Origin of the sequence: Shewanella insulae (genome assembly GCF_009831655.1) — a bacterium.
GTDB lineage: Bacteria > Pseudomonadota > Gammaproteobacteria > Enterobacterales > Shewanellaceae > Shewanella > Shewanella insulae.
Map to the genome: position 1 here is coordinate 1 of NZ_WRPA01000003.1, position 115,343 is coordinate 115,343.

Consider the following 115,343-nt stretch of genomic DNA (forward strand, 5'->3'; position numbering starts at 1 on the left):
GATAGTTAACGCTTGCACCTTGGAAGTCCGTGATTGGTTTTTGTTTGCGCTTAATCAGATCACATTCCAAGGTGCAAGTTCACTCTAATCTCATGATTTATATCAAAGTTATCAGGGGATTCCTCAGAGCTCTGCCTCGGCATCCATGCCTCGGAAGGTCAAAAATGTGTTTACACTGGGTTATCCATCTCTTCGATTTAGCTGTGTTTGGTAAGATCAGGTATTTGGTTTTGGCAGGCCAAGGATTTTTGGAATTGAATATTGCCCGGTGAAGACCGATGCTTCATGGTTTTGAACTGCTTGGCAAGAGCTGCAGTGTAGGATGAACCAATTTTTTACGTCCTTTCTTGACGGCTTTGTTATGTGATTTTAATACAGTAGGTCAGCGTACTTATCTGGTAGAACCGCAAACTCTCCCCAGCCCACACCTTCTATCGACAATCCAATACCACTTTCTGTAACTGTACCAAACATAATTACAATTTTACCTTTGGCATCATCGTTAATACCATGGTCTCTTGAAATTTCATCTGTAGCCTTAAGACAAAAATCCACATACTCACCTCTAGGGTATTCAAACATTGTTTGTCTAATGTTTTGTGGGGTTTGTCCGCAATTCCACGACCGACTCACTTTTGCATAATAGAACTTTGGAACTTCATCTGTTTCTTTAACATTTCTAATATCAACCAAAAGATTATTAAGTTGAATTGCGTTTTTTCTACCAGGAAGATGAAAATACTTATATAGGTTTTTATTAAAATTCCGGCAAAGTCCTCTTACAGTGGTGATTCGTGAGGGTAAGCTAAAAGTTTCGCCATTATGTCTACCAATAGGAACTTCTGATAAGTCACCATCAATGTCTTCAACTGGCTCACCTTGATATTGCTTCGGATTATCAATTTTAGGTGGTTTTGGTTTTTCCTTCATAAAACCTTTTACAACTACCAGTTCCTCATCCTCAATAGCTTTCTTGGCGATTTTTTCGGAGTCATAACGCTTTCCTGGTGCTTTTTTAACTCTCAAACTACATGTAGATTGGTGTTTTCGACTATGGGCATAAAATGCTTTTCTGCCATTGGTATCATAATCTTTCTCCTCTGGAGATCGAAATAACCCTGCACTACATTCAGGGCAAAAAATATGCCCTTTCATATCCTTTGTGTATTCCGTAGTAGTTACTTCAAGAGCATCTTTTTTCAAGACTTTTTTATCACCAGTCTCAAAGCCCCAATTTTCAAGGTATAGTGCAAACTTTATTTGATTGTTATCTTCCATAAATTTACCTCTAATCTTTCAGAATCACATAACGCCTAAAACAGCCGTGTGCGCATTTTGCGCGTAGGCTTGCTTTTACTTGTTAACTTCTTTAATTGCCTGAGCAACTGGACGAGATAAAATTTCGACCATTGATTTTTGATTAGAGACATCGCTTTCATTGCCTGAAGCGTAACCCGTTGATTGAGGTGAAAAGATACAGCTTGATGCTTGAAGCAGAACCGCATCTCTTACGCCCTGATCTCCAGACGCTTCAACAAGAGCAGAATGAGTCATAAGTGCATTTTGACGATGCTTATTCACAATCGCATTATGCTTGTGATTTAGGAAGTTTTTAGCCGACAAAAACATCATGTAGGCGATTACCGAGAATATTAAAAATTTACTGATAGATAATTGAACCGCATCGTATGTATTCTCAGGCTTTAGAAATGGAACCTTGTGAAGAAACAAGCTAATTACGGAAAACAGACCTAAGCCTATTGCTAAGTAAATGGCATTTTTTTGCCACTTACTTGCTTCAGTGTTGTGAAGCTCATACTCAGCATTAAAATGAGCAGCTTGCTTTGTAACACCTTCTTCTGCCGCAACACGACGAATCTCATTTAGTACATCTTGTGCATCATTTTCATGCTGAGAAAGGGATTCTGCTATTTTAGCGGCTTTATCTTCAATAGCCTGAAGCGTGGCTCGCGCTTCTGAATCCAATCGCTGGAAGTCTGCTGACCTGTGCAAAGAATATGCAATATACGCATGTAAAGCCTGAAAGGCTGGCTGGTACGCAGCAACCACTTGATTTATCAAGGCTGTACGAGCAGATCCAGGGTCTTGTTGTTCGGGGGTGAAATCTAACACCTGAGAAAACAATTTGAAGTGGTTATTCGCATTGTCACGAACGACCGTGAGGATATTATCAGGAAAATCTTGTAATGCAGTTAGAGACAGTCTCTTATATAGATCAATGAGCTGCTTTGCAGGTTCGACAACATCACTAAAGTTAAGCCTGCTCCCTAAGTCAGATGTTCTAGGCAATTTTTCAACATCAAAGCTTTGAATCCGATTAAGAGATTCCTTTGCCTCTTCATATAATTCTTCTTTACCGACTATCATGATTTCTCCTTTAGCCTCGGATTCGACAGGAAGCTAACAACTTATTAGTGAGACCTTGCAAGGTTCGCTACCTTGTAAGGTAGGAGACCAAGCATGTAAATAAACGGGGTCAGAGTTTACTTTTATGGGAGGTGATCGGCGTATGGTGGTTGGCTTTTTCATTCCCTGAATGGCGCGGTCGATGTTTGATTCGAGTTGGCCTGGCTCTGTCCTTAAGTGGTGATACTTTAATCTATCCGATTGGTTGTAATCAACATGTTATGTCACATATTTGCCTGTTTTTTATCGAAAAATAATAGCTTGTATCGATGCCACTCAATGAAGCTAAATCGAAGAGACGTTGGATACCGAGTGTAGATACGCCGGTGAGCTTCCGAAACAGGGATGTTTCGGCAGAGCCTAAAGGGACTTATTCACGGCGTCTCACAGGCGTATCTGCACAACCCCCGCCGGGCAGGCGTTAGATTGCAATGAAGGTGCGACCTTCAAATCCCCCGCAAATACAAATGTGGCCAAATGCAGCCTCCCAATCGACAACAATGAAGGCAAATCGAAGAGACGTTGGATACCGAGTGTAGATACGCCGGTGACCTTCGAAAGCAGGGCCGAAAATGTTCCCGACATTTTTCGGCATTCCCTCCATCCTTGGAGGTCAGATGATTTCGCAGAGCCTAAAGGGATTTATTCAAATAACATCCGTGTTTAAATGCCAGTTCGGCATCCATGCCTCTCGTTCGTGAGCACGAAGCTGCGCTTCACTCACCGTGTCACAGGCGTATCTGCACAACCCCCGCTGGGCAGGCGATAGATTGCCATGAAGGTGCGACCCTCAAATCTCCTGCCAATGTCAATGCAGCTAAATGCTGCTTCCCAATCGACAACAATGAAGGCAAATCGAAGAGACGTTGGACACTCGGTGTAGATACGCCGGTGAGCTTCCGAAACAGGGCCGAAAATGTTCCCGACATTTTTCGACATTCCCACCATCCGTGGAGGTCAGATGATTTCGCAGAGCCTAAAGGGACTTATTCAAATAACATCCGTGTTTAAATGCCAGTTCGGCATCCATGCCTCTCGTTCGTGAGCACGAAGCTGCGCTTCACTCACCGTGTCACAGGTGTATCTGCACAACCCCCGCCGGGCAGGCGATAGATTGCCATGAAGGTGCGACCTTCGAATTTCCCGCAAATATAAATGTGGCTAAATGTTCCTTCTCAATCGAAACAATAGGCGACAAGTTACAAAGAAGGTGAGACTCGAAGGGATGAACGCTATAACTAATTTCCGAACTGTATCCGTTTTCACCTCAGCATGCCAAAATGGATAGCTTTCATTTGTGACTTGATCAAGGTGTTTTTAAACGTGCAGGAGACCAGGTCAAAAGTGAAAGCCCTGCTACTGCAGAGAAAATGGATGCGAGGAAGATTCCCATCTTAGCGTTGTCAATCAGATTATCGCTGAAAGCCATATTCGCAATAAACAGCGCCATGGTAAAGCCGATCCCGGCGAGCAAGCTGCCACCGAGCAGCAATCTCCAACTGAGTTCCTCAGGGAGAATCCCGATGTGTGAACGTACAGCCAGCCAACTGAACAACAGAATACCTATGGGTTTACCCAGCACAAAGCCTAAGAATATCGCCATGGTAAGCGAGCTACCAAAATCACTGAACGCTAGCGGCAACCCAGCGTTGGCAAATGCGAACAGCGGCATGATGACAAAACCTACCCAGGGATGCAGTGCTATCTCCAGACGCTCAACTGGAGAAAGCGTTTCACGCGCGGCAATTTCGGCCATTTGTAATGTTTGTCGGTCCTTCGTGTCTCCGCTGCCTTCGTTGCTGGCTGGATGCGCAATAACCTGACCCAATATCGCATATAAGCGCTCATCGCTGACCCATCGACGCGCTGGTGTCATTAGGCCGAGCATCACGCCTGTGATGGTTGCGTGGATCCCAGACGCATCCACAGCAAGCCAGATGACCATGCCCACCAGAAAGTAGAGAGGAAAACCACGAAATCCAAGCATGGCCATTGCTCGGATGATCACCAGACCTAGCGTTGCTATCGACAAAGGCCACCAGGCAATATCGCTACTGTAACCGATGGCGACGACAAGTATGGCGCCGATATCGTCAACAATCGCCAAAGACAGCATAAAAACCCGTAAGCTTTGAGGAATACGCGAGCCCAGCAGTGCCAGGCAACCGATAACAAATGCCGTGTCAGTTGCCATGACCGTGCCCCATCCATGCTGGCTCGGCTGTCCTGATTGCAGTGCAAGGTAGATCGCAGCGGGAACTATCATACCTCCCAAGGCTGCGGCTATGGATAGCGCGGCCATGCGAGGCTTGTTCAACTCTCCGAGAACCAACTCCCGCTTGAGTTCCAATGCGACAAGAAAGAAAAACAGTGTCATCAAGCAATCGTTGATCCACTCGCGCAGCGAACGGGCAAATTCGAACGATCCAAAATGAAGCCCCGCCTTTATCTCCCAGACATGTTCGAACGCGTCAGCCAAAGGTGAGTTGGACAGCACGAGTGCGGCAACAGTGAAAAATAGCAGAATTGCCCCACCCGCTGACTCAATATGCAAGAAACGCATAAAAGGGGTCGTGAGCCGATCAACAAACTCTTTCGGCAGTCGAGTAGTTTCTTGATTTGCTTGCTTACCTGTGCTCATAAAAAGTCGCTCCAGCTGTCACGTGCCAACGTCCGCATAAACGACGAAAACTGTGGGCTATAATTTTAATTAGCTCGTGCGTTTGTGTTTGCAGCGAGTGATTAATAAGATTGTTATATTGCAGGTGACCGCAGTTGTTCGCGCACATTGACTACAATATTTCCTAGTTTATTTAAGCCTGTGCCGTCTCTACCTCAACCCCAATAATAGTCACTAGGTGCATTTTCTACGAAATCTTTAATAAGTGGCGGCAGAGTGAACGTTTTAAGAGAGTGGTTGGCACTTGATTGAATGGCTTCTTCTTCCCTGAATGGCGTGCCAATGCTTGAGTTCATGTGTGCCTAGTCCTGTCCTTGATTGATTAGGCTTTAATCTATCTTGATATAAGCAATCAACATTTTCGGTCACATTTTTATACGTTTTTTCTTAAAAAGAATAACTTGTCTCAGGGGGGATTCAATGAGGTCAAATCGAAGAGATATTAGATATCGGGTGTAGATACGCCGGTGACCTTCGAAAGCAGGGCCGAAAATGTTCCCGACATTTTTCGGCATTCCCTCCATCCTTGGAGGTCAGATGGCGCACAGCGTGTCACAGGTGTATCTGCACAACCCCCGCCGGGCAGCCGTTAGGTTACCGTGAAGGTAAGACCTTCAATTTCACCTAGCAAACGGCCACAACGCTATGCACTAACCTTCAGTTTTTCTGACATTAACCACAATGTGTCTCCATATTCCCCCGTCGGGCAGGAGTTAGGTTACAGCGAAGGTTCGACCTTCAAATCTCCCGCCAATATCAATGCGGCTAAATGCTGCCTTACAATCGACAACAATGACGCTAAATCGAAGAGACGTAGATACTTGGTGTAGATACGCCGATGAGCTTCGAAAGCAGGGCCGAAAATGTTCCCGACATTTTTCGGCATTCCCTCCATCCGTGGAGGTCAGATGTCATCGACGAGCCTACAGGGAAGACTCTCGATATAAAGAGTTGGCGTGTAGCAGATGTATCTGCACATAAGCGAGCCGCAGGCTATAAATTGCAGCGAAGGTGCGACCTTCAAATCCACTTCGCCAAAGACCACGACGTGAAGCGTTAACACTCAGTTTTTTTGACATTAACCACAATGTCCTCTATTCCCGCCGGGCAGGCGATAGATTGCCGCGAAGGTTTGACCTTCAAATCTCCCGCCATTATCAATGTGGCCAAAATCTCCTTCCCAATCGGCAACATTGAAGCCAAGTCGAAGAGACGTTAGATACCGGGTGTAGATGCATCTGCGGACGGCGATGATAAGCGGCAAATCCCCCGCCGCGTGTTGCGGCAAAAAAAATCCCCCGGGGTGGTGGGGGACTTGGGTGCCATTGAATCGTGGCAAAGGGAGCGCCTCTAACCTGATGAGCGTCTTGCCATCGAGCTAGAGGCCAAGGTTACCATTAATGGAATTTTCTACGGATGGCCAATGGGAGGAGCAGCAAGACCAGGTATCCCAGGCTACCGCCGCCTGAACTCTCTTCTTTGACCTCGATTGAGAGGTTTGCGTTTGTGCTGAGTCCCATGGCGTCGGTGGCCGTGACCACTACGCTAGATTTACCCGAGATCTTGCTGCTACCGCTGAGTTGGCCTTGTGCACTTAGGCTGATACCCGATGGTAGGCCTACGGCTGTAAAGCTCAGGGCATGACCATCGGCGTCGGCAAATGCGCTGGCTAAATCGCGAGAGACGGCTTCGCCTGTCTTGAGTGACACAGCACCCAGCCCTGAGGCTGTAGGGGCTGAATTCACCTGGACGGTAGCAGACACAGAGGCCCTGGCACCTAAGGTGTCTGTAACTGTGGCGAGCACCTGATGTTCACCTGCCTGGGTGAGTTGTCCGTAAGCCATGCCGAGGGCATTTACCTCGAGCGCCGAGCCTTCATCCGTTGTAAAGGTTAAGTCCTGGCCCTCTGAATCGCTTACCGCATCGGCGAGGTTAAAGGTGATATTCTGCCCTGGATTGATCCAATAGGTGTCTATGGCTTCAACGACCGGAGCCGAGTTAGCAAAGAAAGGCAGACTAATGCTGAGCGTCATATCTTTGCTGTCGGTCACCAGGATGTCGAGTTCGCCCGAGTCATGGCTTGTCGTGTCATAGGTGAGCATGCCCGACTCAGTGAGCTCGGCATCAGAGGGAAGATTGCTCGAGCTGAAGACGAGCTGGTCATCATTGTCGGCGTCAAATACGAACTCACTGATATTACGCTCTACTTTCTCCCCTTCATTGGCTAGTAGGGGCATGAGTGCCGAGGTCAAAATTGGACTGGTGGCGATATCGGCCCGCATCAGTAGGTTGTTGGAGTAATTGAGGCTCGCGTTAAAGATCAGGTTCTGTTTTACCGAATCGTCATAGGCTATCTTCCTGGTATTTAAGCCTGACACCCCTAAGTCCTGAGCCATGATGCTCTCTAGCTGTTTCCAGACGCCGCTCTGTCTGTCGATAGCATAGGTGTTCAGATTATTATAATTAGCGTTTACGACGTAATCTTCAGATATGAAGGTTAAGTCATTGGAATAAAGCCCTGAAACAAAAGAGGTCGACATAAATGACAGGCTGAGATCGTCATTAATCTTATAACTCGAGACTGCGGAGTCGTTTATAAAATAGATGTTCTTGCCGTTTGTGATGATCGTTGCGTTGTCGGGGACCGAACCAGAGAGATCTATGCCTTCTTCAAGATCGACGTCCTTGTTCGCAATGTCCACACCGACGAAATAGAATTTAGTGTTTTCTCTGTCCCAGACATAGGGTTTTCCGTCGACGAAGCCTATGCTCCTATAGCTGTAATAGGTATTAAAGAGCGCTGAATCTAAGGTGTCGATAAAGGTCGGATTATTGTCCGCATCCAGGCTAAAGAATGCATAGCCGCCATCTTGTGACAGAAACGCCGCGACTCCACTGCTCGGGTCAAACTGGGCAGAATTACTGTTACCGTGGTAGTAAAATGGATTTCCCGATGCGGTCAGAGGTTTCATCTCTGTCGAAATAACCCCTTTATCATCGACCTCTAGGGCCATAAAGCGATCATTTTGCGAATTCGGTGTAAAGTTAAAATATCTCCCCGCGAGGAGTATGTTATTGCCGTTGACGACGACCCTATCTATGGACGGCGATGCACCGTAATCGAAACCCAATTGTTCCCAAGTCGTAGAATAGAGTGGGGTTTGAGCGCTTGAGTCGGCGAGCATTGAATAGATGCCTTGTCTATCAATAGCAACAATGATATCGAGTGACTCGATAAAGGCGATTTGGGTACTTGAATCGCCGAAAATCGGCATATTTTGTTGTCCATCGACTAGGGTATCTTTTTTGACAAAGTCATAAGCCGTGGAGCTGTTGGCAAAGAGTTCGGCCTTTTCATTCTTCATTCTCCAGCCGATTCCATCTGCGACAGTCAGTTGACTCAGGTAGACACTGGTGGTGACTGTGTCTTCCAGTGTAAAAGAGGGCGAAGCACCGTCATTGAAACGATAAATTTTACCAAGACTGTTACTTTTCTGAACAAATAGTTTGCCATCAATTAGTGTGATTGAGTTGCTATTTACATAGGTATTGAAAGTATTGTAGATGGTGTCACTGTAGCTGGCCGTTAACGTCTTATTCGTCTCATCTAAGTGGTAGACGTTAATATTACCACTCTCAGTTATAAATATATTCTTGGTATTAGGATCGAACTGGATGTTATTAATATTTTGATAGGTGCCGATCAGGGGGAGCCGGGCAATTTCAGTTGTCGAGCCATTTGTTGAGTCGAGTTTGAGTGCAATTAATGCAGAGGTCGAATCATAGGTGGTGCCACGGCCAAAAAGGAGTAAAGTTTGGTTGGCTTCATCATATTCAACTCCCGATACGCTCGAAGGGAGTTTATCGCTGTCGACTAGAATAAAGGGGCTTAGCTCTCCGGTGACTTTATCCCTTTTGGCAATAGATAGGTGATTTTGGTAACTATTCCAGCTGAAGAGATAGTTTCCATCATCAGAGATCTGGCTCTTGGTACTATAATCGATAGAATGAGTACCTATGCTGATATAGGTAAATTTGGTTTGCCAAACTTTATTATCAGAATCTAAGCTCATCACCTCTATCTGATAGTGACTGTCTTCCCTTTTCTTTAAATACATGAACTTGGCGTCGGGACTCAGAGAGATATTGTCGCGGTTGTTATAGTAATCCTCTTTTCCGATGCTCTGCTTACCCATATAGCTTATGGTGTTGTCATCGTTGGCAAAAAAAGTATGCAAGTAATGATTGTCTACGCCAACGGCTAGTTTGTTCGATGCATAAAATTGATAGATGTCATGTATATGACCTTCATTAATTACGCCTGTATTTTCAACGGCCAGAGCATGCTGCATGTGTTCGGTGATAGCCGTTGTTTGGGCTTCGTTATAGACAACGCCGTAAGATTGAAATGAAGACAATAGGCCGAGAGCAGCCAACCAACAGAGAGGTTTAGTGGTGATCATATGGGGCAACATCCATTTATAGTAAAAATTCCTAAAGCACACTCTTAGTCAGTGTGCTATTGATTCGCCGCTTATATTAGCGTTTGCGATTATTTTGAGCATTTCTCTTTATTTAATGCGTTGAGGAAATGACCAGAATAATTGAGCGAGAAAAATACAGTCTTATAAACAAAAGTGCAACATTTTTAAATAAAATTGTTAACTTTAGTATTAGCTTAATTGTTTTTCAGCAGAACTCGAAGCGCGCTAAATTTCACAGGTTTCGATATCCGTAACTAAGTTTTATTAAATTGTTACCGCCTTATTCCTGGTTGAATTTTATACACCCTAAAGAGGGGGGAAGGAAACGCAATAAGGAAAGTCGAGAAGGTCAGAAAGGTGTGCAAACTAAACATCGGTGAGCATTCAATCCTTCACCACCAGAGTGGTAAACCTATGCAGCGTGATGGTGTCACGCCAATAATCCTGGGGCCAGCCGCCTTTCTGTTTGAGGGCGGCGACAAAGTCCTTGGGGGCTGGCAGGCTCTGCCATACCGAGGGCAAAAACAGGGCGCGGCGGTGGCCGTCATCCATGAGTAGGCCGTCGATGTTGGGGCGCAGGCTTGAGCGCAGGGCGGCTTCCCCCTGATTTTCGAGGGGGATGAAGGGGGAGAGGATCGAGATATCTAAGGTGAGCGACCCGCGCTCCTCAACTCGCAGCGGGGCGAAGCGGCGATCCTTAAAGGCGGCGCCATAGCCATTTTCACAGGCACATAGCCACAGGGGATCGCTGGCATCCACCCGGCCGATACAGCCCCTGAGTTCACCGCCCTGGTGCAGGGTGACGAAGCAGGCCGCCGGCGTCAGCAGGGCCTCGCTTTCGGGGGGCGGCGGTAGCGTTAATCCACCTTGTGTTAACCCGGCATCTATCACCTGCCATACCAAGTTGAGCAGGCAGGCCTTGTCGCTGGCGGTCAGTTCAATAGAGGGCGAAGCTGGCATAGCCGACGACCTCCTCATCATCCCTGGGGCCTCGGGCCTGGACCCGAGCCATGACATCACCCGAGTTGGTGTGAGTGACACATTTTATCTGCCATTGCATCAGCTTGGCGTAGGCCAGCAGACCATTGAGGGCATCGCAGCCGCAGGCTTGCTCGGGGGCCAGATGGGGATCGAGGGCCAGGATATGGCTACGGGTGTCTGTGTCAATCCGATTGGCATCGACATAGGGATGGTAGTGGCTCAGATCGCTGCTAACGACTATCAGGGTATCGCTATCGGCGATGGCCTGGATCAGGTGGCACACCGCCTCTGGGCTGGCGGCGCCGACCACCACGGGCAGTAGCAGGAAGTCGTCCAGGCAGAATTGCAGCAGCGGTAGCTCAACCTCCAGGGCATGTTCTCTCTGGTGCGCCATATCTGATGCGATGGCGAGTCGGCGATTGAGTAGCTGCTCTATGCCTATCCTGTCGATGGGGATCTCACCCAAGGGGGTGATAAAACGGTCGCTTCGGGGCAGGGCGCAGCCGTTGAGGCCCACATAGTGGCTGGGGCCTAACAGGAGGACGCGGCGATAGCCACTTGGCCGATTACGAAGCAGGCTTACCGCCTTGGCGGCAACTTCGCCGGAGAAGAGATAACCTGCATGGGGCAAGATGAGGGCCTTAGGGATAATGTGAACGCTGGGAGCCTGGCCGAAATAGTGGGTAAGTTGCTGTGTGAGTAGTCCTGGTTCGGCCGGATAGAATTGGCCGGCGACGGCGGCTTGTCGGTACTTCATCTCTCTCCCCTAGCAGGGCGTCAACTATACTTTCAGTGTAGGTCAACGACAGGCAAACTCCCATGTTAACTGCACCACCGGCATACTTTCCGACCCAATATTGGCATGCCCTGGATGACGGGCGGGTGTGCTGCGACGTCTGCCCGCGCAAGTGCACATTGCGCGAGGGCAAACGCGGCGCCTGCTTCGTGCGCATGCACCATCAAGGCGAGATAGTGCTGACCAGCTATGGTCGCTCCTCGGGTTTCTGTATCGACCCTATCGAGAAGAAGCCGCTGAACCATTTCTACCCCGGCTCAAGCGTGCTGAGTTTCGGCACCGCCGGGTGCAACCTGAGCTGTCTCTTCTGTCAAAACTGGGACATGAGTAAGTCGCGCCAGATGGATACCCTGTGTGACAGCGCCATGCCGGACGAGCTGGCGGCCACCGCACGTCGCCACGGCTGTAAGAGCATCGCCTTTACCTATAACGATCCTGTGGTGTTTATGGAATACGCCATAGATGCCGCCCAGGCGGCCCATGAACTTGGGCTTAAGAGCGTGGCGGTGAGCGCGGGCTATATCTGTGAGGCGCCGAGGATTGAGTTTTATCGGTATATGGACGCGGCCAATATCGACCTTAAGGCCTTTAGCGAGTCGTTTTATCACAAGATCTGTCACGGCCAGCTGCAACCTGTGCTCGAGACCCTGCTCTACCTCAAGCATGAGACCCAGGTATGGTTTGAGATAACTACATTGTTGATCCCCGGCGAGAACGATAGCGATGAGGAGCTCAATGCCATGTGTCAGTGGCTGGTGGAAAACCTGGGGCCAGATGTGCCGCTGCATTTCAGCGCCTTTCACCCCGACTTTAAGCTGCTGGATAAGCCGGTGACGCCGCTTAGCACACTGCAGCGGGCCCGGCGTATCGCCCTGAACCACGGCCTGCATTATGTCTATTGCGGTAACGTGCATGACCCAGACTCGGACGCCACCTACTGCGCCAGCTGTCACAAACGCCTTATCGAGCGCGACTGGTATCAGCTGGGGCAATATGCGCTCGATGAGACTGGTGCCTGCCGCCATTGCGGCGCGCGGCTGCCGGGACGCTTTGCCAAGGTGCGGGAAGACTTTGGCGCACGGCGTATCGCGGTGCGTATTCATCACGATTGAGCTTAACGCCTTTACGGATTAAATCGCGTTCACGGCTTAGACCATGTTTGCGGCTTAATTGGCGCCTAAGGCTTGCGCGCCACGCCACGGATCGTCGGTCTGGCCAAGGGCATCGCCTTACGCATACTCTCCCGCATGATCGATTCTATCTCGAACCCTGCCTGGCGAATCTGCGCCTCCGTCTCTCGATTGAGGTGGCAATTGCCGGCGATACGACGCCAGATGAAGTTGAGCCTGTCTTGCCAGCGACGCCTGCGAGTGCCCGGCTCGGCGGCGACATGTTCGAGAAACAGTAGGTGACCGCCGGGCTTGAGTACCCGCCAGATCTCCGCCAGAGTCCCTGGCAGGTCGACCACGGTGCAGCAGACCAGGGAGACAAATACCCAGTCGAAACTCTCATCGTCACAGGCGAGGGATTCTGCCGGGCAATCCAGCAGGGTGATCTTACTGTCTGGCAGTTCGGCGACGGCCTTCTCCAGCAGGCGCATCATGTCCTCGTCGGGCTCGGTTAGCACCAGCTCAAGATCTGTCTGCTCTGGATAGAGGGGCAGGCTGGCGCCGGTCCCTGCGCCAATTTCCAGTACCCGACCGCTGACCTGGCTTAATAAGTTTCTGCGCCAGTCGATGAGGCAGGCCTGTTCGGGCCCGCGCATGAAACTGTCGTAACAAAAGGCGATGATACGTGACATCTTGGCCTCCCATTTACAGGCTCGCGGCGGCGTATGATGAATGGCTTATTTAAGTATGGGCGCTGATGGCGAAAAGGGACACTCGTCCCTTTTCTTTCGCGAGGGCTCGGGCTTTCTAAGTTCTTAGAAGCCCCGCTTTGCTTGTTGCTTTTAGCTGTCGCTGGTGGCGATCAGAATGTCGAACTTGGGGTTGCTTCTCAGGTTAGTAAAGTCATCCTCGTTGGCAGCAACCTCCTTAAAGGAGACGCTGTTTTCGATGGCCTGCTCAAGATCTGACAGGGCTTGCTCCTCCTGGCCCAGACAGGCGAAGGCGCAGGCGCGCTGGTAGAGGGCATGGGCGTTACTGCCGTCGACTTCGAGCACCCGATTACACAGGCTGAGGGCCCAGTTAAATTCGCGCATCTCCATGGCCGCATCGGCCTTGTAGGTCATGGCTTCCAGGTCGCCAGGGCGTATGGTGAGGATCTCGTTATAGACGGCGATCTTCTGCTCCGGGGTCTGAGCACTCTGAGCATGCAGCCAGAGGGTATGGATCTCGTTGATGATCTCGATCTCCCGGTTGTTCTTGGTGATGATGCGGCTCTTACGCTTAAGATCTTGCTCGAGTATCTTAAACTTCTCCTCATATTGCTCGGTGATCGATTGCAGCTGCTCGGCGGCCAGCTTGGCGGTATTGGTCTTGATCTCCCGCAGCGACTGCCAACCGATAAAGGCGATCAGGGATGCGACACCCGCGATGATGTAGAAGAAATAGGTTACCGTCACGTTGGCATAGTTGAGCGACTTATCGGCCACCGCCAGCTCCCGGTCGGTGATCTCGATTGTCAGGCGGCGCTCGAGATCTTGCTGCTCCATCCTAAGGGCCTTGAGCTCGTCGAGTATGTAACGCTCCACCAGGGGCTTATCTAAAATCGGTTGCTGAGCATGGGTCAAGGCGGGCTGTGGCGGGTCAATCTCGGCCTCGTTGGCCCCCTGGACTGTGAGTGTCGTGGCGAGTGAAATAATGGCGATTAACAGGCAAAGTAAGCGTGGCATAACAGATTTCCGTCTTTAATTTAGGTCGTTAACTTAGTGTGGGTCGTCCTAATCTAGGGTCACACTAACAACATAGGGCGTTTGATGCCAATCTAATTGCCAGACGGAATAGGTCAATTAGTCTGGTTGTTGGCCTAGGGGAAAGCCACTTCCGGCAGGCATTCGAAGCCCGGCTTCGCAAACAGATAGCCCTGCATAAGCTCAACGCCTGCACCTTTAAGCCATTGCATCTCGCCTGGTGTCTCTATGCCTTCGGCCAGGCATCTTATCTTGAGTTGATGGCAGATGCCGAGCAGGTGAGTAACTATGACCTGCCGGGTGTCGTCTCTATCTATGTTGCGGATCAGCTCCATGTCCAGCTTGATGAGATCGGTCTGGAAGTTGGCGAGTAGACCTAAGCCGGCGTAGCCGGCGCCAAAGTCGTCGATGGCGGTTATAAAGCCAAGTTCCCGGTAGTATTCCACTACGCGTTTGACGTGCCCACTGTCGGTTATTTTTTCGGATTCGGTAAATTCGAACATGATCCGCTCCGTCGGGAAACCATACTCCCTCGCGGCCGCCAGAGTGGTACGAATACAACGTTCGGGTTGGTAGATGGCGTTGGGCAGGAAGTTAATGCTTAATATGGATTGCAGATTTAGCTTGGCCGCCAGTGCGATAGCCTTGACTCGACAGGATTGATCGAAGGCATAGCGGTTGTCGTCATTCACCCTTGAGATCACCGAGTAGGCGGCCTCGTTATTGGGGCCGCGCACCAGCGCTTCATAACCAAATACCTTTTGCTTGGCGATATCGACGATTGGCTGGAATGCCATAGTGAAATCAAAATCGAGACCTGGGTTATTGGCACACTGGTGACATCCGCTACTTGTAAATTGAGATTGAACTGTTTCCATTGAACCTTCCTTGTTAGCTGACCTGTGTAAGAATTGAAGGTAGCGCAAATGACAAAGCAGATGGAGTCGACCCGCCCACCGATGTTATGCAATCAGTATAGTTGTGATTTTCATGATTTTTTAGGTGAGAGTCGTGAGGTGAAACGAAGAGCGAGGAGCTAGGAAGGGGGGAGAAAAACATTGGCTAACGTCCCTGTTAGCCAATGGAAAGCTCAAGTCATTGTGACTATGCGTACTGTCTGCGACCTCTGCCTAGAAGCAGCAAGGTCAGTAAGGCGTACAGGCCAAGGGTACCGCCATCACTCGACTCACTCGGTGGCTCGACTGGCACTATCGGCGCCGCTGTCACATTGACGGTAAATTGCGCCTGGGTGCTGAGCTCCCCGTCGCTAGCGGAGATGACTATTGGGTATGCGCCGCTGGCGGTAAACTTCATCTCAAGCCGAGTGCCATCCAGGGTTAGCCCTTCGACACCCGTGGCCGATAACGTGAGGGCATCTCCCTCGGCGTCACTAAAGACCTGGCTGAGATCTATGGTGACCAGGGCGCTGCCCTGTTCGCTTAGTTGAGTCTGAACGTCGGCAATCGGGTTGGCCAACACGGGCGCCGTGTTTTGTGGCACTTCCACAGGCTCAAGGCCTTTCACCTTTATCAGCGTCGCGCCGATATTGCGCTTAAGATCAGGAGTAGTTCCCAGTTCCAGCAGACCATAGTAGGTGGCGTCAGCCTCCAGTGGCTCTAGTGTCTGGCTATCGTCTAGGTAGCCATCGACGGTCAAGCTAATGTCAAAGATCTCATCTTGTGCCACCTGGCTTGGGGCCGTGATGTCGAAGCTCGCCTGGTTGCTGTAGTTCACATGGGTGATTTCCATTGTCACCTCGTCGGCCTCATCTTCGACTCTGCCCTCGTAGTTGTGGGCAAAGATCCAATAGTTACCCGTTGGCGGATTTTCGAGGATACAACGCTCCTTGGAGTCCACTTCACCACTCAGGCAGAGCAGGGAGTAGTACATCTCATAGGCATCTGGCATGCCGTCACCGTTTTCATCTATGCCAACATAGAGATCCATGTCGGGCGAGGTGGTGTCGGTTATCTCTACCACCAGGCGTTTGGTGTAGGGCTTGACCACGGTCGGCACGCTGAAGATCACCTCTGGGTTCGAGTGTGGGCTGCCACGCTCGGCATCGTTAGATGAGCCGATTGCGCTGCCGGTATAGGACTGCGCCTTAAACAGACCGAAGCCTTTGACCTGGAGTGAATTACTGCCCGAGGTGAAGATATCTTCTATGAGTATGCTGTTATCGACATTATTTAGTTCGGCAGAGACTTCCTCGGCCACCTGACCCGCCTTGAAGCCTATGGTCGTCTGCAGGTGGGTGTCGCTCATGGTGGCATCAGCATTATTAAGCTTGATGTAACCGTGGACCCATTCATCAACCAGGTTGATGTTGGCGGTGGCCTTGATGGTGAGTTCCTGAGATTCACCGGCATTCAGCGAGAAGTTCGCCGGGGTCACCTCCAGGGTGAAGCCAGGGTTGAGATACTCATACTCAGCCGTCCAGCTGCTGGCCTGGGTTGCGGTTACCGTGCGGGTCCAGGTGCAGTTGGAGATACACTGATTTTGCACCATGGAGCTGGTGTTAAGATTGGTTGGGTCGCCTCCTATTTCAGGGTTGGCCGCCAGATATCCAGCCTTGTCGATATCCAGCAGCAGACCCGCCTTCAACGCCTGGTTGATACGCAGGCTCCCCGCGCCCTGGGCGAAGAAATCGGACCGTTCCAGTGTGCCATCAAAGTCATCGTCCTTGTAGGTGGTCTGGTGGGCGGTACTCATGAAGGCAGACTGTGCCTGGGCTGGTGTCCAGTCTGGATGAGTCGCTTTCAGCAGCGCATAGGCACCAGCCACGTGAGGACTGGCCATGGAGGTACCAGAAAAGCTGACATATGGGATGTGGCCAATCTGTCCTTCAAAGATTCTGTCTTCGGCGTTGGCAGCGTAGATGTTCACCCCTGGGGCGGCAATATCTGGCGAGAAGATATTGGTGTAGGGCAGGTTAGGGCCTCGAGAGGTAAATACGCCGGCGATATCGCCAAGACTTGGATCTCTTGTGGTCTCTGTGGCTGCAATTGTTGCCTGATGACCTTCACCGCTTGCCAACCATAGTGTCAGGCGCTCACCGTTATCGGCATCAAGGTGAATAGCAGGTAATACATGATTGTCATGGTTGAGTGAGTCAGCACCGCCTGGCATGTTAATCAAAATCATGCCGCCGGCGCCGCCTTCCTTAACATTGATCCCCTTGCGGACCCTGGCGTTAACGCCGCGCTCGCAGACGACGATCTCACCGTCGAAGCTACCGGTCTCGAAAGGGTCGGTGCACTGGGCGTTGTCCGGGTCGACACTGGCCGCCAGAATCACCTTGCCGGTAACGCCTTTGGTCACGCCATAGCCCGTCATGTCGCCTGGTGGCGTCTCGCCGCCGCTCATGTTGGTGAGGGATTTCTGTTTGAACTCTAGGTCGTGGCTATAGGCGGCGACCGTCGTCACCCAGGGGGCGTTGCCCGGCGAGCCTATGGTGCTGGCGCTCGGGCCCGCGTTACCCGCGGCCACGGCCACATGAATACCCGCCTCGCGGGCGTTCAGGAAGGCTTCGGCATCGATGGAGGACCAAGGATCTCTGGCCGAGCCGCCCACAGAGTAGTTGAGCACCTGAACCCCGTTCTCTATGGCATGTTCAATCGCCTTGAGGGTGAATTCCGGATAACAGGAGCCGGCATCGTCACACACCTGGTATGACACCAGGTTGGCATGGGGAGCCACGCCGCTGATGGCGTCGAATTCGAAGTCACTCTTCTCGGCGATGACTGTGCCATCTTCCTCAGTTACCTGCAGATAGAAGTTGACGTCGTGCAATATGTTGCCCGTTGCGGTAGAGGCTACGTGGGAGCCATGACCATTGAAGTCATAGCCAACCTGGGTCTTATTTTCTAAGTCGTCATAGTTGGGATCGTCCAGGCTATCGGCCGTGTCTAGACGATGTTGGACCAGCTCGGGATAGCTGATGATGCCGATGAGTTTGCCGTTACAAAACTGACTATACTGCTGGCAGTCACCGAGATACTGGCCGTCCCCCAGTGGGTTCTTGTGCTGATAACCGTCGGCGCCCACCTCGGCAAAGGAGGGGTGATTGGCGTTGATCCCTGTGTCCATCACGCCGACGATAACCCCTTCGCCCTTTGTCGCCGAGGCGGTTTCATCGCCCTGCCAGACCTGCTTGGCGCCGATAAACTCAGGCCCGGTGGAGGTTTGAATATAGTGCAGACCTATGGGCTCGACGCTCAGAACCTCGGGGTCTTTGGCTATGATGTCGGCCTCACCCGGTTTAAGTTTCACCGCCATGGCGTTGACGATCAGCTGGTATTCCTGGGTGGGGGTAAGAATACGTTTGAGTTTGCCGTTTAGTCTCTGCTTGACCTTGGCTTGCAGCTGCTTCAGGTAGCCTCTGTACTGCAGACTGGCCTTAGATTGGCTGTTTAGCAGGCCAGATGCCTGCTTGTTCGCCTGGTTGACCTGAATGTTGGTGGCGGCGAAGCCCGCCAGTGAGCCATCATAGCTGGCGACCGGGGCCTCCTTGAAACGGACGAAGTACATGCCATCGCTGCGTTGTTTATCGGCGCGTTCGAGTTTTAGTTTTTCTTGGCCGGGAATAATGGTTTGCACTGGCTTGGTACCATCGCTAAAGCCAGAGGCGCTAGGGTCGGCATAGCATGTGCTGGCGATGGCAACCGAGAGTGCACTCAGTAACAAATTTCTACGACTTGATTTCATTTGAATACCTAAATAGTGGCGAAAAGCGGGATAGCCACCATTGGCTATCCCAATCATGTGATTACGCAGGAGGTGCCTAGCGGCGGCGACGAGCCATGGCTGTCAGACCCAGCAGCAGAGATAGCCAGCCCAGGGCACCACCATCGTCACCCTCTGGTGCCTGGCTCGCTTCAATCTGCAGCATGTGGCTAACCTCATGCTCACCGTCGGAGGCGATGATGGTCAGTGGATGACTGCCTTCGCTGTCGACCAGGCCGGTTACCTGGGTGCCAGAGATGCTCAGGGCGGCGAAGCTGCTGCCTTCGACCCGGTAGCTCAGGCTGTTGCCTTCCATGTCGGTGAACAGGCCGTTCACATCCAGGTTGAAGCTGGCTGAGTTGCCCGAGGCAAAGCTAAGCGCTGGCACCATGAGTGAGGCGGCCACGGCTTGATTGAGCTCTGGCGCTACATCATTGGTGTCGAGCAAAGTGACAGTCAGGATCTCGGTTTCGCCTATGCTGTTGCCGCGCTGTGGCGTGACCCTGACCTCGAACTCGCGGGTGTTCTCGAAATCCAGGGCCTCGGGGTTAGCCACATAGAGCTCGAAGGTCTCCTGATTGATCGCAAACGGCGTACCCACGAGGGTATTGGTGATATGCAGTTCGAAGGCGGTGTATTCACTCGACCCTGAGGTAAAGAAGCCCTGGGTATCTAAGGCAATCTCGCCGACGACTGTACCTAGCCCGGCATTTTCCTCGACGCTGAAGACCTGTCTGGCCTTGGCCTTAGCAATCACAGAGCCGTCATCGTCCAGCAGTGCATTGTAGCCAATCTGCATGAAATCGTCGTTGAGGCTCACCACCATGAAGCCCTTAGGATCGGGAATTTGACCGAAGCCGCCTAGCTCAGAGGTGCCCACTGAGGCGATATAGACCTCCTCGCCAGCCTGGGCTGTATAGGTCTGCTGGAAGTCCAGCTCACCGACCACCTGGTCGTCAGCCTTACCGGCGAAACCTATCTTGAGCGAACGGTCGAATACGGTTTCAGAGCACACCTCTTCGCCGCTGAACCAGTCCAGGTAGCAAGATTCCTCTGTGGTATAGCTGCCACCCTTGATAGGGTTGAACTGAGTGATAGGCTCATATTGCGCCTTGCCCGTGTGACGATCGGTTTCGATATGAAAACCGAAGTTTTGGTCGAAATCCTCGACGCTATCCAGTTCGTGGTGGAACATATCCTCCAGGCAGACCTGGGACACGATATTTCTGCCGTTGTTGGCAAAGAAGGTCGGTAGTGACGACTCCTTATAACGACCCGTTGGATTGGTATAGTCGTAAGGCTGGTTGAGATCGATCACATAGGTGGTGGGTTGTCCCTTGTCGTTGAGGGCGACGAAGGGTTGATTCACCTTCTGAGCATCTTCATAGATATAGGCGCCTTCGAAGCTCTTGTCCCAGCCGTTCTCCTTGACCGTGGCTTCATAGAAGAGGTCATAGGTAAACAGGCGTGGGCCACGTTCGAAGAAGTTGGGTAGGGCCACGTCCGCAGGTTGAAACAGGCTGACGGCGATATTGAGCTTCTTACCCGTCACGCTGCACTGGGCGTCATCATAGACAGCGCCACCGACGGCCTTGATCATGTGCCCCTTTAGGCCCTGTAGCTTCTCCGGCAGGGTCGGGTTTTGCAGCAGCAGTGGGTAGGCCTGGTAGGTGGTCGGCGTGTTCGATTCGTTAACGAACGAAGCCACATAGGCCTGATAGTTCAGCGAGCCATGCTCGGTATCGGGATAGAGTTCGCGGCCCCAATTCAGGTGCTCCCATTCTGTCTCTCCTAAATCTGGGTTATAGCCCAGGTAGCTAGGGTACTCGATGGCGTTGGGTTTCTTGGTGACGCTGGTGTTGCTGCGCGCCTTCACCATCCAGCCCAGGTTGATCTCGGGCTGATCATCGGCGCTTAGGCTGATGTAGCCGTTAAGCTCGGTGGCCTTGAGGTTGGCATCCACGTGGTCACCTGTGCCCATCAGTGGCCACTGGGGCAGCTTGTCGCCCGCTAAGGTCAGGGTGAGCGGCAGGATAACGCTCGAATGCGCCGGAATGTTCACGCTCTCTGGCAGGCTCAGGGTCAGTGCCTCGTGGGCGGCCTTGTCACCCGTCATCTTGTAGGTGAGCTGATAGGTTTGTGCCGTATCAGAGAGGTTTCTCAGGGTGATACGCTTGTGCAGCGTCTTGCTTTGGGCGACCTCATGCATGCCAAACTGTACATAGGGCTGGTTGCTGCTGGTCTCCCAGGCGACGATAGGCGAGGCGATGGCGCTGCTGAGGTTTTCGAGGCCATGGCCCATGGCATAGAGCTCTGCCGGGGTAACGCCGTCACTCTCCAGGATTGAAGAGATATCTGCGGTATTGGCCAGCAGGGCCTTGATCTCGGCGGGGCCGAAGCCTGGATGTTGACTCTTGATCACAGCTGCCGCTGCCGCGATGCGCGCCGCGCCGGTGAGGGCGCCGCTGCGACTACCTAGCTTGGCGGCGGTCTCATCTGAGTTTGAGATCTTGGCGACAGGCTGATCATCGGTAAAGGTGACTATCTCTGGCTTAAGGGCCTGGGAGCCGCGCACCGGGCCCATAGGTGCCCAGTCGGGAATGACCTTGCTCTCACCATCTTCGCCATGGTTGACGGCGCCGACGGTAATGGCCGATGTGGCGCTACCTTCGCTGGAGATCCAGTTGCGATGTTTCGCCTCGGCATCGCCGAAGAGGGAGTACTGCCCCAGATTACCGGCATGGGTCACCACTGTCATGCCTTGAGCCGAGACGCGCTCGATCAGCATCTGCAGCAGGCTAAGGGAGGCGTTGCCGTCGATGTCGAAGAAGGCGCCTGCGCCCGCCGCGTCGATTAAGGCGATATCCAGATGATCGCTGGTGTCGCCATCCTGGTTAGGATCCATGGCATGTTCAAAGGCCGAGACAATCGAGTTCAGGCTAGGGCCTGAAGCTGAGACCCTGCCGTTTTTCTCCATCACGTTGTACACCTTGTAGGCGTGTAACTTGGCACCCGGAGCGAGCTGATGCACTATGCTGGCGATCTCTGTGCCCGTACCTGTGGGGTAGACCCAGCCATTCCAAGACTCATAGTCGAGGTTTTGATCTATCGGGTTGGCATCGTTGCCATAGTTTTCGCTGACAAAGTCCCAGCCCCCGGCCACGACCTCTGTGGGGAAACCCGCATACTCGATGGCGCCATTTTCAAGGGCTTCCAGGTAGCTGCCAGCCGGTGGCGGCGTCTCGGGATCGTTATCTTCACCATAGACGCCAGAACCGCCGAAGATGGGCAGTGTATAGTCGATACCGGTAGAGATGATGGCGATGCTGACGCCTGTGCCCGCGGTCTCTTTACCCGTGTAGGGGCTCATCAACTCGATCTCTTGTTCGCTGAGGCTGCCGGCGTCTTGGCTGGCGATGCGTGAGCGAGCCTGGGCTATGGAGGCCTGCTCGCTAAAAAGCTGCTCGCCGTGGAAGATCTGGGCGATAGTGTCTAGTTCGCGGATCTTGGCCAGTTTATCTTGCTGCACCTCGACGGTGACAGTATTGGCCAGCAGATGAGTGCTGCCCAGCAGATGTGCCTGTGGGTCTATGGCCTGGATCTGCTTAAGTAGCTGAGCCTGTTGGCTGAGTACCTCCTGGGCACTGAGCTGGCCAGCGGCTTTTTCTGTCTGTGCTAGTGAGAAAGTGTAGGTTGCCCTGGTCTGCGCCTGCTCGATGCCAAAGGCCGAGTTCGATTCTGTCTTGGCCTGCAGGGCACCGGAGAGAATGGCGGTCGAGACGCACAATGCTAGGGTGCATTTAGTAAATTTCATGTCCTTTCCTTCTTGTTATTGTGTGCTGTCGAGTCAATGGATTTGACTGTCACAATTTAATAACCTGAAGGTAATAAGCGCACAACGAAGGGCGTCTCGATTATTCGCCGTTTTTTGTTCTATGAGGGCATTTTTTATCTCTTAAAAATGTCTAATCCAAATTAGATCAATTAGTTAAATCTATTCTGTTACTAACTTATAACCGAAGACATCGGCCTCGTTGGCCAGTTTTAGAGTGACCAGGAAGGAGTTGCCATCTGCCGGCGAGAGGCCAAAAAACTTGCGTACGGCATCTGGGGCAAAACTTTGCACTAACTCGGGTATGTGGTCCTTCTCGGCAAGAGAGATACGCATGATGGCGTCGCGCTCGGCGTCACGGCTCAAGAAATAGAGATAGCCCTGCTCATAGTAGAAGGCGCCATAGTCATACTTGGCTAACTTGTCGGTGACTAGGGTCATCTCGTCTGTGGTGCGGTCCAGATGCCAGATGCCGTTCTGGTCGAATTTGGATAGATAGAGGTGGTTAGCATCTCGGCCTTCGATGGCGTAGACCCCCTGCTTCTGGGTGATCGTTTCAAGCCTACCGGATTTGACATCCAGCTTATAGATACCGTTACTGTCTTTTGAAAAACCCTTGAAGTAGAGGGCATTACCATCGGCAGACCAACTGAGGTTATCGGCCTCGATGCCCTGGATATCGATGGCGCGATAGTTTTCCGATTCTATGTTACCTATGTAGAGGGTGCGGCCCGTATCTGTGATGATGTTGACCGCAAAGTCTGCGCTGACGGGGGAGACAGCGGGTACGCCTACATTGCCAAGGGAGTGGGTGATGTTCTTACTGCTCACCTTGTTGTTGCGCCAGATGGACCAGAGGGCGGAGCGGTTAGAGAGAAACAGGATATCGCCATTAGCCTTGGCATACTTGCCGTACATATCTCGGGATGAGGAGGAGATGCGCCTGAGTTGCTTGCCATCACCGTAGGCCTGTTGGGTGATGTACTCCTTGGAGATATGTTCGGTCACATAGAGCATGGCATTGTTGTCGGACACGCTGAGGCTGCTGGGGAGGCCAGCGTGTGCCAGCGGTGCCAGCTGGCTGCCGTCCTTACGAATGCGGGAGATGATGGCCGCCGCGCCGTCGAGATTATTAACATAGAAGAGTTGATCTCGGGTCGAGTAGTCGAAATCGACTATGCTGGGGCTATTTTGGATCAACTCATGCTCAATTCCATTGCCATCCTGTAGTACCAGGTTGAGCAGATTGGATGCCGCCCGCTCGCGAATAAAGGCCAGCTGGGTATCTTGCTCCAGCCATTTGGGCGCGTAATCTATCTCGTTCTTGTCGGGAAAACTCACCTGTTGGTGCTGTTGTGTATCGAACGAGTAGGCCATCAGGGCCACGCGGTCTTGCATCTTCTTGGCGTAGAGCAGGCGGTTGTCATCGATTCCGGACCAGGAGACGATACGCTTATAGGGAATATAGAAGCAGTCGGAGGCGATCAGCTGGTCGGTATTGTCCAAAAGATTTCTGACCCTGACCTGACAGCCGCCGGCCTGGTCGAGTCGTACATAGGCTAGTTTGTCGTCGGAGAGCGACCAGGCGGGGGAGGCCTCTTCATTGTTTTCGAAGGAGATAAGAGTGAGCGGCGCGTCGAGCTGACTCAGTTCCTTGATATAGATCTTGCCGCTCAGGGAGTTGTCTCGCCACTGCATGGCGAGGCGCTGACCATCATGGGACACGGCGATATGCTCCTCGACCCCACCATAGTTAGTCACCTTTAGCTTGGTCTCTGTGACCAGGGGGGACAGAGGCTCGCTCGGCACCTGTTGCTCGCTCGAGAAGTGGTTAAACCCCAGCCATAGGAGCAGGGTGGCGACGAGGGAAATGGCAATAAAGATGGCATAACGGGTATAGGAGCCAGAGGGGCCAGAGCTTGCTTGGGTGTCGATAGGCTGTACCGCCAGGGTGAGCTGGTAGCCGAGCTTAGGCAGGGTATTAAACACCTCTTCCTCGACGCCTAATTCTTTAAAGGTCTTTCTCAGTACCCAGATACCGTTGGTGAAGCCCTTCTTGCCGACCCCTTCGTTGCCAAGCCAGATGCTGTCTATCGCCTGCTCCCGCGAGACGACATTGTCAGGGCTGTCGATGAAGAGCATCAAGAGTTCGAAGACTTTGGAGGAGAGTTTTATGCTGCTGTCTGCGTGTTTTAATGACATTAACTTGCAGTCGAGTTCGCATCCGCCAATTTGGTAGCTGAGTTTGGTCATTAAGCTAGGGTCCGTACACTGTTGTTATTCTTATGTGAACATCATAGGGGGAGAGTCGAGCAGGGCTCAAGAGCCCTTGAATAGTTATTATTAAAGCAATCTCTAACATACTGTTTATTAACGGTTTCAAAAGGTTACAATTTGCTACAAAGCGGTAAATATGCCGCCTGTCGCCATCTCTCGACCGGCTGACCTACACTGAGTAGATAGGTTTTGCGGGCATTTCGGCCCCAATGGAGTGAAAGTGATGGATAGACGATATCTTTTAACGGCCTTTAGTTATGCCCTCCTGGGGCTGGCATTGGGCCTCTACATGGCAGCTTCCCATGACCATGGTCAGCTGGTGACCCACGCCCACATCATGATGATAGGCTTCCTGCTCTCCTTTAGTTATGCCCTATGCTATCGCCTCTGGCTAGAGGCCGCCTCGGGAGTCTACTCGGGTGGGTTAGTCACGGCGCAGTTTTGGCTACATCAACTGGGCACCATAGGGGTCGCCATAGGCCTGTTTCTCCTCTACGGCGAATTTGTGGCGCTGGAGGTGGTTGACCCTTTCCTGGCGATCTCTTCCTTTAGTGTGTTCGGCGGTGTGTTATTGATGATGGTGCAGTTGCTTAAGGCTAAGCAGGCAGGCTAAGCCTGTGGGTTAGGTTTTAAAGAAAAAACCATATAGGAAAAGTGAATGCCATAAAAAAAGGTGAAGCAGCGCTTCACCTTTTTCTTGCTTAATCACTTAGCTTTTAGCTGTGATAAGACCTGGCATTACTCGCCCTGTTCAACACCTGCGCGATTGATCAGGAACTGAGTCAGCATAGGTACGGGACGACCCGTTGAGCCCTTGTTGGCGCCGCTGTTCCAGGCGGTACCGGCCACATCCAGATGCGCCCAGTTGTACTTCTTGGTGAAGCGCGACAGGAAGCAGGCTGCTGTGATGGCGCCGGCTGGACGACCACCTAAGTTGGTCATGTCGGCAAACGGGCTTTCCAGATGCTCCTGGTACTCATCCCACAGCGGCATGCGCCATGCGCGGTCGCCACTCTGTTCGCCGGCGTTAAGTAGTTCGTGAGCCAGCGGGTTGTGAGAAGAGAAGAGGCCTGAGGCGTGTTTACCCAAGGCGATCACACAGGCACCCGTGAGGGTGGCGGTGTCGACGACCAGTTCAGGGTCGAAGCGCTCCACATAGGTGAGCACGTCACACAGTACCAGACGGCCTTCGGCGTCGGTGTTAAGCACCTCTACAGTCTGGCCCGACATAGTGGTCAGGATATCCCCTGGACGATAGGCGTTGCTCGATGGCATGTTTTCACAGCCAGCCAATACACCCACTACGTTGATCGGCAGCTTAAGCTCACACAGGGCCAGCATGGTACCAATTACGCCTGCGGCGCCGCCCATGTCATATTTCATCTCATCCATGGCTTCGCCTGGCTTGAGTGAAATCCCGCCCGAGTCGAAGGTCAGGCCCTTACCCACGAGTACGATAGGTTTCTCTGTGCTGTCTACAGAGCCCTTGTATTCCATGACGGTCATGACTGACTCGTTATGGCTACCGCGGCCGACGGCCAGGTAGGAGTTCATGCCCAGCTTGGCCATCTGCTCTTCGCCCACCGTAGTGACGGTGAGGTTTTCATGGTTTTCGGCGATCTGACGAGCCTGGGAGGCCAGATAAGCCGGATTACAGATGTTTGGTGGCATGTTGGCCACGTCGCGACACAGCTGAGTACCAGTCGATACGGCCATGCCGTGTTCGATGGCGCGCTCGCCTACGGTGAGTTCGCGGCGAGTCGGTACATTGAATACCAGCTTGCGCAGCGGACGACGGGTTTCGCCTTTACGGGTCTTGAGTGCGTCGAAGCTGTATAGACTGTTTTGCGTCGATTCAATGGCTTCGCGTACTTTCCAATAGGTATCGCGGCCCTTAACGTGCAGTTCGGTCAGGAAGCAAACGGCTTCCATAGAACCTGTGTCGTTTAAGGTGTTGATGGTTTTGGTGATGATCTGCTTGTACTGGCGTTCGTCTAGTTCTCGTTCTTTGCCACAACCTACAAGAAGGACGCGTTCACTCAACACGTTGGGTACGTGATGCAAGAGTAGCATCTGACCCGGTTTACCTTCTAAGTCGCCGCGGCGAAGTAAGTTGCTAATGTAGCCTTCACTGATTTTATCCAGTTGCTCAGCAATACCAGAGAGGCGTCTAGGTTCATAGACACCAACGACAATACAGGCCGAACGTTGTTTTTCCGGGCTGCCGCTCTTAACGCTAAACTCCATGAGCTCTCCTAGATTCTTAAAGACAAATATTATTATTTATTAGATAATGTCTGCTTGTGTCCAAAACGGACCTAAAATTGGTACACCAATGTTAATTTTTCAGGTGTTTTTCTGCCACTTTTAGTTAAAGGCTGGTCACAAAACTACCAAAAGTAGACAGTCTACATGAAAAGTGGGCTGATACCAGCATAAATATAAGTTTAGGGACTGGATCCTGCCTGTGATTGTATTTAGATACTTGATTCGTGAAGTTTTAAAAGCGCAGATGGCAGTGCTTTTAGTACTGTTAGCTATTTTTATTAGCCAACATTTTGTTCGTGTACTCGCTGATGCGTCCGATGGCGAGTTTCCTGCCTCTCTGGTGATGACCCTCCTAGGTCTTAATCTTCCCTATCTTGCCGTGCTTGTGGTGCCTCTGAGCCTGTTCTTGGGGATTCTGGTGGCCCATGGTCGCATGTACGCCGAAAGTGAGATGGTGGTCTTCCATAGTGTCGGTGTGAGTGAGTGGTATGTTACTCGGGTGACCCTGCTGCTTGCCGTCGTCAATATGTTATTTACCGGTTTCTTATCTATCTACGTCACACCCTGGGCGGAAGAGACCCAGAACCGAGTGCTGGAAAATGCCCAGTCCGAGGCCGGTCTGGCGGCATTGACCCAGGGGCGTTTCCAGACCAGTCCTAATGGCCGCGCGGTGCTTTTTGTCGAGCGCATCGGTCGAGATAATCAGCTCGACAAGGTATTTGTGGCTCAGTTGCCCGACCCGGAAGATGGCGCCAGCCAGTCCAATATCGTGGTGGCCCAAGGCGGCAGCGTGGTGGAGGATGATACGGGCGAGCAGCGCCTCAAGCTCAATGATGGTATTCAGTACCAGAGCAAGCAGAACCAGCTCGACTATCAGGTGGTGCAGTTTGCCGGCTACGAGATGCAGATCAAGGAACAAGAGGTGGATCAGCGTCGCCGTAAGCTGTCGGCCTTGCCTATCGACCAGCTGCTCGATACCGAGGGACCGGAGGCGGTAGCCGAGTTCCACTGGCGTCTGGCGATTCCGTTGGCAATTCCTTTTATGACGCTGATCGCCGTGCCCATGGCGCGGGTGAATGTGCGCCAGGGTAAGTTTGCCAAGATGTTCCCGGCTATCTTGCTCTATCTGGGCTACTTCGGCTTGATGATTGCCGGGCGTAAGGCGCTCGAAGATGAGGTGATACCCACCTATCTGGGCATGTGGTGGATCCACGCCTCGGCGTTGTTCATGGGGATATTGCTGTTGAGTAAGGAGCGCCCCACTGGGGCAAAGCTTTCTGGCTTGCTCAAGCGTAAGAAGGTGGCGGCATGAGAATTCTAGATTTCTATATCGCCCGAGTATTGGTGAGCACCTCGGCCCTGTGTCTGCTGGTATTGATCGGCCTGTCGGGCATCATCAAGTGGGTGGATCAGCTGCGTCTCGTGGGGCGCGGCACCTATACCATGGTGGATGCAGCCATCTATGTGCTGTTTCTGATCCCCCGTGACATAGAGATGTTCTTCCCCATGGCGGTGCTCTTAGGGGCATTGATCGGCATGGGGATGCTGGCGTCGAACTCCGAGCTGGTGGTGATGCAGTCGTCGGGCCTGTCCCGTTTTCAGATCACTCTGTCGGCGATGAAGACGGCGGTACCATTGATGCTCTTGGTGATGGCCCTCGGCGAGTGGGGCGCACCTGTGGCCGAGCGTCACGGCAAGGAGCTGCAGGCGGTGAAGCTGTCGGGCGGTAGCCTGTTTAAGTCGAGCCGGGGGATCTGGGCCAAAGATGGTGACCTGTTTGTCAACATTGGCGAGATAGAGGATATCAACAGCCTGCACAACATAGTGCTCTACGAGTTCGACGATAAGCTTAACCTGGTGGGCACCATTGAGGCGCGCCGGGGCGTCTATGCCAAGGATCACTGGCGCCTGCTCGATGTGCGTCAGACCAAGATCACGCCTGAGCAGGTGAGCCTGACGGATCTGACCCTGTATCGTTGGGAGTCGACCCTGACGCCGGATAAGCTCAGCGTGGTGTCGGTGAAGCCCGAGGCCTTGTCGATCCAGGGCCTGGTGGATTATCTTGAATACCTGAGGGTAAACAACCAGGATTCCGGCCGCTATGAGCTGGCGCTGTGGCGCAAGATCCTGCAGCCTATCACGGTTGCGGTGATGATGCTGGTGGCCTTGTCATTCGTGTTTGGTCCGCTGCGTACCGTGACCATGGGCGCGCGCGTGCTGCTGGGTGTGGTGGCCGGTTTCAGCTTCTACATCTGTAACGAGATCTTCGGTCCCATGACCTTGGTCTATGGCCTGCCAGCCGTGTTGGGGGCACTGATGCCGCCGCTGATCTTCAGTAGCGTCGCCATCTATTATATTCGCCGCTAGCGGGTGACCTATTTCCATAGCAATACGCCCATTAAAAAAGGACCCTTAGGGTCCTTTTTTAATGCCTGGGTTTAGTCTACACGCCGTGCCAGTTACGCATCTGGTTAGCTTCTTTGGATAGCACCACCACTTCCGAGCGGGTCATCATATCCTGCAGCGCCAGCTTATCGCCGTTGATTAAGATCCATAGGTTACCTATGCCAAGCAGCGACCAGACGAGACGGGCGGTGGCGGTGATCATGCTCAGGCTCTGGCCATTGGGGTGTTGGATCTTCAGACGCCAGGCGCGCATGCCCAGGGTCTGGCCGCCGTAGCTCCAAAACAGCACATAGAAGAGGCCGACGCAGAAGGCGATCCACAGCTGGTAAACTCCCTTGTAGACTGGCGTAGCGTTGAGCAGATCTGAGACATGCTCAAATCCTTCCATGGCGATCAGGCCGCTGCTGGTGAGGGCGGTAAAGATGCCGAAACCTAAGGCTCCGGCCACCATGTAGACGGCGACCGCCAAAAGCAGGTCGTACACTATCGCGCCCAGTCGGCGAAAGAAGCCGGCTCTGGGGAAATTGGCATGTTCAATATTAGACATTTAGGGCCTATATTATCTGGTAAAAGGCGAAAATGGGTGGCTTATTCTAGCTAAGTTAGTCCTAGCTTTCATCTCGAATAAAGTGGATGTCGCTAAAGCCGAAGCGGGCAAATTCCTTCTGGCGATAGTCTTTCACCGCCTGAGAGCCCTTAGAGGTCATGGCGACCTGGGCCTCCATGGCGTGGTAGCGGGTCAGGTCAATCCCCTCGGCCGCCGCCACGGCTTCGTAGATGTCATGAAACTTGTCGTAGACGAAGTTGATCTCTTTGTATTGGTTCTTAAAGGTATAACCGACTCTGCGGGCCATAATATTCTCTTACTGATAAATTGAAGCTCGGCGGAAAATGCTAATCGATGGCATACACCATGTAGCAGGCATCTTCCGGGTAGCTGTCCAGGGATTTGTCGATTATACGCGATTTGAAGCCCAGGAGTTGCCAATATGTATGGGCACCGCCCACGGCAACTAGCGAGATGCTGCCCAGCCCCCAGTTTCTGGCCTGTTCGATGAGGCGGCTAAACACGGCTGCGCCGGCGCCCAGCCCCCGGGCCTTGGCGGAGAAGGCGATATCGTGCAGGTAGAGGGTTTCCTGTTTGGGCACCGTATCCAATACCTGCTCCAGGCTGGGGGGGAGATCGCGCTGCCAGGGGTGTGCCAGGCAATAGCCGATCACGGCATCGGCTTGGGTGATCACATAGCAGGTCTCGGGGGAGAGTTGGGCCTTACTCTGCAGGGCAGCGAGGGATTCGGGCTCGATATTGGGATAGCATTCATCCTGAATGGTTAATATGGCAGGCCAATCTTGGGTCTGTATCTCTCGTACTTGCATCACTAATAGTTTCCAGACTTGGAGAGGCCCTAGATATTCGCATAGCTTTTAGGGCTTATCAATGGTAGGGGCCTAGCGAATAAAATTAGCAAAAACAAATGTGTAAATTGGCTATTTACTCAATTATTTAGTCTGTTATTCTCTAATTTTCGGCGGCTTACCTGCCTTGATGAGTCGATAGCTTGTCTGAGCCGTCCAGTTAGCAATATGTTTAGGAATATCTGTTTAAAAGCGTGGTATAGCAATATACCTACGCGATATTAAGCGGGCCTTAAATTCCCTCGGGGGATCTGGCATTTTCTCATGGAGAGAGACAGTGGATTTTTTACTGCTTACCGATAACCTTCCCTACAGCCTGGCAATGGCCCTGGTGATTCTACTTGGCCTGGTCGAGGGCTTATCTATGGTCTTTGGCCTGAGCCTGTTTGGCCTGCTGGACGACCTGTCGCCCATGGAGATGGACGCCGATGTGGACACCGACGTGTCTGGCGTCACAGGCGTTGCCGGTTGGCTCTGCTTGGATCGTCTGCCTCTGCTCATCTGGCTGGTGCTGGCCCTGACCAGCTTCGCCATCGCCGGCTTTGGTATCAACTATCTGGCCCAGTCGTTTTATGGCCACTTACCCTCGCCCTTGGGCGTATCCCTCGCCATCCTGCTGGGGGCCTTATCCTGCCGTTTCCTCGGTGCCCGTCTCGCCAACCTATTGCCTAAGAACGAGTCTTCGGCGGTGTCGGTGGACGATCTCAGCGGCCTGGTGGGAGTGGTTACACTGGGCTGTGCCCGCAAGGGATTTCCCAGCGAAGCCGTGGTTAAAGATATCTATCAGCAGAAGCATTATGTGTTGGTGGAGCCCGAGTTGGCCGGGGAGGCCTTCTCCCAGGGCACTTCTGTGGTGCTATTAAACCGCAATGGCCAAGTCTGGTCTGTGGTGCAATTTAACGATGAAATTTAGGCAGTCTTGCTGCCATAAAACCTGCTTACAACAAGCTTAGATTAAGGATGAAACATGAATGAAGTTGAAGGAATAGGCCTGTCCTTTGGGGGCAGTTTTGTATTTATCGCCGCTGGCGCGGCGTTAATCGGTATCCTGGTGATCGGCCTGATCTTTGCCAAGTTGTATCGACGGGCGTCGAAAGAGACTGCCTTTGTGAGAACGGGTTTTGGCGGCGAGAAGATCATCAAAGATGGCGGCGCCATCGTGTTGCCTGTGCTGCATGAGGTTATCGCGGTGAATATGAACACCCTGCGTATCGAGGTGGAGAAGATGCAGAAAGATGCATTGATCACCAAAGATCGCATGCGGGTGGATGTGCGCGCCGACTTCTACCTGCGTGTGGCGCCGAGTGTGGAAGGGATCTCCATGGCGGCGCAGACCTTAGGTACCCGTACCACTCGGGTCGAAGAGGTGAAGAAGCTGATGGAGTCTAAGTTTGTCGACGTGCTGCGTGCGGTGGCGGCCGAGATGACCATGACAGAGATGCATGAGCAGCGCGCCGACTTCGTGCAGCGGGTGCAGAACAATGTCGCCAACGATCTGGAGAAGAACGGTCTCGAACTGGAGTCGGTATCGCTAACCGGTTTTGACCAGACAGACTTGCAGTTCTTCAATGAAAATAACGCCTTCGATGCCGAGGGTCGTGCTCGCCTGGCGAAGATCATTGAGGAGAAGCGTAAAGAGACCAACGATATCGAGCAGGAAAACCGCATCAAGATAGAACAGCGTAACCTGGAAGCCGAAAAGGAGTCGTTGGAGATAGAGAAGGCGGAAGAGGAAGCGCGTCTGGTTCAGCAACAGGCGTTGGAATTTAAGCGCGCCGAGCAAAAAGCTGAGATCCTTAAGAAGCAGGAGCAGAAGAGCCGTGAAGAGCGTGAGGCGGAGATCGCCAAGGAGCGTGCGGTAGAGACGGCCCAGATCGAGAAGACCAAGGATATCGAGACCCGAGAGATCGAGAAGCGTAAGGCGATCGAACAGTCTCGCATTCAGCAGATGCGCGATATCGAGGTGGCCGAGCAGGATAAGCAGATCGCCGTGGCCGAGAAGTCGGAAGAGGAGTCTGCCGCGCGCGCCAAGGCAGCCGAGGCCGAAAAGCTCAAGGTCGAGAAAGAGGAAGCGGTTATTACCGTGCGCCAGGTGGCCGAGGCTAACCGTCGCAAGGAGATCGAGGTGATCGACGCCCGTAAGGAAGCCGAGCGTGATGCGGTGGGCGTGACGGTCGAGGCGGAAGCCGAGAAGCGCGCCGCCGAGGATAAGGCGAGTGCGATCCTTACCGAGGCTAAGGCGGGGGCCGATGCCAAGAAACTTAAGGCCGAGGCCGACGAGAAGGTATATGCGGTCGAGGCGGCCGGTAAGCAGGCGCTACACGAGGCGGAAAACGTGCTCAGCAGCGAGCAGATAGAGCTACAAAAGGCGCTGGCCATGCTCAAGACTCTGCCGGAAGTGGTAGCCCAGGCGGTCAAGCCACTGGAGAATATCGAAGGGATCAAGATACTCCAGGGCTACGGTACCTCGGGTGCCACTCAGGGCAATGGCGAGACGGTACTGAGCCAGGGGGGGATCGCCGAGCAGGTGACCTCTGCGGCATTGAACTACCGTGCCAACGCCCCTATCGTCGATGCCATGCTCAGAGAGCTGGGCATGGTGGATGGCAAGAAAGGCAGCCTCAACGATCTGCTTAAGGGTCACAACATGATCGCCCAAGAGATGCTGGGCGCAGAGGAGATTAGCGACGAGAGCCAAGGGGCTCACTCGCCGTTGAACGGTAAGCATCAACGTGAGGGGGATGCTGCCAGCTAGGCGACATGACGCTGCTCTGCCAGCAAGATAACGAAAAAGGCTAGCCTATTGCGCTAGCCTTTTTGTTTACCCATTCCTGTTTAGCTTAGCCTCTAGCCTAAGTAGCGCTCCTCGAGATGATGTTTGAAGTGAACCGGGTTGAGTACCTCGCCGGTCACCCGCGTCACCAACTCATCTGTGGTTAGCAAGGAGCCCTGGGACCAGATGTTTTGGTTGAGCCAATCCATCACTTGGGTGATATTCCCCTGCTCAATCAGGCTGTCGATATCGCCCAAAGCCTTGACCATGCTCGCCTTAAACTGGGCCGCGTACATGGCGCCCAGGCTGTAACTCGGGAAGTAGCCCAGTTCCCCCACCGGCCAGTGGATATCCTGCATACAGCCGTTACGATAGTCATTCTGGGTGGAAAGCCCCAGCAGGCTCTGCATCTGCGTGTCCCAGAACTCGGGAAGATCCGCAACCTGCAAGCTGTTGTCGAGCAGGCCTTTCTCCACCTCATATCTCAGCATGATATGGCAGGGGTAAGTCACCTCGTCGGCATCGACCCGGATGAGTCCCGGCGTTACTCGCTGCACCAGATGTGTCAGGGACTCATTACTCAGACTTGCCCCCAGATGGTGGTTGATCTTCTCGGTGAGCAGGGCGATCATCGCCGGGCTTCTGCCAAGCTGCATCTCGAAAAACAGGCTCTGGCTCTCGTGGATCGCCATGGAGCGCGCTAAGCCCACGGGTTGACCGCGCCAGTCGCTGGGCAATCCCTGCTCGTAGCGGGCGTGACCCACCTCGTGGATGGTGCTATAGAGGGAGGTGGCAAAATCGCTCTCATCATAGCGGGTGGTGATCCGCACATCACCGGGCACGCCGCCCGAGAAGGGATGGCTGCTGGTGTCCAGGCGGCCCTGATTAAAATCGAACCCAAGTCGCTGCATCACATCCAGGTTGAGGGCTTGCTGAGCCGCGGCGCCGCTGTGTGGAATAGTGACCGGCTGCCAGCTCTGCTGTTTGGCTTGCACCTGCTGGATCATCTCTGGCAGCCAGCTTCTCAGCTCGCCAAACACCTTATCGAGCGCCGCTGTTTGACAGCCGGGCTCAAACTTATTGAGTAGGGCATCATAGGGGGAGATCCCCTGTACCTCACCGAGGATCTGCGCCTCTTCGCGCACCAGGGCGATCACCTGCTCCAGGTTTGGCTTAAAGCTTTGCCAGTCGTTGTCCTTGCGTTGTTGACGCCAGGCATGTTCGCAGGCATAGGTGAGCGCCGTCTTCTGCTGAACCAGCTCGCCGGGCAGGGCGGTGGCCTGTAGCGTGTGATAACGCATCTCTCTCAGGTTGGCCGCTTGCTGCGGCGTGAGAGCCTCTTCGCCCGCCGCCGACAAGTTATCGATCAGAGAGGGTACCGTCTTGAGTTTGTGGATGTGCAGGGCGAGCTCGGCCATCGCCTCGCCCCGTCCCTCACTGCCGCCACTCGGCATCATGGTGGCCTGATCCCAGTCGCCCAAGGCCTGTAGGTGCTGGAAGTGGTGGATCTGTTTAAAGGCGGCGCACAGGCCGTCGTAGTTCGGCGTCGCCGAATCTTGCTTGTTTGCTGTCATATTGGCTGTCGACCTTAAATAAACCTGGCTGACATGCTAACACGAGAAGGACTAGAAACGAGTGTTGATAAAAGGTGTGTTGATAAAACGTGTGGTGAGAAACGAGAGTCGATTAGCAGGGCCGTCCCGGTTAAGACGGCCATAAGAGAAGATGAGCTAAAGCCAGCTTAGGCCTTGAGCAGTGCCAGTGCGGGTTGCTGGTTGCCCGGATAGAGGCGATAGGCCTTATGGTGTTTGATGCAGCTGGCCTTCTTGTCACCCTGGCTCAGTAGCAGAGCGTGCTTAACGGCGTGTTGGGCGATCAGTTGCTCGTCGGCACGAATATAGAGGGTTATGGGTTTGATAAGCTTGCCCTCGACCAGATGCTGCTCGTACTGCTCGACCGAGATCACCAGGCTGTTTTTACCGTCGCAGTCGAGCCTGAGCTTGCCGCTCACCTCACAGTCGAGAATGATGAGCCAATCCTGGGCTTCAAGCTCGCCAATCAGTGCCTGCAGCGACTGGCCCACCTCGGCATTTTCCATGGCTGGCAGGTATTGATCTTGGATCCGCGCTAGCAATTGGGGCAGTTGGGCACCGGCGCCCTTGCTGCGTCCTTCCCGGATCCAGCGGGTCAGGTCATCGGCCACCAACTTGGAGAAGCGTCGCTCCTTGAGTGCCTGCACCATCCAGTTGCAGAGGAAATGGCTCTCGGCTGCCGGGGTCTTGATGCTGCCTGGATTTGCGTTACGCGCCGCCAGGTCGGCGAGTCCTGCCTGGGCTAAGGCCATTAGGGCCTGGTTGTAGCTTTGCTCTGTCATTGCGTCTCCACGCAAAAGAAATAGGGATGCGGCGCCGAGTATACCCTATCGTCGCCCTTATCCCTATCCACCAGACAAAGAAAACCGCCGCAAACTCTTCGAATGCGGCGGCTTTGAGGTCATGCTGAGCCCTATCTCGTCGTCATAGGCCCTGTCGAAGCCTGCCTAAGAGTTGATTAGGCTCGCGGCGGTGAGGATCAGCTTAGGCTCGGCGCGCACCTTGTAGTTGGGGTTGATGTATTGAAAGTGGACCAGTCCCGTCTTGTCTGTGATATAGACGGCGGGCACAGGCAGCACCAGACGCTCATCGCCGGCCGCATTCTTCCACAGCTTGTTTTTTAACTTCATCTTGGCCATGTATCTATCTGAGATGCTCTGGCTGGTGAAATAGGCCAGGCCGAAGGCGCGCATGGCATTGAGGTTAACATCCGAGACCAGGGTATAGTTGAGGTCATTCTTGGTCATGGAGGCGCGCAGCTCCTGCGGCGCATCGGGTGAGATGCCGATCAGCTGAAAGCCCATCTTGAGGAGATCCTTTTCGATCGCCTGTAGCTGGCCCATCTGGGCGTTACAGAAGGGACACCAGCCGCCACGATAGAAGAAGAGCACGCTGGGCTTGCCCTGAAGCATCTGCTGCAGATCCACAGCTTTGCCTTGGAGATCTTTCACCTGAATTGAGGGCACTTCTTGACCGTTCAGTAGCGGCGAGATAGACGTCGGGCTTTCCGCGATAGGCTTGGCCGATGCAGGGGTAACGATGAGCGTCAGGCTCGCCAGGGTGAAGAGTAGGACGCTCAGCAGGGCGCCGGCGCGTGAATAAGGTGTCTTGGTCATAGGGTGGCCTTCTCGTAATTGTTTTATCTGTCGAACAGACCCTGGTGGAGGCGGTAAACTTTCACCCTGATGTGGAATTAATCGATACGAACAAAAAAGGCACTGTTAAGTGCCTTATTTGATTAGATAATAATTTTGTGACCGTACGTCGATTATTTTTGCTTCTTTGTTTTCGCGTTGGATGAGTTCTTCACCTTCACCCGGCGAGCCCCCATGTTCTTCTCGGCGATCACCTGGGCACCAACGTTGTCGCTGCGCTGCTGCTTCTTGGCGAAGCTGCGACGCTTCTGCAGCTGTTTGATCAGGAGATCGCGACTACCGACCTCGTAGCCTGGGATGGTGATGCGGCGGATCTTACTGCCGATCAATTTCTCGATGTCAGCTAAGGTGCGCTCCTCTTCACGGCTCACCAGCGAGATGGCGACGCCGCTGCGACCGGCGCGGCCGGTACGACCGATTCGGTGCACATAGTCTTCGGCGAGGAAGGGCAGGTCGAAGTTGACCACATATTCCAGCTCGGGAATATCCAGGCCGCGGGCGGCGACCTCGGTGGCGACCAGGGTGCGCACCTTACCCTCTTTAAATTCTCGCAGCGCTCGGCGACGATTGCCCTGAGGCTTCTCGCTGTGAACCACGGCCGATGGGATGCCGTCCAGGTTAAGCTCCTTCACCAGGGAGTCGGCGGCTTCGCGGGTGGCGGTAAATACCAGCACCTGTTGCCAGTTCTTCTTGCCGATAAGCTCGGAGAGGAGTTCGCGCTTGCGGCGCTGCTCGACAGGGTAGACCACCTGGCTGACGGTCACCGCCGTGGTGTTCTGTTTGTCCACGGCGATCAGCTTAGGCTTGACCAACATCTCGTTGGCCAGCTGCTTGACGGCGCTAGAGAAGGTGGCTGAAAACAGTAGGTTTTGGCGATTGCGATTTACCTGCTGCAAGATCTTCTGAATGTCAGTGATGAAGCCCATATCCAACATGCGGTCGGCCTCATCCAGCACCAGGAAGTCGACGTTAGACAGGTTGAGGTTACAGGCCTGCAGGTGCTCTAGGAGGCGTCCCGGAGTGGCGACTATGATGTCGGCGCCTTTTTTCACCTTGGCCGCCTGGGTATCCATCTTGACGCCGCCATAGACGGTCAGCACTGAGATGGGCAGGTAACGGCTGTACTGCTTGATGTTGTCGGCCACCTGGGCCACCAATTCGCGGGTGGGGGCCAGGATCAAGGCGCGGGTGTTTGAGCGCTGGGTATCGCTTGGGTTATCGAACATCTTCTGCAGGATAGGTAGGGCGAATGCCGCCGTCTTGCCAGTACCCGTCTGGGCGCTGGCCAGCACATCCTGTCCGCGGCGAATCGCCGGGATGGCCTCTTTTTGAATGGGCGTCATTTTTTGGTACCCGCATTCTGAGATGGCGTGCAAAATCTCGGGAGCAAAACTGAAAGATTCAAATCTCATTGGGATATCCTGTTGTTTACCTTCTAAAATAACGACATATCAAATTGAGTCTAGTCCAGGCTCGAGCCGTACCTTAACTCATTTCCGCCTTGGGCCACAAAGGCGGCCGCGGAGTATAGCAAAATTTTCGGTTAAAACCTGCACTTTTATCCGTTCGCCTGCATCTTGCCTCCCGGTTAAACCCGCCTATTTGACAGCCAAGAGTGCTGAACTAACCTTATTTAAGTTAACTGTTGGAGGTTGTCAAAGGCATGGAGGCTTAGGTGTTTTTTCTATCTGTCCCAATTGCAAGACAGCATCCTGCAAAGGCTTAGGGGATGCCATGTCGATAAATGTCTTGATCGTCGATGATTCGCTGAGTGCCTGTCGGGTGCTTAGTCGTCACTTTTTGCTGCTGGATGTCGATAAGGTGGAGTTCTGCCGTGACGCCCGCAGTGCCATTCGTACCCTGAGTAAATATAAAGATGACTACCAGATAGTGGTGGTGGATCTGCATATGCCCGAGGTGGATGGCATAGAGTTTCTGATGCGTCTGAGTAAGATGGATTTCAAGGGAGGTATCATTATCGCCTCGGCCATGGAGTCGCGCATCGTCGAGGCCGCCTCCCAGTTGGTGGAGGCTTCCAAGCTCAGACTGCTCGGCGCCTTGATGAAGCCGGTTACCACAGAGCAGCTCAGGGTCTGTGTCGAGCGTTATCGCCTGATGGCCTTCCAAGGGAATGGCGTGAGCCAGAAGGGGCAGATGAGTATCGACGAGATCCGCCGCGCCATCAATAGCAATAAGGTGATCCCCTATTATCAGGCGCAGGTGGATATTTCCAGCGGTCAGATAAAGGGCTTCGAGGTACTCTGTCGCTTGCAGCAGGGCACTCGCTTGCAATTGATCACCCCGGATAAGTTTATCGAGGTGGCCGAGAGTAACAATGCCCTAAACAGCCTGACCACTAAGCTGCTTAATAGCGCTATCCCAGAGTGGGCCTTGATCAGCCAGTTCGATTCCTGTCAGCAGTGCCGCTTGTCGATCAACCTGACGCCAAAGCAGCTTAATCAGAGTGGCTGGCATACCCGTCTGATGCAGTATTGTGAGCAGAACCTCTTGTCGCCATCGCGCCTGACGGTGGAGATCACCGAAAACCAGGTGCTGGACAAGCAGCGCCAGCACTCCAGCATTAGCCAGTTGAGAATGAATCGCATAGGTGTGGCCATCGATGACTTCGGTACCGGCTACACCAATCTCTCACAGCTATGCACACTACCTATTAGCGAGTTGAAGCTGGATCGCAGCCTGGTTCACGGCATACATAAAGACCCCGTCTCCCAGACGATACTGCGTTCTATGCAGGCGATCGGCAGTAAACTCGGCATCCATCTGGTGGCCGAAGGGGTGGAAGATATCCATGACCTTAACTATCTGGAGCAGATAGAGGATATCTCCTTACAGGGCTATCTCATCTGTCGCCCTAAACCCTACAGCGAGTTGGTGCGCTGGTTAAAGGCACGTGAGCGACTGCTTCAGGCCTAAAAAAACAGCACCCTGAGGTGCTGTTTTTTTGCTTAACTAGCTTAAGTCTTAGATGGCTTCGGTCGCCTTGAGTAGCCAGTCAAGCTCAGTGCCCTGCATCAGCGGGCTCAGGGTTTCTCTGACTCGTTGATGGTAGGCGTTGACCCAGTGGATCTCGGCGTCGCTAAGCAGCCGCTTGTCGATGAGACGGGTGTCGATCGGGATCAGGGTGAGGGCATGGAACTCATACATCTCACGCTCGGCCCCAGCCAGGGCCCCACAGGCCTGCACCGCGACCAGGTTTTCGATGCGTATACCGAAGGCATCTGCGCGGTAGTAACCCGGCTCGTTCGACACCACCATGCCTGGCAGCAGGGCGACGGCATTGCTGTTCTTGGCGATACGCTGTGGTCCCTCGTGAACACTGAGGAAATGGCCCACACCGTGGCCAGTGCCATGGTCGTAATCGAAGCCATGCTGCCACAGGTATTGACGGGCGAAGCCGTCGAGCTGCTGACCCGTGGTGCCTTTGGGGAATCTGACCTGATCCAGGGCGATATGCCCCTTCAATACCAGGGTGACCATCTTGCGCTGCTCGTCGGTGACTTCGCCGATGGCGATGGTGCGGGTGACGTCTGTGGTGCCATCCAGATACTGGGCGCCGGAATCTACCAGGTAGATGCTATTCATGGTCATCATGGCCGGGGTGCCATTGTTGTGGTTGTAGTGACACATGGCGGCATTGGCCCCTGTGGCCGAGATGGTATCGAAGCTTGGCTCACGATACTGAGGATCTTCCAGGCGGAAGCTTTCCAGCTTGTCGGCCAAGGTGCCTTCATCATACAGACGCTTGGCCGCGACTTCGGCGTCGAGCCAGGCGAGGAAACGGCTCACGGCTACGCCATCGCGAACATGGCAGGCGCTGAGGCCGGCAAGCTCGGCCGGGTTCTTCTGTGCCTTGGGCAGGGCAACGGGATCTTGACCCGCGATCAGCCTGGCGCCGGCTTGCTTAGCGGTGAGCTGCATCCAGGCGTTGGCACTGTCGGGATCGGCCAGTAGCTTGACGCCATCGAGCTTAGATAACACGCCTTCGAGCTCGGCCTCGGCCTTGAAGTTGACGCCTGTGCCCACATGGGCCTGAACCCCCTCAGGCAGCTTGTTGAGATCGGTAAAGAGCGTCATCTCGCCGTTCTTATGCAGCAGGGCGGTGCCCAGCACGACTGGCAGGCGAGGGATGTCGTTGCCGCGAATGTTGAGCAGCCAGCAGAAGGAGTCCAGCGCGCTGATCAGCGCCACATCGGCGCCGCTTGCAGCCACAGCCTTACCTATCTGCTCACGTTTGACGGCGCTGCTGACGCCGGCACTCTGTTCGCTAAAGAGGCTGATTGGGGCGCTGGAGGCTGCGGGTCTCTCTTGCCAGTGGCGATCGATTGGGTTTTCTGAGACGGCAACCAGCTCGATACCGGCGCGCTGACATTGAGCCTCGGCCTGTTGTTGCCAGCTCAGGGTATGCAGACGTGGGTCATAGCCGATGCGAGCACCTTCGCCCAATTGTTCGATTAGCCAGGGGATCTGCGGCGTGTCATGCAGGCTCTGATAATCGAACTGGGCACTGTCTACCTGCTGTTTGACTTGAACCGTGTAGCGGCCATCGACGAAGATGGCGGCGCTCGCTTTGAGCACTATGGCCATTCCCGCCGAACCGGTAAAGCCTGTGAGCCAGTGGAGTCTTTCATTACGCTCGGGAACATACTCGCCCAGATATTCGTCGGCCCGGGGGACGATGAAGGCATCGAGAGAATGGGTCAGCATGTCGCCTCTTACGGCGTCTAGACGTTGTGCGGTTACAGATGTCATGAAGTCTCCTTTAATAACCAGTTGCGGGGCCATCTAAGCGTGGCCTTCTGGGTTTGAGCGAACAGGCTTGCTCTTATCTCTAGAGGTTGAGATAAGGCCGAATAGCGGCCGATTATCGCAGCTCAGCGGGTGAGTTGAAAGGGAAGTGCGAAAAAGCGCACCAGCGGCGGCGTAAAGTTTGGCGTGAATTTAAGGTTTTTACTAGGTAATTGAAACAGATAGTGGCCGGTAGGAGGATTTAACACCCAATATCCGCCAATATCCGCGTCTGAGGCTGGTAAAGTTCGCCGTGAGTCAGTATTTTGCATATAAGTGAACTATTTGTGATTAGGGGCTGTTTACCTTTTGAGCACAAATATTGTTTTCAAGACTAAGCCTATGGGCAGCATCTGTATCATTTTTCTACTGGGTTATTGCTCATTTATGTAGCGCACTAGGTTGCAATCGCTCTGCCTTGTATTAAATCGATAAAGAATGCTGTAAAAATGAACGCAAAAGTTCGACAGATCCTAACTTTATGCCAAGAAATGTATGGGTATTAACCCTGGCTCAGGCCTTTGCCATGAGTGCCACCCCCATGATGATGTTGCTCGGCGGACTGATTGGCGCCGAATTAGCACCTACACCCGCATTGGCCACCCTGCCGATCGCCATCATGGTGATTGGTGTGGCCATCTCCGTGGTGCCGGTCAGTCGCTTGATGCGCCGCTTTGGCCGCAAGAAGATCTTTCTGCTGGGCAGTGGCCTGGGGGCGAGCGGCGGACTCCTAGCGGCCTTCGCGACTCAGGCGCAGCTCTTCGTGCCTTTCTGTCTCAGTGGCCTGCTCTTGGGCGCTGCGGGGGCGATAGTGCAGCAATACCGCTTTGCCGCCATGGAGTCGGTGGCGCCGCTGCAGAGTGCCAAGGCGGCCTCCCGGGTGCTGGTTGGCGGTCTGGTGGCCGCTATCATGGGGCCCGAGCTTGCTGTGTTGGGGGAAAACTTGTTTGCCACGCCTCATGTGGGCGCCTTCCTGTTTCTGATCTGCGTCTGCCTGATGGCGGGCCTGGTGCTCTGTTTCTATCAGGAGAATCGCCAGGATAAACAGATCCATGTGGCATCCCATCACACCGTGCGCCCCCTGGGGAATATCTTGTTGCAGCCCGCTATCTGGACCGCCATCGGCGCGGCAACCATAGGCTATGGCATGATGAGCTTCATCATGACGGCCACCCCCCTGCATATGCATCACATGGAACACTATTCCCTTGCCGATACCAAATGGGTGATTCAGAGTCATATCATTGCCATGTATTTCCCCTCGCTGTTTAGCGGCTATCTGGTGGCCAAGTTTGGCACCAGCCGCATGATGCTGGTGGGACTGGCGGCCTATGGTGTAACCATCACTGTTGCCCTATTCGGGAGAGAGCTACTGAACTACTGGGTCGCCCTGGTGCTGCTAGGCGTTGGCTGGAACCTGTTGTTCGTGGCCGGAACCGTCTTATTGCCTCGGTACTACCATAGCGAAGAGCGCTTTAAGGTTCAGGCCTTTAACGACGCCTTCGTCTTTGGTTCACAGGCGATTGCCTCCCTGAGCGCCGGCTGGGTATTGCACTGGTTAGGTTGGGAGGTGATGCTGCTCACCTGCATCCCACTGCTGGCGGTGCATCTGCTGTTGATGGCCTGGGGGCGGGTACCCTTGCCGCTGGCAAGCGAACAGAAAATGGATGAAACTTGATCTTCTTTGATGGAAATTCAATCAAAGCAAAGTGTTAGTCGCATTTTATATAGCCTTAGTTGATGGTTTTTGTGATAAAATTCTGCCATTCACAACTCTTCTTTCTCTTTGCATTGAGATAGGTGGCTATGGAGCTCGCTATGCAATCCCTGACCATAGATATTGGCGCGACGACCGCCCTGTTCGAAATTGAGACCCAGGGACGCACCGAGCAGTATAAGATTGCCACCGGCGAGCACTTTACCCTGGCCGATCTCAAGCGTCATATCACCGACATCGAAGCCGATTACGACCTGAGTGACTACGCCTTAGGGGTGGCGGTCCCCGGACTGGTGAAGCAAGAGACGCTGATCGCCTGTAAGGTGGCACCTAAGCTCAACGGCCTGTCGCTGGCCAATCTCAATACCAAGGCCCGCTTTAGCCTGCTTCATAACGATATCGATGCCGGCATGCTGGCGATATGCGAGGAGAAGAACGCCTGTGAATTGCTGCTGATGAGCGGCGCCGGCATAGGCATGGCGATCGCCATCAAGGGCGAGCCGTTTCTCGGTGCAGGCGGTGTGGCCGGTGAGCTGGGACATTGTCGGGTAATGAGTGAAGGGGGCGAGTATAGCCTGGAGCAGTTGGCCAGCGGCGAGTCGATTCGGATACGTGGCCTCAAGAGCCCGCAGGAACTCTATCGCGCCGGTAGCTATCTTGGCATGGGGCTCGCTTGGGCCATCAATCTCTTCAATCCCAATCGTATCTGGCTAGCAGGTCCCATGATGAATCAGCCCGACTATTACAAGGGCTGTGTCGAGTCCCTAAAACAGTTGGCGTTGACGGCGCCGCTGGGGGATGTGAACATCGCCCGGGTCGATGATATGGAGACACTGGTATGCCGCGGCCTCAAGGTACTGTTGGCGCAGCACGCCCAGTAAAGCCAATACTAGTAAAGCCATTACGGGTCAGTTTGATATGGGCTAATCCGATTTAGTCACTACCTGTACTCGTCTTCGTCGAAAAGATTGCAGTTACACCTTGCTCGCTCCTTAAGTACTGCTTGCCTGTTCACCTTGAAGATTTTTCTTTCCGTTAGTTACTGCTTTTTTGTATACAGTATGCTAAAAAGGTCGCTTGTCATTTTTCTTTCTTATGGTGGTTGCGGGCTGGCCCCGGCGATCGCCGTCAAAGGTGCTAACTATGAGTGTAAATACCACGAGTGCGAATACCACGAGTTTAAGTGCTAGTGTGGGCGTGGGCGGCTCGACGCCCGAGCAAGAGCTGGCCAGGCTGTCTGATATGACTCGAGGGGTTGAAGGGATCACGGCGCAGGAATACAGGGCGCGCATCGACAAGGCTCAGCAGCTGATGCGTCGCCAGGGGATTACGGCCATCTATCTCAATGCCGGCACTAACCTCTATTATTTTACCGGCACGCGCTGGTATGCCAGCGAGCGTATGGTGGGGGCCATATTGCCCGCCGAGGGTGAGCTGGAATATATTGCGCCGGCGTTCGAACTCGACACGCTCAAGGGCTACATGGCTATCGAGGGACGGGTGAATTGCTGGCATGAGGATGAGAGTCCCTATGGTCTGTTCGTGCAGCGACTTGGTGAACTTGGCATAAGCCAAGGCAAGCTGGCGATGGATGAGTCGGCGGCGTTTTTCATCTTCGATGGCGTGCGTCAACTGGCACCAGAATTTGAGTTCGTTAACGGTAAGACGGTTACCGCGGCCTGTCGCATGATCAAATCAGAGACAGAGCTGGCCCTGTTGCAGCGTGCCAAGGATATGACCCTTGAGGTGCACAAGGCCGCCGCGCGCATCCTGCATGAAGGGATCACAGTCGGTGAGGTGGAGAGCTTTATTCATCAGGCCCATAAAGCCGTGGGCGCGCCGGCGGGCTCCTATTTCTGTATCGTGCTCTTCGGTGAAGACTCGGCCTATCCCCATGGGGTCAAGTCGCCTAAGACGCTGGAACTCAACGATACTGTACTGATCGACACGGGCTGTCAGCTCCATGGCTATAACTCAGACATTACCCGTACCTATGTCTACGGTACGCCGAGTGAGCGCCAGCGTCAGTTGTGGCAACTGGAGCAGGATGCTCAGCTAGCGGCCTTCGAGGCGGCCAAGGTGGGGGCGCCTTGTTCGAGTGTGGATCGCGCTGCCCGTGACGTCATAGAGCAGGCGGGCTTTGGTCCTGGCTACGATCTGCCGGGTCTGCCCCACAGGACGGGGCATGGCATAGGCCTGGATATTCATGAGTGGCCCTACCTGGTGCTGAATGACCATACACCGCTTGCCCCGGGCATGTGCTTCAGTAACGAGCCTATGCTGTGTGTGCCGGGCGAGTTTGGGGTGCGTCACGAAGATCACTTCTACATGACAGAGAGTGGCCCTAAGTGGTTTACCCAGCCCGCTCATTCTATCGATAACCCCTTCGGGTATTGATAGCTATCGTAGTAAATAACTGAGCATGCTAGCTTGTTAAGACGTTCGATAACTGCGTTACTATTTTTGATTGTAGAATAGCTACTTATCGAAAAATTTCGCCTTGTTCTCGAAGGTTTTTCCTGCGCTATTGCTGATCACTTACTTACCGTGATTGGTATGATACAAAAAACGCGCCTCAGGGCGCGTTTTTCATCTCGTCGTAACAGTCTCTACTTATCTATGCTGATCAGCTCGACATCGAAGATGAGCACTGAGCCGCCGGGGATCTTGCCCGCGCTGCGGTTGCCATAGGCCAGGCTGCTGGGAATAAAGAAGCGGGTCTTTTCCCCTTCGACCATCAGCTGTACGCCTTCGGTCCAGCCCTTGATGACGCGATTGAGCGGGAAGGCGATAGGCTCGCCGCGCTCGACCGAGCTGTCGAACACTGCGCCGTCGATCAGCGTACCATGGTAATGCACAGTCACTGTATCGCTGGCCTTGGGATGGACGCTACCGTCACCCTCTGCCAATACCTTGTACTGAAGTCCCGAGGCGGTCTCGATAACCCCTTCCTGTGTCTTGTTCTGGGCTAGAAAGGCCTCGCCCTTGGCGATGTTTTCCTTCGCCGCCTTCTGGTTGTTCATGCTGGTAAAGAAGTAAAACAAGACGCCGGCGATCACCAGGACTGCTAATATCATTCTCATCTTTGATTTTCCTGTAAAAGTGCGGCCCTCATCATAGCCAATTGTGCCTTGAGGGTAAACGCATAGGGCAAATGTAAGCCTAAGGTGCAAAGCGAGACGAGTTAACCCCAAGTTGTGTCAGTAATGCCTGTCCCTGTGGAGACATTAGGGCGCCGAGCAGGCTGACATTGATGAAGACAGTCAACCACAGGATTACACGGAAGCTGCGCTTACTGGACTTGTGTCTCAGGTGCTGCTGGCCCAGCATGGCTCCCGGCCAGCCGCCGAGCAGGGATAACCAATGCAGTCGACTCTCGCTGATTCGCCAGCTGTCTTGTTGGGCTGCTCGTTTATCTATGGCGTAGCAGATAAAAGTGATGAGGCTCATGACGATGTAATAGACAAAGAAAGCTATCGGCAGTCTTTGTAACTGGCTAGCAAGCAAGAGGCCGATAAACAGCGCAATGATGAGGGTGATACGCAGCTTAGTGCTTAATGCCCTCCTATTGTTTTTCTGTTTACCGTCATTGCTTGCATGGAGGCCTTTTCTCGTCCCATGTTTGTCTAGCTTAGGCTCTCTCTTGGGAGTATTCGGGTGATTTTTTCTCATTGTATGATGTATGGATAAACGCTGTTAGTGCGCTTTATATCATTTAGAAATAGGTGATCTCCAGTTCGTACAGGGCTGCGTCATCGTCGTAAGAGTCATATTTGGCCACGAGCGAATAGCTTTCCTCATATATATCTACGCTATCGAATTCATCGTTAGCCTGCTGGAACTGTGCCAGTAACTTATCCTTCTGTGATGGAATAGCCATCTTGTCCCACAGCTCTGTGAGTGCGGCGTCGCTCGCTTGTTGATAGATGCCTGAAGCCACTCTGACCTTATGTAAGGTGTCATCGTCGAACTTGAGCTGTAGGTGATTACCCAGTAGCCACCATTCGCCATCACCCGAGATAGCCAGTTTTGCCATGGTTGGGTAGGTTTTCTGTATCTGCTTAAGGCCTGGACGTTCACCACTATAGGATGGGGTTAATTGCTTCAACAGGGGAGAGAGCGTATCAGTGGATGGTTGTTTCCCCTGTACCGATAGTGCTTTCCTGTCCTGGTAGAGACTAAAGCCGGTAAACAGAGACTCAGGCTTAGCTTCGCCGCTTTGACTAAAGGTGTCGAAGTTGAGCACTAGTTGTCGATCACCATCGCTCAGCTGCAGGTGGTTGCTACCCTTCTTTGTTTGCTTGAGCCCTAAGGTGTGGAGTACCTGGGTAATAGGAGTGCGGTAGGCAATCTTGCCGTTAATCAGCCACGGGGCATCATCGAATCCGTCTCGATAATCGATAAGGTTTTTGCCTGTGCTATTTAGTGGGCCGAAGTCTGTGGAGATGGCGGCGAGGTGCTCCTTGGTAAATACGAACCATAAGTGTCGACCGTAACCCCAGGCAAAATTTTCTGAAGTAAGTGGCAACTCAATGCTCGCGGGGCCGAGTAACTGATAGAGTTCTTCTGGCTTCATGCCTAAGGTTGCGCCATAGACGCCCTCATCTAGGGATACTATCGCTGGAGGGAGCGTCTTGGCGGCTGCTAACTTGGCGGCCGACTTGGGGGTTGGGGGCTCGAAGGTGTATTCAAACTGCGATTGGTGGATCTCATAACCATTGCTGTCATATGAGGTGGCTTGTTGTGACAGGCTTTTATCATGTTCGCAGAGACGGTAGAGCTCAGCCTCGAGATGGGTCTTTAGCTGTGTGACTTTGACCGTTTCTTGACTTGAGCGTTGAGATAATCTCTTTGCCTTGCTCTTACTGAGAATATGATTGCTCACCTGGGTGAGCACGATGACTTCGGCTCCTTTGTCCGTCGCTTGTTGAGTTAACTGAGTCAGTGCGGCCTTAAAGGCTTCGCTCTCCAGAGGCCTGGTCTCTGCGGGATACTTTTTACTCGTGAGAGTCAGGGATATCGGCGCTAATGTCGTCTCGATACAGTTAGGATGCTTGTCTAAGATCCGTGCGATCTCATCGTCTTCTCTATTATTGCCCTCGGCCGATGAGTTGGCCGTAAGGCAGAGTGAGCCAAATAGAAGTGTGTAGTTTGATAATGTCCTTAATGTCGATCTCATGTGGCGCGTCCCTGATGCCAAAGTATGCCAATAACTTGAGATAGCCAGATAAAAATGTCAAGTATTCATAGGATTATCTATTTTTGCCTCTACGGATTTACTGAGGCAGTATCCGACAACTGCCCCTGAAACCCTTCCATATAGAGGCTAGTTCTTTTGGGGCTTAAGGGAGATCCACAGCTTGATGTGGCCCTTGACTACCACGACATCGTTTTCATCCAGGGCGGTAACATTGACCAACATGTCGCCCTCTACCCACTGCTCGGGCGTGACCTCGGCGATACAGCGTATGTCACTGCCGGCCTTGGCGGTATAGTCGACGCTCATTCCCTTGGGGATCCAGCGCAGGTGGGCGGGAATTGACGCCTCGGCCATGGTGCCCATGGCCATCTCTAAGCCATTACAGATGGCGATGACATGCACAGTCCCTATGTGGTTTTGCACTGACTTACGCTTTCGCACCAGCACCTGGCAGTAGTTGGATCTGAGCTCTGTGACCAAGGGCTTAACGGTGGCGAAGTAGGGCGCCATGCGTGACACCATGAGGGAGAAAAATTTATGGCCCATTGGCCACTTGGTCAGGCGGCGGTAGAGGGCCATCACTCTTGTCGGTTTGTTATTCATTGGCTTACCCGTTATTAAAATACTTTGTCTGGTTTAAGAAAAAGCTTGTTTGGTTTAAAAATCTTGTCTGGTCAGATGAGTTGTTAGACTAGCCCAATAACAAGTAGTTAACAATAGCGCCGTGTTTTGACCGCCTAAACCAAACTTCATTTTCCTTTGCTTGGGCTGGGCGCGTATAATCGGGCGCTAAGGTTTCAAGCCCATAGAAAATCATTAACTTAAGGATCTTGAGTGAAATATCTGCTGACTTATTTCAAAGGGATGGCCATGGGGGCCGCCGATGTGGTTCCCGGGGTATCCGGGGGCACAATCGCCTTTATCACGGGGATCCTCGACCCCCTGCTCGATAGCATACGTAAGGTTAATCCCAGCCTCATCGGCGTGGTCCGCCAGCAGGGACTGAAGGCCGCCTTCATGCATATCAACGGCCCCTTCCTGCTTGCGGTGTTCGGCGGTATCCTCACCAGCATTTTTACCCTGGCGAAACTTATCACCTATCTGCTGCATACCCATCCGATCCCCGTGTGGTCCTTCTTCTTCGGCCTCATCATCATCTCTGTGGTGCATATGCTCAAGCAGGTGAAGGGCTTCTCCGTGGGACGCCTGGCGCTGTTTGTTCTGGGTGTGGCCTTTGCCTGGGGGATCACTGTGCTGCACCCAATCGATATGCAGATGACTTATCTGAATGTCTTCATTGGCGGCAGTATTGCCATCTGCGCCATGTTGTTGCCGGGGATCTCTGGCAGTTTCATCCTGCTGCTATTGGGTCTCTACACCTCTGTGCTGGGCGCCGCCAAGAGCCTGGATATTCCCGTATTATTGACCTTTGCCTGTGGCTGCGTGGCCGGTTTGCTGTCGTTTAGCCACCTGCTATCGGCGTTGCTGCGTAAATATCATGATGCGACGCTGATCTTCCTCACCGGCTTGATGCTTGGCACCCTAGGTAAGATCTGGCCCTGGAAGCAGGTGCTCACCTGGCGCGAAAACTCGGCGGGCGAGCAGGTGCCGCTGCTGGAGCAGAACCTGTCGCCCATGAATTTCGAGCAGCTAACCGGACAATCGGCGCAGCTTGGCCTGGCGATTGGTGCCATGTTGGTGGGGATCGCCCTGGTGTGGGCGCTGGAATACTTTGCAGGTGATAATGCAAGCGCGGGTAGCAAAGATGAATAAGTGGATACTGCTCATTGCACTTGGCTTGAGCGCCTGCTCGAGCGGAATGAGCATGAGTGTGACGACTGAGGCAGAGCCAGAAGGGGACCCTCTAGTAGTGAAAGATCCTATGTCACAGGACAATCAGCGCATCATAGACGATGCCAAGCAAGATGGCCGCCTGAACAAGGATTAACGGCGGCCAGAACTTATGATTCGCGAAAGGTGTGCCTAGCCAGCCTGACGCGAATTATCGACGGTTTTCTTGTCGTAGTATTCGAACGGAAATTGGTTGCGGATACGCTGTATGATGGCGTCGCTGACGTTGGCCGACACATGTAGCCTGACGCCGCTATTCTTCTCGGCGCGTACGACGCAGGTGAGTTTTTCACTCTTGGCGATGTTCCGGCATTCCCGTTGAAATTTCTCGGGGATCTTGCCCTTGTGGGAGATGAGTCGGCCATCTTTAAAATGCATCTCAAATAGGGTTAAGCCACGTTTCCCCGAGAAGATCAGCTTGTAGATCACGATGAGTCCCACCAGGATGAAAGCGATTTTTAATAGGGTTTCAGTCATAGTCACTCCTTAGCGTTATAGTTTGAAGATACTCCCGGCTCAGGGATTTTCCTAGCGGCTTAGATCAAATTTTTAATAAACTGGCTATACTCTTCGAAGGAGTTTAATACGTTAAGGAAAACACTATGCATCTGTCTAATGCCCGCCGCTGGGAGAAACTCTGCCACCAACAAGCCAATATTCTACAAGGACTGTCCCAAAGCTTTCCCGAGCGCGCCGAGGCGCACCAGGAGCTGGTGAATTACTGGCGCGCCTTAGCCGAGCGAGTCCGCCGGGGAGAGAGCCTGAAGCTGTAATAAAAAACCGCCATTGAAGGCGGTTTTTTACAATCACTTGGTTGGGGAGGAAATGGGGTTAGAAGGCGTAGCTGGCGGTGGCCAGAATGGTGCCTTCGTTCTTCCATGGACCGTCCTTGATCTCGTTGTCGCTGCTCAGGTTAGTGTCTAACCAGGCCAGCGACAGGCCGACACCGCCGATCTCGGTAGAGACGCCGATGGAGTAATCGACATAGTTCTCACCCCAGTCTAAATCTGCACCATCACCATAGTTGTAGCCCACGTGAGCATCTATGCTCCAGTTCTCGACAAACTCGTATGAATAGTTAAGCTCGCTGTAGTGCATGGCAACGTCGGCGTTGGCGTAGTCGTTGGTGTACCACTGGGCAAAGTGGAAGTCGGCAAAGTAGAAGCCCAGTGAGGCCTCGAGATACTTAGTGCTCTCATCCTGTCCCGGATAGGTGTAGTAGGTCAGGGTGAAATCATATTCCACCGCGTCGTCTTCGCCGAAGGCGCCGGCATAACCGGCATAGATGTCGACTTCGACATCGGCATCATAACTCTCATCATCGACATTACTGCCCCAGGCACCGATGAAGAAACCACTTTCCATGCTGTAATCTATGCTGGCTTGAACGGCAAAGTCGCCAGCGGTTTGTGAGATACCGCGGAAGCGGTAATCGTTGGTGACGCCAATTTCCCCCGAGACTTCGGCCTGTGCCAAAGGTGTGATTAGCGCGGTTGCCAAGGTTAAGCCAGCTAGCTGGGCTATCCGTTTCTTATTAAATTTTTTATACACGGTGGTTTCTCCATTTCTCTTGGTTGACACCGATCCGTATAGCGAGCCATACGGATCAGATTAAGCCAAACAACAGCTAGTTAGCTGAGACAACATGGCGATGATTTTGGTTATTTTTGCTCAAATACGACGTAAATCTTGCGACACTCCTGTAGCACTCGCCATACGCCCTTAAAACCGGCGGGGATGACGAAGCGATCGCCCTTGGTGACCGTCAGTCTGTTGCCCGCTTCATCTATGATCTCGCTGCTGCCCGATAGGATTTCGCAATATTCATGTTCGCTGTAGTTGACCCTCCAGCTGCCGACCTGGCCCTGCCAGATCCCGGCGTGAAACTGATCGCAGGGGCTGGAATAGTGGTTCTCCAGCTGCTGCTTAGGTTCCCCACTCAGTACCTTTTCCGGCGCCACCTCATAGTGTTCCGTCTTAACCTTGTGCTGGCCAAAGTTGATGATGGCATCAATCGTCTGTGTCATATCGGCTCCAAAATACAGATAGACTCAAGGCGCAGCGCGGCGCCTTAAGCTTAGATTATTTCATGGTAGGCATGACAAACTCAGCCTGGGCGCCCTTGCCCTTGGGCCAGCGGGCGGTGATCGCCTTACGCTTGGTGTAGAAGCGTACGCCATCCGGGCCATGCATATGCAGTGGACCGAAGAGGGAGCGTTTCCAGCCGCCGAAGCTGTGGAAGGCCATAGGTACGGGGATGGGCACATTGACCCCAACCATGCCGACCTGCACATGATGGCAGAAGTGTCTGGCCGCCTCGCCGCTCTGGGTAAAGATGGCGGTACCGTTACCGAACTCGTGTTCGTTGATTAGGGTCAGCGCCTCGGCGTAATCCTTCACCCGGACGATGGCCAGCACGGGGCCGAAGATCTCTTCCTTGTAGATGGTCATCTCCGGCGTGACATGGTCGAACAGGCAGCCGCCGAGGAAGTAGCCCTGCTGGTGATCGGCGACCGTGAGTTGACGGCCATCGGCCAGTAGGGTCGCCCCCTCGCTCACGCCTTTGTCCACATAGGAACGCACCTTCTCGAGATGCTGCGCCGAGATCAGCGGCCCCATCTCCATCTCACCCTCCAGGCCGTTGCCCACCTTGAGCGCCTGGATCTGTGGCAGTAGTTTCTCTACTAAGGCATCGCCCACATCGCCGACGGCGAGCACTACAGAGATTGCCATGCAACGTTCGCCGGCGCTGCCATAGGCGGCGCCCATCAGGGCACTGACCGCCTGGTCGAGATCCGCATCTGGCATCAACAGCATGTGGTTCTTCGCGCCGCCCAAGGCCTGTACACGTTTGCCGTGGGCCGCAGCCGTCTGATAGATATATTCGGCGATGGGCGTGGAGCCGACGAAGCTCACCGCCTGAATGTCCTTGTGGGTCAGCAGGGTATCCACCGCTTCCTTGTCGCCGTTGACTACGTTAAATACACCATCCGGCAGGCCCGCCTCGGTGAGGAGTTCGGCCATGCGCATCACGGAGGTCGGATCCTTCTCCGACGGTTTCATGATAAAGGTATTGCCCGCGGCAATGGCGATGGGGAACATCCACATTGGCACCATCACAGGGAAGTTAAAGGGGGCGATGCCGGCCACTACGCCCAGGGATTGGTTGAGTGTCCAGGCATCGACGCCACCACCGACCTGTTCTGTGTGCTCGCCCTTGAGTAGATGAGGGATGCCGCAGGCAAACTCCACCACCTCCAGGCCGCGGATGATCTCGCCCTTGGCATCGTCGAGTACCTTGCCGTGTTCGCGGGTGATCATGGCGGCCAGCTCATCCATGTTGGCTTCGACCAGGGCCTTAAACTTAAACAGAATGCGCGCGCGGTTTAGTGGGGTCATCTCTGACCAGGGGCCGTGGGCCTTCTTGGCCAGCTCGATGGCCGCATCTACCTCGAGTGCGCTGGCCAGGGAGACGTTGGCCTTGTGCTCGCCGGTGGCGGGTTCGAAGACGGCGGCGCTGCGGGCGCTGGGCTGTGTGTGCTGGCCGTTGATGTAGTGGTTTATCTGCTGCATAGCGCGTAATTTCCCTGCAAAAATCTCTAATGTGTCTTGGTTATTCTGGGTTAGCCAACTGTGGTGATGGCATCGCTTAGTGTGTTGACCATCTGGTCAATCTGGGCCTCGTCGACGATCAGTGGCGGCGACAGGGCGATGGTGTCGGCCGTTGCCCTGACCAGGGTGCCGTTCTTGAAACAGGTCTCGAAGATGCCGAAGCCGCGCTTGCCTACGCCTTTATCGCTCGGGCTGAACTGGATACCGGCCACCAGGCCTGTGTTACGAATGTCGATAAGATTCGGCAATCCCTTGAGGCTGTGCACCGCCTGTTCGAAGTAGCCTTCCAGTGACTTGGTGCGCTCAAACAGCCTCTCTTGCTGGTAGATATCTAAGGTGGCGAGCGCCGCAGCTGCGGCCACCGGATGACCCGAGTAGGTGTAGCCATGGTAGAGCTCGATGGCGCCTTCGGGGGCGTCCATGCTGGCATCATAGATGGCATCGTCGATCAGCACGGCGCCCATGGGAATGGTGCCGTTGTTGAGCGCCTTGGCAGTGGTGATCATATCCGGTGTCACGCCCCAGCGCTGGCTTGCAAAGGCATCGCCCACACGGCCAAAGCCGGTGATCACTTCATCGAAGATCAGGAGGATGCCGTGTTTGCGGGTGATTTCACGCAGGCGTTTGAGATAGCCTTGGGGCGGCAGAATGACCCCGGCGGAGCCCGACATGGGCTCGACGATCACCGCGGCGATATTCTCGGCGCCATGCAGGGTGATGAGTTGCTCCAGCACCTCGGCCTTGTCTGCGCCGGTTTCCGGCAGCCCCTTACAGAAGGCATTTTGCTGGATATCCAGGGTGTGGGGCAGGTGATCGACCCCCTGCAGTAGCTGCTGGCTGAAGGTGCGGCGGTTACCGCCTATGCCACCGACCGAGATGCCGCCGAAGCCGACGCCATGATAGCCCAGCTCACGACCGATAAAGCGGGTACGGGTCGCCTCGCCGCGGGCCCTGTGGTAGTTGAGGGCGATCTTCAGCGCGGTGTCGACAGACTCAGACCCCGAGTTGGTGAAAAATACCTTGTTGATCCCCTTGGGGGCGATGGCGGCGAGACGCTCGGCCAGTTCGAAGGCCAGCGGGTGGCCCATCTGGAACGAGGGCGCATAGTCCATCTCGTGGATCTGTTTGCTGACCGCCTCGGAGATCGCCTTGCGACCGTGCCCGGCATTACAGCACCAGAGACCGGCAGTGCCGTCGAGTACGGGGCGGCCGTTTACATCCTTGTAGTACATCCCCTCTGCCTGTGCGAGGAGTCGGGGACTTTGTTTAAACTGTCTATTGGCGGTAAAGGGCATCCAATAGTGTTCCAGTGTGCCTGTTGCTACCTGGTCAGCTTTATTAAAATCTTCCATATCATCTACCCTGGTTCTGTGTAATTGTTGTTTTAGTGAGTGATTGATATTCGCTATGCTATGTCAGAAATAATGAACATGAAAGCTTTTTGTTCATTATTTATAGCAAAAAATAACTTTTTGTAAAAAATATTGAAATCACTTGAGGGTTGAGCGTAATCTAGGGCAGGCACAGTCGCGCCAAAGTAAGAGCGTGGACGTGCATTAGCATTGACGCTAGAGAATTATCACCCGTTAAGAGGTCAGAATGAGTACTCCACAAAATCGCGAACAATGGCAAGAGATGGCGGACAACCTGGTGATTCAGGGACAGGCATTTATCAATGGTGAATACTGCGCCGCCGATTCGAATGACACCTTCGACTGTATCAGCCCTATCGATGGCAGGTTGCTGACCCAGGTGGCCAGTTGCGATCTGGTGGATGCCAACCGCGCCGTTGCTAATGCCCGCGAGGTGTTTGAACGCGGCGACTGGTCGCAGCTGCCGCCGGTGAAACGCAAGCAGGTGATGATACGCTTCGCCGAACTGCTGGAGGCAAACAGGGATGAGCTGGCCCTGCTGGAAACCTTGGATATGGGTAAGCCTATCCGTTATTCCGGCGCGGTCGATGTGGCGGGCGCCGCCCGGGCCATACGCTGGTCGGGTGAGGCGGTGGACAAGATTTACGACGAAATTGCACCAACGGCCCACAACGAGATTGGGATGATCACCCGTGAGCCTGTAGGCGTCGTGGCGGCTATCGTGCCCTGGAACTTCCCGCTGCTGATGGCCTGCTGGAAGCTGGGCCCTGCACTGGCCACAGGCAATAGTGTGGTGTTAAAGCCGTCGGAAAAATCACCACTGACCGCCATTCGCATGGCGCAGCTGGCGATAGAGGCGGGGATCCCCGAGGGGGTGCTTAACGTGTTGCCGGGATACGGCCATACCGTGGGTAAGGCGCTGGCGCTACACATGGATGTCGACACCCTGGTGTTTACCGGCTCGACCAAGATTGCCAAGCAGCTGATGATCTATGCCGGCGAGTCCAACATGAAGCGTGTCTGGCTAGAGGCGGGGGGCAAGAGCCCGAACATCGTCTTCAATGACGTGCCGAACCTCAAGGCGGCGGCCATCGCCGCGGCCTCGGCCATCGCCTTCAACCAGGGAGAGGTCTGCACAGCGGGCTCGCGTCTGCTGGTGGAGTCGGGGGTGAAGGAAGAGCTAATTAATCTGATCGAGGCCGAGATGCAGGCCTGGCAGCCGGGACACCCGCTGGATCCTGCCACTACCTGTGGTGCCGTGGTGGACCAGCAGCAGCTGGAGAATGTGCTGCGCTACATTCGCGCCGGGGTGGCCGAAGGGGCGCAGCTGCGCCAAGGTGGTCAGCAGGTGTTGGCCGAGACCGGCGGTGTGTATGTGGCGCCGACCATCTTCGCCAACGTGAAGAATGAGATGACCATCGCCAAGGAGGAGATCTTCGGCCCTGTGCTCTCGGTGATCACCTTCGATGGCATGGAGGAGGCGATCCGTATCGGCAACGATACCATCTACGGCCTGGCGGCCGGTGTCTGGACCTCTGATATCAGCAAGGCCCACAAGACGGCCAAGGCGCTGCGTAGCGGCATGGTGTGGATCAACCACTATGACGGTGGCGACATGACGGCGCCCTTTGGTGGCTATAAGCAGTCGGGGAACGGCCGCGACAAGTCGCTGCATGCCTTCGACAAGTACACTGAGATCAAGGCGACCTGGATCGCCCTTTAAAGATAGAGCGAGCAATTCGCTGGATGAAAATGCTTTGCCCATAGCCCTTTAGCCATAAAGGGCTTTTTTTATGCCTGTTAGTCTGCAGGGTTAAAATAAGTCATACCAATCACAGTAAGTATGTGATCAGAAATAGCGCAGGAAAAACGCTTGAGAACAAAGCAGGATTTTTAGATAAGTAGTTATTCTACAATTAAAAATACTAATACAGTTATCGAGCGTTTTAACAAGCTAGAATGATCAATTATTTATTACGATTGGTATCACTTGTCCTTAGCCCCTCCCATCGTATATTGTCTTTACAGATAAGCGTCATACTATTGATAAGAGGGGCGGGCAGATGCTGATTAGCCCCCACATTGGGAGTCACTATGGAATACCCGTTAGTTACCACTGCCTGGCTTGAGGCGAATCTGTTTGAGGCAAATCTGGTGTTGCTTGACGCCAGTATGCAGAGCGTGGTGGGTAAGGAACCCATTCTCTACGATGAGTTCGTCTGTATTCCCAGATCGCAAAAGTTTGATATCGAAAAGGTGTTTTGCGATACCACTTCATCGCAGCTCCACGCCATGCCGACCCCAGAGCAGTTTGAGCAGGGGGCCACGGCCCTTGGCATAGACAGAGACAGCCTGGTAGTGATCTACGATAACCAGGGGATCTACAGCGCGCCGCGCGCCTGGTGGATGTTTAAGCTGATGGGCCACGAAAATGTCTATGTGCTCGATGGCGGCCTGCCCCAGTGGCTCAGCGAGGCGCGCATGACCAGCGAGAGTTATCAGCCCACGATATTAGATGAAGAGTCTGTGCCCTATGTGGCGGACTTCCAGCCCAAACTTATCTGCGATGCCAACTATGTGCTCGAATCTCTGGGAGGCGACAGCGTTATCTTGGATGCGCGGGCACCGGGACGCTTCGCCGGTGAGGTTGGCGAGCCCAGACCCGGGGTGCGCTGCGGCCATATTCCCGGCTCGGTCAATCTGCCCTTTGGCGAGCTGCTGCGTGAGCACAGGATGAAGCGGGTCGAGGACCTGCAGGCCATGTTTGAGCAGCTGGTGGGCGAGCAGGGTAGTGAACAGGAGCGGATCTTCAGCTGTGGCTCGGGTATCACGGCCTGTATCTTGATCTTAGCCTCTGTGGCATCTAGCCACGATAAGGCGGTGCTCTACGACGGTTCCTGGGCCGACTGGGGGAGTAATGCCGAACTGCCGATAGAGCAGGGGGCTTAAGAATCGTCAAAAGAAAAGGTGCCAGGGGCACCTTTTTTTATGCTTATAGATAATAGCTTTCAGGCTAAAGCAGGTCTTTCAGCCTGTGGTACAACATGCCAGCCGCCAGCATGGGTGAGCGGAATCTCGGCCCGCCGGGGAAGGTCATGTGCTGTACCCTGTCGAAAATATCGAACCTTTCTGCCTGGGCCGTCAGGGCTTCGCCGATGAGCCTCGCCGCCATATGGGTGGCATTGACGCCGTGACCGGCATAAGCCTGGGCGTAGAGGATGTTGGGGCAGTCCGGCAATCGACCTATTTGCGGCAGGCGGTTGGCGCCTATGCCTATCATGCCGCCCCATTCATATTCTATCTTTACCCCCTTGAGCTGGGGGAATACCTTCTCCAGGTTGGGGCGCAGGGCGGCGTCGATATCCTTGGGATCTTTACCCGAATAGGTGCACAGGCCGCCAAACAGCAGGCGATTGTCCTGGGAGAGGTGGAAGTAGTCGAGATCGATACGCATGTCGGCGAATGCCATGTTTTGCGGAATGATCTCGTCACACTGTTCCTGGGACAGTGGTTCGGTCGCCAGCAGGTAGCTGCCGGCGGGCAGTACCTTACCGCCTATGTAGCCGTTGAGCTCATGGCCGATATAGGCGTTACCGGCGAGTATCAGATAGCGGCAGTCGACGCGGCCATGCTCTGTATGCACGCAGGGGCGCTCCCCCTTGACTATTTTGGTGGCGGCGCTGTATTCGAACATCTTAACCCCCAGGCTGCGGGCCACCCTGGCCTCGCCCAGCGCCAGATTGAGTGGATGCAGGTGGCCACTGTTCATGTCGACCAGGGCGCCACAGTAGAGATCTGAGCCGATCACCTCACCAAGCTGGTGCTTCTCCAGCAGCTTAAAGCCCTCGCGCCCCTGGTGGAGCATCTCCTGATAGTCGGCGGCAAGCTCCTTCATGTGTCTGGGCTTGGTGGCCAGATCGCAATAGCCCATCTGCAGGTTACAGTCGATATTGTGCTTGGCGACGCGGTTACGCACTATCTCCAACGCCTCGAAGCCCATCTCTTCGATGGCCGCGACCCCTTCTGAGCCTATCTCGTTGCGAAACTGTTCGACATTGTGGCCTATGCCGCGGATCAACTCGCCGCCATTGCGGCCCGATGCGCCCCAGCCGATTCGTTTTGCCTCCAGCAATACCACCTCGAAGCCCCGCTCCGCCAACTCTATGGCGGTGTTGATGCCGCTGAAACCGCCGCCGACGATGCAGACATCTGCGCTGATCCTATCGGTGAGTTGCGGCAGGGCTTCCAGGGCGTTGGCGGTGGCATGGTAGAAAGAGTCGGGGTATAGGTCACTGTGGACAGGGCGTTTGGTGGTCATTTGGGCTCCGAGTGAGAGTTTTATTCTTGTTATTCGACTAAATTGGCCAGAGTAAGTATACTTTTGACCCTTGAGTTGGTTATAATTAACACCTGTTGATTATATTTAACATGCTTTTTAGTTTGATACAAACTAGTATGGAAAATTGTTTCTTCCTGGGTCTTGTTGGATAGGAGATGTTTTTTGGATATAGGCGCAAATCTCAAAGCTGTTCGTAAAATGAAAGGGTTATCGCAACGCGAGCTGGCCAAGCGTGCGGGGGTGACCAACAGCACCATCTCCATGATCGAGAAGAACAGCGTCAGTCCTTCGGTGAGTTCCCTGAAGAAAGTGTTGTCGGGTTTGCCCATGTCTCTGGTGGACTTCTTCTCCATCGAAGAGAGCATGCCCAGCGAGCAGAAGGTGGTCTATCGTGCCGGTGAGCTGCTGGATATCGGCGATGGCAACCTGGAGTATAAATTGATCGGCAGAGACTACCCCAACCGCGCCATGTCTGTGATGAACGAGGTCTATCCTTCCGGGTCAGATACCGGCGAAGAGATGCTGCAGCATGAGGGGGAAGAGGCGGCCATGGTGATAGAAGGCCAGCTGGAGATCACCATAGGCGACGAGGTCTATGTGCTTAGTGAGGGTGATAGCTACTACTTCAACAGTGAGTTGCCCCATAGATTTCGTAACCCCTTCGACAAGCCGTGTCGTATCGTTAGTGCCACCACACCGGCGAACTTCTAACAAACTTCTCATATGAGGCAGGGCATCGCCCGGCCTCAAATCTAGCTTACATTCTGTCCCTTGTCTCTCTAAAACTGCGCCATCGCGCGTTAGTCGTCACTTGCCTGTTTGTGTAAATAATTTTGTCCATTATATTGGTGGGACTGAATTGCTGATGTCGCTTTTCTGTGAGAGATGCTTCACAAATGTATCGGTTTGATTTTCGCCTGTTTTCGCCTCCATATTAAATTTATTCGCCTTTTAATGTTGTTTTAATTAGCTTTTATTCTAATTGTTATTCTATTGTATATTTTGTTTTCTGTGGGCTATTGCCTCGTTCATTATTTCAGTGTAGTGTGTGAAAAAATGAACATTGATTGAAGAGTGTTCATTGTTATAACTATAAGAAGACGCAACAAAGCTAAAGGTGAACTATGTCCGATGAAGGACTTGCTGTTATCGGTGTCACGGCCTGTAATCAACAGATAGGCCTGCACCCATTCAATATCGTTGGCGAGAAATACCTACTGAGTATCGCCGACGCGACCCAAGGCTGGCCCCTGGTGATCCCCGCGCTTGGTCATTGTCCGGCCGAGACGATATTGCCCAGACTAGATGGCCTGCTGTTCACTGGTTCGCCCTCTAATATCGAGCCCCACCACTACGACGGTGCGGCGAGTGATCCAGATACCCTACATGATCCCAAACGCGACGCGACCAATCTGCCGCTGCTGAAGGCGGCGATAGATGCCGGCGTGCCTGTACTGGCCATCTGCCGGGGATTTCAGGAGATGAATGTAGTATTTGGCGGCAGCCTGCATCAGAAATTGCATGAAGTTGGCGATTATATCGAACACAGAGAAGACAAGACGGCCGATGTCGAAGTGCAGTACGGCTTGTCTCATCCGTTGAAGATAGAACCGGGAGGATTGCTCCACGAGGCGTGGGGCCGCAATTTGGCAGAGGTGAACTCTGTACACACTCAAGGTGTTGACCGTTTGGGTGTTGGATTGCGGCCAGAAGCCTATGCCCCCGATGGATTAATCGAGGCGTTCTCGGTCAAAGATGCGAAAAATTTTGCGCTGGGGGTACAGTTTCACCCCGAATGGAAGGTGTTAGAGAACCCTTTTTATCGCTCGATTTTTAGCGCCTTTAATCAAGCCTGCCAAGCCAGAGCAGCTCAACGCAAGAGACAGTGAAGCATGAAGAAGTTAATCGATTATTTGAAAGCCAATAAGATCACCGAGGTGGAGTGTGTCATCAGTGATATGACGGGGATCGCCCGCGGCAAGATAGCGCCGGTCGATAAGTTTATCGACGAGAAGGGGATGCGCCTGCCCGAGAGTGTGCTGCTGCAGACTGTGACCGGCGATTATGTGGATGATGACCTGTACGACAGCCTGCTGGACAAGGCCGATATCGACTTTGTCTGTGTGCCCGATGCAAATGCGGTATTCATGTTGCCCTGGACGGTTGAGGCTACCGCCCAGGTGATCCACGATACCTTCGATAAGATGGGCAACCCCATAGAGTTATCGCCCCGTAATCTGCTGAAGAAGGTGCTCAAGCTCTACGAAGAAAAGGGCTGGAAGCCGGTTGTGGCGCCGGAGATGGAGTTCTATCTGACCCATAGAAACTCAGACCCGGACATGCCGCTGATGCCGCCTATAGGGCGCAGTGGCCGCAAGGAATCGGGGCGTCAGTCGTTTTCCATCGACGCCGCCAACGAGTATGACCCGTTATTTGAGGATATGTATGACTGGTGCGAGGCCCAGGGGCTGGATATCGATACCCTGATCCACGAAGAGGGCACGGCCCAGATGGAGATCAACTTCAGCCATGGTGACCCCCTGTCATTGGCAGATCAGGTGTTTGTATTTAAGCGTACCCTACGTGAGGCGGCGCTTAAGCATGACGTTTGTGCCACCTTCATGGCCAAGCCGGTCACCGACGAACCGGGCAGTGCCATGCATATTCACCAGAGTGTGGTGGACACTAAGACGGGTAAGAATATCTTTACCAACGAAGACGGCACAAAAAGTGCTAAGTTCCTGAGTTATATAGGTGGATTGCAGAAGTATATTCCCGAGCTTCTCCCCCTGATGGCACCGAACGTCAACTCCTTCAGGCGATTCCTGCCGGGCACCTCGGCGCCGGTGAACCTGGAGTGGGGCGATGAGAACCGCACCTGTGGTCTGCGGATCCCTGAGTCGTCTCCTCAGAACCGTCGTATCGAGAACCGTATCGCCGGTGCCGACGCCAACAGCTATCTGGCCATCGCCGCCACCTTGCTGTGTGGCTACATGGGTATGGTGGAAGATGTGAAGCCATCGACGCCTGTGCAGGGCCGTGCCAACGAGAATCGTCAGGGGATCAGTCTACCCCTGACCCTAGAAGAAGCGCTGGCGGTGATGTCAGAAAGCTCGGCGGTGAGGGAGTATCTGGGTGACAGCTTTACCACGGGTTATATCGCAGTGAAGCAGGCGGATCTAGAAAACTTCCGCCGGGTGATCAGCTCCTGGGAGCGAGAGTTTCTGCTGCTGACCGTCTAGCTTTTCCGCACCATTTTGGGGCAGGGCTGGCGACAAAATGAAGCAAGATTGCCGGGGGAGTTTTCCCTGGTTGAGTCATGGGTAACTAATCGGTGTAAATAGATATAAATTCATATTGATGGGCGATTTTTTCGATTTTACACTAGCGATAAATGTTAAACAGGTTCGATGCAGTTGTAAGCTGTAGCATTGGCAATAATAACAATGAAAGCCGTCACAAGCGGCAATGCAATGACAGTAATCGTCAGACTACTGGCAAGCTAACAAGGAGATAGCATGAAGCTTTTAAAGAAAATGACAACACTCGCCCTGGTCTCTGCCGGGGTATTTGCAAGCTCAATGGCCAGTGCTGAAGAGGTGGTCAGGGTATACAATTGGTCCGATTATATCGCCGAAGACACCCTGGCTAATTTTGAGAAAGAGACAGGCATCAAGGTGGTCTACGATGTGTTCGACAGCAACGAAGTGGTCGAGGCCAAGCTGCTTTCTGGCCGTTCTGGCTATGATATCGTGGTGCCGTCAAACAACTTCCTCGCCAAGCAGATCAAGGCGGGCGCCTTCCAGAAGTTGGATCGGTCACAGCTGACCAACCACAAGAACCTTAATCCTGAGCTGATGAAGCAGCTGGAAACAGCCGATCCACGTAACGAGCACTCTGTGCCTTATCTTTGGGGCACCACAGGTATCGGCTATAACGAGGCAAAGGTGAAGCAGGTGTTGGGTGAAGACGCGCCGGTGGATTCTTTGGAGCTGGTCTTTAACCCTAAGTATGCCGAGAAGATCGCTAAGTGTGGCTTCTCGCTGCTGGACAGCGCCGACGAGATGCTGCCGATGGCGATGATCTACCTAGGGCTGGATCCTAACAGCACCAAGAGCGACGATTATGCCAAGGCTGGCGAGGTGCTGGCGAAGATCCGTCCCTTCGTGACCTATTTCCACTCATCGCGTTACATTACCGATCTGGCCAACGGCGACATCTGCGTGGCATTCGGCTACTCGGGTGATGTCTTCCAGGCCGCCGCGCGCGCCGAAGAGGCTGAGAACGGTCAGGTGATCGGTTATGCCATCCCTAAAGAGGGTTCTAACCTCTGGTTCGATATGCTGGCGATCCCTGCCGATGCTAGGAACGTGAAGAACGCTCACACCTTTATCAACTACCTGCTGCGTCCAGAGGTGATTGCTCCTATCACCAACTATGTGGCGTACGCCAACCCTAACGTGCCAGCGCAGGAGCTGGTAGATGAAGAGATCCGTAACGATGCGGCTATCTATCCAACCCCTGAAGTACTGTCACGCCTGTATGTGGCCGATGTACGTCCGATGAAGGCCCAGCGTGTCATGACTCGCGTATGGACCAAGGTCAAATCTGGCATGTAATGCCTACACTAGAGGGCAGGCTTGCTTGCCCTCCATTTCTTAGATCATCTTAACTATTGCCGTAGGTGCCTTAATGGTGCTTTTTGTGGAGAAGTATTATGGCTAGCAATTCGGGCGTCACCAACAAACCGACAACAAAGACGCAAGGAGAGGTGCTGCTGAAGATCGAAAGAGTCAGCAAGCTGTTTGACGATGTTCGCGCCGTGGACGACGTCTCGTTAAATATTAATCGTGGGGAAATTTTTGCACTGCTTGGCGGCTCTGGTTCGGGGAAATCGACGCTGCTGCGCATGCTGGCCGGCTTCGAGAAGCCGACCGAGGGACGCATCTATCTCGATGGCCAGGATATTACCGATATGCCACCCTATGAGCGCCCCATCAATATGATGTTCCAATCTTACGCCCTGTTTCCACACATGACGGTGGCGCAGAATATCGCCTTCGGCCTCAAACAGGACAAGATGCCCAAGGCCGAGATAGAACAGCGGGTGCAGGAGATGCTCAAGTTGGTTCACATGGAGCCTTATGCGAAGCGTAAGCCTAATCAGCTCTCCGGTGGTCAGCGTCAGCGTGTTGCCCTTGCCCGTTCGCTGGCAAAGCGCCCTAAGCTGCTTCTGCTCGACGAGCCTATGGGGGCGCTCGATAAGAAACTTCGTACTCAGATGCAGCTCGAGGTGGTGGACATTCTCGAGGCGGTCGGGGTGACCTGTGTGATGGTAACCCATGACCAGGAAGAGGCCATGACCATGGCCGAGCGCATCGCCATCATGAACGACGGCTGGATTGCCCAAACCGGCTCGCCTATGGATATCTACGAGAGCCCGGCTAACCGTATGGTGGCCGAGTTTATCGGCAGCGTGAACCTGTTCGAGGGGGACATTGTCGAGGATGAGGTGGATCACGTGGTGATCAATGTGGCCAAGATTCCTCAGCCCTTCTACGTGGGTTACGGGGTATCGACCAGTGTGGATACCACCCAGGTGTGGGTGGCGATTCGTCCCGAGAAGACCCATATCAGCCGCGAGCAGCCCGATGAAGCGCGCAACTGGTGCGCCGGCAAGGTGGAAGATATCGCCTACCTTGGGGGGATATCGGTCTACTACATACGCCTGTGTAACGGACAGCTCATTCAGTCTGTGATGACCAACAGTGACCGCCGCGCCGACTCGCCCACCTGGGAAGAGGATGTCTTCGTCAGTTGGGAAGCGACCAGCGCCGTTGTGCTGAGATCTTAACGGGGGCGTTATGAAGAAGAAACCATTGAAGTTTCGTTTGCCCAAGGGGCAGTGCTGGACCATAGGCGTACCCTATTTCTGGCTCTTGATGTTCTTTGCCTTGCCTTTTGCCATCGTATTGAAGATCAGTCTGTCGACCCCGGCCGTGGCGATCCCGCCCTATGAGGCCTTGTTTCAATATGCCGACGAGTCGCTGCAGATCTTGCTCAATCTGGGCAACTATATTCTGATTTTCGACGATCACCTCTATCTCAATGCCTATCTGGGCTCACTCAAGATGGCCTTTGTTACCACCATCGGCTGTCTGCTGATCGGTTACCCCATGGCCTATGCCATCGCCAGGGCGCCGAAGCAGCATCAGACTGTGCTGATCCTCCTGGTGATGTTGCCCTCCTGGACTTCGTTTCTTATTCGGGTGTATGCCTGGATGGGTATCTTGAGCAACAACGGGGTGATCAATAACCTGCTGATGTGGCTGGGGGTTATCTCCGAGCCGATTCAGATGCTGAACACTAATTTCGCCGTCTATATCGGCATCATCTACACCTATCTGCCCTTTATGATCTTGCCGCTATACGCCAACCTGTCACAGCTCGATGGCAGCCTGCTTGAGGCCGCGGCAGATCTTGGCTCACGTAGCCTCAATACCTTCTGGAAGGTAACGCTGCCGCTGTCGAAAGGTGGTGTGATCGCCGGGTCCATGTTGGTGTTTATTCCTGTGGTCGGAGAGTTTGTGATCCCTGAACTCTTAGGCGGTCCAGATTCGCTCATGATAGGTAAGGTGTTGTGGCAGGAGTTCTTCAACAACCGTGATTGGCCGGTCGCATCGTCGCTCGCCATCGTGATGTTGGCACTCTTGATCATTCCTATCACCCTATTCCATCGATATCAGTCCAGAAGTATGGAGAAGACGATATGAGCAACAGACTAAGAAAATTGAGCTTCTCCACTCTGATGCTCTGGGGTGGGATGTTTTTCCTCTACGCGCCCATGTTTATCCTGGTCTTCTACTCGTTCAACGAGTCTAAGCTGGTGACGGTTTGGGGGGGCTTCTCTGCCAAATGGTATGGCGAGCTGTTCCGCGACGACCAGATCCTCGATGCGGTGGCGACCAGCTTAAAGGTGGCGTTCTTCGCCTCTACCATGGCGGTGATCCTCGGTACCATGGCGGCCTTCGTGATGACACGTTTCGCCCGCTCCTGGGGCAAGATGACGCTGTCGAACATGATCACCGCGCCTTTGGTTATGCCGGAGGTGATCACGGGTCTCTCGCTGTTGCTGCTGTTCGTGCATATGGCGGATCTGCTGGGCTGGCCCGCCGAGCGTGGCATGTTGACCGTGTGGATAGCTCACTCGACCTTCTGCGCCGCCTATGTCGCCGTGGTGGTCTCATCCAGGCTGCGTGAGCTGGATATGTCAATCGAGGAGGCGGCCCAGGATCTGGGTGCGACGCCGCTCAAGACCTTCTTCCACATCACGGTGCCTATGATCTCGCCGGCGTTGATCGCGGGCTGGCTGCTCTCCTTCAGCCTGTCGCTGGACGACCTGGTTATCGCCAGTTTCGCCTCGGGTCCGGGTGCGACGACCCTGCCTATGGTGGTCTTCTCCTCGGTGCGCATGGGGGTCTCGCCTAAGATCAACGCATTGGCGACATTGATCATATTGATCGTCTCGCTTATCGCCTTCATCTCCTGGTATCTGGCACGCCGCGCCGACAAACGCAGCCGAATGGTCAGCGACTAGGAGCGCAGCGTTAGCTCAAGACGACAGGCGGCCGCGATGGGGCGCCTGTAACCCAAGCCATTATTATAACGATTCAGGGTGAATGATATGACCTGTACACCTCATGCAAATTCCTATTATGCGGCATCTGCCAATACCAAGGCGCTGCGCGACAAGTTAAGCGATAACATAGAGACCGACGTCTGTATTATTGGCGCCGGCTATACCGGCCTCTCTTCGGCGATCCATCTGTTAGAGGCGGGCTTTAAGGTGACGGTACTGGAAGCCGCCAGGGTTGGCTTCGGCGCCTCAGGGCGCAACGGCGGTCAGATAGTCAACAGCTTCAGCCGGGATATCGACACCATAGAGAAAGTTGTGGGCACAGAGCAGGCCAAGCTATTTGGTCAGATGGCCTTCGAGGGGGGGCGTATCCTCAAGGGGCTGGTGGCCAAATACAACATCCAGTGCGATTTAAAAGATGGCGGCGTGTTTGCGGCGCTGAACAAGAAACAGATGGGCCATCTCGAGGCGCAAAAAGCGCTGTGGGAGAAGCATGGTCATCTGGGGCACTTAGAGCTGCTGGATGAGCAGGGCATTCGCGGCGTGGTGGATACCGAGCGCTATGTCGGCGGCTTGCTGGACAAGAGCGGCGGTCATATCCATCCGCTCAACCTGGCGCTGGGCGAGGCCGATGCGGTGGAATCCTTGGGGGGGCAGATCTTCGAAGATTCGGCGGTTGTTCGTGTCGAACAGGGCGAAAGCCCTGTGGTGCACACCCAGGAAGGCTCGGTGAAGTGCAAGTTTGTCATCGTGGCCGGTAACGCCTACCTCAAGGGACTGCTGCCGGAGCTGCAGGCCAAGTCTATGCCCTGTGGTACTCAGGTGATCACCACAGAGCCGCTTGGGGAGGAGCTGGCGCACTCGCTGTTACCGCAAGACTATTGCGTCGAAGATTGTAACTATCTGCTGGATTACTTCAGGCTCTCGGGTGACAAGCGTCTCATCTATGGCGGCGGCGTGGTCTATGGCGCGCGGGATCCTGCCAATATTGAGGCGATCATCCGTCCCAAGATGCTGGCGACTTTTCCGCAGCTAAAGGATGTGAAGATAGACTTTACCTGGACGGGCAACTTCCTGCTGACCCTGTCGCGCCTGCCGCAGGTTGGGCGTATCGGCGGTAACATCTATTACTCTCAGGGTTGTAGCGGCCATGGGGTCACCTATACCCACCTGGCGGGGCAGATACTGGCCGAGACCATCAATGGTCAGGCGAAACGTTTCGATGCCTTCGCCCAGTTGCCCCATTACCCCTTCCCGGGCGGCCATCTACTGCAGGTGCCATTCTCGGCCATAGGCGCCTGGTACTATACAATGCGTGACAAGCTCGGGGTCTAGCCAAGTTATCGCCAATAAAAAAGCCCGCTCGATGCGGGCTTTTTTGTGTAGGTTAACGCTTGCAAGCGCAACCCAAAGGAAGCTTACTGCTTCTTGTTACTGCTTCTTGTTACTGCTTCTTGTTACTGCTTCTTGCTGGTCATGTTCCACAGCACGCTCTGGTCGCTGCCCATGATGGTAGTCGGCATCTGACCGTTCCACTGCTGGGCGCGTACATAGTCGACCAGAGTCTGAGATTCTCTCAGTGCCTCGGCTTTCTTCTTGATCGCTTCGGCTTCGGCGATACCCTTCAGGCGAATCGCTTCGGCCTCGGCAATCGCCTCGGTCTGAATGGCGTAGGCCTTACCGTCGGCGGTGGCCTTGGCGGCGTCACGCTTGGCGTTGGCGGTGTTTACCTCCCGCTGGGCCTCCAGGTTTTGTCGCTCTAGACGATGTTTCTCGGCGGCGGCGAGGTTTTTCTCTGTCTGCTTGGTCTCAATGGACTGGATATATTTCTGCGGCAGACCTAGGTTTTCCAGTTGGGCTGAATCCAGCTTGACCGGATATTCCTTCATCTCTTCGATAAGTAAGTCTTCTATCTGAGCGATCACCCGACTGCGGTTTTGGATGATCTCTTCGGCCTTGTAGCGCGCCAGGGCATCCTTGGTAGCGGATCTCAGTTTAGGATCCAGAATGCGCGACTCGAACTGGCTCAGGCCGCCATAACTCTTGAACAGGTCGAAGGCCTGATCGCGATTGACTGTCCAGTTGATGGAGACCTCGGCTGTCACCGGCATCTGTTCGTGGGTAGAGGCGTTGAGCTTCTCGACATTCTTCCGGGTACGTATCTCTAAGATTTCGACCTTATCGACGAAGGGGAGCTTAACGTGTAGGCCGGGGTTGACCTGCTCTGTGGCCTGACCGAAACGCTTGATGATGCCCACATGGCCCTCATCGACCGTATACATGGTCTGACTGAATAGGATCAGGGCGAAAAGCAGGCCTGCGACCATGGCCAACGCGCCTTTGCCTTTACTCTTTATCGTCGATAGATTGGCGATATCCTTTGGTAGTGTTGTCATTCTCTCTCCTTGTGACGCTATCTTCAGGCCTTAAATTTGGGATGTAACACCTGTTGTGCACAGGTTAAGGTGTTGGGGATATTACGTTATTTACTTCTCGAGTCAAGGAGGAGGTAAGAAGAGGGTTAAAGATAGATAAGGCGGTCAAATTCGGCCAGGGGCAGGGGCTTACTGAACATATACCCCTGGCCCTGTTCACACTCTAAGGCCACGAGTTTCTTCAACTGCTCGGCATCTTCTATGCCTTCGGCGATCAGTTTGAGCTTCAGGGACTTGCCCAGATGAATCACCGCCTTGACGATATCCAGGCTCTGCTCGTCTCCCAGCATATCCTTTACGAAGGATTGATCTATCTTCAGGGTATTAACAGGGAAGAATTTAAGATAGCTGAGGCTGGAATAACCGGTGCCGAAGTCGTCGATGGCGATGCTTAACCCCAAGGAGGAGAGGGTATTGAGGACGTTTAAGGCCTCGTCAAAGTCATACATCAGGGCGCTCTCGGTCACCTCGAGTTCCAGGAAGCGACTGTCGAGTCCGGTGAGCTCGAGTACCTTAGCTACCGAATCGCTGAAGTTGGCGTTGGTAAATTGCTTGGCGGCAATGTTGACGGCAATTTGTAGGGGTTTGCCTTTGTCTTGCCAGGATTTTGCGGCGATGCAGCTCTGCTTCAAGATGATCTCGCCCAGCTGATGGATAAGGCCCGTCTCTTCCGCTAGGGGGATGAAATCTAGGGGAGAGATGAGCTTACCATTGGGATCGTAAAGTCTGGCCAGGGCCTCTGCACCTATGATCTGTTTGGTTTTGAGATCGACCTTAGGTTGGTAATAGACCTCTATGGCTTCCGTGTCTATGGTGGTTCGCAGTAGGGTGACCAGCTCGTGACGTTTAACCAGCTCTTGTTCCAGATCTTCGGAGAAGTAGCAGAAGCGGTTGCGACCCAGCTCTTTGGCACGGTACATGGCGGCATCTACATGGCTCATCAGCTCTTCGGCCCTTAGGGCATCCGAGGGATAGATGCTAACCCCTACGCTAACCGACAGGGTGTATTCCTGGCCATCGATGCGAAACGGCGTGTTGAGGCTGCGGACAATATCGGTGGCGATGGAATCGACCTGGCTTGTGGCGGTCAGCGAGGGCAGCAGTAGGACAAATTCGTCGCCGCCGATTCGTCCCAGGGTGGCATTGGGATCGATCAGCGATTGCAAGCGTTTGGCGACCTGCTTGATCACCTGATCCCCGTAGCTGTGTCCTAGCGAGTCGTTGAGGTATTTGAAGTGGTCTATGTCGATCAGCATCAGGGCGACACGCTTGTCATAGGAGTCGGCCACAGTGCAGGCATGATTGATTCTGTCCTGTAGCAAAACTCGGTTGGGCAGGTCGGTCAGCTGATCATGATTGGCCAGATGGCTCATCTTGAGCGACATGGCCACAGATTCGCTGCAGTCATGGAACACTATGATGCCGCCGGTTATCTTGCCCTCATTGTCTGTAATGGGGGCGGCGGAATCCTCTATTTGAAAGATGGAGCCATCCAAACTGGTGAGCTGGCAGTCGAGAGCCATGGCGACCTTACGCTTCTCATTGATGGCGATGGTGACTGGATTAGGGCTGCGATACTTGGTCTTGGCATCACACAGATCCATCACCTGCTCGATATGCAGGCCGATGGCATCGCGAGATACCCAGCCGGTGAGATGTTCGGCGATGGGATTCATGAAGGTGATTATTGCCCGTTCATCTGTGGCTATGATGGCATCGCCGATGGCGTTCAGCATTATCTTCAGGAGACGATTTTCCATGTCGAGCTGGCTCTTGGCCCGCCTTATGGAGGTGATATCCGTGAGAGTCAATAACAGCCCTGCCACACGTCCCTCGTGTTTCCTGATGGTGAGATGGGCCTGGACATAATCTATCTTACTGGGTGTGTCTTCTAGGCTAACTTCAAACTGATGCTTGAGCTTATTGCTGGCGATGCGGGCCAATACCTCCTCATACAGGACCTTGGGTAGCAGGCTAGAGGCCGGCTTACCCTGTGCATCTTGAGGGATAGTGCCAAACCAACTGCCGTTATAGTCGTTGTGAAAGCGATTAAGCAACTCTTTTGACCAGTAGGAGATGTAGGAGGGGATCTGATTGACGAGTGCCTGCATGTCCTGACGGGCCTCTACTATGGTCTGTTCTTGACGCTTGAGTTGCAGGTGATTCTTCACCCGTAGGCGGCAGGTGACCAGGTCTATGGGTTTGTTGATAAAGTCGATGCCCCCCGAGCTGAGGGACTTGTATTCGAAGCTACTCTCGCTGTGGGCGGTAACGAAGATCACCGCGCTGTTGCAGGTCTTAGGATTGTTCTTGAGTCGCTTACACATCTCGAAGCCATCCATTTGTGGCATCTCGATATCCAGCAAGATAATTGCGGGTTGGTGTTGCTCGGCCTTGCGTAGTGCATCTTGGCCACCTGTGCTGCAGATGACTTCGGCCAGATCGGTAAGGGATTGTTCCAGCAGATGCAGGTTGGCGCTCTCGTCATCGACAACTAATATTTTCTGCCGAGTCTCTAGGTCGCTGCCGAAAAGCATAGAAGAATTCCTTTTCAAATCTGCCGTCTATATTCAGCTTAGCCGACTATAATCAGTTTGCTTAGGGATTTTCTCTGCTTTATGGGAAAAACCAGATTAAATACGACTTTTGAGTTAACTGTCGGCGGAGAAATGCCTATTCTCTACGATAGATCGCCGCGTATTTTATCGCTTATGTTAAAAGCGAATTGGTTTATTTATTAATGTGTTGCTTAGGTTGGATGATTAAAAGGAGTTATGTTCCATGGTGCGACAGGTTACACGACTATCTAGCCTCTTTGGCGGACGCTCGCTGCTACTGGCTTCTTCCTTGATTGTGCTGGTGGTGGCCTTGGTTATCATCGCTGGCTTCGAGTCCCAGTTAAACAAGAGTATTGTCGGCAGCCTGAGGACGGATCTAGAGGCCCTGAGTGAGCAGGTAAATAATCAGGCGCAGGATAGGCTTAACCGTTATTTCAATAACTTAAATTTCCTGTTTGAGACGCCTCCTATCTCGGGACTCTCCCGGGCTAAGAATAATCAAGGGATAGATCCTGTGGATGAGACCCGCTATGAACAATGGCGTCATCGCTTGGAGACCATCTTCGTCGCCTTCTTACAGAATAATCGAGAGTATGAGCAGTTGCGCATACTCGATGCAGACGGAATGGAACTGATTCGTGTGGACAGGCGTGGCGGGGCCGTGAATGTGATCCCCGATAACCATCTACAGGACAAACAGGGGCGAGATTATTATCAAGCCAGCAAAGATCTGCAGCAGGGGGAGATCTATACCTCACCTATCAACTTGAACCGGGAGTTTGGCAAGATAGATTATCCCTACCGCCCCATGCTGCGTCTGGCAACGCCGATTTTCTCTGATTCGGGCCAGCGATTTGGTCTGCTGATTGTTAACATTAACGCAGAGCGTTTACTAAACTCTTTCAATAGCATAGTGCCGCCTCATATCGAGCTAGTCCTGACCGACAGTCAAGGGTATTTCTTGCTGCACCCGGATGATGAGATGCGCTTCAGTCGTGACCTTAATCCAGAATTGGTGTGGTCTAAACATTACCGGCGCAGTAAGGAACTCAAACGTAATTTTGACTTAGTGGTGGATAAATTTCACGACGACAGGCCTTTCTATGCCTATCACACTAGCATCACGCTGTCGAATGATGCTCAGAGTGGACAACTCACGTCGACCCTGATGGCGTCAAAGGAATATGTGCGAGAGTTGGCGGTATCGAGGCGCATCAGTGTCTACACCTTTATGCTGGCCGTGGGCATGTTGTTTCTATTTGTGCTCACTATCTTGGGGCGTAGCGCACGTAACAGCCAGGCTCTGGCCAAGGAGAAGGCACAATCGGCGGCGATTATCGATGGCTCTAAAGATGCCATCATAGGCGTGGGCAATAGCGGGGTGATTAACAACTGGAATCGGGCCGCCGAGTTGTTATTTGGCTATGATGCCGATTATGCCAAGGGGCATTATATCAATGAACTGGCTCTGCTGCCCGAGGTGGACCTAGCGGAGCTGGTGGTTAAGGCGAATCAGGGTAATAAGGCCCTTAGTCTGGACGCCGAGTTGCCGATGAATGAGGGGCACTGCGCCGATCTCTATGTGTCTGTGTCGCCCATCTTAGGTGAAAACAAACATACCTTAGGCGTGGCCATTGTCATACGTGATGTCTCCATCGAGAAGCAGGCGGCCAAGAAGATCCAGCTGGTGAACGCCGAGCTCGAGAAGAAGGTAGCGATCAGGACCCAGGAGCTACAGAAGGCCAGCTATGTGAAGAGCACCTTCATCTCCAACATCAGCCATGAGATGAGGACACCGTTAAACGGCATAGTGGGCACCCTGAATCTAGTGCGTAAGGAGTCACTCAGTGAGCGACAGGCGCGTTATCTCGATATGGCGGAGGTGAGTGTCGATGCGCTGTCTGCGCTGATCAACGATGTGTTGGACCTCTCTAAGATAGAGGCGGGCAAGTTAGACTTAGACATGAGTGTCTTCAATCCCCTCAACCTTATCGAAAGTGTCTGTAGCAGCATGGCGGTGAAGGCGCAGGAGAAAGGGGTAGAGTTTATCATCGATGTGGTCGACCTTAGATGCCAGAGCATTGAGAGCGATCCCCATAGAATTACTCAGATCCTTACTAACCTGGTAAACAACGCCATCAAGTTTACCGAGCAGGGGCATATCAAGATCAAGGCCCACAGCCGTCTGCGTGAGACCGGAGAGCTTGAGTTTATCTGTGAGGTATCCGATACCGGCATAGGTATCGCAGAGGAGAATCAGGCCAAGCTGTTCACCGCCTTTTCTCAGGCGACTTCGAGTATCTCAAATCAATACGGCGGTACCGGCCTGGGCCTGTCTATCTGTAAGGAGCTGAGCGAGCTACTCAACGGCAAGATGAGTTTCGAATCTCACAAGGGGCAGGGCAGTCGCTTTACCTTCACCATGGTGCTGAATCAGGGGCAGTTTAAGCTGATGGCCCCTGAGGTCTTGCTGCATGAGATGACTTGTAGTGTCCTGTTGGTGAATGAGGTACAGCAGGCCTGCGTCGAGGCGGCCATTGCGCGTCTGGGAGGCAAGCTGTTACCCGGGGGACCCATTCGTGACTGGCTTAATCAGGAGGCTCCCGTGCCCGAGGTGGTGCCCCACGTCTTGATTGTCGAGCAGCGTCACTCCTTGCTTACAGATCTCGATAGCCAGTGGCCGACACTGGCGGCGATCCATAAGCGTCTGCCGCGGGTGATGGCGTTCCAAAAGAGTTCAGATGGCAATAAGTCGCTAAATAATATTGAGCTTGAGTATCTCAATAACCCGCTGCTCTTCTCCGAGTTTATGCAGAAGTTTGGTGCGCGGGAAGTGAAGTCTGGTAGTGAGTATTCGAAGCAACACGCTAAGCAGCTGATTTCAGATGAGGTGGCCGCACGCATCAAGGGGGCACGTGTGTTGGTGGTCGATGACAACGAGATCAACATAGAGGTGGCCTTGGGCGTCTTGTCTGAGCTGTCCCTGGAATTTGTCAGGGCTACCAACGGTCAGGAGGCGATAGCGAAGCTGAAGGAGTGCGAGCAAACGGGGTTAACCGTGCATTGCATATTGATGGACTGCCAGATGCCTTTGCTCAATGGTTATGATTGTACCCGGGCTATTCGGGGGGGCGAGGCGGGAGAGGCGTTTGTCGATACGCCCATTATCGCCATGACGGCCAGCGCCATGATGGGCGAGCGTGACAAGTGTATTGAGACCGGCATGAATGACTATGTAACCAAGCCAATAGTGGCCGAGCGTCTGCAGGAGAAGGTGGTGGACTGGCTAATTTCAGTCTGTGAGGACGATGATTCTTCCGCCTTGCTGACTTCGGCACCCCATGAGGAGATCCAGGTCAACGACGAGGAATATGTGTGGAATCGCAAGTTAGCCCTGAGTCGATTGATGAATAACGAGCCCCTGTTTGCCGAGATCTGCCAGAGCTATTATGAGTCGACGCCGCCGCAACTTAGCCAGCTCGAAACTGCGATTGCCGACAAAGACTATGAGAAAGTTCGCCAGCTCAGCCATGGCCTCAAGGGTCTTTCAAGTAGCATAGGCGCCATACAGTTACAGGAGCAGTTCCTGAGTCTGGAAATGGAGGCGAAAATGAAGAACAGTGATAAGTTAGTTCTCCTCTTCGGAGTGATTAAGCCTTGTTATGAAAAGCTGATGGATCGCCTGCTGGAGACCCTGGATTCCACACAGGAGATACAAAACGTCTCTGCGCAAACTTAGAAAACTATCTTCAGTAAAGACAGGCCGATGGGTGTTTAATGGAACAGAATAATAATTTGAATCCATTCATTTTTTCTCGTAAGGGGAGAATACTGATCGTCGATGATATGCAGGTCAATATCATCATACTCAGGCAGTTGTTGGGTCAGGGTTATGAGATTGCCTCTGCGTTGAGCGGTGAGGAGGCGCTCGCCTTGTGTCAGAGCTTCGAGCCCGACCTTCTGCTCCTGGATATCGAGATGCCTGGCATGTCGGGGTTTGAGGTGTGCCGTTGCCTGAAAGACGATCCCTGTACCCAGGACATCGCGGTTATCTTTGTCTCCGCTCATCATGATGAGGAGCTGGAGGTGAGTGGATTTACCTTGGGGGCGGTGGATTTTATCCATAAGCCGCTTAATGCGGTGATCACCCAGGAGAGGGTCAAGAACCAGATGCTGCTGAAACGCCAATCGGATCTGTTGCGCTTTATGCTCAAGCAGGAGGCCAGTCATGGCGTATCGAGTTAAGTACTGGAAATGCGAAAAGTGGAATAACAAAAAAGCCTGCATGATGCAGGCTTTTTTGTTTGAATTGGTGGCCCCTCACAGACTTGAACTGTGGACCTAACGATTATGAGAAGTCAAATAATGACATTGATCTGTTTTGATCTACACTTACAATTCATTAAAAAATAATGAGTTATCTGTTGTGTGTTAGCGGTGGAGTGTTGTTCTATTTTGGCGTATATTGGTTGAAAACCGATCCGCAGCCGATCCGCAAAAATGAAAAGCCCCTCTGATGCGGCAACACCAGAAGGGCGTCCATAAGAACCGAAGGGGGTTCAGATGGCTAACGTTAAGTCTACCACCACCAAAGCTATTAGTAACAAAGTCAGCTTTACCGCTGGTCGTGTTAGTGATTTTAAATGCCCAGATGGGAAGCGCGATGCCTTTCTTTGGGACACTAAGCAGCCGGGGCTGGGGATAAGGGCTTTTTCTTCAGGCAAAAAAACCTACATTTTTCAGGCATGGGTGAACGGAAGAACTCACCGTACGGTTATTGGCCCAGTGGAATCGTTCGATATTGATATGGCAAGGGCTGAAGCTGGCAAACTACAGGTAGCAGCAAGTCAGAATGTTAGCCCTGCCAAAGTGAAACGTGAGAGAGCCGCCGCAGCGGTAGCTGAAGAGCAAGAGATAAAGCGGGGATTGGTAACGCTTAGGCAAGTGTGGGAAGAGTACCTTGCAGCCAACAAAAGTTATTGGGGTGATAAACATTACAACGACCATCTAAAAGCTGTTCAGCAGCCCGGCTTACCTTGGGCAAGGGGTAAGGGGCGTGTTACCAAGGCTGGATGCCTTAATCCGTTAATTGACGTCAAAGTTGGTGAGCTCACTGCTGCCAAGATTAAAAATTGGCTGGAGAAAGAAAACCAATCCCGTCCCGGTGTCGCCACACAAACTTATCGTTTGTTGTTTGCCTGCTTAAATTGGTGTTCTGAGCAGGAGCAATATTTAGGGCTGGTGGATGTTCATAGCCTGAGAACGAGAGACGTCAAAAAGACAGTTACCAAGTTAAAGCCCCGTCATGATGTTTTGCAAAAGGAGCAATTGCCTGCGTTCTTTACCTATGTTCGGCAAATTGAAAACCCTGTCATAGCGGCCTATGTGCAAACGTTATTACTAACTGGTGCGCGGCGTAATGAGTTAATGAGTCTTAAATGGGATGATGTCGATTTTCAGTGGAAGAGTTTAACCATTCGAGACAAAGCCACCAGCCAAGGTCAAGATGATGGCTTTCGTATTATTCCATTGACACCATATGTTGAATCTTTACTTGTTAACCTTCCACGGCGTAACCAATGGGTTTTTTCAAGTCCTACCGCCAAATCTGGCAAGTTAACAGAACCCCGTAAAAGTTTTGAACCAGCGTTAAAAGCCGCTGCTATTGAGGGGTTAACCTTCCATGGCTTGCGGCGTAGCTTCTCCACACTTTCTGAATGGGTGGAAGTTCCTGTAGGTGTCGTGGCGCAAATTATGGGGCATAAACCTAGCGCTACCGCTGAAAAGCACTATAAGCAACGGCCACTAGATCTATTACGGAAGTGGCATGTCAGTTTAGAAGGCTGGTTTTTAGAACAGGCAGGGATAAATATTCCTAAAAATTCAAGCAGTCAAATGCGATTGATTAGGTAACTCATATGGCGTTGATAACTAAACGAGACAAAATTTCGACAGCTAAAAGAAAAGATATTTATGAAAGTTTTATAGCTAAACATACGAGAAAATATTCAGCGGATGAAATAGGAGGGGGGAAGCTAACAGAAGAGGATGAACGTAAAGCATATTCTTTAGATTACCACTTTGAATCTGAAATAAAATTTTTAGTCGATTACATCAAAAGTTATATTGAAGATGATTTGGATGCTCAATTTTTATTGGAGGCGATGCTATCTAGTGAGATGTTGAGCGATGGTGATTTGTCACGCGTTAAAATATATGGAAATCGATATTTTGCGCTAATTAATTATTTTAAAAAGAAAAGCAATGTAAACCTTTGTATCGCGGCTGAAGGCATGCAATATCTGATACAAGCTAGGCATCATGTGGAGTGTTCAGATGCCCATGGTGCAGCTTTGGCTTTAATAAAGGCTAGTGCAAAATCAAAATTAATTGTTTTAGCCATGTTTGAAAAAGCGATTCACAGAGGGCATGAAAAAACCGAGGAGCTAAGGAAGAAGAATAATAAATTTACTGATGAGCTAAAAGAAAGAGTTGTTAAATTAGTCAAAGAAAAAGTGGCCGAAGGAAGAACAGCTGAATGGGCTTATACTCACATCCATGCCAAATGGAGCACCTACTTTCTTAGTCAAAAAAAACCAAGTGTGCCCTCAATAAAAAGATGGCATGGAGAGAGCAAGAAAGTAGGATCACGCCGCTAAGAGATCCTTTTTTTAGGGCGCTACTCTGTACCTGTTTTCTTGAATAGGAATAGATAGCCATGAATTTACACCTACACAATTGCAATTTAACTACCGAACAATTTGCCGAAGCGTTACACGGCAAACCATCCACAATCCGCACCCGCTTATGTAAAACAGGCAGTTTTTACGGTATCAAGCCGATTAAATTGCCTTCTGGCCGCTTGCTGTGGCCTGCTGCTGATGTTCAAGCCTTCCTGTCTGGTCAGGGGGCTTAATATGACACACGCAAACAGAACAGAAATTCAAATCAAACAAGTTTTTTTCCAAATGCAACGCTTTGGCTCGATTAACCGCTATGAAGCTGCCGCCATTGGCGTATGTGCCTTACCTGCTAGGATGCAGGATTTAGAATGCATTGGGTTACGTTACCGCTACCGTGATGAAAACAATGTTGCCGATGAGCATGGCATCTCACACCAGCGCATTAGGCGGTATTTCATCGACTGGGAAAAGATGACACCAGAGGCCGTTAAGATATTTGCGGGGTGGGGCGATGACAATGACAAAAAATAACCCCAAAACCGGGCAGGTAAATGGGGCTACTTTCGATAAGCAAACAAAAGGTAGCACAACTTTTGATGATGTGGAACCGATGCTTTTAACAACCATTAATCTTGAGTACAGCCTAAGTGAACTTGTGGCCGTGACTACTGAGTATATCCGATTAATTAACCTGTGTATCAAAACAGTGGAGGGCCGCACTGATGAGCAATAATTCAGTTTCGGCGCTGGTGGCTATCGCTAACGGCCATTGGCTGAACGTGCTTAACGGCCTTGGCATCTCAGTAAATGGCAATAAACACCAGGCTTGCCCCGTGTGCGGTGGAAAAGATCGCTTCCGTTTTGATGACAAAGACGGACGCGGTACGTGGTTTTGTAACCAGTGTGAGCCAAATAGCGGTGACGGGCTGGCGTTGGTGTGCAATGCCTTTGGGGTGAAACCTTATCAGGCGGCCTGCATGGTCGCCCCCCTTGTGGGGCTTGATATGGGAAATCCTATTGATGCTGAGCGTGTAAAACGCCACCAGCAACGTGCGGCACAGCAGCAGTTACAAAGCCAGCAACAGCAGCAGAAAACCCGAGAGAAGGCGGCACAGTTAGCTTATAGCATTACTCGCCAGTATTGCATTAAAGCAACGGCAGATAATGAATATTTACAAGTCAAAGGGGTGATGCCTTTCGGTTGCTTAGAGCTAAACAGGCCAGTGACTTTACCTAATCGCCAATCCTTTAAGTCGGACACCTTGGTGATTCCTGTCTTTAATGGCTCGCTTATTACTAGCTTGCAGTTTATTAGCGCAGACGGCCAGAAAACCTTTCTTGCTGGTGGGCAGATTAAAGGCGGCATGTTCCCGCTTTGCAGCCAGATAGAAGCGACCGCGACTATTTACATTGGCGAGGGCTTTGCCACCTGTGCAGCGGTCGCCGAGGACATGCCACAAGCCCGAGTTATTTGCGCTTTCAATGCTGGTGGCTTGGTTGAAATTGCCAAACTTGTTAGACGTTCAAGACCGCAAGCTAACATCATTATGTTGGCCGATAACGACCGAAGCGGAGCGGGTGAACATTATGCAAAATTAGCCGCTATTGCCGCTAATGGCTGTTACATAATGCCAGAGGTGTGCGCATGAGTGAGCAAAAGAAAAGTGTAGACTTTGCCGATCCGCAAGGGCGGCAGCAGTTAAATAACTTAACACCGATTAAGCCATTGCAAGAGAGTAACTTACCCAGTACGAAAGCAGCGGAAAAGCTCGATTTGGCAGCTATTGGTAAAGGTAATGCGCTAGTGACCTTTGCCGCCGATGTTGCGAGGGCTTATCAGTTTCCTACTAACACCGCTATTTTAACTGTGATGGGCATTTTCTCAGGTTATGCAGGGTTAAAATATTGCGTGCAATATCCGAATCAGGAACGGCTACCGATGGGGCTTTATGTTGTAGCTGAACAGCCACCAGCAGCGGCCAAAAGCTCAGTGTTACGTTCAGCAACCACGCCATGTTTAAAAGCAATTAAAGCGCTAAATGAGAGTCGCTTAGCTGCCGCTACGGAGGAGGAACCCGCAAGGTTGATTAAGATCTTGGGTTCTAACACAACGCCAGAAGCATTAGAGTCAGACCATGCCAAGGTGAATGAGGGCTATTTCTCATTGGCAAGTGCTGAGCAAGGGTTAAGTGATGTATTGCTTGGCTTAACGTCTGACCGTAAGGCTGATAGTGATTTAATACTCAAAGGCTTTAATGGTGAGTGGCATAGTGCCAGCCGTGTGACCCGCCAAGGGTTTCAGGGCATAGTTCATGGCGCTGTTACCTTGCTGGCGCAGTCTGGCAGTATTGATACCATTCTGGCAAAGAGCAACGGCACTGGGATTGCTGAGCGCTTTTTGATGCTGAGTGAGCCAACATTATTAGGCAAGCGGCGCTTTGGTAAAGCTAAACCTAGTTTTGTAGACCGAAAGCTAAGAGCTAGCTATGACAAGGCGGTTGAAAATATCAGTGAGTGGATGATTAGCAATAATCACTATCCATTACTGGAACGCTTGATCTCGCTGGAGATAGATCCGCAAGGCTGGCAAGCCATAGCGGATAAGCAGCAGGAGATTGAACCGCTATTAGCTGATGGGGAGCTTTATTCTCACGGGGTACTAAGGGGGATTTTCGGCAAGATCGACATTCAAGTGATGAAACTCGCCGCCACGTTGCACATAGCCGACTGCCTGATGACGGATAAAGCTGTCGGTGGCTTTATTCCTTATTCTGTGGTGACGGTCGCCATTGATATGGCCGCAGCCTTAGCCGCTAATGTGCGCCAGATTCTCGAAGAAAAGGGAATGATAGGAAAGTCTGCTGAGTGCGAGGCCATACTCAGGATGTTTGAGCAAGGTGGCTCTAAGACTGAGCGGGAAATTATCCAAAGCCGCAGCCGAGTGGCACCATTCAAAACGATGACGGGTAACAAGTCGGATGCCATTCGCGCCGCAATTGCGAGTTGTATCAATGAAGGCTACTTACTCTGTATTACTGGTTCGCCGCCTCGCTATCGCTCACCTTGAAAAATAATACTTTGGAGTCATAGCCCCCGTAAAAAAGGGGCTTTGTTGTATTTGTTGCAGGGCTTACAACTGGGCTACAACTGCCTGAAAGCCTTTGCTCTAGCGTAAAAACAAACCATAAAGGGGTTTTAGTTGTAGTGTTGTACTTGTGATAGATGTGCAGAGTTAGTTTGCTCATTGAGCAGGTTGTGAAGTCAGCCTATAGCGCCAGCCACAACATCTACAACATTACAACGCACTGAGTTTAGCCGTTTAAATTCATGTTATTAGCTGTTGTGTGATGGATACTACATAGCTACAACAGGCAAAGCTGACATTAGCAGGCAAGGATCGCTGGTGGACTTTTCCGACATCATTAGCCGCCCATTTTCTGACATCACTAAGGGAGTTTTCGGACACCTTTAAGGCGAGTTTTCTTACTCAGTAAAAAGGGCTATTTTCGCTTGGCGATTTTAGTCACTAGCTTGGCAATACGCTTTTCGTAATCGTCAGACCATCCTTGCTCTAACGCTTTCTGCGAAAGTTCCAGTGCCCCATCAAGATCACCCTCTTTTTCAAGAATGATCGCAAGTTGTTTGTAACCTGTATGTGAAGGCAGAATTTGAGGCTCATCATAATAGGGATGTGTCATACCCGTTAATTTATGAAGCCGTTTTAATTCTTTCGGTTTTTCGGGATGACGAAATTTTTTGACTAATTTACTAGAAATAGAGATCTGCAATAAGCAAAACTCTTTGGCCTTTTCATAATGAGCTTGGTCATTTCGCAAACGGTAATGATATTTAATTAAACCAGCTAGGGCTAAGTGAATATCTATGTAATTTCGCTTAGGCTGGCTAAGAGCCTCTTTTACCGCTTGCTCGGTTTTGTCGCTAATGATGCCTTTAGCATCATCTTTTGCCACACATGCCAAGACGTCCAGTAAGCAGCATTTACCCGTATCACCATACGATTTGCCTACCAGCTTTGCATAGAGATAACGCTCTCCAGACGGATAACCCATAGGCTGATAGTCACGTGATATTTGCTCACGTTGTGCTGGCGTTAGCGCCGTGTTCCACCATTCCTTTAGTTCGTACTTATCCAGTATGTCCATATTGGCTAGTTCGTTGGCCAACGAGTAATCAAGTGTAAGGTATTTTTTAACGGGAAGGGAAGAGAGCAGATAGGCTGAATGAGTAAGAACCGATCCGCAACCGATCCGCATGAGCCAGAAAGCACAAAGGCTTAGTCAAATTAATGAGCTAAGCCTTTGAAAGAATTGGTGGCCCCTCACAGACTTGAACTGTGGACCTAACGATTATGAGTCGTGTGCTCTAACCAACTGAGCTAAGGGGCCGACTTAAGATAGTCGTCACTATCGAAAGCGCAAAGAAGTATACGAGGTTTAAAAGCGCTTGTCACCACCGATTTGGCAAGAATTCTGAACTTTGAATTCAACTGCTTATCTGTTGTTCAATCGGCTCAATGTTGAGCAATAAAATAGAAAAGCCAGCACTAGGGCTGGCTTTTCTGTTCTGTCTTAGACGCCGTTAGCGAGTCTATTCATCCAGGAAAGATTTCAAGATCTCTGAGCGAGACGGGTGGCGCAACTTACGCAGTGCCTTGGCCTCGATCTGACGAATACGCTCACGGGTCACGTCAAACTGCTTGCCCACTTCCTCTAGGGTGTGGTCGGTATTCATGTCGATACCGAAACGCATACGCAGTACCTTGGCTTCACGGGCGGTTAGGCCAGCAAGCACTTCGTGAGTGGCGTTCTTCAGGCTCTCACCTGTGGCGCTGTCCAATGGCAACTCGAGGGTGGTATCCTCGATGAAATCACCTAAATGCGAATCTTCATCATCGCCGATAGGGGTCTCCATTGAGATAGGCTCTTTAGCAATCTTGAGTACCTTGCGGATCTTATCTTCCGGCATCAACATGCGCTCGGCCAGCTCTTCAGGTGACGGCTCGCGACCCATCTCCTGTAGCATCTGTCGGCTAATACGGTTGAGCTTGTTGATGGTCTCAATCATGTGAACCGGGATACGAATGGTTCGAGCCTGGTCGGCAATCGAACGAGTGATCGCCTGACGGATCCACCAGGTCGCATAGGTCGAGAACTTGTAACCACGACGGTATTCAAACTTGTCTACCGCCTTCATCAGGCCTATGTTACCTTCCTGGATCAGATCCAGGAACTGTAGGCCGCGGTTGGTATATTTCTTGGCAATAGAAATTACCAGACGCAGGTTAGCCTCAACCATCTCTTTCTTGGCGCGGCGAGCCTTGGCTTCACCGATAGACATGCGACGGTTGATATCCTTGATGGCGGCAATCGCCAGGCCGGTTTCATTCTCGATGGCATCCAGCTTGGCGCGGCAGCGTTGAACGTCGTCGGCAACCATCTCTAACCCTTCGGCATAAGGCTTCTTGGCGGCAATCTCTTCGTTGAACCATTCGATGCTGCTCTCGTTAGAGGTGTAGACCTTAACGAAGTTCTTCTTCGGCATCTTGGCCTGTTCGACACACAGCTTCATGATGAGGCGCTCTTGTATGCGCACCTTATCCATCATCTCGCGCATGTTCTTCACCAAGCGGTCGAACTGCTTAGGTACCAGGCGGAACTCCTTGAAGATCTCGCCAATATGGAACAGAGCGGCAGTTGCTTCAGGGTGTTCACGTCCCTTAACTTCGATGATTTTCAGGGCTCTTTCGTGTGCTTCACGCAGCTGAGTGAAACGCTCGCGCGCTTCTTCTGGATCCGGCCCTTTTGGCGAATCATCGTCATCGTCGTCTTCGTCTTCATCTTCGTCGTCATCTTCGTCATCGAGATCTTCGTCTGACAATTCAGAGCCGATATGGGTTGCCGTCGGCGCCACGTCTTCGGCGTTAGGGTCAACAAATCCAGAGATAATGTCCGATAGTCTGACTTCTTCAGCTTCATAGCGGTCGTATTGCTCAAGGATCATGGCGATCGCTTGAGGATATTCGGCTACAGATGCCTGAACCGTGTTGATCCCTTCTTCGATACGTTTGGCGATAACGATTTCGCCTTCGCGGGTCAGAAGTTCTACCGTACCCATCTCACGCATGTACATACGTACGGGATCTGTGGTACGACCCAGTTCAGCTTCCACCGTAGCTAGCGCTGCGGCAGCTTCTTCGGCAGCATCTTCATCGGTGCTGTCTTCAGACATCATGATATCATCGGCATCCGGCGCCTGCTCATAGACGCGAATACCCATGTCATTAATCATCTGGATAATATCTTCGATCTGATCAGAATCGACCATATCTGCAGGCAAGTGATCGTTCACTTCTGCATAGGTTAAATAACCTTGCTCTTTACCTTTGGCAAGCAACAATTTAAGTTGCGACTGCGGAGTCTGCTCCATAGATATCATCCAAGTTGGGTAACTGTTACAACGACGGGCAATGTTTGCCGCGCAAATCGTCAATTATAGCCGTGTGCACTGTGCTGTGCTAGTCCAAGTGTTTACTTTGTGAGACAAATTTTGCTCTAAGCTTGCCCTTGGATTACTGCAATGAGCTTTTTAAGTTGCATCCGCTCTTCTTTAGTATGGTGCTGTTTTAAGCTCAATTCCTGATAACGTTGCTCAATATATTGATTGTTTAACCAAATCAGGGCTTTTTTGAACTCTTGCTGAAGGTTTTCATCCGCCACTTGATGCTCCCATTGGGCTAATTTCTTCAGGGTGTCTAGCTGTGCATCACCCCTGAACTGTTCAAGTAGTTGTGCGCTGTTGACCTTCTCGGCGCGAGTCCTGTCGAGTAAGAGGCTGAGCAAGTCTATGCCCGCCATCTTGATATGTTTTAGCGCAGGTTGCACCGGCAGGTTATTGCCAAGGTGCGGATGCTGTACCAACAGGGCGATGGCCAATCGCAATGGGGTACCGCGTCCCTTAAGCGCTTTGTTTTGCAGGGGCTTATTTGCGTCAATGCGTTTAAAGCCGAGCTTACGCTGCAATTCTTCTGCACTGTTCATGCCGAGCTTGTAGGCTAGATTTTCTAGCAATAGGCTCTGCAGAACTGTGTCTTGTACTTTCTCTATCAGGCCCATGGCCTGTTTGGCCAGTGTGCCTTTGTCCGTGCCATAGCGGCTGGCTAAGGTATCGAACAGAAATTCTGGTAGTAGCTTGGCCTCGGCAATTAGTTGCTCGAAGGCCGGTTTGCCTATCTGACGCACCAGCGAGTCGGGATCTTCACCCTGAGGCAAGAACATAAACTTCACTTGGTCGCCGGGTTTGAGCAGTGGCAGGGCGGTTTCCAGTGCCCGCCAGGCCGCCTCGGTGCCGGCCTTGTCGCCGTCATAGCAGCAGACCACTTCTTTGGCGCTGCGCAGCAACAGTTGAAACTGATCCGCCGTGGTCGAGGTGCCGAGTGATGCCACCGCATAGTCGACCCCAAATTGGGCCAGGGCCACCACGTCCATATAGCCTTCGACGATCAGGATCTGATTGGGATCCCTGTGTCTCTGTTTGAGTTCATATAGGCCATAGAGTTCATAGCCCTTATGAAATATGGGCGTTTCCGGCGAATTCAAGTATTTCGGCGTGCCTTCACCCAATACTCTGCCGCCAAAGCCTATCACCCGGCCGCGGCGATCGCGGATGGGGAACATCAGACGGTCGCGAAACCTGTCGTAACGCTTGCCGCTGTCGTTCTCGATCACCATGCCCGCGGTGAGTAGCTTGTCCTGGGCATCCTGGTTTTGTCGATAACGGCCTAAAAGGCCATCCCAACCATCTGGGGCGAAGCCGATGTTAAAGTGTTCTATCACCTCATCGGACAGGCCTCGGTGGGCGAGGTAATCGATGACCTTCTGCTTATCCGTGTGCTGCTTCAGTTGACTCTGAAAGTAGCGGCTAGCCTCTTCCATCAACTGGTAGAGGTCGCGGCTTAAGCCCTCATCACGGCGCTTGCCTGTACCTTGCTCTCTGGGCACTTCCAGACCTAAACGGCCGGCGAGTTCTTCGATGGCATCGACAAAGTCGAGTCTGTCATATTCCATGACGAAGTCGATGGCATTGCCGTGGGCGCCGCAGCCGAAGCAGTGGTAAAACTGTTTGTCTCTACTGACGGTAAATGAGGGAGACTTTTCGCTATGGAAGGGACAACAGGCAGAATGATTTTTGCCCGCCTTCTTCAGGGGGACCTTGGCGTCGATGAGATCGACAATATCGGTGCGAGCCACTAGCTCATTGATAAACTCACGAGGTATCGCCATTGCTGTATAAATGCCGCCTTTTCGCGAAATTAAACCGAAAGAGTAGAAACAAACAAGCCGTGCGTAGGCACGGCTCATTCATACATTGAACTTAAAGTTACTTGAGTTTTGCCTTGATCAGAGCGCCAATTGACGCCATGTCGGCTCGCCCTTGTACCTTAGGTTTCAATGCTCCCATTACTTTGCCCATATCCGCCATGGATGATGCACCTACCGCTTGGATAGTCGCATCCACTAGTTCGGCCACCTCTTCTTCAGAAAGAGGCTTAGGTAAGAAAGTCTCGAGGACTCGAATCTCTCCTGCTTCGGCCTGGGCTAGTTCGTCACGACCTGCCGCTTCATATTGAGCGATAGAGTCGCGACGTTGTTTAACCATTTTGGTTAAGACAGCTATGGCTTGATCATCATTCAGCGTCTCGCGGTTATCCACCTCGATCTGTTTGATGGCAGCCAGCGCCATACGAATTGTTCCCAGGCGCACCTTATCTTTGGCGCGCATGGCTTCCTTCATCTGGTCTTTTAGCTGATCAACTAGGCTCATAAGAGATTAGTATAAACGTACGCGACGCGCGTTTTCGCGAGAAAGCTTCTTAGCAAGACGCTTAACTGCAGCAGCTTTAGCGCGCTTACGTGCAGTTGTTGGCTTCTCGTAGAATTCACGAGCACGAACGTCGGCTAAGATACCAGCTTTTTCACAAGAGCGCTTGAAACGACGTAGAGCTACGTCAAATGGTTCATTCTCACGTACTTTAATAATTGGCATACGCCATCACCCCTTAGGTGTAGTTTGTATTGAGTTAATTTCTTAACCCAAGTTAATTTAAAAATGGTGCGGAATTCTATACCGACTGTCGACCTTTTGTAAACCCCTTATGGCGATCCTTTCGGGATCCTTTTTCGGAGCGACATAGGTAAGTTTAGCATTTCCTGGTGTCCATATCATGACCGACCAGGTCTGGTTGCTTGGCGTATCCCTCATCCCTTCTGGGCTCTGCCTGAATATGAGGGCGGCTCGATTTGCGTGTGCGATCCATTGGTATTTCCGCGGGCAAGCAGGTAAAATTGGCCGCCACTTTAATTAGCTTGACGAGGAAAAATGCGAGTTTTAGGTATAGAGACATCTTGTGATGAGACAGGTATCGCCGTCTATGATGACGAAAAAGGCCTGTTATCTCATGCGCTTTACAGTCAAGTGAAGCTGCACGCCGATTACGGCGGCGTAGTGCCTGAGCTCGCATCGCGCGACCATGTGCGCAAGATCATTCCTCTGATCAAACAGGCCCTCAAAGAGGCTGACTCTACTCAGGATGATATCGACGCCATCGCCTACACCAAGGGCCCTGGTCTGGTTGGCGCCCTGTTAGTGGGAGCCTGTGTGGGGCGCTCGCTGGCCTTTGCCTGGGGGAAACCGGCCGTGGGCGTACATCATATGGAAGGCCACTTGCTGGCGCCCATGCTGGAAGAGGATGTGCCCGAGTTTCCATTTTTGGCACTCCTGGTCTCTGGCGGTCACTCTATGATGGTGGCGGTAGAAGGCATAGGTCGTTATCAGGTGCTGGGTGAATCCGTGGATGATGCTGCCGGTGAGGCCTTCGATAAGACGGCTAAACTGATGGGACTGGACTATCCCGGCGGGCCAAGACTCGCCAAACTGGCGGCCCAGGGCGAGCCTAACTGTTATCGTTTCCCGCGTCCGATGACAGACCGACCAGGGTTGGACTTTAGCTTCTCTGGCCTTAAGACCTTTGCGGCCAATACCATCGCCGGCGAGCCCGATGATGAGCAGACCCGCGCCAATATCGCCCGGGCCTTCGAGGAGGCCGTGGTCGACACCCTGGCCATCAAGTGTAAACGCGCCCTGAAGCAGACGGGTTACAAGCGTTTGGTGATAGCGGGTGGCGTGAGTGCCAACACTCGTCTGCGTGAGAGTCTGGCGGAGATGATGCGGGGACTCGGTGGTAAGGTCTATTACCCGAGAGGCGAGTTTTGTACCGATAATGGCGCAATGATCGCCTATGCCGGCATGCAGCGGCTCAAGGCCGACCAGCTGGAGCCGCTTTCCGTTAAGGGGATGCCCCGCTGGCCGCTGGACTCGCTGCCGCCGGTCTAATCTGAACGCCTTTTATACTTGCGTAAAAGCCCTTCTAACGAGGGGCTTTTTTGTTCCCGGCGATCTTAGGGTCACTGCTTAAGCGCAATGCTTAGCCTTGCCAAGCCGATTCGCGTTAGCGAGTATGTTGGTTCATTGGCATAAGACTTGGGATAAGGCTTAGTTGCCGTCGGTGCGCTTCTTGCGCGATACCTTAGACTCTTCACCCTTGAGCAGGCGATGGATGTTTTCCTTGTGGCGTATGATGATCAGCAAGGAGAGCATGGCCACGGGCACGGTAAAGCGCTCGTCGAAATACCAGGTGTAGGCGGGGGCCAGCAGGGCGGTGACTATGGCGGCTAGCGACGAGTAGCGGCATAGCAGTACCATTATGACCCAGGTAGCGATAAGTGCCAGCGAGAGATCGGCACCTATGGGCGCCATGGCGCCGAAGGCGGTGGCAACACCCTTGCCGCCCTTGAATTTGAAGAAGATGGGGAAGATATGGCCCAGACAGGCGGCGATGGCGATCACCCCCAATGCGACGGCGTCTACGCCGAGGCGGAAGGCAACATAGGCGGGCACCGCGCCCTTGAGCATATCGAACAGTAACACCATGGCGGCGGCGCTGGCGCCACCTATACGCAACACATTGGTCGCCCCTGGGTTACCTGAGCCTTGGCTACGAGGATCGGGTAATCCTCTGAGTCGACAAACTAGCACGGCACTGGATATTGAGCCTGCCAGATAGGCGGTCAATATCATCGCTAGAGTCAGCAGCGTTAAGCTCAAATTGGTTTCCTTATCCTTCTTAAGGTATTATCCCGCCCTAGTTATTGAGGCGGCTGACTAAACCTTGTATTTTACGCACTGGTTGATTGGACATGTAATGATAACGGGCGATTGGCATCCGTTTTCTTAACCCTGTTTCGTTGTCATTACAGTCGCTTATCCTACTTGGGTTTTTGGCTGCACGAAAGGGGTAATCGCAGATATCTGTGATTAGCGGGCATTATAACCATATTGGCCCTTGCAGCTTATTAGACCTCTTCTATTACCTAATTTTTTGCCTATCGGGAGGCATCATGGACAAGGTACTTATTTCACAGCTTAAAGTCGAAACCGTGATCGGTATTTATGAGTGGGAAAAGCAGATCCATCAAAACCTGCTGATCGATCTCGAGATGGCCTGGGATAACAGCCTGGCGGCCGCCAATGACGACTATCAACAAGCCCTATGCTACGAGACAGTCTCTAATCGGCTCACGGCGCTGATCACCGAGAAGCCGATTGAGCTGATCGAGACGGTGGCGCAGATGTGCGCCGACTGCGTGATGGATGAATTTAACGTGCCCTGGGTGAAGGTGAGAGTGATGAAGCCAGGTGCCGTGCCCAGTGCTCAGGCCGTGGGTGTCGAGATAGAGCGAGGTCATCTGTAACCTTATGGCACGCATCTTCATCAGCATTGGCAGTAATATTCACCCAGAGGGTTACTTTAACGCGGCCCTCAAGGCCTTAAGTGCTCATTTCGACAACCTGTGTCTCTCAAGTGTGTTTGAGAGCGAGGCGGTTGGCTTCGATGGCAGCAACTTTCTCAACATGGTGGTCGCCGCCGATACCCAGCTTGGTATTGCCGAGGTGGTGGCGCTGTTTAAACAGATAGAGACAGACAATGGCCGGCTGCCGGGGGCGAAGAAGTTTAGCCCTCGCACCCTAGATCTCGACCTGCTGCTCTATGACGACTTAGTGACTCAGACGCCAATCCCGCTGCCGCGCGCCGAGATCACCACCAATGCCTTCGTGCTCTGGCCGCTGGCGGAGATCGCCCCCGAGCGAGTCCATCCCGTGGCGCAGCTTTCTTATCAGACCCTGTGGGACAATTATGATAAGTCGCAGCAGAGGCTGTGGCCTATCGAATTTCAATGGTCTTATTAATTTCATTAGCCGATTAATTTTATTAGCCGACCCAAATCGTAAAGGATAATCATGGATATTTTTCAGGTAATAGTTTTGGCCCTGATCCAAGGCCTGACTGAGTTTTTACCTATCTCTAGCTCCGCCCATCTCATCTTACCCGCCCAGCTGCTCGACTGGCAGGATCAGGGACTGACCTTCGACGTGGCGGTTAATACCGGATCGCTATTGGCCGTGGTGATCTATTTTCGTCGTGAACTCTTCTCCATGTTTACCGCCTGGACAGGCAGCCTGGTATCGCGTCAGCAGACCCAGGAGAGCAAGCTGGCCTGGTGGATCATTCTGGCAACTATTCCCGCGGTGATTGTCGGCTTTACCGCTAAAGACTTTATCTCGACCCATCTGAGAAATATCGAGGTGATCGCCACCACGACTATCGTCTTCGGTCTGCTGCTGTGGTGGGCAGATAAACTAAATCGCGAAGGCTTTAGCGAGTTTCAGGTGGGCTGGAAGAAGGCGCTGCTGATCGGCATAGCCCAGGCGATGGCGCTGATCCCAGGCACCTCACGCTCGGGCGCAACTATTACCGCGGCCCTGGCACTGGGCCTGAGCCGCGAGGCGGCGGCGCGCTTCTCGTTTCTCATGTCTGTGCCCGTCAGCCTGGGCGCGGCCATCTTGGTAGTGAAAGATCTGCTCTCCAGTCAGGAGGCGATCGACTATCAGGCGCTTATCTTGGGCACGGCCCTGTCGTTTGTCGCCGCCTATCTCTGTATCCATTACTTCTTGAAGATCATCAGCCGCATGGGGATGACGCCTTTCGTTATCTATCGTCTTGCCTTAGGGGCTATCCTGTGTGTAGTGATTTTTGCCTGATAGCCACGACGTTAAGTTTACTAAGAGAGCCCTATGAATAGTCATTACTTGTGTCCCCTCTGCCAAGCGCCGCTGATGGTGCATCAAGACAGCCAGGGGCTGCACTGCGCCAACAAGCACCATTTCGATAAGGGGCCACAGGGATACTGGGTGTTCAGTCAGCCCAAGAAGCCCCATATCGATTCGCGGCAGTTGATGCGCGCCAAACACTTCTTGCTGGAGTCCGGTATCTTCGCCCCCGTGGTCGAGGCGATGCAGCGCCAGCTAGGTGAGCTATTGCCGAGCGATGCCACACTGTCGCACCTGGATGTCGACAGCGGAGAAGGCTACTATCTTCGGGCGCTGGCGGGCGTGTTTAATGCGCTTGGTCAAGCCTATGAGCAGACAGGGGTTGCCGAGGCGGAAAACGCCCTGTTTGTGGCTGCGAAGGCGCAGCCCGAGGCCAATCTCATTCAGAGCCAGCTCAAGACGCTACCCTTTGCCGATGCCAGCTTCGATCTGGTGAGCCTGTTCGATAAGCCGCTCAAAGGTAAGGAGCCCCTGCGGGTGCTTAAACCCGGCGGCACCTTTATCTGGTTGTCGCCGGGCCCGCGTCACCTGTGGCAGATAAGAGAGTTTATCTACCCTAACCTGAGTGAGAAGGGCGGTGAGCCGCAGCAGCCCAAGGGCGTGACCCTTATGGCGAGCGAGCGCATTGCTTATCCGCTGGCGCTCAGCGGCGAGCAAGCGCTGACGTTATTGGAGATGACTCCCTTTGCCTGGCGGGCCAACGATAAGATAAAGCGGCAGATTGCCCAGCAGGAGTTTGCGGCGCTAGAGATAGATCTCTACCTCACCCTGGCGAGGAAAGATGTCTAGGGGATAATTATTCGCCACTAGAAAATCCCGGCGGCTCGGGTTACCCTTTGAGCCAAACCTTTAATTTGATTTTTTGGAAATCTGTTTTGATGATGCGTAAATTGCTGTTGCTCATCTTGAGTCTCGCACCACTGCAGTTGCTAGCCAATGTCTATTCACTGCCGGCCAATGGCGGTCGTTTGATTGGCGAGCTGCAGACCCATGTGGTCCAGAAGGGTGACTACTTCAAAACCATCGCCGATAAATACAATATCGGTATCTTGGAGTTGATGGAAACCAATCCTGGGGTGGATCCTTTCCTGCCGACTCCGGGTACCCAGTTGGTGATCCCTACCCTGATGCTGCTGCCGGACGTGCCACGCAAGGGCATAGTGATCAACCTGCCCGAGCTGCGTCTCTATTATTTCCCTAAGAATGGCCGCGAGGTGCATGTCTTTCCCGTGGGCATTGGCCGTATTGGCCGTGAAACCCCAGAGATGACCACTAAGATCAAGTCGCGTATTCCTAACCCAAGCTGGACGCCGCCGGCGAGCCTGCGCGCCGAGCATCTGCGCGAGCGCGGCGAGGTGCTGCCTCCTGTGGTACCGGCTGGTCCGGATAACCCACTGGGTAAGTACGCCATGCAGCTCTCCTATGGGGATGGCAGCTACCTGATCCACGGCACCAATAAGGATTTCGGTATCGGTATGCGCGTGAGCGCCGGTTGTATCAGGCTAAATCCAGATGATATCGAGTGGCTGTTCCATCAGGCCAAATATGGTGACAGCGTGCGGGTGATCAATCAAACGGTGAAGATTTCTTCCGAGCCCGATGGTCGTCAGATCATCGAGGTGCACTCGCCCTTGTCTAAGACGGAAGATCAGCCTCGCGAGAAGGTGATCAGCCTCAGCAGCAAGATAGTGAAATTTATCAGTCAGAATGGCGTCGACAACATTAAGGCTAACGATGCCCTATTGACCCAGAACGGTATTCCTATGGTGATCTCTCATCCACCGCTGACGGCGTCCCAGGATATAGAGGTAACCCCTTAGGCTAGCTTTTAAAGGTTTAGCTTTGAGCGATTCGTGCTAAATGATTAAGGCGTCCAATGGGCGCCTTTTTTGCGGGCGTTGTTGGTGACGTTAATGTGGAATGAGAGTGAGTACCAGTGGAAGTGAATCGGCGCCACAGGAAAAGGCGACAAGACAACTAAGGGATAATTCGCGCAGAAGCATCAAATGGCTTGCTTAAGAGGATTACTAATGTGGAGAAAAGGGCTATGGGGCAGAACGGGATTGGGAGATGACGTTGAGCTAACGCAGGGGAAAACATATCGGCAACACAGGCGTGTTGCCGATACAGACAAATTACTTCTTGTAAGAAGAAGCGATGTTGTCGATGCGGTCGTTAGCACGCTTAGCTTCAGCTTGTGCGTCCATCGCAGCAGCTTTTGCATCTTTAACGTCAGCAGCAAGAGCGCCTTGCTCAGACTTCAGAGAGCTAACTTCAGCAGACAACTGATCAACTTTGTTGCCTAGGTTTGCAACGCTTTCTTCTAGAGCAGTAGTGTTTGCGCAACCACCAAGAAGGGCAGTCATTGCTACGCCAGCAATCATCAGTACTTTTTTGTTCATTGGGAAATCCCTTTAAATAAGTTGGATTGAAATGGAGCAGCCGAAATGTACAACTGCAACTGGTTAATTATGTCATAGCCATTTTATTTTGCTATGAATTTTCACCCTAAGGTCGTAATACAATATCTTATGATTGTGCAAAATCAAGCCTGTCGAGGGTTTTTGCACAAATTTTGGCTAATGATCACTAAAAGTTAACTTTTGTTTAGCTATGGATTTGCATTTGTGGCCCGTTCGCCCTTGTACTGTGCGATGGCGGCTATCCGCTGTTTCTGTAGCTGTGTCTTGATATCGGCGCCCTTATAGCCAGCCTCTATGATAGGTTTTATCTCGACGCTTCGCGCCAGCTCAAAACACTGGCTGACGTAATCTGCTTGGGGATAGGGACGTTGCTCTAACCCAGTTCGCCCTTTGCTGTCGGCTTCGCAGGCCAGCAGAAGTTGCGGCAGTCTCTCGGGCTTACGCCAGAGATCGGCCTTGTCGAATAGCTTGACTAAGGTCTCGGCCCTCAGCTCGAAGGCTTTGTGGATATTCTGATGTTGGTCACTCACCAAGAGGGCCAGATCTCGATAGTCGTTGGGGACGCGAAAACGCTCACACAGGGCGCGAATGAGGGGCAGGCCTTTTTGTCCATGGCCGTGATGTTTCGGCAGATGCTCCTTGGGCGACAGCGCCTTGCCCAGGTCGTGTACCAGGGTGGCGAAACGTACTTGCTTATCCTGGCTTAGTCGGGCTGCCTGCTCAAGCACCATCAGGGTGTGTATGCCGGTATCTATCTCAGGGTGCCACTGTTCGGGCTGGGGGACGCCAAACAACGCCTCTATTTCGGGAAAGAGTATCGCGAGGGCGCCAGCTTCTCTGAGTACCTCGAAGAAAACCTGGGGCGCCTGTGTGCCTAGTGCCTTGTCCATCTCCTGAAATACGCGCTCTGGTGTCAGCGCCTCTAGCTCGCCGCTCGCGGCGATGCGTTGCATCAGCGCCATAGTCTCCGGCGCTACCTTGAAACCCAGCGGTTGAAAACGAGCGGCGAAACGGGCGACTCTGAGTACCCGCAGCGGGTCTTCCACGAAGGCGTCGGACACATGCCTGAGCAGGCGCCGTTCGATATCGGACTGGCCGCCATAGGGGTCGAAGATTTGCCCCGCTTCATCCTGGGCGATGGCATTGATGGTGAGATCCCGCCTAAGCAAGTCTTCCTCAAGGGTGACATCCGGCGCCGCGTAGACGCTAAAGCCGCCATAGCCGACGCCCGTCTTACGCTCGGTGCGCGCCAGGGCGTACTCTTGCTGGGTCTTAGGGTGGAGAAACACGGGAAAATCTTTGCCCACCTGGCGATAGCCCTGCTCGAGCATCTCCTGGGCAGTCGCGCCCACCACCATGTAGTCACGATCTTTTATGGGAATATTGAGTAACTGGTCGCGGACGGCGCCGCCAACTAAATATATCTTCACGTCTCACCAAGGGATAACTTTGTATTGCCTAAGCTTATCATGGCAGGTTGTCACGCCGCATCCTTATCGCCACTTTGACGGCTGATGAGAGGCAATGTGCAGGCGCAATTAATTGGGGGGAAGTTTTGACAACGTCTCCCCTAGGGATTAATTTGAACCCTCACTACTATTTTGGGACTGAGGCGGCATGTACAAGGCGTTTTACGGACTAAGCGATAACCCGTTTTCGATCGCACCCAACCCTCATTATCTGTTCTTGAGCGACAGGCATCGTGAGGCGTTGGCACATTTAACCTATGGATTGGGTGAAACCGGTGGTTTTGTCTTGTTAACCGGCGAGGTGGGCACCGGGAAGACCACAGTGTCGCGCTGCCTGCTCAACCAGCTGCCCGAAAATACCGATACCGCCTTTATCCTCAACCCTTCGCTGACCGAGCTGGAGCTACTCGCCACCCTGTGTGACGAGCTGGGTGTGCATTACGGCGAGTCGCCCACCCTGAAGCAGCTCACCGATAAGCTGAGTCAGTTCTTACTGGCCAACCACGAGAAGGGGCGCAATACCGTCCTGATCATCGACGAGGCGCAGCATCTGAGGGCCGAGGTGCTGGAGCAGCTCAGGCTGCTGACCAACTTGGAAACAGATACTAAGAAATTATTGCAGGTGATCCTCATAGGTCAGCCCGAGCTGCAACAACTGCTCAAGCGTCAGGAGCTCAGGCAGCTGGCCCAGCGCATCACGGCACGTTATCACCTGCTGCCACTGACCCAGCAAGAGATCGCCCTCTATGTGCAGCACAGGCTGCAGGTGGCCGGGCGTCATGAGCCGCTGTTCCATCGCAGTGCCATCAAGGCGCTCCATCAATACAGTGGTGGTATTCCACGTCTGATTAACCTCTTGTGTGAGCGCGCCCTGATGGCAGGTTATGCCCAGTCTAAGGTGCCCATCGACGCCAACATGGTGAGAACCGCCGCGAGCGAAGTCTTGGGTGAAGAGATAAAGCAGCGCAAATTGCTGTGGCCGGCGACGGCGGCGACCCTTATCCTGGCAACCTTTGCCGGTGCCTTCTACTTCTTTAATCTGCAGGGGCAGGGTGGCATAGCCCAGGCAGGCATAGTGCAGACCAGTGAGCAGTCAGGCGTAGATTCGCAGCAAGCCAAGCAGGGCCAAGGTGCTCCCACGCCTGCCATGAGTTCACAAGTGGCGCAAACACAAACCGCCCCATTACAAACTCAGACACAAGCCGAGCAGGTAAGTCGTCAGCTCGAGGAGAGTAATGCCAGCCTGAGCGCCGATCAACGCATCTTGCGTCAGGCGATTGCCCAGAGCCGCAACATAGATACCGCCTACGCCGCCATACTCGGCCTGTGGGATAAGGCGCCTTATGTCGGCCTGACCGCCTGTCAATCGGCCAAGCAGCAGGGGCTCGACTGTTTCCAGCAGCAGGGCAACTGGCACTCACTGGTGCGACTCAACTATCCGGCTGTGGTCTATCTGCAGGATGAGCGCGGTGAGCCCTTCTATGGCACTGTCGTGTCCCGTCAGGGCGAGCAGCTGTTGCTGCAACTGGCCGAGCAGCAGCTTTGGGTCGACAGAGACTGGTTTACCCGTCACTTTGCCGGCACCTTCGAGCTGCTATGGCAGGCACCAAGCTATCAGCCTAAGGAGATAGGCCGAGGCTCGGCGGCAGCGCAGATCCAGTGGCTTGAGAATGCCCTAGCAAAAATTCAGAACAAGCCTGCCCGACTGGTGAACTATTTCGATGCCGAACTCGAGCAATCACTCATGGCGTTCCAGCGCCAACACGGCCTGCGCGCCGACGCCATCGCGGGTAGCCAGACCTTAGTACAGCTCAATCTCTATCTCAGCGATAAGGGCCCAAGGCTGCAAGAAGCCTTACAAGGGAGCATGCAAGGCGAGGGACGCTACTGATGTCTATCCTTCTCGATGCGGTGACCCGTGCGAAACAGCAAGATCAGCAGCTAGATCCTGTGATCACGCCAAGGGCCCAGTATGAGGCGATGCAGCCCAAGTGGCCCCTGGCGGTCAAGTTAGGCTTGTTGGGGACAGGTCTTGGTGGGGCTATCGTCCTCGCCTGGGTGCTTAGCGGTCAGGGACAGCTAGGCGCTCAAAGACAGAGTGAGTCGTTATCTAACCAACAAACCACTGGGGTGCAGACACAAGCCTCGCATTTACAACAGGTAGTGGCTGAACCACAAGTTGCCCAGCCTACTGTGGATCAACCCCCTCAGGCAGATAGCAATTTGGGCCCAGCTCAAACAGGTATCAAGCTGGCAGGCAAGGTCGCACTGCCTCTGGCTGTGGAGCGTCCCAGCGCTCAGTCTCAGGGCGCAAGTCGCCCACAGGTGGCAAGTTCGAGAGGAGCAGAGACGGTTGCCGCCAGCCAGCAAAGGCGTCCGGCAGAGAGTCCCATGAGTAACCTGCTGGACAGCGCCGAGGAGCCGATTATCCTAGGTGCTAAAGCCAACCAGCGGGGCCGCGAGCTGCTCAACTCCCTCAAGGCACAGGTGGATGAGGCGGCGGCCGATGTCGGCCTAGAGTCTGCTTATGCCCAAGAGCGGGAGCAAGTCAGCGAGCAGACACCTGAGCCAGCAGCCCAGCAGCGCCCTGCGGTGAAGGATACCAGTAAGCTGGTGGCGGCCTTCGAGGCTGCGCTCAAGGAGGTGGAGAAGGAGAATGCCGTCGCCACTCCTGTGACCCAGCCTAAGCTGGATCCTATTCCGGCGGCGCAGCCGGATGAGCTGCCCAAGTATGGTCAGCTCCCTGCGGGGGTTCAGTTACAGGTGCCTGAATTTAATATTCTGGCCCATGTCTATGCCAACGACCCCAAGAATCGCTGGTTGAATGTCGATGGCGCCGAGCTGCAACAGGGAGACATGATAGGTGGCAAGCTGAAGATCGTCGAGATACGCCCAAGGGATGTGGTACTTGAGGTGGCTGGCACCGAATTTAAGGTGCCAGCCATCTAGTCCAATTTGGGGTGGCCGCTGGCAGATAATAAAAAAGGCGATGATTTCTCATCGCCTTTTTTTGTTGAGTCATTGACTCAAGCGTCTAGCCGTAAAACTCATAGGCCAATAGCAGAGTCAGACCGTAACCACAGGTATAGCAGAGGGCCAGCGCTGGCACATACTTGAGGTAGGTGACGAAGGTGAGCTCCTTCACCTTACTCATGGCGATGATACCCGCAGCACTACCTATTACCAGCAGTGAGCCGCCGACACCGACCGAGTAGGTGAGTCCCAGCCATTCTGGAGTACTCAGTATAGGTTCTGCCTTTAACAGCGCCGCGGTGAGTGGCACGTTATCCAGGATCGCCGAGCCGATACCTGTGACGAAGTTTGAGATGTTAGGGTCAAACTTGGCATAGACCTCGGTTAGCAGATGCAGGGTGCCTATCTCTTTGAGCATGCCCACAAGCAGCAAGATCCCTAGGAAGAAGAGTAGGGTATCGAACTCCACCTGACGGATATATTCGAGGATCTGTAGCTCCTCCTTGTTGCTGCGCTGCAGTGTGCCCATCAGGAACATCACCGACAGGCCAGACAGGAAGGTCAGCACAGGTGGAATACCGAAGAAGATGTTGAGCACCATGGTCATTATGATGGTGCTCAGGAAGATGAGGGCGATAAACACATCCAGCTTGCTGTATTGGCGCTTGATGGGGGTGGTGCTCACATGGCCCTCGGCCTTCAATGAGAAGAGCACCGCCAGCAGCATGACGCTGACCGCTGCCGGAATGAAAAGGATAAGCAGCTGAGAGATATGGACATGGCCGCCGAGGAAGATCATCAGGGTGGTCACGTCGCCAGTGATCAACGCCACACCGCCCGAGTTCACCGCGAAGATGATGAGTACCGACATGCGGCGTTTCATCTGACTCTCGAGCTGGAAGGTGGTCAACAAGCCCAGTGAAACCAGGGTCGCGGTGACGTTATCACAGATGGCCGACAGCACTAGGGAGAAGAGAGCCACCTGTATCATCAGCATGCGAACCGATACCTTCTGGGGAAACAGCTTCTGCACCAGGATCTGAATCATGCCTTTGGCGTTTAGGTAGGCCACGAAGGTCATGGTCGACATCAGGAAGAGCCAGAGCGTCGCGATTTCCAGCAGGTTGTGGTCCAGCTCCTCTGCCACTAGATGCTGGTGGCTGGGATCCCGCGCCGCAACAAACAGGGTGATCCAGGCGATACAGCCGAAAAAGAGGGTGGTTTTAGCCTTATTAATGTGGGTAACTTCCTCAAAAATAATGCTTAATAGCGCTAGCACAGCAAGTGTGATCAGGAAAATGTTGAGCATACATTTGTTCCTACGGCTGATAGTAAATCTCGCCCGGCAGAGAAGAGACGGTATGATTTACATCAAGGTTTGGTTAAGGTTGTTGTGTTAGGCGGCGATCTGACCATAGGATGAGATAATACGCAAGTGTTACCTTAGTCTAATTTCGCTGAAAAATGAGATCTCGCGCGCGCCTAGCCTTTTGAACTAGCGGAATATTTTTTGATTCCTTGAATCTGTGGTGAAAGGTGCTGAATTCTCATCAGTCACCGCTTACCCCTTGGTTAATCCTGCTGATAATTTCTCATGTCGCGATAGTCTCTACTGTCAGCGACTGATCGAGTGGAATAAATTATTTACGAACGGCAGCTGGCCAGGTTTATCGAGTAAAGGCTATGTGATCTCGGGGGAATTGAGTTTGAGCATCGCATGAATCGCCGGGTAACAAAAAAGGACGCCTGGGCGTCCTTTTGGTCATTGTCACTCTTATCACTTCACTCGCGGCGTGAGTTATTTCGCCATACGGGCAAACACACGGTCGGCAGCGGCTAGTGTCTCTTCCAGCTCCTTCTCGCCGTGTGCCATAGAGAGGAAGCCTGCTTCATAGGCGCTAGGTGCCAGGTAAACACCCTCGTCCAGCATGCCGTGGTAGAAGGCGCGGAAGGCGTCTGCATCACACTGAGTCACCTGATCGAAGCGGGTAACCTTTTCCAGTTCGGTGAAGAAGAAGCCGAACATGCCGCCCACATAGTTGATGCTTAGTGGAATACCATGCTTGTTGGCCGCGGCCTTGAAGCCTTCGGCGATACGCTTGGTCTTGGCGGCCAGCTCTTCATACAGGCCTTCGGCGCATAGCTCTTCCATCTGTGCCAGACCCGCCGACATGGCAATAGGGTTACCCGACAGGGTACCTGCCTGATACACGGGACCGGTAGGAGCGATAAACTGCATCACCTCTTTACGGCCGCCAAAGGCACCGACTGGCATACCGCCGCCGATCACCTTACCCAAGGTGGTCAGGTCTGGGGTAATGCCGTAGTGGCCTTGTGCACCGCTCTTAGAGACGCGGAAGCCTGTCATCACCTCGTCGATGATCAGCAGGGCGCCATACTGGTCACACAGGGCGCGTAGACCCTCGAGGAAGCCAGGAATAGGCGGAATGCAGTTCATGTTGCCGGCAACCGGTTCAAGGATGATACAGGCGATCTCTTCTGGGTACTGCTCGAACAGCGCCTTAACCGATTCCAGCTCGTTATAAACCGCGGTTAGCGTGTGCTTAGCGAAATCTTCAGGGATGCCCGGTGAGCTTGGCTGACCTAGCGTCAGGGCGCCAGAGCCGGCCTTAACCAGCAGGCAGTCGGCGTGGCCGTGGTAGCAGCCTTCAAACTTGAGGATCTTGTCGCGACTGGTAAAGCCGCGTGCCAGACGGATGGCGCTCATGGTGGCTTCGGTACCTGAGCTCACCATGCGAACCTGCTCCATCGAAGGCACCATCTCGATCACCTTCTCGGCCATACGCACCTCAAGCTCGGTTGGCGCGCCGAAAGAGAGACCATTTTCTACCGCATCTAACACGGCTTGGCGGATCTTTGGATGATTATGACCCAAGATCATCGGGCCCCAAGAGCCAACGTAGTCGATATAGGCCTTGCCGTCGGCATCATAGATGTAGGCACCGTCAGCCTTCTCGATGAAACGTGGTGAACCACCGACGCCGTTGAAGGCACGCACGGGTGAGTTTACGCCACCAGGGATAGTTTTCTTAGCCTGCTCAAATAGGGTTTCAGAACGGGTCATTCTAGATCCTTTAAAGTCGTTGCCAGATTAAAAATCGGCTTTTTGTGAATACCAATTTACCGGACATTCGTGCTGTTCCAGCTGGGAATCAACACCTAATGTCAACGCAAACAGCGCCATGCGGATAAGCAATCCGTTGTCTGCCTGTCTGAAGATGGCCAAGTTTGGATGACTGTTGAGGTCGTTGTCCAGCTCGTTGGCCTGTTCTCTCGAATCGCGAGGCAGCGGATGCATGATCACTGTATTCGATTTGCAATGCTGTGTGTAAATATTGTGGTTTAATCGGAACTTACCACGATACTTGTTGGCCTCTTCCTGTGAAGGAAAACGCTCTTCTTGAATACGCGTCAGGTAGAGTATATCAGCCTGATCTAAATTGCCTTCAAGTTGATCTGTTATTGTGATCTTATGCCCAGCATTTTCAATGTCATCGATCACATAGTCTGGCATTGCCAGCTCTTTGGGGGAGATAAGGGTGAAGCTCACATCCTTGTACATGCACAGCAGGCGCGACAGCGAGTGTACCGTACGGCCAAACTTGAGATCGCCCACCATGGCGATGTGCATGCCGCTGATGGTGCGGCCACCGGCGGCCAGCTCTTTCTGAATGGTGAACAGGTCCAGCAGTGCCTGGGTCGGGTGCTCGTTGGGGCCGTCGCCACCGTTAATCACGGGCACACGACTGCCTTCGGCAAACTCTCTGACCGAGTAAGCATCGGGGTGGCGCATGGCAATCACATCCGAGTAGCTCGACAGCACACGGGCGGTGTCGTAGAGCGACTCGCCTTTCGACAACGACGAGGTGCCTATGCCGACGGTTTCGTTGACCTTGCCGCCCAGCAGGTTAAAGGCGCTGCCGAAGCTGACCCGGGTGCGGGTGCTGGGTTCGAAAAACAGATTACCCAGAATCGCGCCATCGAGTACCGTGGTACGTTTTTGTCTGAGGGCATAGGGAGTCATTCGCGATGCAACGCTAAAGATCTCTTGTACGGCATCTAGATTGAGTTGGTTTACCGAGAGGATGTGTGAACCTTGAAACTGAGTCATCAGCCTTTATTTCCAATTTCGGGGGCAAAATGGCCGAAGCAAATGGTCATTTCGCCCTAAGTTATGTAGGGTGGCTGAGGCGACACTATACCAGACATAGCGAGGCGGTGGAATAACTTGCCGAGCATATTTGCGTGTTGGCCCAAGCTTTGCTGGGCCAAGGCTTACGGCCAAAGCCCTGCGGGCCAAATTGGCCATCAAGCAGGGACAAGCAACTGGCCATCGTCCCGCTTGGCAAAGCCTGTTTGTCCATTGTGCGCGGCTTGCCTCCTGTTTGTAACTTATTGAAAGTAAATGAGTGTCATAGGCGTGTCGTGCTTATGTCGTGTAGCAGTCGTGCTAAAGTCGCTTAGGCGCCGTGGTGGGACAAACCGGCAAGGACTAAGCTGGCATCTCCAATTTAACGAGGTTAAGGAAAACAATGATCATTCGTAAATTACGTCTTCAGCGGGCCTGGTCGCAGGAACAACTAGCGCAGCATTCGGGCCTTAACGTGCGCACCATACAGCGTCTTGAGCGGGGACAGAAGGCGAGTCTCGAATCATTGAAATCTTTAGCCGCAGTATTTGAGGTGCCACTGGAGGCGCTGCAACAGGAGATGGATATGAATACGACAATGAATAAGCAAACCAAGGACGCAACTGAGGAAAGATTGCAGCCCGTGAGCCATGATGAGCGCGCCGCCATCGAGTATGTCAAAGAGCTGAAAGGCTTCTACAGCAATCTGGCGACCATGGCGATTGTTTTACCACTGCTTTATCTGCTGAATCTGATGATAAGCCCAGGTTATATGTGGGTCTGGTGGGTCGTGCTGGGTTGGGGCGGCGGCCTGGTGCTGCATGCCATATCTGTGTTCGAGCCCTTTAACCTGTTTGGGGCGAACTGGGAAAAACGTCAGATAGAGAAGCGGCTTAAGCGTAGGCTCTAGCTTAAACGCTAAACGTCATGCAGGCGTCACTCAGCTTAGTGTCTTAGGCTGGCGCCTGCTAAATCTGTCCCAGGTTGATCTCTTTTTGCAGCATCACCCAGCTGATCACCCCAACCACATTCTCTCTCCTGTCTTGATAGATAAATACCTCGCCACGGCGCTCCTTGGAGAGAATGTCGTACACCTCCTTTAAAGTGGCGGTATCTACTAAGCCCTCTATGGGGTGACGACTCAGGGTACTCATTTCGTCGGCGACCTGGAGTTCCAGATGCAGCATCTCCATCAGCCCCTGATTGTTCTGCATCAGCACCGAGCGGCCCTCGGCGCGCTTTAGCACCTCCAGCAGCAGTTCGTCGTTGTCCTTGACGATAACGAAGCGCTTGTCCATCACGGCGCGCACGCCTTTCTTTTGCAGGCCGAGCTTGACCGAGGAGACCTTATAGTCCAGCCCCATCAACTCTATCTGCTTGTAGAACAGCGACTTGGTATTGAACGCCTGATGGGCGATCAGAAATGCAGGAATCGTCACAAACATAGAGGGCAGTATGATGGCGGCGTTGTTGGTCAGTTCCAGCAGGGCGACCAGGGCTGCCAGTGGGGCACTGAGACAGACCCCCATCATGGCCGTCATGCCTATGACGGTATAGAGGCCGACATAGGGAGTGATGGTGGGAAACAAGGTGGCGCTGACCACCGCCAGGATGGCGCCGATCAACGCGCCTATGCCAAACAGCGGACCTATGATGCCGCCGGGAATGCCAAGGCCGATGGCGGCGATGGTGGCGATGATTTTACCCAGCAACAAGCCGACCAGTAGTGACAGACTGGGGTGTTCGCTAATGGCGTGGCTAATGGCCAGATCGCCGCTACCCAGCGCCTGGGGCAGGAAGAAGCCTATGACGGTGGTGATAAGCCCGGCCAGCAGCAGGCGCAGGATCAAGGGATGTTGCTGCCCCTTGGCGGTGACTTTCAAGAGGGTGTGATTAAACAGGGCGGCGATACAACCTAAGGTGATGCCACAGAGTGCCAGCACAGGGTATTGTGACAGGGGAATACTGCTGACCCCTATCTGGTCATATTCGTGAATATTGCCAAACACCAGCTGGCTGGAGAGGGCACCGCAGATGGCCGAGAGCATGATGGGAAAGAAGTAATGTACCTTGTACTCCCTGAGTATCACCTCGAACACGAAAATCACCGCCGCCAGGGGGGCGTTGAAGGTGGCGGCAATCCCAGCAGCGATGCCGCTGGCGCACATGATGCGCACGCTGTTGTCGGGCAGCTTAAACTTCTCCGCCATCACGCTGGCACTCACAGCCCCCAGGTGGATTGCCGGGCCTTCGCGGCCTACGGAGAAGTTGGTCGCTAGGGCAAATAACGCCTGAAAAAACTGCCCCGGGGCGGACTGCAGGGGGATCTTGCCGTAGTGCAGTTTCATCCTTTGCATCACATAGGCGATCCCCATGCGTTTGTAGCGCTTAGATCCCAAAATGGCCACAAACCAGATTAAGATCGCCCCTAAAAGTGGCAATAGGACTCGCCAGTCACCTAAGTTGCCAGTAAACTGCCACTCTTGGGTCTGAGTGAGCTGGTTAAGCCACTGCAGCAGAAGTCGAAATAAAATGATCACGCCAGAGGCCACCAGGGCGAAGGCGAGGGCGAGGCCACAAAGCTGAACGCTGATCTTGGCCTGGGCCAGTTTGTCTTTGAGGTCGGTATTCAGGTATTTCTGGCATTGCTGTATGGCGCTGTTTATTCTGAGCTGCACAGTAACCTTCCGGATCAATCGTTAGTAACGCTTTGCGGGGCGAATGAAGAAATTATCATAAGGGGCTAGTACTTAATGCCAAATTATCATCGCTGGGTCGATCGCATGCAAGTGCTCGAACGAAAAATTAGACCTTCGAGCGTTTATCTGTTTTTTTTAGTGATAGTGGCCTTCTTGCTCGGCGTGCTGATCTGGGACCTCTGGTCTGCCAATCATTCTGTGACACAGACGCATTCCACCGCGAAAGAAGCCGAGCTACGCCAGGCGCTCAAGGAGCAGGCCGAGGTACTGGCCTCGCGCAATCTCGAGCTGTCTCTGGAGCGTGAGGCCAACAGTAACATGCAGAAGCTGTTTCTCGAGCAGCATCAGAAGCAGAAGGCTCTGGACAGGGAGCTGGCCTTCTACCGCAGCATCATGGCCCCAGAGCATCAGGCCGACGGCGTCGCCATTCACGGACTGGAGATGACGCCGGGCCTGCTGGTTAATCAATATCAGGTAAAGTTAGTGCTCACTCAGCTACAGAAGCGTAAGCAGGCGCTGAAAGGGCGAGCCAAGCTCACCTTCGTCGGTGTGCAACAGGGTAAGATGGTCTCCCTGCCGCTCTCGTCACTCACCGATGCCAAGTTTGCCTTCGGCTTCCGCTATTTTCAGACCCTGGAGACGGAGATCTCCCTGCCGGCCGACTTCGAGCTGTCTCGGGTGGAGACAGAGGTGATAGTGCCTGCCAGCCGCTGGAGTAAGGGCGCCAAGGCGCAGCAGAGCTTCAGCGCCCAGGAACTCCTGGCCGCGCCTGAGCCTGACACAGACGTGGGCGCCCGTTCAGGCGGCGAGCCCAACGCGCTTGAGGAGCCCCATACGGAAGAGGCTTACGCTCCCGCCGAAGAGGGCGAAGGTTCACAGATTTCAACAGAGCCACGACTATTACTTGAACAAAATAGTCAGGTATCGGATAATTCCGCTCAGCAAACCGATGTAAGAGGTAGTAATGACTGAACAAGCTGAAGATACAATGCCAATTCGTTTTACCGACGCGGCAGCGGCCAAGGTAAAAACATTATTGGAGGAAGAGCAAAACGACGCGCTTAAGTTACGTGTCTACGTGACCGGCGGCGGCTGTTCAGGTTTTCAGTATGGCTTTACATTCGATGAGAAGGTCAACGAAGGTGACTTTACCGTTGAGAAACAAGGGGTTCAATTGGTGGTCGATCCAATGAGCCTGCAATACCTGGTAGGCGGTGAAGTGGATTACACCTCGGGCCTGGAAGGTTCTCGCTTCTTCGTTAAGAACCCTAACGCCACCACCACCTGTGGCTGTGGTGCCAGCTTCTCGGTTTAGGCCTAATCTCTTAAACCGAAAGCCGCGATGACGCCAATCAGCGCCTAAAGAAAAAGCCAGCAATAGCTGGCTTTTTTGTCTCTGTGTTCTTTATGACTCTAATAACTCTAGGCTGGTAGGTCACCGGCTTATTTCATGATGTTCATGCTGTTCTTGATATGGCAGTAGGCCTTTACCTTAGGGGTGAAGGCTATCCATACCTGCAGCACGGCGAGCAATATCAGTACAGTGAATACTAACCAATCTGGCAGCTTGCCCTGCCAATCGCCCAGGTGAAAGGTCGAGGGACCGGCCACCAGGTTGTCTGGATCGTACAAGATCACCGGCAGCAGACTCACCAGTCCGAGCTGGATGATGGTGTATCCCCTGAGCATATAGAGTCCGGCCTTCTGGCGGCCCAGTACGGCGATCACCATCAGCAGAGTCAACATGCAAAACAGTACCCCCTGCTCGGCCATCAGGCCGCTGATGGAGGCCAGGGTCAGCACAAGCAGCAGGGCGAGCAGACGCTTGGGCAGCTTGGCCTTTACCGGCTGCAGGTTAGCAGCTTCAGTTGCTTGTGCTTTTTCAGCCTGGGCGTTTGTCTCTGTCATCTCGGGTACTGACACCTCATTCTCTCCCACTGTCCTCTCCCACTGTCTCAACGTATGGTCTCAACGTATGGTCTTAACGGCGGCCGATTAGTGGCGGGGCTTAGGCGTCAGGCGCTGTTCCAGCTCATAGGGAGGGATCACCACGCCCAGATCTTCCTGTACCGGGAAGACGGCGACAAACAGGTCATCGTCCTGCATGCCAGGTACCCAGCGTGCCAGCCACTCATCCAGGGAGATGGCCAGTGGCATGCAGTCGGCCCAGTCATCGACGGCCCACTGCTTGGCGGATTCTTCACAGGGCCACATCGGGATGCAGTCTTCATCTTCTGTGGTCAGCATGACGCAGCCATCGACATCCTGTAGGGTCCACAGGGTCTTGGTGGCCTTGGCTTGTTCGACGAGATAGTCGTAACGGGCCTCTGGGGTCATCTGGCTGGCGTCTTTTGCACTCTTGGTCATTGCGGTCTCTTCATTTATTTGCGGCAGGGCCGATTGGCGCTCATGATAACATCGCTTGCGTCCCCAGCTAACCGTTTTTTACGCGGGCTAGGGCGTTAGTCAGGGCATCTTGCTCAGTTGCCGGGGAACAGGCCGCCGAGCACAGTCTCACGGCTGGCGCCCGTGACGGCGGGCAGGTTACCGGGCAGGCCTAGCTTGTGGCGCATGGCGAGCCAGGCGAAGGCGATACCTTCAACCCATTGAGGAGCTATCCCTAGGCTGGCGGTGGTGTGTACCTGATAGCCGGGCAGTAGTTTGGCCAGGCGGCTGAGCAGCTCGGTGTTAAAGGCGCCGCCACCGCAGACATACAGCTCGGCCTTATCGGTGAGCTTGAGGCAGTCGTTAGCGATGCTGTGGCAGGTGAGATCCAGCAGGGTAGATTGAATATCCGCCTCATGCAGATAGCCGAAGTCGGCGGTCTGCTGCTCCAGCCAGGCCTGGTTAAACAGCTCCCGTCCCGTGCTCTTGGGGGCGCTGAGGGAGAAATAGGAGTGAGACAGCATCTGCTTGAGCAGCTGCTCATCCGTCTCGCCACTGGCCGCCCAGGCGCCGTCCTTATCAAAAGCCTCGCCCTGTACCTGCTTTATCCAGGTGTCGATAAGCGTGTTGCCCGGACCGTTATCGAAGCCGATGACGGCGCTGGCATCCCCCGGCAGATAGGTGATGTTGGAGATGCCGCCTATGTTGAGGATCATCCGCTGGTGGCCTGTACGGGCAAACAACTCCTGGTGAAAGGCGGGCACCAGGGGCGCGCCCTGACCGCCCAGGGCGATATCTTTACGGCGAAAGTCGGCGATGACGTCTATGCCCGTGAGGGCGGCTATGGTGTTGGGGTCGCCAATCTGCAGGGTAAAGCCCAGCTCCAGGTTGGGCATATGGCGCACCGTCTGGCCGTGGCTGCCGATGGCCATGATCTGATGCCTGTCTATGCCGCTCTTGGTCAGCAAGCCCTCGACGGCCTGGGCGAACAGCTTGCCGACGCTTCGGTCCAATATGCCCATGCGGTTGATCTCATCCGAGCCTGACTGACACAGGCGCTGCAGGCCGCTTAGCAGATGGCTGGGCAGCGGTTCGGTATGGGTGTCGACCAGGGTGATCTTATCGTCGGTGAAGTCGACCAATACGGCGTCGACGCCATCCATGCTAGTGCCCGACATCAGGCCGATATAGTAATGTTTGCTCATCTAGGTGTCCTGGGGTCTGATGACCCAAAAGAGAGACTCACTGGGAGGCCAATTGCACTTGCTTGTTCTGTTCAAGTTTAGCCATCAATTGCTTGCTCAGGGCGAGGAAGTTGGATTTTTCCTTGCGAGCTATGGGCAGAGATTGTGGCAGCTTGACCGTGCGCGGGTTACGGTGCACACCGTTAACGATAAATTCGTAGTGCAGATGGGCGCCTGTGACCCGGCCGGTCGAGCCCAGGGTGCCGATGATCTGCCCCTGTTTCACCGTCTGTCCCTGCTTGACCTTACGTCGTTTGAGGTGGAGATACTTGGTGGTGTAGGTCTCGTTATGCTTGATAAAGACATAGTTACCATTGTATTGGTTGTAGCTGGACTTGATCACCCGGCCCTTACCCGCTGCCTTGATGGGGGTGCCGACGGCGGCCACATAGTCGACGCCGCGGTGGGCCCTGACCTGGCCCGTCACCGGGTGGAGTCGGCGAGGATTGAAGCTGGAGCTGACATACTTGAAGTCTACCGGCGAGCGCAGGAAGGCCTTACGCATGCTGCGGCCCTCTGCCGAATAGTAGTTACCGTCCTTATAACGTACCGCCGTGTAGCGGTCGCCCTGGTTGTAGAACTCGGCGGCCAGGATGTTGCCGTTACGCAGGAACTCGCCGTCGGCGTATTCCTCTTCGAATAGGATGGCGAAGTTATCGCCCTGACGCAGATCCAGGGCAAAGTCGATATCCCAGCCGAAGATGGTGGCCAGCTGCATGATCTGGTTGGGGGTTAAGCCCGCGCCGACACCTGCGTTCCAGAAGTTGCTGCTGATGGTGGCACTGGCAAATTGGGTGCGGTTCTCCACCGTCTTCTTGATGATCTCCTCGCTGTAGCCCTTGTCGTCCTTGCAGATCTTCAGGGTCGAGATGGGGTCAAGGTGATAGACCACCCGTTTGAGCTGCCCTGCATCGTTCTTGACGATAATGATCTCTTCACCGGGCAAGATCTTCAAAAGGTTCTTCTTGGCCTTGGGGAGCTGGGTGATCTCATACACGTCGCGGGCCGTGAGCCCGGCGCGCTTAAACAGGGCGGCCAGGGTGTCGCCGCTACGCACGGTAAACTCCTCGCTGGTTTCCTGTTCCTCTTCGGGCTCTGTGGTTGTGCTTGCAGTCACCTGAGTCAGCGCGCTTTCATTTAGGTCTAGGCTTCCATTAAGGTCTAGGTTGCCGCTCTCCTGGGTATCTCGGGCGATCTCATCGGCGCTGGGGGGCTTGGGTGTACGAAAGGCCAGGGGAACAGGATAGGCATTGCCATTAGGCCTGGTGTCGTTATCTGTGGTCTCGGCATCTGAGTGTTCACCCAGGCGGATCTTACCCGACAATGACGACTTGGTGGCGCGGGAGGCTTCGGCATCGTCGGAGGGGATAAATATCACGCCTATGGTGATCATCACTAAGACACTCAATATGATCTGATGCAATCTGGGTAATAGTTTTAAGAGTGTGATGATCTTTCCCATTGACTCCGATACCAATTTCTAACACTTAAGCCGATCCTGTTAGTGTACACTCTTTCATTTGTGCTGGCTAACAAGTAACATTAGTCCCCATTATTTACCTATCGGCTCTTAGGAGTAGCTGCCAAGATGGCTAATTTAGACCAAGCATTAGCAGAAATTAAACGTGGTACCGACGAGATCTTGCTCGAATCGGATCTGCTGGAAAAATTAAAAGAGGGACGTCCTCTGCGCATCAAGTTGGGGGCCGACCCAACCGCGCCGGATATTCATCTTGGCCATACAGTGATCCTCAATAAGCTGCGTGCCTTCCAAGAGCTGGGGCATGAGGTGATCTTCCTGATCGGTGACTTCACCGGCATGGTGGGTGACCCGAGCGGTAAGAACAGCACGCGTCCGCCGCTGACCCGCGAGCAGGTGATGGCGAATGCCGAGACCTATAAGGAGCAGGTCTACAAGATTCTGGACCCGGCAAAGACCCGCATCGAATTCAACTCTAGCTGGCTAGAAGACCTGGGCGCGGCAGGCATGATACGTCTGGCCTCACAGCAGACGGTGGCACGCATGATGGAGCGTGATGACTTTAAGAAGCGTTATGCCTCGGGTCAGTCGATCGCCATCCACGAATTTATGTACCCACTGCTACAGGGCTATGATTCTGTGGCGCTGGAAGCCGACGTCGAGCTTGGCGGTACAGATCAGAAGTTCAACCTGCTGATGGGCCGCGAGCTGCAAAAGGCGGCGGGTCAGAAGCCACAGGCGGTGATCATGATGCCGCTGCTGGAAGGTCTGGACGGCGTGAAGAAGATGTCCAAGTCTGCCCACAACTACATAGGTGTCAGCGAGCCAGCCGGCGAGATGTTCGGCAAGATCATGTCTATCTCAGATGACCTGATGTGGCGCTACTTCGAGCTGCTCTCTTTCCGTCCACTGGAAGAGGTTGCCCAGCTCAAGAGCGACGTCGAGAGCGGCACTAATCCGAGAGATGTGAAGATCGCCCTGGCGAAAGAGATCATCGCCCGTTTCCACGACGAGGCGGCAGCCGAGGCGGCGCATCAGGAGTTTATCAATCGCTTCCAGAAGGGCGCGATCCCGGACGATATCCAGGAGATCGAGATTGTTGCCGGTGACGGTATCGGCATCGCCAACGTGCTCAAAGACGCAGGCCTGGTCAGCTCGACCTCTGAGGCGATGCGTATGATCAAGCAGGGCGCGGCCAAGCTTGACGGCGAGAAGATTGAAGACAGCCGTCAGCAACTGAGCGCCGGCCTGACAGGCGTGTTCCAGGTGGGTAAGCGCAAGTTCGCCAAGATCACCCTGGTGTAACAACCTGGCTAACCCCTGGGGGTTAATGCTTAGATGAAGTCGATAAAAAGGCCTGCAGATGCAGGCCTTTTTTATGTTCGCTTGGCGCGCGCAACTTAGCGTTCAATATAGCGGGCAGAAGGCTGGTGGTAGTGTATTACTGGGTGGCGAGCTGGTCTTGCATGGTCTGATAGTCCATCAGATCTTCATGCTCCTTGACCCTGTGATTGGCCAGATCCAGCTTGACCGTGGTCACCCCGGGGATGGCCAGTTCGATCACCTTGCCAGGCTTACCAAACAGGCTGCCGGGGCCGCGATAGTGATAGTTGCCTATCATCACCACCAGTGAGCCCGAGTTGTACATGTGCTCTATGTTGAAATCGTATTCCAGCACGCCGCGATGGGCGCGCTCGAAAAACTCTATGATGTCTCGCCTTCCCGTGTAGGTCTTGCTGGCGGTGCGATCCTTAAACACGCTGTCGCGATTGTAGAAGGAGGCCAGGGTGCGGTAGTCATGATCCGTCAGTGCTTGAATATACTTGATCGCCATCTGCTGCTCGGCGGGCATATCGCCGGGAGCCGCCTGGGTAGCCAGGGGCAGTATCATCAGAATGCTAACTAAAAACTGCTTGATCATCTTATGTTTTCTTTAATTCAAACGCCGGAAGTCTCAGGTGCCACTTAATGGCGGCCAGCCGTATGACGAGCGCGCTTATCATGGCCAAGGCCAGGGCCACCTTGTCTGCCAGGCCCCAGGTGATGGCACAGGTATAGCCGATCCCGCCGAAGATGGAGGCGGTCGCATAGATTTCAGTGCGCAATATCATGGGGATCTGGCGACAGAGTATGTCTCGAATAATGCCGCCTCCGACGCCAGTTATCAAGCCCATCACCACGGCAATCATGCCGCTGAGGCCAAGATTTAACGCCTTTTCCGCCCCGATCACGGTAAACAGCGCCAATCCGAAGGCATCGGCCACCGGCAGGGTGTACTGGGGGACCTTCTTGGGCCGGCGGATAAAGATCAGGGCCAGCAGCACTGTCGCCAGGATCACTATGATGTAGTTGGGGTCACGGATCCAAAATACCGGTGTGGTACCCAGCAGGGCGTCGCGTATGCTACCGCCGCCAATGGCTGTGACCGAGGCCAGCACTATCACCCCAAAGGGATCCATGCGATGACGCCCGGCCGCCAGGGCGCCGGAAAGGGCAAATACCGCAGTGCCGCACAGGTCGAAGAAGTAGATCCACTCCTTCATTGATCTAGCTCTTGCAGGTGGTAGTTGAGGGCATCGACCGAGATGCGGATCTCGAGCACAGACAACACTAGTGAATAGAGCAGAAGCAGCAGGCTGGAGCCGAAGATAATAGAGCCGGTTTTGTTGAAGCCCACATAGATGAAGATCATACACAGGACGCACAGGGCGAAGCTGGATACCCCCGCCTCCTGCATGCGGCGAATGATGACGATGCGGCGACGCAGGTTCTTCAGCTGGCCCGAGTGTACAGGTTTGCCCTCGGCGCTCAGGCTGCGGATCAGTGCCGCCAGCGAGAAGAAGCGGTTGGTATAGGCCAGGAGTAACAGAGAGATAGCCGGAAACAGTAGCGCCGGTGTGGTCAGGGAAATGTGAAGATTCTCAAACAAAGTCGTTACGCCTATAGTGCCAATATGTTGTCGCCAGAGGGGGAATAATACCAAGGGTTTTTGGCTTGTCTAGTCAAAAGACGTCGGGGCAGAGTCGGCGCTCCCCAGAGAGGCGATTAAGCGTGCGCCAGCAGCCTAAGCATGGCCCAGAGGCTAGGAATTAACAGCACGGAGAGCACCCATATGCCCTTGCTCAGGCGCAGCAGCCTGAGCGCCGCCCTGATGGTGTGGGGCGTGGGCTTGGGGCCGGTGCCGATGCGGGCAATATCGACCCTTTGGCCGGCAAATTTCTGCGGGCCGCCGAGCTCAGTATCGAGCACTTTCGCCGCCAGGGTACAGGTGGGCAGATGGTTGTTTATCGGCAGTGGGCTCTTGGCGGGCCTAAACAGCTGCATCAGGGCGCCTGGCCCGCCCTGGATCGCCAGGGTGAAGTTCCAGGCCTGGGTCGGCAGCCAGTAGAGCAAGGAGCTCAACAGATAGACGGGGCGACCAAACTCGCGATATTGCGGGTTGAGGGCTGGCCAGGTGTATTCCAGCTGCTTGATCATCCGCGCGCCCAGCACCAGGGGGGCACCACCGACGGCGTAGAAGAGTATGGTGGCGACCGTGCCGTAGATGGAGGTGGTCATCAACTTCTCGATCACCGTCTTGCTCATGCCCACCTCGGAAAGCTCGCGGGTGTCACGATAGACCCACTGGCTCAGCAGGCGGCGGGCGCGCTGCTTGTCCTGACGCTCAAGGGCCTGGCCCGTCTCCTCTGCCACCTTGTGAAACTGCTCGTCGCACAGGCAGAGATAGAGAAACAGACACTCGAAGAACCAGGGGAAGGCCGCCAGCTCCAGCAGAAAACTCAGAATCAGCCAGAAGGGCAGCACCAGAAGCAGTACAGACAGGCTGCCCGCCACTCGCTGCTGGTTTGCGGAGCGATCAGATCTCGCCACCTTGGCCGACAGGCTGCGCGCCAGCTGAG

The 115,343-nt window shown here is 53.4% G+C and carries 97 protein-coding genes and 1 tRNA gene (1 of these 98 running past the window's edge); 44 read left to right on the forward strand and 54 right to left on the reverse strand.

What is annotated here, in order from left to right; genetic code table 11:
- Positions 1–369: 369 nt before the first annotated feature.
- The 6 genes from GNT65_RS04420 to amrB form a co-directional block, all read right to left on the reverse strand.
- Positions 370–1,278 (reverse strand): hypothetical protein, encoded by a 909-nt coding sequence (locus GNT65_RS04420; RefSeq protein WP_160793909.1) that lies wholly within the window; start codon positions 1,276–1,278, stop codon positions 370–372.
- Between the two features lie 75 nt (positions 1,279–1,353).
- Positions 1,354–2,388, reverse strand: coding sequence for a hypothetical protein (locus tag GNT65_RS04425; protein WP_160793910.1), 1,035 nt, complete (start codon positions 2,386–2,388; stop codon positions 1,354–1,356).
- Between the two features lie 1,345 nt (positions 2,389–3,733).
- Positions 3,734–5,068 carry a Na+/H+ antiporter NhaA gene (gene nhaA, locus GNT65_RS04430; RefSeq protein ID WP_160793911.1) on the reverse strand — a complete coding sequence of 445 codons (1,335 nt, stop codon included), beginning with the start codon at positions 5,066–5,068 and terminating at the stop codon, positions 3,734–3,736.
- Positions 5,069–6,504: 1,436 nt separating this feature from the next.
- Positions 6,505–9,570 carry a putative Ig domain-containing protein gene (locus GNT65_RS04435; protein WP_160793912.1) on the reverse strand — a complete coding sequence of 1,022 codons (3,066 nt, stop codon included), beginning with the start codon at positions 9,568–9,570 and terminating at the stop codon, positions 6,505–6,507.
- 405 nt (positions 9,571–9,975) lie between these two features.
- The gene (gene amrA, locus GNT65_RS04440; RefSeq protein WP_160793913.1) at positions 9,976–10,551 is read right to left on the reverse strand and encodes an AmmeMemoRadiSam system protein A; all 576 of its coding nucleotides are present in this window, start codon (positions 10,549–10,551) and stop codon (positions 9,976–9,978) included.
- Positions 10,529–11,329 (reverse strand): AmmeMemoRadiSam system protein B, encoded by an 801-nt coding sequence (amrB, locus tag GNT65_RS04445; protein WP_160793914.1) that lies wholly within the window; start codon positions 11,327–11,329, stop codon positions 10,529–10,531. The genes amrA and amrB overlap by 23 nt, the downstream gene beginning before the upstream one ends.
- Positions 11,330–11,391: 62 nt before the next feature.
- Here amrB and amrS point away from each other — a divergent pair, with 62 nt between their 5' ends.
- A complete protein-coding gene (gene amrS, locus GNT65_RS04450) occupies positions 11,392–12,480 on the forward strand; it encodes an AmmeMemoRadiSam system radical SAM enzyme (RefSeq protein WP_160793915.1) in 1,089 nt (362 codons plus the stop codon).
- 65 nt (positions 12,481–12,545) lie between these two features.
- On the opposite strand, the gene GNT65_RS04455 is transcribed toward amrS, so the two are convergent.
- The 6 genes from GNT65_RS04455 to GNT65_RS04480 all read right to left on the reverse strand — a co-directional run bounded on the left by GNT65_RS04455 (position 12,546) and on the right by GNT65_RS04480 (position 24,981).
- The gene (locus GNT65_RS04455) at positions 12,546–13,169 is read right to left on the reverse strand and encodes a class I SAM-dependent methyltransferase (RefSeq protein WP_160793916.1); all 624 of its coding nucleotides are present in this window, start codon (positions 13,167–13,169) and stop codon (positions 12,546–12,548) included.
- Positions 13,170–13,319: 150 nt separating this feature from the next.
- Complete coding sequence (locus tag GNT65_RS04460) at positions 13,320–14,204, reverse strand: tetratricopeptide repeat protein (protein ID WP_160793917.1); 885 nt, start codon at positions 14,202–14,204, stop codon at positions 13,320–13,322.
- A gap of 134 nt (positions 14,205–14,338) precedes the next feature.
- Entirely contained in the window at positions 14,339–15,100 is a 762-nt protein-coding gene (locus GNT65_RS04465) for an EAL domain-containing protein (RefSeq protein ID WP_160793918.1), read from the reverse strand.
- Between the two features lie 226 nt (positions 15,101–15,326).
- Positions 15,327–18,929 carry a S8 family serine peptidase gene (locus GNT65_RS20695; RefSeq protein ID WP_160793919.1) on the reverse strand — a complete coding sequence of 1,201 codons (3,603 nt, stop codon included), beginning with the start codon at positions 18,927–18,929 and terminating at the stop codon, positions 15,327–15,329.
- A 76-nt stretch (positions 18,930–19,005) separates the two neighbouring features.
- A complete protein-coding gene (locus GNT65_RS04475) occupies positions 19,006–22,761 on the reverse strand; it encodes a S8 family serine peptidase (RefSeq protein WP_160793920.1) in 3,756 nt (1,251 codons plus the stop codon).
- A 180-nt stretch (positions 22,762–22,941) separates the two neighbouring features.
- A complete protein-coding gene (locus GNT65_RS04480; RefSeq protein WP_160793921.1) occupies positions 22,942–24,981 on the reverse strand; it encodes a winged helix-turn-helix domain-containing protein in 2,040 nt (679 codons plus the stop codon).
- Positions 24,982–25,279: 298 nt separating this feature from the next.
- Between GNT65_RS04480 and GNT65_RS04485 the strand changes: the two genes are divergently transcribed.
- Positions 25,280–25,669 (forward strand): TonB-dependent receptor, encoded by a 390-nt coding sequence (locus GNT65_RS04485; protein ID WP_160793922.1) that lies wholly within the window; start codon positions 25,280–25,282, stop codon positions 25,667–25,669.
- Between the two features lie 125 nt (positions 25,670–25,794).
- Here the strand turns inward: GNT65_RS04485 and pepA are convergent, their stop codons facing one another.
- Positions 25,795–27,303: a leucyl aminopeptidase gene (pepA, locus tag GNT65_RS04490; protein WP_160793923.1), complete on the reverse strand. Its 1,509-nt coding sequence runs from the start codon at positions 27,301–27,303 to the stop codon at positions 25,795–25,797.
- Between the two features lie 220 nt (positions 27,304–27,523).
- Between pepA and lptF the strand changes: the two genes are divergently transcribed.
- Together lptF and lptG are read left to right on the forward strand one after the other, a co-directional pair.
- Positions 27,524–28,636 (forward strand): LPS export ABC transporter permease LptF, encoded by a 1,113-nt coding sequence (gene lptF / locus GNT65_RS04495; RefSeq protein ID WP_160793924.1) that lies wholly within the window; start codon positions 27,524–27,526, stop codon positions 28,634–28,636.
- Positions 28,633–29,691 carry an LPS export ABC transporter permease LptG gene (lptG, locus tag GNT65_RS04500; protein ID WP_160793925.1) on the forward strand — a complete coding sequence of 353 codons (1,059 nt, stop codon included), beginning with the start codon at positions 28,633–28,635 and terminating at the stop codon, positions 29,689–29,691. Before lptF ends, lptG begins: the two co-directional genes overlap by 4 nt.
- A 76-nt stretch (positions 29,692–29,767) precedes the next feature.
- On the opposite strand, the gene GNT65_RS04505 is transcribed toward lptG, so the two are convergent.
- The 3 genes from GNT65_RS04505 to GNT65_RS04515 all read right to left on the reverse strand — a co-directional run bounded on the left by GNT65_RS04505 (position 29,768) and on the right by GNT65_RS04515 (position 31,107).
- Positions 29,768–30,277 (reverse strand): RDD family protein, encoded by a 510-nt coding sequence (locus GNT65_RS04505; RefSeq protein ID WP_160793926.1) that lies wholly within the window; start codon positions 30,275–30,277, stop codon positions 29,768–29,770.
- A gap of 61 nt (positions 30,278–30,338) precedes the next feature.
- Positions 30,339–30,584, reverse strand: coding sequence for a DUF2960 domain-containing protein (locus GNT65_RS04510; protein ID WP_160793927.1), 246 nt, complete (start codon positions 30,582–30,584; stop codon positions 30,339–30,341).
- Between the two features lie 40 nt (positions 30,585–30,624).
- Positions 30,625–31,107: a GNAT family N-acetyltransferase gene (locus tag GNT65_RS04515; RefSeq protein WP_160794263.1), complete on the reverse strand. Its 483-nt coding sequence runs from the start codon at positions 31,105–31,107 to the stop codon at positions 30,625–30,627.
- A 316-nt stretch (positions 31,108–31,423) separates the two neighbouring features.
- On the opposite strand from GNT65_RS04515, the gene GNT65_RS04520 reads away from it, so the two are divergent.
- Both GNT65_RS04520 and GNT65_RS04525 read left to right on the forward strand, forming a co-directional pair.
- Positions 31,424–32,059, forward strand: a complete 636-nt coding sequence (locus GNT65_RS04520) for a YqiJ family protein (RefSeq protein WP_160793928.1) — start codon at positions 31,424–31,426, stop codon at positions 32,057–32,059.
- Between the two features lie 54 nt (positions 32,060–32,113).
- The gene (locus GNT65_RS04525) at positions 32,114–33,901 is read left to right on the forward strand and encodes a flotillin family protein (RefSeq protein WP_160793929.1); all 1,788 of its coding nucleotides are present in this window, start codon (positions 32,114–32,116) and stop codon (positions 33,899–33,901) included.
- A gap of 92 nt (positions 33,902–33,993) precedes the next feature.
- On the opposite strand, the gene GNT65_RS04530 is transcribed toward GNT65_RS04525, so the two are convergent.
- From GNT65_RS04530 to GNT65_RS04545, 4 genes are all read right to left on the reverse strand, one after another.
- Positions 33,994–35,493: a carboxypeptidase M32 gene (locus GNT65_RS04530; RefSeq protein ID WP_160793930.1), complete on the reverse strand. Its 1,500-nt coding sequence runs from the start codon at positions 35,491–35,493 to the stop codon at positions 33,994–33,996.
- Between the two features lie 167 nt (positions 35,494–35,660).
- The gene (locus GNT65_RS04535; RefSeq protein WP_160793931.1) at positions 35,661–36,293 is read right to left on the reverse strand and encodes a DUF2913 family protein; all 633 of its coding nucleotides are present in this window, start codon (positions 36,291–36,293) and stop codon (positions 35,661–35,663) included.
- A gap of 165 nt (positions 36,294–36,458) precedes the next feature.
- Positions 36,459–37,127: a peroxiredoxin-like family protein gene (locus GNT65_RS04540; protein ID WP_181006161.1), complete on the reverse strand. Its 669-nt coding sequence runs from the start codon at positions 37,125–37,127 to the stop codon at positions 36,459–36,461.
- 152 nt (positions 37,128–37,279) lie between these two features.
- On the reverse strand, positions 37,280–38,578 hold the full coding sequence (locus GNT65_RS04545) for a DEAD/DEAH box helicase (protein WP_160793932.1): 1,299 nt from the start codon (positions 38,576–38,578) through the stop codon (positions 37,280–37,282).
- Positions 38,579–38,900: 322 nt separating this feature from the next.
- Here GNT65_RS04545 and GNT65_RS04550 point away from each other — a divergent pair, with 322 nt between their 5' ends.
- Positions 38,901–40,100: an EAL domain-containing response regulator gene (locus GNT65_RS04550; protein WP_160793933.1), complete on the forward strand. Its 1,200-nt coding sequence runs from the start codon at positions 38,901–38,903 to the stop codon at positions 40,098–40,100.
- Between the two features lie 48 nt (positions 40,101–40,148).
- Here the strand turns inward: GNT65_RS04550 and GNT65_RS04555 are convergent, their stop codons facing one another.
- On the reverse strand, positions 40,149–41,936 hold the full coding sequence (locus GNT65_RS04555; RefSeq protein WP_160793934.1) for an aminopeptidase P family protein: 1,788 nt from the start codon (positions 41,934–41,936) through the stop codon (positions 40,149–40,151).
- Between the two features lie 517 nt (positions 41,937–42,453).
- Between GNT65_RS04555 and GNT65_RS04560 the strand changes: the two genes are divergently transcribed.
- From GNT65_RS04560 to GNT65_RS04570, 3 genes are all read left to right on the forward strand, one after another.
- Positions 42,454–43,650, forward strand: a complete 1,197-nt coding sequence (locus tag GNT65_RS04560; RefSeq protein WP_160793935.1) for an MFS transporter — start codon at positions 42,454–42,456, stop codon at positions 43,648–43,650.
- A 140-nt stretch (positions 43,651–43,790) separates the two neighbouring features.
- Positions 43,791–44,570 carry an ROK family protein gene (locus GNT65_RS04565; RefSeq protein WP_160793936.1) on the forward strand — a complete coding sequence of 260 codons (780 nt, stop codon included), beginning with the start codon at positions 43,791–43,793 and terminating at the stop codon, positions 44,568–44,570.
- 262 nt (positions 44,571–44,832) lie between these two features.
- A complete protein-coding gene (locus tag GNT65_RS04570; protein WP_160793937.1) occupies positions 44,833–46,086 on the forward strand; it encodes a M24 family metallopeptidase in 1,254 nt (417 codons plus the stop codon).
- A gap of 212 nt (positions 46,087–46,298) precedes the next feature.
- Here GNT65_RS04570 and GNT65_RS04575 read toward each other — a convergent pair whose 3' ends face one another.
- The 4 genes from GNT65_RS04575 to GNT65_RS04590 form a co-directional block, all read right to left on the reverse strand.
- Positions 46,299–46,772, reverse strand: a complete 474-nt coding sequence (locus GNT65_RS04575) for a BamJ family beta-barrel-assembly machinery protein (RefSeq protein WP_160793938.1) — start codon at positions 46,770–46,772, stop codon at positions 46,299–46,301.
- A gap of 79 nt (positions 46,773–46,851) precedes the next feature.
- Positions 46,852–47,139 (reverse strand): DUF1294 domain-containing protein, encoded by a 288-nt coding sequence (locus GNT65_RS20585; RefSeq protein WP_219822455.1) that lies wholly within the window; start codon positions 47,137–47,139, stop codon positions 46,852–46,854.
- 265 nt (positions 47,140–47,404) lie between these two features.
- Complete coding sequence (locus GNT65_RS04585) at positions 47,405–48,868, reverse strand: hypothetical protein (RefSeq protein WP_160793940.1); 1,464 nt, start codon at positions 48,866–48,868, stop codon at positions 47,405–47,407.
- A gap of 147 nt (positions 48,869–49,015) precedes the next feature.
- The gene (locus GNT65_RS04590; protein WP_160793941.1) at positions 49,016–49,492 is read right to left on the reverse strand and encodes a hotdog fold domain-containing protein; all 477 of its coding nucleotides are present in this window, start codon (positions 49,490–49,492) and stop codon (positions 49,016–49,018) included.
- Positions 49,493–49,723: 231 nt separating this feature from the next.
- Here GNT65_RS04590 and GNT65_RS04595 point away from each other — a divergent pair, with 231 nt between their 5' ends.
- A complete protein-coding gene (locus tag GNT65_RS04595; protein WP_160793942.1) occupies positions 49,724–50,662 on the forward strand; it encodes a polyprenyl-phosphate transporter in 939 nt (312 codons plus the stop codon).
- Complete coding sequence (locus GNT65_RS04600) at positions 50,655–50,837, forward strand: hypothetical protein (protein ID WP_160793943.1); 183 nt, start codon at positions 50,655–50,657, stop codon at positions 50,835–50,837. Before GNT65_RS04595 ends, GNT65_RS04600 begins: the two co-directional genes overlap by 8 nt.
- Before the next feature lie 35 nt (positions 50,838–50,872).
- Here GNT65_RS04600 and GNT65_RS04605 read toward each other — a convergent pair whose 3' ends face one another.
- Positions 50,873–51,217: a DUF3634 family protein gene (locus GNT65_RS04605; protein ID WP_160793944.1), complete on the reverse strand. Its 345-nt coding sequence runs from the start codon at positions 51,215–51,217 to the stop codon at positions 50,873–50,875.
- A gap of 125 nt (positions 51,218–51,342) precedes the next feature.
- On the opposite strand from GNT65_RS04605, the gene GNT65_RS20510 reads away from it, so the two are divergent.
- Complete coding sequence (locus GNT65_RS20510; RefSeq protein WP_181006162.1) at positions 51,343–51,513, forward strand: hypothetical protein; 171 nt, start codon at positions 51,343–51,345, stop codon at positions 51,511–51,513.
- A 58-nt stretch (positions 51,514–51,571) separates the two neighbouring features.
- Here the strand turns inward: GNT65_RS20510 and GNT65_RS04610 are convergent, their stop codons facing one another.
- The 4 genes from GNT65_RS04610 to aptA form a co-directional block, all read right to left on the reverse strand.
- Complete coding sequence (locus GNT65_RS04610; protein ID WP_160793945.1) at positions 51,572–52,291, reverse strand: TorF family putative porin; 720 nt, start codon at positions 52,289–52,291, stop codon at positions 51,572–51,574.
- Positions 52,292–52,401: 110 nt separating this feature from the next.
- Positions 52,402–52,767, reverse strand: coding sequence for a cupin domain-containing protein (locus GNT65_RS04615; protein ID WP_160793946.1), 366 nt, complete (start codon positions 52,765–52,767; stop codon positions 52,402–52,404).
- Between the two features lie 55 nt (positions 52,768–52,822).
- On the reverse strand, positions 52,823–54,313 hold the full coding sequence (locus GNT65_RS04620) for a CoA-acylating methylmalonate-semialdehyde dehydrogenase (protein WP_160793947.1): 1,491 nt from the start codon (positions 54,311–54,313) through the stop codon (positions 52,823–52,825).
- Between the two features lie 50 nt (positions 54,314–54,363).
- Complete coding sequence (gene aptA, locus GNT65_RS04625) at positions 54,364–55,704, reverse strand: omega-aminotransferase AptA (protein WP_160793948.1); 1,341 nt, start codon at positions 55,702–55,704, stop codon at positions 54,364–54,366.
- 247 nt (positions 55,705–55,951) lie between these two features.
- On the opposite strand from aptA, the gene GNT65_RS04630 reads away from it, so the two are divergent.
- Together GNT65_RS04630 and GNT65_RS04635 are read left to right on the forward strand one after the other, a co-directional pair.
- Positions 55,952–57,448: an aldehyde dehydrogenase gene (locus GNT65_RS04630; RefSeq protein ID WP_160793949.1), complete on the forward strand. Its 1,497-nt coding sequence runs from the start codon at positions 55,952–55,954 to the stop codon at positions 57,446–57,448.
- 371 nt (positions 57,449–57,819) lie between these two features.
- Positions 57,820–58,674 (forward strand): sulfurtransferase, encoded by an 855-nt coding sequence (locus GNT65_RS04635; protein WP_160793950.1) that lies wholly within the window; start codon positions 57,820–57,822, stop codon positions 58,672–58,674.
- A gap of 64 nt (positions 58,675–58,738) precedes the next feature.
- Here GNT65_RS04635 and GNT65_RS04640 read toward each other — a convergent pair whose 3' ends face one another.
- Positions 58,739–60,043 (reverse strand): NAD(P)/FAD-dependent oxidoreductase, encoded by a 1,305-nt coding sequence (locus GNT65_RS04640; RefSeq protein ID WP_160793951.1) that lies wholly within the window; start codon positions 60,041–60,043, stop codon positions 58,739–58,741.
- Between the two features lie 183 nt (positions 60,044–60,226).
- On the opposite strand from GNT65_RS04640, the gene GNT65_RS04645 reads away from it, so the two are divergent.
- From GNT65_RS04645 to GNT65_RS04680, 8 genes are all read left to right on the forward strand, one after another.
- The gene (locus tag GNT65_RS04645) at positions 60,227–60,775 is read left to right on the forward strand and encodes a cupin domain-containing protein (protein WP_160793952.1); all 549 of its coding nucleotides are present in this window, start codon (positions 60,227–60,229) and stop codon (positions 60,773–60,775) included.
- 413 nt (positions 60,776–61,188) lie between these two features.
- Positions 61,189–61,953, forward strand: a complete 765-nt coding sequence (locus GNT65_RS04650; protein WP_160793953.1) for a gamma-glutamyl-gamma-aminobutyrate hydrolase family protein — start codon at positions 61,189–61,191, stop codon at positions 61,951–61,953.
- 3 nt (positions 61,954–61,956) lie between these two features.
- The gene (locus GNT65_RS04655) at positions 61,957–63,306 is read left to right on the forward strand and encodes a glutamine synthetase family protein (protein WP_160793954.1); all 1,350 of its coding nucleotides are present in this window, start codon (positions 61,957–61,959) and stop codon (positions 63,304–63,306) included.
- Positions 63,307–63,582: 276 nt separating this feature from the next.
- Entirely contained in the window at positions 63,583–64,683 is a 1,101-nt protein-coding gene (locus GNT65_RS04660; protein WP_160793955.1) for a polyamine ABC transporter substrate-binding protein, read from the forward strand.
- 98 nt (positions 64,684–64,781) lie between these two features.
- On the forward strand, positions 64,782–65,918 hold the full coding sequence (gene potA / locus GNT65_RS04665) for a polyamine ABC transporter ATP-binding protein (RefSeq protein ID WP_160793956.1): 1,137 nt from the start codon (positions 64,782–64,784) through the stop codon (positions 65,916–65,918).
- A gap of 10 nt (positions 65,919–65,928) precedes the next feature.
- The gene (locus GNT65_RS04670) at positions 65,929–66,837 is read left to right on the forward strand and encodes an ABC transporter permease subunit (RefSeq protein WP_160793957.1); all 909 of its coding nucleotides are present in this window, start codon (positions 65,929–65,931) and stop codon (positions 66,835–66,837) included.
- Positions 66,834–67,661: an ABC transporter permease subunit gene (locus GNT65_RS04675; protein ID WP_011864781.1), complete on the forward strand. Its 828-nt coding sequence runs from the start codon at positions 66,834–66,836 to the stop codon at positions 67,659–67,661. Before GNT65_RS04670 ends, GNT65_RS04675 begins: the two co-directional genes overlap by 4 nt.
- A gap of 87 nt (positions 67,662–67,748) precedes the next feature.
- On the forward strand, positions 67,749–69,035 hold the full coding sequence (locus tag GNT65_RS04680; RefSeq protein WP_160793958.1) for an NAD(P)/FAD-dependent oxidoreductase: 1,287 nt from the start codon (positions 67,749–67,751) through the stop codon (positions 69,033–69,035).
- A 122-nt stretch (positions 69,036–69,157) separates the two neighbouring features.
- On the opposite strand, the gene GNT65_RS04685 is transcribed toward GNT65_RS04680, so the two are convergent.
- Together GNT65_RS04685 and GNT65_RS04690 are read right to left on the reverse strand one after the other, a co-directional pair.
- Entirely contained in the window at positions 69,158–70,096 is a 939-nt protein-coding gene (locus GNT65_RS04685; RefSeq protein ID WP_160793959.1) for an SPFH domain-containing protein, read from the reverse strand.
- Positions 70,097–70,221: 125 nt separating this feature from the next.
- Positions 70,222–72,672: an EAL domain-containing protein gene (locus tag GNT65_RS04690; RefSeq protein ID WP_160793960.1), complete on the reverse strand. Its 2,451-nt coding sequence runs from the start codon at positions 72,670–72,672 to the stop codon at positions 70,222–70,224.
- Between the two features lie 244 nt (positions 72,673–72,916).
- Here GNT65_RS04690 and GNT65_RS04695 point away from each other — a divergent pair, with 244 nt between their 5' ends.
- The 9 genes from GNT65_RS04695 (at position 72,917) to GNT65_RS04735 (ending at position 82,443) form a co-directional block, all read left to right on the forward strand.
- Entirely contained in the window at positions 72,917–76,432 is a 3,516-nt protein-coding gene (locus GNT65_RS04695) for an ATP-binding protein (RefSeq protein WP_160793961.1), read from the forward strand.
- Between the two features lie 38 nt (positions 76,433–76,470).
- Positions 76,471–76,938, forward strand: coding sequence for a response regulator (locus GNT65_RS04700; protein WP_160793962.1), 468 nt, complete (start codon positions 76,471–76,473; stop codon positions 76,936–76,938).
- A gap of 318 nt (positions 76,939–77,256) precedes the next feature.
- Positions 77,257–78,606, forward strand: a complete 1,350-nt coding sequence (locus tag GNT65_RS04705; RefSeq protein ID WP_160793963.1) for a tyrosine-type recombinase/integrase — start codon at positions 77,257–77,259, stop codon at positions 78,604–78,606.
- Positions 78,607–78,611: 5 nt separating this feature from the next.
- Positions 78,612–79,352, forward strand: coding sequence for a hypothetical protein (locus tag GNT65_RS04710; protein WP_160793964.1), 741 nt, complete (start codon positions 78,612–78,614; stop codon positions 79,350–79,352).
- 59 nt (positions 79,353–79,411) lie between these two features.
- On the forward strand, positions 79,412–79,609 hold the full coding sequence (locus GNT65_RS04715; protein WP_160793965.1) for a helix-turn-helix transcriptional regulator: 198 nt from the start codon (positions 79,412–79,414) through the stop codon (positions 79,607–79,609).
- A gap of 1 nt (position 79,610) precedes the next feature.
- Positions 79,611–79,907: a hypothetical protein gene (locus tag GNT65_RS04720; RefSeq protein ID WP_160793966.1), complete on the forward strand. Its 297-nt coding sequence runs from the start codon at positions 79,611–79,613 to the stop codon at positions 79,905–79,907.
- Complete coding sequence (locus GNT65_RS04725; RefSeq protein ID WP_160793967.1) at positions 79,894–80,109, forward strand: hypothetical protein; 216 nt, start codon at positions 79,894–79,896, stop codon at positions 80,107–80,109. Before GNT65_RS04720 ends, GNT65_RS04725 begins: the two co-directional genes overlap by 14 nt.
- Entirely contained in the window at positions 80,099–81,025 is a 927-nt protein-coding gene (locus GNT65_RS04730; protein ID WP_160793968.1) for a primase-helicase zinc-binding domain-containing protein, read from the forward strand. The genes GNT65_RS04725 and GNT65_RS04730 overlap by 11 nt, the downstream gene beginning before the upstream one ends.
- Complete coding sequence (locus GNT65_RS04735) at positions 81,022–82,443, forward strand: DUF3987 domain-containing protein (protein ID WP_160793969.1); 1,422 nt, start codon at positions 81,022–81,024, stop codon at positions 82,441–82,443. Before GNT65_RS04730 ends, GNT65_RS04735 begins: the two co-directional genes overlap by 4 nt.
- 433 nt (positions 82,444–82,876) lie before the next feature.
- Here GNT65_RS04735 and GNT65_RS04740 read toward each other — a convergent pair whose 3' ends face one another.
- The 6 genes from GNT65_RS04740 to rpsU all read right to left on the reverse strand — a co-directional run bounded on the left by GNT65_RS04740 (position 82,877) and on the right by rpsU (position 88,439).
- On the reverse strand, positions 82,877–83,539 hold the full coding sequence (locus GNT65_RS04740) for a hypothetical protein (protein ID WP_160793970.1): 663 nt from the start codon (positions 83,537–83,539) through the stop codon (positions 82,877–82,879).
- A 166-nt stretch (positions 83,540–83,705) separates the two neighbouring features.
- Positions 83,706–83,782 (reverse strand) — tRNA-Ile (locus GNT65_RS04745).
- Between the two features lie 202 nt (positions 83,783–83,984).
- The gene (rpoD, locus tag GNT65_RS04750) at positions 83,985–85,823 is read right to left on the reverse strand and encodes an RNA polymerase sigma factor RpoD (RefSeq protein WP_219822456.1); all 1,839 of its coding nucleotides are present in this window, start codon (positions 85,821–85,823) and stop codon (positions 83,985–83,987) included.
- A gap of 125 nt (positions 85,824–85,948) precedes the next feature.
- The gene (gene dnaG / locus GNT65_RS04755; RefSeq protein WP_160793972.1) at positions 85,949–87,676 is read right to left on the reverse strand and encodes a DNA primase; all 1,728 of its coding nucleotides are present in this window, start codon (positions 87,674–87,676) and stop codon (positions 85,949–85,951) included.
- A gap of 97 nt (positions 87,677–87,773) precedes the next feature.
- Positions 87,774–88,217: a GatB/YqeY domain-containing protein gene (locus GNT65_RS04760; RefSeq protein ID WP_160793973.1), complete on the reverse strand. Its 444-nt coding sequence runs from the start codon at positions 88,215–88,217 to the stop codon at positions 87,774–87,776.
- Positions 88,218–88,223: 6 nt separating this feature from the next.
- On the reverse strand, positions 88,224–88,439 hold the full coding sequence (gene rpsU, locus GNT65_RS04765) for a 30S ribosomal protein S21 (protein WP_006080725.1): 216 nt from the start codon (positions 88,437–88,439) through the stop codon (positions 88,224–88,226).
- A gap of 333 nt (positions 88,440–88,772) precedes the next feature.
- Between rpsU and tsaD the strand changes: the two genes are divergently transcribed.
- Positions 88,773–89,786 (forward strand): tRNA (adenosine(37)-N6)-threonylcarbamoyltransferase complex transferase subunit TsaD, encoded by a 1,014-nt coding sequence (tsaD, locus tag GNT65_RS04770; protein WP_160793974.1) that lies wholly within the window; start codon positions 88,773–88,775, stop codon positions 89,784–89,786.
- Positions 89,787–89,945: 159 nt separating this feature from the next.
- On the opposite strand, the gene plsY is transcribed toward tsaD, so the two are convergent.
- Complete coding sequence (gene plsY, locus GNT65_RS04775) at positions 89,946–90,557, reverse strand: glycerol-3-phosphate 1-O-acyltransferase PlsY (protein WP_160793975.1); 612 nt, start codon at positions 90,555–90,557, stop codon at positions 89,946–89,948.
- Positions 90,558–90,850: 293 nt separating this feature from the next.
- On the opposite strand from plsY, the gene folB reads away from it, so the two are divergent.
- The 5 genes from folB (at position 90,851) to GNT65_RS04800 (ending at position 94,441) form a co-directional block, all read left to right on the forward strand.
- Positions 90,851–91,204 carry a dihydroneopterin aldolase gene (gene folB, locus GNT65_RS04780; protein ID WP_041510299.1) on the forward strand — a complete coding sequence of 118 codons (354 nt, stop codon included), beginning with the start codon at positions 90,851–90,853 and terminating at the stop codon, positions 91,202–91,204.
- Between the two features lie 4 nt (positions 91,205–91,208).
- Positions 91,209–91,700, forward strand: a complete 492-nt coding sequence (gene folK / locus GNT65_RS04785) for a 2-amino-4-hydroxy-6-hydroxymethyldihydropteridine diphosphokinase (RefSeq protein ID WP_160793976.1) — start codon at positions 91,209–91,211, stop codon at positions 91,698–91,700.
- Positions 91,701–91,751: 51 nt separating this feature from the next.
- A complete protein-coding gene (locus GNT65_RS04790) occupies positions 91,752–92,552 on the forward strand; it encodes an undecaprenyl-diphosphate phosphatase (RefSeq protein ID WP_160793977.1) in 801 nt (266 codons plus the stop codon).
- Positions 92,553–92,585: 33 nt separating this feature from the next.
- Complete coding sequence (locus GNT65_RS04795) at positions 92,586–93,410, forward strand: putative RNA methyltransferase (protein WP_160793978.1); 825 nt, start codon at positions 92,586–92,588, stop codon at positions 93,408–93,410.
- Positions 93,411–93,499: 89 nt separating this feature from the next.
- Positions 93,500–94,441 (forward strand): L,D-transpeptidase family protein, encoded by a 942-nt coding sequence (locus GNT65_RS04800; RefSeq protein ID WP_160793979.1) that lies wholly within the window; start codon positions 93,500–93,502, stop codon positions 94,439–94,441.
- A 315-nt stretch (positions 94,442–94,756) separates the two neighbouring features.
- Here the strand turns inward: GNT65_RS04800 and GNT65_RS04805 are convergent, their stop codons facing one another.
- On the reverse strand, positions 94,757–95,023 hold the full coding sequence (locus GNT65_RS04805; RefSeq protein WP_011864811.1) for an Lpp/OprI family alanine-zipper lipoprotein: 267 nt from the start codon (positions 95,021–95,023) through the stop codon (positions 94,757–94,759).
- A 209-nt stretch (positions 95,024–95,232) separates the two neighbouring features.
- On the reverse strand, positions 95,233–96,474 hold the full coding sequence (locus GNT65_RS04810) for a multifunctional CCA addition/repair protein (RefSeq protein ID WP_160793980.1): 1,242 nt from the start codon (positions 96,472–96,474) through the stop codon (positions 95,233–95,235).
- 187 nt (positions 96,475–96,661) lie between these two features.
- Between GNT65_RS04810 and GNT65_RS04815 the strand changes: the two genes are divergently transcribed.
- On the forward strand, positions 96,662–98,404 hold the full coding sequence (locus tag GNT65_RS04815; protein WP_160793981.1) for an ExeA family protein: 1,743 nt from the start codon (positions 96,662–96,664) through the stop codon (positions 98,402–98,404).
- A complete protein-coding gene (locus GNT65_RS04820) occupies positions 98,404–99,462 on the forward strand; it encodes a general secretion pathway protein GspB (RefSeq protein WP_160793982.1) in 1,059 nt (352 codons plus the stop codon). Before GNT65_RS04815 ends, GNT65_RS04820 begins: the two co-directional genes overlap by 1 nt.
- Before the next feature lie 85 nt (positions 99,463–99,547).
- Here GNT65_RS04820 and nhaD read toward each other — a convergent pair whose 3' ends face one another.
- The 3 genes from nhaD to GNT65_RS04835 form a co-directional block, all read right to left on the reverse strand.
- Positions 99,548–100,795, reverse strand: a complete 1,248-nt coding sequence (gene nhaD, locus GNT65_RS04825; protein WP_160793983.1) for a sodium:proton antiporter NhaD — start codon at positions 100,793–100,795, stop codon at positions 99,548–99,550.
- 489 nt (positions 100,796–101,284) lie between these two features.
- Positions 101,285–102,571, reverse strand: a complete 1,287-nt coding sequence (hemL, locus tag GNT65_RS04830) for a glutamate-1-semialdehyde 2,1-aminomutase (protein ID WP_160793984.1) — start codon at positions 102,569–102,571, stop codon at positions 101,285–101,287.
- Positions 102,572–102,598: 27 nt separating this feature from the next.
- Positions 102,599–103,618 carry an aspartate carbamoyltransferase gene (locus GNT65_RS04835; RefSeq protein ID WP_041510307.1) on the reverse strand — a complete coding sequence of 340 codons (1,020 nt, stop codon included), beginning with the start codon at positions 103,616–103,618 and terminating at the stop codon, positions 102,599–102,601.
- A gap of 421 nt (positions 103,619–104,039) precedes the next feature.
- On the opposite strand from GNT65_RS04835, the gene GNT65_RS04840 reads away from it, so the two are divergent.
- Positions 104,040–104,546 carry a 2TM domain-containing protein gene (locus tag GNT65_RS04840; RefSeq protein ID WP_160793985.1) on the forward strand — a complete coding sequence of 169 codons (507 nt, stop codon included), beginning with the start codon at positions 104,040–104,042 and terminating at the stop codon, positions 104,544–104,546.
- 58 nt (positions 104,547–104,604) lie between these two features.
- On the opposite strand, the gene GNT65_RS04845 is transcribed toward GNT65_RS04840, so the two are convergent.
- Positions 104,605–106,314, reverse strand: coding sequence for a chloride channel protein (locus GNT65_RS04845; RefSeq protein WP_160793986.1), 1,710 nt, complete (start codon positions 106,312–106,314; stop codon positions 104,605–104,607).
- A gap of 75 nt (positions 106,315–106,389) precedes the next feature.
- On the opposite strand from GNT65_RS04845, the gene GNT65_RS04850 reads away from it, so the two are divergent.
- A complete protein-coding gene (locus GNT65_RS04850) occupies positions 106,390–107,307 on the forward strand; it encodes a DUF6776 family protein (RefSeq protein ID WP_160793987.1) in 918 nt (305 codons plus the stop codon).
- A complete protein-coding gene (erpA, locus tag GNT65_RS04855; protein WP_011864821.1) occupies positions 107,300–107,650 on the forward strand; it encodes an iron-sulfur cluster insertion protein ErpA in 351 nt (116 codons plus the stop codon). Before GNT65_RS04850 ends, erpA begins: the two co-directional genes overlap by 8 nt.
- Positions 107,651–107,778: 128 nt before the next feature.
- Here erpA and GNT65_RS04860 read toward each other — a convergent pair whose 3' ends face one another.
- The 4 genes from GNT65_RS04860 to GNT65_RS04875 all read right to left on the reverse strand — a co-directional run bounded on the left by GNT65_RS04860 (position 107,779) and on the right by GNT65_RS04875 (position 111,426).
- Positions 107,779–108,243 (reverse strand): hypothetical protein, encoded by a 465-nt coding sequence (locus GNT65_RS04860; RefSeq protein WP_244952100.1) that lies wholly within the window; start codon positions 108,241–108,243, stop codon positions 107,779–107,781.
- Positions 108,244–108,330: 87 nt separating this feature from the next.
- On the reverse strand, positions 108,331–108,702 hold the full coding sequence (locus tag GNT65_RS04865) for a DUF2750 domain-containing protein (RefSeq protein ID WP_160793988.1): 372 nt from the start codon (positions 108,700–108,702) through the stop codon (positions 108,331–108,333).
- Positions 108,703–108,815: 113 nt separating this feature from the next.
- Positions 108,816–109,925 carry an anhydro-N-acetylmuramic acid kinase gene (locus GNT65_RS04870; protein ID WP_160793989.1) on the reverse strand — a complete coding sequence of 370 codons (1,110 nt, stop codon included), beginning with the start codon at positions 109,923–109,925 and terminating at the stop codon, positions 108,816–108,818.
- A 37-nt stretch (positions 109,926–109,962) separates the two neighbouring features.
- Positions 109,963–111,426 carry a peptidoglycan DD-metalloendopeptidase family protein gene (locus tag GNT65_RS04875; RefSeq protein WP_160793990.1) on the reverse strand — a complete coding sequence of 488 codons (1,464 nt, stop codon included), beginning with the start codon at positions 111,424–111,426 and terminating at the stop codon, positions 109,963–109,965.
- A 126-nt stretch (positions 111,427–111,552) separates the two neighbouring features.
- On the opposite strand from GNT65_RS04875, the gene tyrS reads away from it, so the two are divergent.
- On the forward strand, positions 111,553–112,749 hold the full coding sequence (gene tyrS, locus GNT65_RS04880; RefSeq protein ID WP_160793991.1) for a tyrosine--tRNA ligase: 1,197 nt from the start codon (positions 111,553–111,555) through the stop codon (positions 112,747–112,749).
- A 136-nt stretch (positions 112,750–112,885) separates the two neighbouring features.
- Here tyrS and GNT65_RS04885 read toward each other — a convergent pair whose 3' ends face one another.
- The 4 genes from GNT65_RS04885 to GNT65_RS04900 all read right to left on the reverse strand — a co-directional run.
- On the reverse strand, positions 112,886–113,365 hold the full coding sequence (locus GNT65_RS04885) for a nuclear transport factor 2 family protein (RefSeq protein WP_144201066.1): 480 nt from the start codon (positions 113,363–113,365) through the stop codon (positions 112,886–112,888).
- A gap of 1 nt (position 113,366) precedes the next feature.
- The gene (locus GNT65_RS04890) at positions 113,367–113,987 is read right to left on the reverse strand and encodes a trimeric intracellular cation channel family protein (protein WP_160793992.1); all 621 of its coding nucleotides are present in this window, start codon (positions 113,985–113,987) and stop codon (positions 113,367–113,369) included.
- Positions 113,984–114,373, reverse strand: a complete 390-nt coding sequence (locus tag GNT65_RS04895) for a DUF2721 domain-containing protein (protein ID WP_160793993.1) — start codon at positions 114,371–114,373, stop codon at positions 113,984–113,986. Before GNT65_RS04895 ends, GNT65_RS04890 begins: the two co-directional genes overlap by 4 nt.
- 116 nt (positions 114,374–114,489) lie before the next feature.
- A protein-coding gene (locus GNT65_RS04900; protein ID WP_160793994.1) for a cobalamin biosynthesis protein CobD/CbiB crosses the window boundary here: on the reverse strand, positions 114,490–115,343 show its 3' portion. 130 nt of this gene lie beyond the right edge of the window; 854 of the gene's 984 nt are visible here — the last part of the coding sequence; its start codon lies off the right edge, out of view; its stop codon occupies positions 114,490–114,492.

Bases quoted from the DNA above. Each gene is read 5' to 3' on its own strand.
- GNT65_RS04420 (WP_160793909.1), bottom strand. From the start codon at position 1,278: ATGGAAGATAACAATCAAATAAAGTTTGCACTATACCTTGAAAATTGG.
- GNT65_RS04425 (WP_160793910.1), bottom strand. From the start codon at position 2,388: ATGATAGTCGGTAAAGAAGAATTATATGAAGAGGCAAAGGAATCTCTT.
- nhaA (WP_160793911.1), bottom strand. From the start codon at position 5,068: ATGAGCACAGGTAAGCAAGCAAATCAAGAAACTACTCGACTGCCGAAA.
- GNT65_RS04435 (WP_160793912.1), bottom strand. From the start codon at position 9,570: ATGATCACCACTAAACCTCTCTGTTGGTTGGCTGCTCTCGGCCTATTG.
- amrA (WP_160793913.1), bottom strand. From the start codon at position 10,551: ATGCCAGCTTCGCCCTCTATTGAACTGACCGCCAGCGACAAGGCCTGC.
- amrB (WP_160793914.1), bottom strand. From the start codon at position 11,329: ATGAAGTACCGACAAGCCGCCGTCGCCGGCCAATTCTATCCGGCCGAA.
- amrS (WP_160793915.1), top strand. From the start codon at position 11,392: ATGTTAACTGCACCACCGGCATACTTTCCGACCCAATATTGGCATGCC.
- GNT65_RS04455 (WP_160793916.1), bottom strand. From the start codon at position 13,169: ATGTCACGTATCATCGCCTTTTGTTACGACAGTTTCATGCGCGGGCCC.
- GNT65_RS04460 (WP_160793917.1), bottom strand. From the start codon at position 14,204: ATGCCACGCTTACTTTGCCTGTTAATCGCCATTATTTCACTCGCCACG.
- GNT65_RS04465 (WP_160793918.1), bottom strand. From the start codon at position 15,100: ATGGAAACAGTTCAATCTCAATTTACAAGTAGCGGATGTCACCAGTGT.
- GNT65_RS20695 (WP_160793919.1), bottom strand. From the start codon at position 18,929: ATGAAATCAAGTCGTAGAAATTTGTTACTGAGTGCACTCTCGGTTGCC.
- GNT65_RS04475 (WP_160793920.1), bottom strand. From the start codon at position 22,761: ATGAAATTTACTAAATGCACCCTAGCATTGTGCGTCTCGACCGCCATT.
- GNT65_RS04480 (WP_160793921.1), bottom strand. From the start codon at position 24,981: ATGTCATTAAAACACGCAGACAGCAGCATAAAACTCTCCTCCAAAGTC.
- GNT65_RS04485 (WP_160793922.1), top strand. From the start codon at position 25,280: ATGGATAGACGATATCTTTTAACGGCCTTTAGTTATGCCCTCCTGGGG.
- pepA (WP_160793923.1), bottom strand. From the start codon at position 27,303: ATGGAGTTTAGCGTTAAGAGCGGCAGCCCGGAAAAACAACGTTCGGCC.
- lptG (WP_160793925.1), top strand. From the start codon at position 28,633: ATGAGAATTCTAGATTTCTATATCGCCCGAGTATTGGTGAGCACCTCG.
- GNT65_RS04505 (WP_160793926.1), bottom strand. From the start codon at position 30,277: ATGTCTAATATTGAACATGCCAATTTCCCCAGAGCCGGCTTCTTTCGC.
- GNT65_RS04510 (WP_160793927.1), bottom strand. From the start codon at position 30,584: ATGGCCCGCAGAGTCGGTTATACCTTTAAGAACCAATACAAAGAGATC.
- GNT65_RS04515 (WP_160794263.1), bottom strand. From the start codon at position 31,107: ATGCAAGTACGAGAGATACAGACCCAAGATTGGCCTGCCATATTAACC.
- GNT65_RS04525 (WP_160793929.1), top strand. From the start codon at position 32,114: ATGAATGAAGTTGAAGGAATAGGCCTGTCCTTTGGGGGCAGTTTTGTA.
- GNT65_RS04530 (WP_160793930.1), bottom strand. From the start codon at position 35,493: ATGACAGCAAACAAGCAAGATTCGGCGACGCCGAACTACGACGGCCTG.
- GNT65_RS04535 (WP_160793931.1), bottom strand. From the start codon at position 36,293: ATGACAGAGCAAAGCTACAACCAGGCCCTAATGGCCTTAGCCCAGGCA.
- GNT65_RS04540 (WP_181006161.1), bottom strand. From the start codon at position 37,127: ATGACCAAGACACCTTATTCACGCGCCGGCGCCCTGCTGAGCGTCCTA.
- GNT65_RS04545 (WP_160793932.1), bottom strand. From the start codon at position 38,578: ATGAGATTTGAATCTTTCAGTTTTGCTCCCGAGATTTTGCACGCCATC.
- GNT65_RS04550 (WP_160793933.1), top strand. From the start codon at position 38,901: ATGTCGATAAATGTCTTGATCGTCGATGATTCGCTGAGTGCCTGTCGG.
- GNT65_RS04555 (WP_160793934.1), bottom strand. From the start codon at position 41,936: ATGACATCTGTAACCGCACAACGTCTAGACGCCGTAAGAGGCGACATG.
- GNT65_RS04560 (WP_160793935.1), top strand. From the start codon at position 42,454: ATGCCAAGAAATGTATGGGTATTAACCCTGGCTCAGGCCTTTGCCATG.
- GNT65_RS04565 (WP_160793936.1), top strand. From the start codon at position 43,791: ATGCAATCCCTGACCATAGATATTGGCGCGACGACCGCCCTGTTCGAA.
- GNT65_RS04570 (WP_160793937.1), top strand. From the start codon at position 44,833: ATGAGTGTAAATACCACGAGTGCGAATACCACGAGTTTAAGTGCTAGT.
- GNT65_RS04575 (WP_160793938.1), bottom strand. From the start codon at position 46,772: ATGAGAATGATATTAGCAGTCCTGGTGATCGCCGGCGTCTTGTTTTAC.
- GNT65_RS20585 (WP_219822455.1), bottom strand. From the start codon at position 47,139: ATGAGCCTCATCACTTTTATCTGCTACGCCATAGATAAACGAGCAGCC.
- GNT65_RS04585 (WP_160793940.1), bottom strand. From the start codon at position 48,868: ATGAGATCGACATTAAGGACATTATCAAACTACACACTTCTATTTGGC.
- GNT65_RS04590 (WP_160793941.1), bottom strand. From the start codon at position 49,492: ATGAATAACAAACCGACAAGAGTGATGGCCCTCTACCGCCGCCTGACC.
- GNT65_RS04600 (WP_160793943.1), top strand. From the start codon at position 50,655: ATGAATAAGTGGATACTGCTCATTGCACTTGGCTTGAGCGCCTGCTCG.
- GNT65_RS04605 (WP_160793944.1), bottom strand. From the start codon at position 51,217: ATGACTGAAACCCTATTAAAAATCGCTTTCATCCTGGTGGGACTCATC.
- GNT65_RS20510 (WP_181006162.1), top strand. From the start codon at position 51,343: ATGCATCTGTCTAATGCCCGCCGCTGGGAGAAACTCTGCCACCAACAA.
- GNT65_RS04615 (WP_160793946.1), bottom strand. From the start codon at position 52,767: ATGACACAGACGATTGATGCCATCATCAACTTTGGCCAGCACAAGGTT.
- GNT65_RS04620 (WP_160793947.1), bottom strand. From the start codon at position 54,313: ATGCAGCAGATAAACCACTACATCAACGGCCAGCACACACAGCCCAGC.
- aptA (WP_160793948.1), bottom strand. From the start codon at position 55,704: ATGGAAGATTTTAATAAAGCTGACCAGGTAGCAACAGGCACACTGGAA.
- GNT65_RS04630 (WP_160793949.1), top strand. From the start codon at position 55,952: ATGAGTACTCCACAAAATCGCGAACAATGGCAAGAGATGGCGGACAAC.
- GNT65_RS04635 (WP_160793950.1), top strand. From the start codon at position 57,820: ATGGAATACCCGTTAGTTACCACTGCCTGGCTTGAGGCGAATCTGTTT.
- GNT65_RS04640 (WP_160793951.1), bottom strand. From the start codon at position 60,043: ATGACCACCAAACGCCCTGTCCACAGTGACCTATACCCCGACTCTTTC.
- GNT65_RS04650 (WP_160793953.1), top strand. From the start codon at position 61,189: ATGTCCGATGAAGGACTTGCTGTTATCGGTGTCACGGCCTGTAATCAA.
- GNT65_RS04655 (WP_160793954.1), top strand. From the start codon at position 61,957: ATGAAGAAGTTAATCGATTATTTGAAAGCCAATAAGATCACCGAGGTG.
- GNT65_RS04660 (WP_160793955.1), top strand. From the start codon at position 63,583: ATGAAGCTTTTAAAGAAAATGACAACACTCGCCCTGGTCTCTGCCGGG.
- potA (WP_160793956.1), top strand. From the start codon at position 64,782: ATGGCTAGCAATTCGGGCGTCACCAACAAACCGACAACAAAGACGCAA.
- GNT65_RS04670 (WP_160793957.1), top strand. From the start codon at position 65,929: ATGAAGAAGAAACCATTGAAGTTTCGTTTGCCCAAGGGGCAGTGCTGG.
- GNT65_RS04675 (WP_011864781.1), top strand. From the start codon at position 66,834: ATGAGCAACAGACTAAGAAAATTGAGCTTCTCCACTCTGATGCTCTGG.
- GNT65_RS04680 (WP_160793958.1), top strand. From the start codon at position 67,749: ATGACCTGTACACCTCATGCAAATTCCTATTATGCGGCATCTGCCAAT.
- GNT65_RS04685 (WP_160793959.1), bottom strand. From the start codon at position 70,096: ATGACAACACTACCAAAGGATATCGCCAATCTATCGACGATAAAGAGT.
- GNT65_RS04690 (WP_160793960.1), bottom strand. From the start codon at position 72,672: ATGCTTTTCGGCAGCGACCTAGAGACTCGGCAGAAAATATTAGTTGTC.
- GNT65_RS04695 (WP_160793961.1), top strand. From the start codon at position 72,917: ATGGTGCGACAGGTTACACGACTATCTAGCCTCTTTGGCGGACGCTCG.
- GNT65_RS04700 (WP_160793962.1), top strand. From the start codon at position 76,471: ATGGAACAGAATAATAATTTGAATCCATTCATTTTTTCTCGTAAGGGG.
- GNT65_RS04705 (WP_160793963.1), top strand. From the start codon at position 77,257: ATGGCTAACGTTAAGTCTACCACCACCAAAGCTATTAGTAACAAAGTC.
- GNT65_RS04710 (WP_160793964.1), top strand. From the start codon at position 78,612: ATGGCGTTGATAACTAAACGAGACAAAATTTCGACAGCTAAAAGAAAA.
- GNT65_RS04715 (WP_160793965.1), top strand. From the start codon at position 79,412: ATGAATTTACACCTACACAATTGCAATTTAACTACCGAACAATTTGCC.
- GNT65_RS04720 (WP_160793966.1), top strand. From the start codon at position 79,611: ATGACACACGCAAACAGAACAGAAATTCAAATCAAACAAGTTTTTTTC.
- GNT65_RS04725 (WP_160793967.1), top strand. From the start codon at position 79,894: ATGACAAAAAATAACCCCAAAACCGGGCAGGTAAATGGGGCTACTTTC.
- GNT65_RS04730 (WP_160793968.1), top strand. From the start codon at position 80,099: ATGAGCAATAATTCAGTTTCGGCGCTGGTGGCTATCGCTAACGGCCAT.
- GNT65_RS04735 (WP_160793969.1), top strand. From the start codon at position 81,022: ATGAGTGAGCAAAAGAAAAGTGTAGACTTTGCCGATCCGCAAGGGCGG.
- GNT65_RS04740 (WP_160793970.1), bottom strand. From the start codon at position 83,539: ATGGACATACTGGATAAGTACGAACTAAAGGAATGGTGGAACACGGCG.
- rpoD (WP_219822456.1), bottom strand. From the start codon at position 85,823: ATGGAGCAGACTCCGCAGTCGCAACTTAAATTGTTGCTTGCCAAAGGT.
- dnaG (WP_160793972.1), bottom strand. From the start codon at position 87,676: ATGGCGATACCTCGTGAGTTTATCAATGAGCTAGTGGCTCGCACCGAT.
- GNT65_RS04760 (WP_160793973.1), bottom strand. From the start codon at position 88,217: ATGAGCCTAGTTGATCAGCTAAAAGACCAGATGAAGGAAGCCATGCGC.
- rpsU (WP_006080725.1), bottom strand. From the start codon at position 88,439: ATGCCAATTATTAAAGTACGTGAGAATGAACCATTTGACGTAGCTCTA.
- tsaD (WP_160793974.1), top strand. From the start codon at position 88,773: ATGCGAGTTTTAGGTATAGAGACATCTTGTGATGAGACAGGTATCGCC.
- folB (WP_041510299.1), top strand. From the start codon at position 90,851: ATGGACAAGGTACTTATTTCACAGCTTAAAGTCGAAACCGTGATCGGT.
- folK (WP_160793976.1), top strand. From the start codon at position 91,209: ATGGCACGCATCTTCATCAGCATTGGCAGTAATATTCACCCAGAGGGT.
- GNT65_RS04790 (WP_160793977.1), top strand. From the start codon at position 91,752: ATGGATATTTTTCAGGTAATAGTTTTGGCCCTGATCCAAGGCCTGACT.
- GNT65_RS04795 (WP_160793978.1), top strand. From the start codon at position 92,586: ATGAATAGTCATTACTTGTGTCCCCTCTGCCAAGCGCCGCTGATGGTG.
- GNT65_RS04800 (WP_160793979.1), top strand. From the start codon at position 93,500: ATGATGCGTAAATTGCTGTTGCTCATCTTGAGTCTCGCACCACTGCAG.
- GNT65_RS04805 (WP_011864811.1), bottom strand. From the start codon at position 95,023: ATGAACAAAAAAGTACTGATGATTGCTGGCGTAGCAATGACTGCCCTT.
- GNT65_RS04815 (WP_160793981.1), top strand. From the start codon at position 96,662: ATGTACAAGGCGTTTTACGGACTAAGCGATAACCCGTTTTCGATCGCA.
- GNT65_RS04820 (WP_160793982.1), top strand. From the start codon at position 98,404: ATGTCTATCCTTCTCGATGCGGTGACCCGTGCGAAACAGCAAGATCAG.
- nhaD (WP_160793983.1), bottom strand. From the start codon at position 100,795: ATGCTCAACATTTTCCTGATCACACTTGCTGTGCTAGCGCTATTAAGC.
- hemL (WP_160793984.1), bottom strand. From the start codon at position 102,571: ATGACCCGTTCTGAAACCCTATTTGAGCAGGCTAAGAAAACTATCCCT.
- GNT65_RS04835 (WP_041510307.1), bottom strand. From the start codon at position 103,618: ATGACTCAGTTTCAAGGTTCACACATCCTCTCGGTAAACCAACTCAAT.
- GNT65_RS04840 (WP_160793985.1), top strand. From the start codon at position 104,040: ATGATCATTCGTAAATTACGTCTTCAGCGGGCCTGGTCGCAGGAACAA.
- GNT65_RS04850 (WP_160793987.1), top strand. From the start codon at position 106,390: ATGCCAAATTATCATCGCTGGGTCGATCGCATGCAAGTGCTCGAACGA.
- erpA (WP_011864821.1), top strand. From the start codon at position 107,300: ATGACTGAACAAGCTGAAGATACAATGCCAATTCGTTTTACCGACGCG.
- GNT65_RS04860 (WP_244952100.1), bottom strand. From the start codon at position 108,243: ATGACAGAGACAAACGCCCAGGCTGAAAAAGCACAAGCAACTGAAGCT.
- GNT65_RS04865 (WP_160793988.1), bottom strand. From the start codon at position 108,702: ATGACCAAGAGTGCAAAAGACGCCAGCCAGATGACCCCAGAGGCCCGT.
- GNT65_RS04870 (WP_160793989.1), bottom strand. From the start codon at position 109,925: ATGAGCAAACATTACTATATCGGCCTGATGTCGGGCACTAGCATGGAT.
- GNT65_RS04875 (WP_160793990.1), bottom strand. From the start codon at position 111,426: ATGGGAAAGATCATCACACTCTTAAAACTATTACCCAGATTGCATCAG.
- tyrS (WP_160793991.1), top strand. From the start codon at position 111,553: ATGGCTAATTTAGACCAAGCATTAGCAGAAATTAAACGTGGTACCGAC.
- GNT65_RS04885 (WP_144201066.1), bottom strand. From the start codon at position 113,365: ATGATCAAGCAGTTTTTAGTTAGCATTCTGATGATACTGCCCCTGGCT.
- GNT65_RS04890 (WP_160793992.1), bottom strand. From the start codon at position 113,987: ATGAAGGAGTGGATCTACTTCTTCGACCTGTGCGGCACTGCGGTATTT.